This is a genomic window from Brevibacterium sp. LS14 (assembly GCF_012027885.1).
Taxonomy (GTDB): domain Bacteria; phylum Actinomycetota; class Actinomycetes; order Actinomycetales; family Brevibacteriaceae; genus Brevibacterium; species Brevibacterium casei.
The window spans coordinates 112,501-219,613 of sequence record NZ_SJXG01000007.1 but is presented as its reverse complement, the minus strand read 5'-3'; the positions used below and the strand labels follow the sequence as shown (position 1 = coordinate 219,613).

Annotated in this window: 93 protein-coding genes (1 of these 93 cut by a window edge); 17 read left to right on the top strand and 76 right to left on the bottom strand. The window is 67.8% G+C overall.

All coding sequences use genetic code 11. The features are described from left to right. Positions 1-54 precede the first annotated feature (54 nt). From zorA to EZE58_RS01015, 3 genes are all read right to left on the bottom strand, one after another. The gene (gene zorA / locus EZE58_RS01025) at positions 55-1,476 is read right to left on the bottom strand and encodes an anti-phage ZorAB system protein ZorA (RefSeq protein ID WP_167559608.1); all 1,422 of its coding nucleotides are present in this window, start codon (positions 1,474-1,476) and stop codon (positions 55-57) included. A 182-nt stretch (positions 1,477-1,658) separates the two neighbouring features. Continuing rightward, a complete protein-coding gene (locus tag EZE58_RS01020) occupies positions 1,659-3,674 on the bottom strand; it encodes an AarF/UbiB family protein (RefSeq protein ID WP_167559606.1) in 2,016 nt (671 codons plus the stop codon). A 145-nt stretch (positions 3,675-3,819) separates the two neighbouring features. Further along, positions 3,820-4,791, bottom strand: a complete 972-nt coding sequence (locus EZE58_RS01015; RefSeq protein ID WP_167559604.1) for a LysR family transcriptional regulator — start codon at positions 4,789-4,791, stop codon at positions 3,820-3,822. A 156-nt stretch (positions 4,792-4,947) separates the two neighbouring features. Between EZE58_RS01015 and EZE58_RS01010 the strand changes: the two genes are divergently transcribed. Beyond that, on the top strand, positions 4,948-5,694 hold the full coding sequence (locus EZE58_RS01010) for an amino acid racemase (RefSeq protein WP_346773166.1): 747 nt from the start codon (positions 4,948-4,950) through the stop codon (positions 5,692-5,694). Positions 5,695-5,851: 157 nt separating this feature from the next. Beyond that, on the top strand, positions 5,852-7,501 hold the full coding sequence (locus EZE58_RS01005) for a hypothetical protein (protein WP_167559600.1): 1,650 nt from the start codon (positions 5,852-5,854) through the stop codon (positions 7,499-7,501). Positions 7,502-7,612: 111 nt separating this feature from the next. On the opposite strand, the gene pabB is transcribed toward EZE58_RS01005, so the two are convergent. From pabB to pheS, 4 genes are all read right to left on the bottom strand, one after another. Continuing rightward, positions 7,613-9,982 (bottom strand): aminodeoxychorismate synthase component I, encoded by a 2,370-nt coding sequence (pabB, locus tag EZE58_RS01000; RefSeq protein WP_342474205.1) that lies wholly within the window; start codon positions 9,980-9,982, stop codon positions 7,613-7,615. Between the two features lie 13 nt (positions 9,983-9,995). Next, positions 9,996-10,877: an SDR family oxidoreductase gene (locus EZE58_RS00995; protein ID WP_167559598.1), complete on the bottom strand. Its 882-nt coding sequence runs from the start codon at positions 10,875-10,877 to the stop codon at positions 9,996-9,998. A 79-nt stretch (positions 10,878-10,956) separates the two neighbouring features. Next, complete coding sequence (pheT, locus tag EZE58_RS00990) at positions 10,957-13,533, bottom strand: phenylalanine--tRNA ligase subunit beta (protein WP_167559596.1); 2,577 nt, start codon at positions 13,531-13,533, stop codon at positions 10,957-10,959. Between the two features lie 3 nt (positions 13,534-13,536). Then, on the bottom strand, positions 13,537-14,580 hold the full coding sequence (pheS, locus tag EZE58_RS00985) for a phenylalanine--tRNA ligase subunit alpha (protein ID WP_167559594.1): 1,044 nt from the start codon (positions 14,578-14,580) through the stop codon (positions 13,537-13,539). 241 nt (positions 14,581-14,821) lie between these two features. Here pheS and EZE58_RS00980 point away from each other — a divergent pair, with 241 nt between their 5' ends. Beyond that, positions 14,822-16,471 carry an acetolactate synthase large subunit gene (locus EZE58_RS00980; protein ID WP_095376506.1) on the top strand — a complete coding sequence of 550 codons (1,650 nt, stop codon included), beginning with the start codon at positions 14,822-14,824 and terminating at the stop codon, positions 16,469-16,471. A gap of 69 nt (positions 16,472-16,540) precedes the next feature. Here EZE58_RS00980 and EZE58_RS00975 read toward each other — a convergent pair whose 3' ends face one another. The 5 genes from EZE58_RS00975 to infC form a co-directional block, all read right to left on the bottom strand. Next, positions 16,541-17,200, bottom strand: coding sequence for a pentapeptide repeat-containing protein (locus EZE58_RS00975; RefSeq protein WP_095376505.1), 660 nt, complete (start codon positions 17,198-17,200; stop codon positions 16,541-16,543). A 286-nt stretch (positions 17,201-17,486) separates the two neighbouring features. Then, positions 17,487-18,308, bottom strand: coding sequence for an RNA methyltransferase (locus tag EZE58_RS00970; RefSeq protein WP_095376504.1), 822 nt, complete (start codon positions 18,306-18,308; stop codon positions 17,487-17,489). Between the two features lie 202 nt (positions 18,309-18,510). Next, positions 18,511-18,900: a 50S ribosomal protein L20 gene (gene rplT, locus EZE58_RS00965; RefSeq protein ID WP_009378556.1), complete on the bottom strand. Its 390-nt coding sequence runs from the start codon at positions 18,898-18,900 to the stop codon at positions 18,511-18,513. A 125-nt stretch (positions 18,901-19,025) separates the two neighbouring features. Then, positions 19,026-19,232 (bottom strand): 50S ribosomal protein L35, encoded by a 207-nt coding sequence (rpmI, locus tag EZE58_RS00960; RefSeq protein WP_063250542.1) that lies wholly within the window; start codon positions 19,230-19,232, stop codon positions 19,026-19,028. A gap of 97 nt (positions 19,233-19,329) precedes the next feature. After that, positions 19,330-20,037 carry a translation initiation factor IF-3 gene (gene infC, locus EZE58_RS00955; RefSeq protein WP_223289969.1) on the bottom strand — a complete coding sequence of 236 codons (708 nt, stop codon included), beginning with the start codon at positions 20,035-20,037 and terminating at the stop codon, positions 19,330-19,332. A 245-nt stretch (positions 20,038-20,282) separates the two neighbouring features. Between infC and EZE58_RS00950 the strand changes: the two genes are divergently transcribed. Beyond that, the gene (locus EZE58_RS00950) at positions 20,283-20,654 is read left to right on the top strand and encodes a DUF1844 domain-containing protein (protein WP_009378551.1); all 372 of its coding nucleotides are present in this window, start codon (positions 20,283-20,285) and stop codon (positions 20,652-20,654) included. A 119-nt stretch (positions 20,655-20,773) separates the two neighbouring features. Here the strand turns inward: EZE58_RS00950 and EZE58_RS00945 are convergent, their stop codons facing one another. Beyond that, on the bottom strand, positions 20,774-21,547 hold the full coding sequence (locus EZE58_RS00945) for a TetR/AcrR family transcriptional regulator (RefSeq protein ID WP_119297140.1): 774 nt from the start codon (positions 21,545-21,547) through the stop codon (positions 20,774-20,776). A 144-nt stretch (positions 21,548-21,691) separates the two neighbouring features. Here EZE58_RS00945 and EZE58_RS00940 point away from each other — a divergent pair, with 144 nt between their 5' ends. After that, positions 21,692-22,735 (top strand): hypothetical protein, encoded by a 1,044-nt coding sequence (locus EZE58_RS00940; RefSeq protein WP_095376503.1) that lies wholly within the window; start codon positions 21,692-21,694, stop codon positions 22,733-22,735. Positions 22,736-22,880: 145 nt separating this feature from the next. On the opposite strand, the gene EZE58_RS00935 is transcribed toward EZE58_RS00940, so the two are convergent. From EZE58_RS00935 to EZE58_RS00895, 9 genes are all read right to left on the bottom strand, one after another. After that, a complete protein-coding gene (locus EZE58_RS00935) occupies positions 22,881-24,524 on the bottom strand; it encodes an AbgT family transporter (protein ID WP_095376502.1) in 1,644 nt (547 codons plus the stop codon). A gap of 20 nt (positions 24,525-24,544) precedes the next feature. Beyond that, the gene (locus EZE58_RS00930; protein ID WP_063250546.1) at positions 24,545-25,891 is read right to left on the bottom strand and encodes an amidohydrolase; all 1,347 of its coding nucleotides are present in this window, start codon (positions 25,889-25,891) and stop codon (positions 24,545-24,547) included. Positions 25,892-25,980: 89 nt separating this feature from the next. Continuing rightward, positions 25,981-26,727 (bottom strand): SseB family protein, encoded by a 747-nt coding sequence (locus EZE58_RS00925; protein WP_063250547.1) that lies wholly within the window; start codon positions 26,725-26,727, stop codon positions 25,981-25,983. A 5-nt stretch (positions 26,728-26,732) separates the two neighbouring features. Further along, positions 26,733-27,461 carry a bifunctional 1-(5-phosphoribosyl)-5-((5-phosphoribosylamino)methylideneamino)imidazole-4-carboxamide isomerase/phosphoribosylanthranilate isomerase PriA gene (gene priA, locus EZE58_RS00920; RefSeq protein WP_063250548.1) on the bottom strand — a complete coding sequence of 243 codons (729 nt, stop codon included), beginning with the start codon at positions 27,459-27,461 and terminating at the stop codon, positions 26,733-26,735. Between the two features lie 86 nt (positions 27,462-27,547). Continuing rightward, positions 27,548-28,201, bottom strand: coding sequence for an imidazole glycerol phosphate synthase subunit HisH (hisH, locus tag EZE58_RS00915; protein WP_063250549.1), 654 nt, complete (start codon positions 28,199-28,201; stop codon positions 27,548-27,550). Then, entirely contained in the window at positions 28,198-28,800 is a 603-nt protein-coding gene (locus EZE58_RS00910) for a hypothetical protein (protein WP_063250550.1), read from the bottom strand. Before EZE58_RS00910 ends, hisH begins: the two co-directional genes overlap by 4 nt. After that, positions 28,797-29,393: an imidazoleglycerol-phosphate dehydratase HisB gene (gene hisB, locus EZE58_RS00905; RefSeq protein WP_063250551.1), complete on the bottom strand. Its 597-nt coding sequence runs from the start codon at positions 29,391-29,393 to the stop codon at positions 28,797-28,799. The genes EZE58_RS00910 and hisB overlap by 4 nt, the downstream gene beginning before the upstream one ends. A 107-nt stretch (positions 29,394-29,500) precedes the next feature. Beyond that, positions 29,501-30,634 (bottom strand): histidinol-phosphate transaminase, encoded by a 1,134-nt coding sequence (locus tag EZE58_RS00900; RefSeq protein ID WP_063250552.1) that lies wholly within the window; start codon positions 30,632-30,634, stop codon positions 29,501-29,503. A 9-nt stretch (positions 30,635-30,643) separates the two neighbouring features. Then, the gene (locus EZE58_RS00895; RefSeq protein ID WP_063250553.1) at positions 30,644-30,967 is read right to left on the bottom strand and encodes a LysM peptidoglycan-binding domain-containing protein; all 324 of its coding nucleotides are present in this window, start codon (positions 30,965-30,967) and stop codon (positions 30,644-30,646) included. A 242-nt stretch (positions 30,968-31,209) separates the two neighbouring features. Between EZE58_RS00895 and lexA the strand changes: the two genes are divergently transcribed. Beyond that, positions 31,210-31,965: a transcriptional repressor LexA gene (lexA, locus tag EZE58_RS00890; protein WP_009378532.1), complete on the top strand. Its 756-nt coding sequence runs from the start codon at positions 31,210-31,212 to the stop codon at positions 31,963-31,965. A gap of 385 nt (positions 31,966-32,350) precedes the next feature. Here lexA and EZE58_RS00885 read toward each other — a convergent pair whose 3' ends face one another. The 3 genes from EZE58_RS00885 to hflX are packed head-to-tail and all read right to left on the bottom strand — an operon-like array spanning position 32,351 to position 36,082. After that, positions 32,351-32,593 carry a hypothetical protein gene (locus tag EZE58_RS00885; RefSeq protein ID WP_101624768.1) on the bottom strand — a complete coding sequence of 81 codons (243 nt, stop codon included), beginning with the start codon at positions 32,591-32,593 and terminating at the stop codon, positions 32,351-32,353. 31 nt (positions 32,594-32,624) lie between these two features. Next, a complete protein-coding gene (locus EZE58_RS00880) occupies positions 32,625-34,610 on the bottom strand; it encodes an ATP-dependent DNA helicase (RefSeq protein WP_063250555.1) in 1,986 nt (661 codons plus the stop codon). Continuing rightward, positions 34,607-36,082 (bottom strand): GTPase HflX, encoded by a 1,476-nt coding sequence (gene hflX, locus EZE58_RS00875; RefSeq protein ID WP_063250556.1) that lies wholly within the window; start codon positions 36,080-36,082, stop codon positions 34,607-34,609. The genes EZE58_RS00880 and hflX overlap by 4 nt, the downstream gene beginning before the upstream one ends. Positions 36,083-36,171: 89 nt before the next feature. Here hflX and EZE58_RS00870 point away from each other — a divergent pair, with 89 nt between their 5' ends. Then, positions 36,172-36,789, top strand: a complete 618-nt coding sequence (locus EZE58_RS00870; RefSeq protein ID WP_167559592.1) for a methyltransferase — start codon at positions 36,172-36,174, stop codon at positions 36,787-36,789. A 56-nt stretch (positions 36,790-36,845) separates the two neighbouring features. Here EZE58_RS00870 and dapF read toward each other — a convergent pair whose 3' ends face one another. The 12 genes from dapF to EZE58_RS00810 form a co-directional block, all read right to left on the bottom strand. After that, positions 36,846-37,811: a diaminopimelate epimerase gene (gene dapF, locus EZE58_RS00865; protein WP_063250558.1), complete on the bottom strand. Its 966-nt coding sequence runs from the start codon at positions 37,809-37,811 to the stop codon at positions 36,846-36,848. Then, positions 37,808-38,746, bottom strand: a complete 939-nt coding sequence (gene miaA / locus EZE58_RS00860; RefSeq protein ID WP_095376496.1) for a tRNA (adenosine(37)-N6)-dimethylallyltransferase MiaA — start codon at positions 38,744-38,746, stop codon at positions 37,808-37,810. Before miaA ends, dapF begins: the two co-directional genes overlap by 4 nt. A 1-nt stretch (position 38,747) precedes the next feature. Then, positions 38,748-39,395 (bottom strand): hypothetical protein, encoded by a 648-nt coding sequence (locus EZE58_RS00855; protein ID WP_095376495.1) that lies wholly within the window; start codon positions 39,393-39,395, stop codon positions 38,748-38,750. A 1-nt stretch (position 39,396) separates the two neighbouring features. After that, complete coding sequence (gene miaB, locus EZE58_RS00850; protein ID WP_167559590.1) at positions 39,397-40,893, bottom strand: tRNA (N6-isopentenyl adenosine(37)-C2)-methylthiotransferase MiaB; 1,497 nt, start codon at positions 40,891-40,893, stop codon at positions 39,397-39,399. Between the two features lie 44 nt (positions 40,894-40,937). Further along, complete coding sequence (locus EZE58_RS00845; protein WP_167559588.1) at positions 40,938-41,678, bottom strand: regulatory protein RecX; 741 nt, start codon at positions 41,676-41,678, stop codon at positions 40,938-40,940. A 4-nt stretch (positions 41,679-41,682) separates the two neighbouring features. Further along, the gene (gene recA / locus EZE58_RS00840; RefSeq protein ID WP_009378512.1) at positions 41,683-42,768 is read right to left on the bottom strand and encodes a recombinase RecA; all 1,086 of its coding nucleotides are present in this window, start codon (positions 42,766-42,768) and stop codon (positions 41,683-41,685) included. Positions 42,769-42,991: 223 nt separating this feature from the next. Further along, complete coding sequence (locus EZE58_RS00835) at positions 42,992-43,219, bottom strand: DUF3046 domain-containing protein (RefSeq protein ID WP_009378509.1); 228 nt, start codon at positions 43,217-43,219, stop codon at positions 42,992-42,994. Further along, positions 43,219-43,548, bottom strand: coding sequence for a helix-turn-helix transcriptional regulator (locus tag EZE58_RS00830; RefSeq protein ID WP_009378508.1), 330 nt, complete (start codon positions 43,546-43,548; stop codon positions 43,219-43,221). Before EZE58_RS00830 ends, EZE58_RS00835 begins: the two co-directional genes overlap by 1 nt. A 186-nt stretch (positions 43,549-43,734) precedes the next feature. Continuing rightward, positions 43,735-44,241, bottom strand: a complete 507-nt coding sequence (locus tag EZE58_RS00825) for a CinA family protein (RefSeq protein ID WP_009378506.1) — start codon at positions 44,239-44,241, stop codon at positions 43,735-43,737. Beyond that, entirely contained in the window at positions 44,231-44,965 is a 735-nt protein-coding gene (gene pgsA / locus EZE58_RS00820) for a CDP-diacylglycerol--glycerol-3-phosphate 3-phosphatidyltransferase (RefSeq protein ID WP_009378504.1), read from the bottom strand. The genes EZE58_RS00825 and pgsA overlap by 11 nt, the downstream gene beginning before the upstream one ends. Before the next feature lie 107 nt (positions 44,966-45,072). Beyond that, positions 45,073-47,817: a DNA translocase FtsK gene (locus EZE58_RS00815; protein ID WP_009378502.1), complete on the bottom strand. Its 2,745-nt coding sequence runs from the start codon at positions 47,815-47,817 to the stop codon at positions 45,073-45,075. Between the two features lie 330 nt (positions 47,818-48,147). Then, positions 48,148-48,861 carry a winged helix-turn-helix domain-containing protein gene (locus tag EZE58_RS00810; RefSeq protein ID WP_205771980.1) on the bottom strand — a complete coding sequence of 238 codons (714 nt, stop codon included), beginning with the start codon at positions 48,859-48,861 and terminating at the stop codon, positions 48,148-48,150. A gap of 395 nt (positions 48,862-49,256) precedes the next feature. Here EZE58_RS00810 and EZE58_RS00805 point away from each other — a divergent pair, with 395 nt between their 5' ends. Further along, positions 49,257-50,552 carry an MFS transporter gene (locus EZE58_RS00805; protein ID WP_040341832.1) on the top strand — a complete coding sequence of 432 codons (1,296 nt, stop codon included), beginning with the start codon at positions 49,257-49,259 and terminating at the stop codon, positions 50,550-50,552. Between the two features lie 275 nt (positions 50,553-50,827). On the opposite strand, the gene aceB is transcribed toward EZE58_RS00805, so the two are convergent. After that, positions 50,828-52,432: a malate synthase A gene (gene aceB / locus EZE58_RS00800; RefSeq protein ID WP_095376491.1), complete on the bottom strand. Its 1,605-nt coding sequence runs from the start codon at positions 52,430-52,432 to the stop codon at positions 50,828-50,830. A 319-nt stretch (positions 52,433-52,751) separates the two neighbouring features. Continuing rightward, positions 52,752-53,567, bottom strand: coding sequence for a DUF899 family protein (locus tag EZE58_RS00795; protein WP_009378495.1), 816 nt, complete (start codon positions 53,565-53,567; stop codon positions 52,752-52,754). A 552-nt stretch (positions 53,568-54,119) separates the two neighbouring features. On the opposite strand from EZE58_RS00795, the gene EZE58_RS00790 reads away from it, so the two are divergent. Beyond that, the gene (locus EZE58_RS00790; protein WP_144588288.1) at positions 54,120-55,925 is read left to right on the top strand and encodes an L-lactate permease; all 1,806 of its coding nucleotides are present in this window, start codon (positions 54,120-54,122) and stop codon (positions 55,923-55,925) included. A 288-nt stretch (positions 55,926-56,213) separates the two neighbouring features. Here the strand turns inward: EZE58_RS00790 and EZE58_RS00785 are convergent, their stop codons facing one another. Both EZE58_RS00785 and dapA read right to left on the bottom strand, forming a co-directional pair. Then, a complete protein-coding gene (locus EZE58_RS00785) occupies positions 56,214-57,860 on the bottom strand; it encodes a ribonuclease J (RefSeq protein ID WP_009378488.1) in 1,647 nt (548 codons plus the stop codon). 34 nt (positions 57,861-57,894) lie between these two features. Beyond that, positions 57,895-58,818 carry a 4-hydroxy-tetrahydrodipicolinate synthase gene (dapA, locus tag EZE58_RS00780; protein WP_009378486.1) on the bottom strand — a complete coding sequence of 308 codons (924 nt, stop codon included), beginning with the start codon at positions 58,816-58,818 and terminating at the stop codon, positions 57,895-57,897. Between the two features lie 128 nt (positions 58,819-58,946). Between dapA and EZE58_RS00775 the strand changes: the two genes are divergently transcribed. Continuing rightward, positions 58,947-60,254: an AAA family ATPase gene (locus tag EZE58_RS00775; RefSeq protein ID WP_063249006.1), complete on the top strand. Its 1,308-nt coding sequence runs from the start codon at positions 58,947-58,949 to the stop codon at positions 60,252-60,254. Positions 60,255-60,332: 78 nt separating this feature from the next. On the opposite strand, the gene EZE58_RS00770 is transcribed toward EZE58_RS00775, so the two are convergent. The 3 genes from EZE58_RS00770 to EZE58_RS00760 form a co-directional block, all read right to left on the bottom strand. Beyond that, a complete protein-coding gene (locus EZE58_RS00770; protein WP_009378480.1) occupies positions 60,333-60,965 on the bottom strand; it encodes a TetR family transcriptional regulator C-terminal domain-containing protein in 633 nt (210 codons plus the stop codon). Beyond that, positions 60,962-62,950 carry an NADH:flavin oxidoreductase gene (locus EZE58_RS00765; RefSeq protein WP_167559586.1) on the bottom strand — a complete coding sequence of 663 codons (1,989 nt, stop codon included), beginning with the start codon at positions 62,948-62,950 and terminating at the stop codon, positions 60,962-60,964. The genes EZE58_RS00770 and EZE58_RS00765 overlap by 4 nt, the downstream gene beginning before the upstream one ends. 161 nt (positions 62,951-63,111) lie before the next feature. Further along, positions 63,112-63,990, bottom strand: a complete 879-nt coding sequence (locus tag EZE58_RS00760; RefSeq protein ID WP_063249008.1) for a neutral zinc metallopeptidase — start codon at positions 63,988-63,990, stop codon at positions 63,112-63,114. Positions 63,991-64,046: 56 nt separating this feature from the next. Here EZE58_RS00760 and EZE58_RS00755 point away from each other — a divergent pair, with 56 nt between their 5' ends. After that, on the top strand, positions 64,047-65,297 hold the full coding sequence (locus EZE58_RS00755) for a heparan-alpha-glucosaminide N-acetyltransferase domain-containing protein (RefSeq protein WP_063249009.1): 1,251 nt from the start codon (positions 64,047-64,049) through the stop codon (positions 65,295-65,297). 59 nt (positions 65,298-65,356) lie between these two features. Here EZE58_RS00755 and EZE58_RS00750 read toward each other — a convergent pair whose 3' ends face one another. The 20 genes from EZE58_RS00750 to EZE58_RS00655 all read right to left on the bottom strand — a co-directional run bounded on the left by EZE58_RS00750 (position 65,357) and on the right by EZE58_RS00655 (position 88,296). Next, the gene (locus EZE58_RS00750; RefSeq protein WP_167559584.1) at positions 65,357-65,806 is read right to left on the bottom strand and encodes a hypothetical protein; all 450 of its coding nucleotides are present in this window, start codon (positions 65,804-65,806) and stop codon (positions 65,357-65,359) included. Further along, complete coding sequence (gene dapB, locus EZE58_RS00745; protein ID WP_167559582.1) at positions 65,806-66,546, bottom strand: 4-hydroxy-tetrahydrodipicolinate reductase; 741 nt, start codon at positions 66,544-66,546, stop codon at positions 65,806-65,808. The genes EZE58_RS00750 and dapB overlap by 1 nt, the downstream gene beginning before the upstream one ends. Before the next feature lie 215 nt (positions 66,547-66,761). Then, complete coding sequence (locus EZE58_RS00740) at positions 66,762-67,304, bottom strand: GNAT family N-acetyltransferase (RefSeq protein ID WP_009378468.1); 543 nt, start codon at positions 67,302-67,304, stop codon at positions 66,762-66,764. A gap of 238 nt (positions 67,305-67,542) precedes the next feature. Further along, positions 67,543-68,169 carry a superoxide dismutase gene (locus EZE58_RS00735; RefSeq protein WP_009378466.1) on the bottom strand — a complete coding sequence of 209 codons (627 nt, stop codon included), beginning with the start codon at positions 68,167-68,169 and terminating at the stop codon, positions 67,543-67,545. Between the two features lie 235 nt (positions 68,170-68,404). Continuing rightward, positions 68,405-69,571, bottom strand: a complete 1,167-nt coding sequence (locus tag EZE58_RS00730; protein ID WP_063249012.1) for an acyl-CoA dehydrogenase family protein — start codon at positions 69,569-69,571, stop codon at positions 68,405-68,407. 115 nt (positions 69,572-69,686) lie between these two features. Then, the gene (locus tag EZE58_RS00725; RefSeq protein ID WP_167559580.1) at positions 69,687-71,315 is read right to left on the bottom strand and encodes a thiamine pyrophosphate-dependent enzyme; all 1,629 of its coding nucleotides are present in this window, start codon (positions 71,313-71,315) and stop codon (positions 69,687-69,689) included. Then, a complete protein-coding gene (locus EZE58_RS00720; RefSeq protein WP_167559578.1) occupies positions 71,312-73,450 on the bottom strand; it encodes an acetate--CoA ligase family protein in 2,139 nt (712 codons plus the stop codon). The genes EZE58_RS00725 and EZE58_RS00720 overlap by 4 nt, the downstream gene beginning before the upstream one ends. A 7-nt stretch (positions 73,451-73,457) precedes the next feature. Continuing rightward, positions 73,458-74,633, bottom strand: a complete 1,176-nt coding sequence (locus EZE58_RS00715; protein ID WP_140955764.1) for a Glu/Leu/Phe/Val dehydrogenase dimerization domain-containing protein — start codon at positions 74,631-74,633, stop codon at positions 73,458-73,460. Positions 74,634-74,709: 76 nt separating this feature from the next. Then, the gene (locus EZE58_RS00710) at positions 74,710-75,378 is read right to left on the bottom strand and encodes a TetR/AcrR family transcriptional regulator (RefSeq protein WP_227007248.1); all 669 of its coding nucleotides are present in this window, start codon (positions 75,376-75,378) and stop codon (positions 74,710-74,712) included. 110 nt (positions 75,379-75,488) lie between these two features. Beyond that, positions 75,489-76,775, bottom strand: a complete 1,287-nt coding sequence (locus tag EZE58_RS00705; protein WP_255249004.1) for a pitrilysin family protein — start codon at positions 76,773-76,775, stop codon at positions 75,489-75,491. A 71-nt stretch (positions 76,776-76,846) separates the two neighbouring features. After that, positions 76,847-79,078: a polyribonucleotide nucleotidyltransferase gene (locus EZE58_RS00700; protein ID WP_144588282.1), complete on the bottom strand. Its 2,232-nt coding sequence runs from the start codon at positions 79,076-79,078 to the stop codon at positions 76,847-76,849. A 289-nt stretch (positions 79,079-79,367) separates the two neighbouring features. After that, positions 79,368-79,637 carry a 30S ribosomal protein S15 gene (gene rpsO, locus EZE58_RS00695; protein ID WP_009378450.1) on the bottom strand — a complete coding sequence of 90 codons (270 nt, stop codon included), beginning with the start codon at positions 79,635-79,637 and terminating at the stop codon, positions 79,368-79,370. A gap of 93 nt (positions 79,638-79,730) precedes the next feature. Then, a complete protein-coding gene (locus EZE58_RS00690) occupies positions 79,731-80,669 on the bottom strand; it encodes a bifunctional riboflavin kinase/FAD synthetase (protein ID WP_063249018.1) in 939 nt (312 codons plus the stop codon). 151 nt (positions 80,670-80,820) lie between these two features. Then, positions 80,821-81,747: a tRNA pseudouridine(55) synthase TruB gene (truB, locus tag EZE58_RS00685; RefSeq protein ID WP_063249019.1), complete on the bottom strand. Its 927-nt coding sequence runs from the start codon at positions 81,745-81,747 to the stop codon at positions 80,821-80,823. Between the two features lie 4 nt (positions 81,748-81,751). Beyond that, complete coding sequence (locus EZE58_RS00680; RefSeq protein WP_009378447.1) at positions 81,752-82,630, bottom strand: hypothetical protein; 879 nt, start codon at positions 82,628-82,630, stop codon at positions 81,752-81,754. Positions 82,631-82,835: 205 nt separating this feature from the next. Beyond that, positions 82,836-83,273, bottom strand: a complete 438-nt coding sequence (rbfA, locus tag EZE58_RS00675; RefSeq protein WP_009378445.1) for a 30S ribosome-binding factor RbfA — start codon at positions 83,271-83,273, stop codon at positions 82,836-82,838. Between the two features lie 118 nt (positions 83,274-83,391). Beyond that, a complete protein-coding gene (gene infB / locus EZE58_RS00670) occupies positions 83,392-86,229 on the bottom strand; it encodes a translation initiation factor IF-2 (protein ID WP_167559576.1) in 2,838 nt (945 codons plus the stop codon). Between the two features lie 134 nt (positions 86,230-86,363). Continuing rightward, positions 86,364-86,639, bottom strand: coding sequence for a YlxR family protein (locus tag EZE58_RS00665; protein ID WP_095376484.1), 276 nt, complete (start codon positions 86,637-86,639; stop codon positions 86,364-86,366). A 121-nt stretch (positions 86,640-86,760) separates the two neighbouring features. Next, positions 86,761-87,723, bottom strand: coding sequence for a transcription termination factor NusA (nusA, locus tag EZE58_RS00660; protein ID WP_009378438.1), 963 nt, complete (start codon positions 87,721-87,723; stop codon positions 86,761-86,763). A 108-nt stretch (positions 87,724-87,831) separates the two neighbouring features. Further along, positions 87,832-88,296: a ribosome assembly cofactor RimP gene (locus tag EZE58_RS00655; RefSeq protein WP_167559574.1), complete on the bottom strand. Its 465-nt coding sequence runs from the start codon at positions 88,294-88,296 to the stop codon at positions 87,832-87,834. A gap of 154 nt (positions 88,297-88,450) precedes the next feature. Here EZE58_RS00655 and EZE58_RS00650 point away from each other — a divergent pair, with 154 nt between their 5' ends. Both EZE58_RS00650 and EZE58_RS00645 read left to right on the top strand, forming a co-directional pair. Further along, complete coding sequence (locus tag EZE58_RS00650; protein WP_009378430.1) at positions 88,451-89,407, top strand: hypothetical protein; 957 nt, start codon at positions 88,451-88,453, stop codon at positions 89,405-89,407. Then, positions 89,404-90,423, top strand: a complete 1,020-nt coding sequence (locus EZE58_RS00645) for an aminoglycoside phosphotransferase family protein (protein WP_119296456.1) — start codon at positions 89,404-89,406, stop codon at positions 90,421-90,423. Before EZE58_RS00650 ends, EZE58_RS00645 begins: the two co-directional genes overlap by 4 nt. Before the next feature lie 79 nt (positions 90,424-90,502). Here EZE58_RS00645 and EZE58_RS00640 read toward each other — a convergent pair whose 3' ends face one another. Next, positions 90,503-91,312: a TSUP family transporter gene (locus tag EZE58_RS00640; protein WP_167559572.1), complete on the bottom strand. Its 810-nt coding sequence runs from the start codon at positions 91,310-91,312 to the stop codon at positions 90,503-90,505. Between the two features lie 10 nt (positions 91,313-91,322). Further along, positions 91,323-93,233 carry a proline--tRNA ligase gene (locus EZE58_RS00635; RefSeq protein WP_167559570.1) on the bottom strand — a complete coding sequence of 637 codons (1,911 nt, stop codon included), beginning with the start codon at positions 93,231-93,233 and terminating at the stop codon, positions 91,323-91,325. A gap of 192 nt (positions 93,234-93,425) precedes the next feature. On the opposite strand from EZE58_RS00635, the gene EZE58_RS00630 reads away from it, so the two are divergent. After that, complete coding sequence (locus EZE58_RS00630) at positions 93,426-94,157, top strand: NUDIX hydrolase (protein WP_051995550.1); 732 nt, start codon at positions 93,426-93,428, stop codon at positions 94,155-94,157. An 11-nt stretch (positions 94,158-94,168) separates the two neighbouring features. Beyond that, positions 94,169-94,561 carry an RNA-binding S4 domain-containing protein gene (locus tag EZE58_RS00625; protein ID WP_009378365.1) on the top strand — a complete coding sequence of 131 codons (393 nt, stop codon included), beginning with the start codon at positions 94,169-94,171 and terminating at the stop codon, positions 94,559-94,561. Between the two features lie 27 nt (positions 94,562-94,588). On the opposite strand, the gene EZE58_RS00620 is transcribed toward EZE58_RS00625, so the two are convergent. Further along, positions 94,589-95,467, bottom strand: coding sequence for a DUF4081 domain-containing GNAT family N-acetyltransferase (locus EZE58_RS00620; protein WP_100227458.1), 879 nt, complete (start codon positions 95,465-95,467; stop codon positions 94,589-94,591). An 11-nt stretch (positions 95,468-95,478) separates the two neighbouring features. After that, positions 95,479-96,627: a flavodoxin-dependent (E)-4-hydroxy-3-methylbut-2-enyl-diphosphate synthase gene (ispG, locus tag EZE58_RS00615; protein WP_009378363.1), complete on the bottom strand. Its 1,149-nt coding sequence runs from the start codon at positions 96,625-96,627 to the stop codon at positions 95,479-95,481. A 211-nt stretch (positions 96,628-96,838) separates the two neighbouring features. Between ispG and EZE58_RS00610 the strand changes: the two genes are divergently transcribed. Beyond that, positions 96,839-98,314, top strand: coding sequence for a serine hydrolase domain-containing protein (locus tag EZE58_RS00610; RefSeq protein WP_009378362.1), 1,476 nt, complete (start codon positions 96,839-96,841; stop codon positions 98,312-98,314). A gap of 27 nt (positions 98,315-98,341) precedes the next feature. Here the strand turns inward: EZE58_RS00610 and EZE58_RS00605 are convergent, their stop codons facing one another. Then, complete coding sequence (locus EZE58_RS00605; protein WP_009378361.1) at positions 98,342-99,862, bottom strand: site-2 protease family protein; 1,521 nt, start codon at positions 99,860-99,862, stop codon at positions 98,342-98,344. Next, positions 99,859-101,133: a 1-deoxy-D-xylulose-5-phosphate reductoisomerase gene (dxr, locus tag EZE58_RS00600; protein ID WP_009378360.1), complete on the bottom strand. Its 1,275-nt coding sequence runs from the start codon at positions 101,131-101,133 to the stop codon at positions 99,859-99,861. Before dxr ends, EZE58_RS00605 begins: the two co-directional genes overlap by 4 nt. A 96-nt stretch (positions 101,134-101,229) precedes the next feature. On the opposite strand from dxr, the gene EZE58_RS00595 reads away from it, so the two are divergent. Further along, complete coding sequence (locus EZE58_RS00595; RefSeq protein ID WP_040341771.1) at positions 101,230-102,429, top strand: acyl-CoA dehydrogenase family protein; 1,200 nt, start codon at positions 101,230-101,232, stop codon at positions 102,427-102,429. 109 nt (positions 102,430-102,538) lie between these two features. Here EZE58_RS00595 and EZE58_RS00590 read toward each other — a convergent pair whose 3' ends face one another. The 6 genes from EZE58_RS00590 to pyrH form a co-directional block, all read right to left on the bottom strand. Then, complete coding sequence (locus EZE58_RS00590) at positions 102,539-103,207, bottom strand: hypothetical protein (protein ID WP_009378358.1); 669 nt, start codon at positions 103,205-103,207, stop codon at positions 102,539-102,541. Further along, positions 103,200-103,760: a DivIVA domain-containing protein gene (locus tag EZE58_RS00585; RefSeq protein ID WP_009378357.1), complete on the bottom strand. Its 561-nt coding sequence runs from the start codon at positions 103,758-103,760 to the stop codon at positions 103,200-103,202. Before EZE58_RS00585 ends, EZE58_RS00590 begins: the two co-directional genes overlap by 8 nt. Before the next feature lie 129 nt (positions 103,761-103,889). Further along, positions 103,890-105,191 (bottom strand): 23S rRNA (adenine(2503)-C(2))-methyltransferase RlmN, encoded by a 1,302-nt coding sequence (rlmN, locus tag EZE58_RS00580; RefSeq protein ID WP_240388916.1) that lies wholly within the window; start codon positions 105,189-105,191, stop codon positions 103,890-103,892. Between the two features lie 106 nt (positions 105,192-105,297). Beyond that, entirely contained in the window at positions 105,298-106,305 is a 1,008-nt protein-coding gene (locus EZE58_RS00575; protein ID WP_009378355.1) for a phosphatidate cytidylyltransferase, read from the bottom strand. After that, positions 106,305-106,862, bottom strand: a complete 558-nt coding sequence (gene frr, locus EZE58_RS00570; RefSeq protein ID WP_009378354.1) for a ribosome recycling factor — start codon at positions 106,860-106,862, stop codon at positions 106,305-106,307. The genes EZE58_RS00575 and frr overlap by 1 nt, the downstream gene beginning before the upstream one ends. 88 nt (positions 106,863-106,950) lie before the next feature. After that, positions 106,951-107,113, bottom strand: partial view of a UMP kinase gene (gene pyrH, locus EZE58_RS00565; protein ID WP_040341769.1) — the end only. The gene runs 590 nt beyond the window's last position; the window shows 163 of its 753 coding nt (coding positions 591-753); its start codon lies off the right edge, out of view — the gene reads right to left on this strand; it ends in the stop codon at positions 106,951-106,953.

The window sequence follows — 107,113 nt, the reverse complement described above, 5'->3', positions numbered from 1 at the left end:
TTCCATCCTCGGAGGGCCTCGACCCCTATCCAGCGACCGACGCGCCCAACCCGACTACACTCTCAGCTGCGAAGAGCCGGTAAAACCCTCGGCAATCGACTTCAGATCGAATGAGCTTGCAGTCAGACTCTTCGACGAGGTTTCCATCAAACTCTGGGTTCGTGCAGTCACCTGGACCAGTTGCTCAATGTTTGCTTCGAGTGCCTTCTGCTGGCCGTTGGCTGCATCGGCAAGCTCTCCTAGCTGACGCTGCAGTACATCAGTCTGCTCGCTTGCCTCAGAGCGGAACCGAGCTAGTGAGTCTGTCGACGTTGCTTGCAATTGGGCGAGCAGTTCGGCGTGGGATTGGCGATCAGCCTGCGCCTGCTCTCTTGCCGCAGAAGCCGCAAGCGCGTATGCCTCCCGGTCTTCTCTGGCCTGGGTCTGAGCCGAAGCCAGCATGTGGCTGATGCTGGAGCTTGTTGAGTCCGCGTTTTGCACGCTCGCCTTCTCCATACGCTCTAGTGCCTCTCCGACCTGACCACTCAGCGACGCAACCGAATCAACCAACCCTTCTGATGCTGACTTCATCGCGCTGGCCTGGGACTGACCCATGCCCTGGAACGCATCGCTGAACCGGTCGACGAGACTTTCGAAGACTTCACCCGACTGTCGCGAGGTTGCATCGGAAAGATTTTGCATCGCCGGGGCAAGCGCTACGTTGATTGCGCCGATGATTGCGGTTTCCATATCGCTGCTCAAGCTCTGGACGGACTTCTGGAACTCAACACCGATCTTCTCGTGCAGTTCGTTGAGCGATTGGGCGATTTCTCGGGTGTTGCCCTCAACCTTCTGAATGCCAAACTCGGCCGAGTAACGCTCGAAATAGCCGTCGACGTCTGAGACGAGCGCGTTAATGGAGCGAGAGACTTCATTCTGCCGACGCGATAAGATAGATGTAGCGAATAGGCTCATTGCCACTCCGATTCCGGAGGCCATGAATGAAAGTCCCGCTGTGTTCAACAGTGTCATCACGCTTGCTTGCAATACATCGATCTCAACGTCATTACTGAGGTCGAGTCCACTGAGCCCGAACGTGAGTTTGAAGAATGTTCCTGCCACACCCACTGCGATGAGTGCGCCAGGTAAGGCCTGCGTCCATCGATTCTCGAACAACCCGGTCGCAATTGAATGTGAGTTGAAGAAGAAACTTGCCTCAATTGTTGACCGGGTTTGATTCGTGTACCGGTCTTCAACAAGTGTTTCGTCGTACTCGGTCCATACTTCCCTGACGAGAGTGGATGCTTTTGCAGCCCGTTGGCGTGCTTCAATCCGAGAACGCTTCGCGACACCGAACAGTTCTTGGATTTCGACGATACGCGCCTTTGCGGTGGTGACCTCTCGTTTCGTCGACCAAGCGAAATGAAGGAACAATATGACGATGACAATGATGGCTGCAATAAAGACAGCCCAAGTAAGGAACACCCAGATACTCACGGAGTCCAAGCCTTTCAGGGGTAGTGGTAGGCCCCTCGCTTGGTGCCAGTCCAGGTGGATCATTCTCACTTCAGTGGAGGTGCTATAAGCGTGGGGATACTCTAAGTATAGGGGCACTTAGCAGTTGCGGGTGTAGTCGTCGGTCCAGGGACTGTGGACCACTTCGAAAGTCTCTGTCGCACCTACCCCAACGAATCCCAAGCCATCCGCTGCCGCAACGCCGGCGCCAGCACCAGCGCCGCCAGCACACTCCCGGCCAGCAGCACCCACGCCCCGAAGTACGTGAAGAGCTTCAACTCCGGTGCCAACTGCGGGCCGAAGTCTGCGGCCATGAGGATCACTCCCCCAAGGATCAACGCTGTCGAGACGATCACCTGAATGAACTGCTCAACCGTCGACTTGAGCAGGTTCTTGATCATCGAGATGTTCAACCCGCTCGTCCCGACATCCAAGGTCCCATCCTGCAGATGCCCGGCGATCCGAGCGACCTGCGCCGGCAGCTCGGCCATCTGCGGCACCGTCGCCGCGAAGTAGAGCGTCAACTCACTGCGATCAACACCCAATCCCCCGACCTGACGCAGCAGGTCCTTCCCATTCCGGGTCACCAACGTAAGCAGATTGAGACTCGGATCAAGCTTCATGATCGAACCCTCGAGCGTGCTGATCGCCCGGAAGGCTGTGGCCACCGAGGTCGGCATCGGGAACCCGAAATCGACGACGAAATCGATGAGCTCACCGAACAGCGCCGCAGAGGTCGACCCCGGCCGGCCATCCCCGTACTTGAGCATGATCTGCCCGATCTCCCGTTGCAGCTCCCGCAGATCGACATCGCTCGGTGTGCCCAACAGCTCGAGGATCGCCGCGGTCGCCGCCTGCGAGTTCTGCGAATCGAAGGCCATGAGCAGCAACGCGATCGCCCGCCGATCCCGCTTGTCGATGAACCCGACCGCCCCGAAATCGACCAACCCGGCGCGCCCCGCGGACGAGACGACGATATTGCCCGGGTGCAGATCCGCATGGAAGATCCCCTTGCCGAGCACCTGGCGGACCACCATGAGGAAGAGATCCTGAGCGATCTCACCCCGGGCGATGCTCGAGAGGTCCGCAACGATCTCCGAGGCATGCGACAACGGCACCCCCTCGACGAGGTCCATGACGATGACGTACTCCCCCGACAGCTCGGGGTAGACATTGGGGATCTGCACGACCGAGGGACGCAGCGACTTCGACCGTCCGGCCTCATCTGCCTCCCGCAGGGCTTCGATGTGGGCAAGCTCGCCCCGGTAGTCGAGCTCCCCCATGAGGGAATCGACGAAGCTGTGCGCGAGCTTGACGACGCCGACCTTCTTCGCCCAATCCGTCGACCGTTCGAGCCGCTCGGCCAGGGTGAGCACGATGTCAGCATCGGCTTTGACCTGCCGACGGATCTTCGGCCACTGCACCTTGACCGCGACGACCTGACCTTCCCACGTCACCGCACGGTGAACCTGAGCCACCGACGCGGCCGCGAAGGGGACTTCGTCGAACTCCGCGAACACCTCGGCGACGGGACGACCCCACAGGGCCTCCAACTGGCCTTTCACCTCGGCGAAGGGAACCGGCGGAACGCCGGCCTGGAGTTTGGAGAACTCCTCGACGAACTCGTGCGGAATCATGTCGCCGCGGGTGGCGATGAACTGTCCGAGCTTGACGAACGTCACCCCGGCCGCCGCCAGCGCATCACGGGTCGTCGCCGCGATCTCGCGAAGCGACACGCGCAGGGTCGGGATGCGGGGTTTGAGGTAGCGGGCGAGTCCGAACTGGATGAGGATCTTCTGGACTTGGGCCAGCCGGTTGACTCGGCGATACCAGGTGGGGATCTTCGGAGCCGAGCGCAGCACGGAGGACAGCGTGCCGGTGGGCATGACGAGTTCGATGGCGAGGAGGACGAACATCTGGAGGACGATGGCCCACGCGAAGAGGAGGAGGAAGACCATGATCGCGGGGAAGCTCATGTCGAGGCTGGGGTACGTGTTGTCCTCGGAGATGCCGAGGAGCTTGTACGCCTGGAGGGTGATGGGCCAGATCGAGAGGCCCATGATGAGGGAGACGACGATGTTGCGGGCGGCGCCGGTGCCGACGATCATCATCCGCCGGACGAGGAAGCCGACGATGACAGCGTTGATGAGACCCAATCCGATGGAGTAGAGGATCGTCATCTAGGCTCCTTGTCGTTCCGGGGACAGTGCCGAGTCGCTGGTTCGTGTCCAGGGCTCGGGTCCGGGGTGCGTCCGGGGTCCGCGGCCAGGGCTCGGGTTTAGGGCTCGTGTCCAGCATAGTGGATGAAGTCTGAGATCTCTCTGGTCAGAGGGTGCGCTGGGTCCCCGTCGTCCTCTCCCCTGCGCTCAGAGTGCGAAGGGCGCCGAGGAGGTCGGTGATCTCCGGTGCCGTGTCGAGTTCGGCTGGGACGAGGGCGCTGATGCGCCTCGTGCCGACTTCGGCGATCGAGATCGCGGCGATCCCGTCGATCGCGGTCGTACGCCGGGCGCTCTGTGGGAGCAGGGCCACGCCGAGGCTGTTCGACACCAATGCTTGGATCGCACCGGGATTGTCGGTGATGTGCCGGGTACGCGGTTCGAAACCGGCGCGCCGGCAGAGACGTTCGGCGGTCGATCGGCAGCGGTCGCAGCCCATGATCCAGGGCAGTTCGGCGACGTCGGCGAGCGTGTGGATCTGCCCCGCCCGGTTCCAGCGTTCGGGGACGAGGAGGTCGAGACGATCCTCGCCGAGGTCGATCGTCGTTGCGCCCTCCAGCTGCGGTGGGTCCTCGTCTTCGTGGTGGAAGACGAAGGCGACGTCGATCGCGCCGTTGTCGAGGAGGACGAGCGCTTCGGGCGGTTCGGCTTCGACGACTTCGTAGGAGTGGCGGGTGACGGCGTCAGGCTGGTCGGCGGCGCCCGTCTCGAGGGTCCCGAGGGCGGCGGCCAGCGGTCCGATGACGAAGCTCGGGAAGCCGGCGAGGCGGACGTTGCGTCCGCCGAGGCCGAATGCCGTGGACAGGTCGCGGCGGAGTCCGGTCACCGAGGCTGCGACTTCGGTGGCGCGGATGAGGGCGAGTTGGCCGGCGGTGGTGAGGACGATGCCGCGTGGAGTGCGCTCGAAGAGGGTGACGCCGAGGTCGTTCTCGAGGGCACTCATGTGTTGGGAGAGCGCGGGCTGGGACCAGCCGATCTCGCGGGCTGCAGCGCCGAGGCTGCCGGCGTCGGCAATGGCGCCGAAGAGGAGAAGGCGTTTCGGATCGCCGGTGGCGAGTGCCTGGTCGAATTGCTGTGACATAAGTAAAGCTTATGCGAAGGCAGTCGGAAGTGGGTCTACTGCTTGAGTCTCTGTTGATTCAGACTGGAAGGGCATAAGAGTTGCGGTTCTGCCGGTCAGGGTTCCTGTCCGTTCACGGATCTGCGGCAGATGGTTCGGACGATGAGGAGACTGACGGTGCGGAGAATCGGACTGCTGGGCGGGATGAGCTGGCACTCGAGCATTGAGTACTACACGAAGATCAATGCGGCAGTCGCCGAGCGCCTCGGCGGTCACCACTCCGCGCAGATCCTCCTCGACTCGTGTGACTTCTCAGGTATCCGCGACTTCCAGATTGCCGAGGACTGGGAGGGTGCGTCGGCGGCGTTGGCGGCGACCGGACAGCGTCTCGCCGATGGCGGCGCCGAGGCGGTCGCCATCGCGACGAACCTCATGCACAAGACCGCACCGACCATTGAGGCGACCGTTGACGTGCCGCTCATCCATATCGTCGACTCGATCGCTGCCATGGCAAAGGAGCGCGGGTACTCGACGCTTGCTGTCCTCGGGACGAAGTGGACGATGCTCGACGGCTTCTACACCGAGCGCCTCGAGGCGAAGGGAATCACGACGCTGGTCCCGGACGAGGCGACGTGCCTCGAGGTCGATCAGATCATCTGGGACGAACTCACCCGGGGCAAATTCACCGATGCCTCGCGTACTCGTTACATCGAGATCATGCAGGCACTCGCCGACCGGGGCGCCGACGCCGTGGCCCTGTCGTGCACGGAGATCGGTCTGCTCGTTCCGCCCGAGGTCGCTCCCCTGCCGGCGATCGACTCAGTCGACGCCCACGTCGCCGCGATCGTCGAGTGGATGATGGCGGATGAGATGGCTGCCTGCGAAGCTGATATGCATCCAGACCACCTTGGTGTCACAGCGTAGAAGCCGCACCCGACCAGTCGATCCATGGTCCACATGCAAGTCCTGTCGACGGATCACACTGATTGCAGTCCCGCTCAATACCAATCGACTCGCAAGTAGTGCGTTATGAGCACAAACATCGGTACGCTACAGGTGACGTGCGGTGCATCGAAGGAGAATGACCGCCGACCGAAGGGCTCGTGTCATGGAACTACTGTATGTTGTAAATCTCCAAGTTGATGGTCAAGACCCGTTCGAACGCATCATCCGACACATATGCACATGGCTCAGCGGACCAAACGTCAAGATCGAGCCAGCAGACTTTGCTTCAAACGGTTCTTGTAATCTGGAACCTGCCAGGGCTCCGGACGGCAGGCAAGATCGATATGGCGAGTGGGAGGTAATCACCCTTCCCAAAATGAGGGGAGTTAAGCTAACCGTAGCACAACACGTCAGCTCAATCCTCGACGTCAAAACAAGAGTCACGGTCACTGAGATAGATGGAATCACAAATTTTCGAGTAGGAATCAGTCGCGAAACATCGAAACAGCTAATGGCCCCAATGAAAAGGACGGCGGTCTACCAGCCAGGAATACTTCGTCTTCTCGATACCGACGAAACTCTCGATCTTAAATACAAGCAGCAGACGGTTGAACGCCGATACATTCAAGTGAAAACAGTTGCTGAAGCTAACACGGTCACATCAATACTTCCGAGTAGCGAACGGCTTCCGATAGCAATCGTACACGTACGAACACCTGAAACATGGGATTTGGCTAAAGAGCTCGCGAGTAAGCTTCTTGGGCTAGTCCGAACAATTACAGTCAATCATCACACAGCTCAGATCATTGGCGAGCACGACCCTCGCGCAATGGTTCCATTTGCAGGATTGGCGATCGTATGGCCTGGACTACACTCGGACCCACTAACGTTCTCAGCAAACCGAATTGCTATTCTTGGTCCCGATCAGGTTCGCGAAACTTTAGCCTTGACGATCGGAGCACTTGCAGCGCTCAGTAATGGCGAAGACGTTGGATGGAAAACTGTAAGGAATGCCGCCGAGCGAGCTCGCATGGCAGAGCTTTCAACTAGGGTCGAGCATGCTCGTCAGTCCGGCGACACCAAAGAGCAAATATCCGCCCTGAAAGAGCAGATTGAAGCACTCGAAATAGCGAAGAACGATGCAGAGCAGGTCGGCGAAGATGCCCTGGAGCAGGCAGACAATCACGGCTTACGTGCAAAGAAGCTCGAATCAGAGCTTTCCGCGGCTCGCGACGAGACAGAGATGTGGAAGTCTTCTTATCTCAAAATCGCCGGAAGCAGCTCAGAAGAATCGGCGCCGGAAACCTTGGATTTATGGGACAAAATTAAGCCGCTTGAGACGGCTAAGGATCCCTCAGAAGCCTTCTTGTCGATTTCTGATGCTGCATCAGGTAGCTTGATTTTCACTGATCGCGCACACCGTTCATGGCAGGATATACAGTATCCAGATCCTGATGACATGACGAGTAAACTAGTCAGTCTTGCGCGAGCTTCAGTGGCCTTATATGAACAGAAGGGAGGAGATTTCCCCCATCTGGACACATGGATGAAGGAGCAATTTGGCCTCACGATAGCTCTTACTGATCAGACTATTTCCAAGTGGAAACGGAAGGAAATGAGATGGTTAAATGATTTCGAATTTGAAGGTCGGCACTTGAACGCAACTCCGCACGTCAAGGTGCGGGATGCTGTGAAGTTCAATGAATGTGGGCGAATTCACTTTGCTCTTGACTCTGAAAATTCTAGATTGGTGGTTCAGCATGTAGGAATAAAAACCTACAAATAGTGAGGATTCAAAATCGGATCACTTCGGTGCATTGTTAGATTGCCGAACACCCAAAGATTCTAAAATTTGCCCGCCAGTATGCTATTTGCACTGGGTCCAGCTTATCAAGCATCATGATAGCACGTGTAGGAAGGGCCGCGCCTTTACCGTGGATTCTATGAACTCATCGGTTGGCTCCGAAAGCGAGACAATCGCCCCTCCCACGCCATAGGTGAGTTGACCATAGGACAACACCGCAGCTCGGATGAGGACGCTGAGGTCTACGGCACCGTCGAGAGAGAAGAAGCCGATTGCTCCGCTGTAGACACCGCGAGGACCGGCCTCGAGGTCGTCGATGATCGACATAGTGCGGTGCTTAGGTGCTCCCGTCATTGATCCTGGCGGGAATGCTACTCTGATGCACTCGACCGACGTTGCGTCATTTCGCACTTGAGAACGAACCGTCGAGACGAGCTGATGGACCGTCGCGTAAGTCTCGACGTCGAAGAGCTTTGCGACCTCGACCGAGCCGACTTCGGCTGTCACGCCGAGATCATGACGAACGAGATCGACGATCATGAGATTCTCTGACCGGTCTTTCACCGACGTCTGCAGGTCGGCTTTTAACGCTTCATCCTCTTCTGGGGTACTCCCCCGCGGTCGCGTGCCTTTGATCGGCTTCGACTCGGCGACTCCGTTCGCCGAAATCCGAACGAAACGCTCCGGCGACGTGCTCAGGACGTTCACCTCGGGCGACTTGAGGAATGCTCCGAACGGTGTGGGGTTGTCTCGTCTCAGATCCCCGTATGTCTGCAGCGCGTCTCGAGTCCACGGCATTTCCAACATGTTCGTCAGACAGACCTCGTACGTCTCACCGTCGTTGATGAGTCGCTGTGCTTCAGCGATGAGTTCGAGATACTCAGTTCGCGAATGCCGTGCTTGCAGCTCCGGAGGAAAGTCCGTCAGCATATCCGGTTCTCGACTGCGTACTGCTGGTCCTACTGCCCTAGAGTCCGGCTTAGCCGTATCCAGATCTGACTCGATCGCATCGATCCGGCGAGTGGTCTCATCGAACCACGCTCCACAGTCATCCTCAGTCACGCCTTCGTTGCTGAGAGCCAGGAAATAGACACTCCCTTGTTCATGATCCACGACGAGAGCCCTATCCAATAACATCATCAGCGCGTCCGGGTGCTCGGACGCATGCTTCCCTGGCGAACCGACCTCAGCCTTGAGTTCGTATCCCAGATATCCGACCCACCCCAGACGGAATGCGAAAGGCAGTTCGGCGATCTCAACTGACTGCACGAGCTCTGTCGAATTTAGATCGGCATCGAGCCAATCAAAGAATTCGGAGCGAAGAGTCTCCGTCCCGTCGGCTGACCGCACCTCAACCGTCCCCGCTGGGACGTCTGCTGTGACCACTCGACTCAGCGGCCCGGTTGGTGCACCCATGATCGAGAACCGCGAATCCGGATGCCCCGGCATGTTACCGTCAAGCCACACCGCTTCAGGCTCATCGGCGAACAGTGCGGTGAAGACGTCGGAGGACGGGGCATTCATCGGCAACTTCCGCACATGCAGCGTCACCGTCCGCTGCTCGTGGACTGCCGAGTCGCCGACGCCGCCAGCAACATCCTCGACCTCTTCGCTGCGAACGAAGCGCTCTCCGGAAGCCGGACGAATATCATGCGACATATTCCGTCGACTGGTGCGTCTACTCGCGCGCGGCGAATCCTGTCCAGCCCACCATTCCTCCGTCATCCGCCGGAAGTTCCGCAGCAGCTCGGCCGCGTGCTCGGTCGCGATCGACTCCGGATGGAACTGCACACCCCACTGCGGCCGCGTTTTGTGCGCGAGCCCCATGAGCACACCGTCATCCGACCACGCAGTCGGCTCAAGGCTCGACGGCAGTTCGGCAACAGCCAACGAGTGATATCGCGCGGCCACGAACGGCAACGGCAGACCATCGAACAGGCCCGTCCCTGAGTGCGAAATCTCCGAGACCCGACCGTGTCGCGGCTCGGGCGCGTGCGCGATCGTCCCGCCGTGAACATACGCGATCCCTTGATGCCCGAGACACACACCGAGCACCGGAATCTCCGCTCGGGCAATGACATCCGCACAGATCCCGAAGTCTGCCGGCTCCACCGGCGTTCCGGGCCCCGGGGAGATCACGACATTGTCGAACTCGTCGAGCACTTCGAGCGAGTAAACGGCCCAATCATTGGGCACGACGACCGGCTCACAGCCATTCACCTCGGCGAGGAGATGGAAAAGATTGAACGTGAACGAGTCAGCGTTGTCGATGAGTAGCGTGCGCACCGAGTTCGAGCTACCTTCCGGACGCTGGGCAACCTGGCGCGGGGTTGCTGAGCGACCGGAGGGTTGCTGAGATTCGCCCCGCGAAGCCGGCTGCGGCGCAGTCGACGCGGTCACTGCGGTCGGCGTGGTCCCTGCGGTCGGCGTGGTCACTGCGTTCGACGCGGTCTCTGCGGTCACGGGTGGAGCCAGGTCAGCCGAGGACGAGCCGACGGGTCGAATCCGACAAGCCAGCGGCCGCCTCGGCACGGAGGGACTCCTCGGTGTCCGCACCGGCACGGACGTACCGGCCGGTGAACGCATCGAGCGACCCCGAGGCCAAAGCCAAGGCCAGGCCCGTGACCTGCTCGGGTGTCGTCCAGTCGCCCTCGGTGCGGAAGTCGTGGACGGGCATCGACTTCGTCATCGCGGTCTCGACGACGCCGGGCGCCATCTCGAAGATCCGCAGCCCCTGATCGTGTCCGAAGTGGACGACGGAATCGGCGATTCGGAACAGCGACGCCTTCGACGCCGAATAGACCGCGTACGCCGGTGTCCCCGTCGCACCCGAGCCCGAGTTGAGGTCGATGATGCGGCTGGGACGCCCGGTCGCCTCGGCGGCGGCGATGAGGACGGGCGCGAACGCGTTGACCATGAGCGCGACACCGAGGACGTTCGCCCCGACGACCCCCGCGAGACTTTCCGGATCGGCGTCCCACAGCGGTCCCTCCGTCGACTCGATGCGCCCGGCATTGTTGACGAGCACCTGCAGTCGCTGCCCGGTCTCCGTCTCGAGCGCGGTCACCGCGGCCTTGAGCTCGGCCACCGAGACGGGATCATCGACGGTGAGCCCGAACCCGGTCACCTTCCCGCCGGTCTCCCCCGCAATCTCCGCGGCGGCCTCCCGAGCCTTGACCGCCGAGGTGGCTGTGACGACGACACGGTAGCCAGCACGGGCGAACGCCTCGGCGAGGTGCCGGCCGATGCCCCGTGCCCCACCGGTGATCAGCGCGATCGTCTCCGCCGGGACCGCGGTTGCCTCAGCGGCACCGTCACCGGCAGGCAGGTGCGTGCCGTAGGGAAGCTTCTCACTCATGGTCGGGACTCCTCAGGGTCAGCGGTCGATCGGACAGGTCAGCCGGCCGACCCAGCCGGCCGGCCGACACGCGGACGGCTCAGCCTCGGACGACTGCTCCGTGGCGTTCGGCGGCCAAGGCCGTCGCCGCCTCACGCATCGCCGAGGCCTCATCGGCCTTGAGCGTGCGATCCGGCGCCCGGAAGGTCAGCCGGAACGCGAGCGACTTCTTGCCCTCGGGCAGCTGGTCACCGGTGTAGAGGTCGAAGATCTCGATGCCCTCGAGATCCGCTCCCGCTCCCTCGACGAGCGTCGCCTCAAGCGTCTGCGCGGGCAGATCCTCATCGACGACGAGCGCGACATCCTGGCGGGACACCGGGTACGTCGACAGCGCACCGTCCCAGGTCCGCAGGTCAGCCTGCGCAAGCAGGGCGTCGAGGTCGATCTCGAAGGCGACCGTGCGGGCCGGCAGTCCGAGGTTCTCGCACACCTTCGGGTGCAGCTCGCCGGCCGAGCCGAGCACCTCACCGTCGGCGAGCGTGAACGTCGCCGCCCGACCCGGATGCCACGGGGCACCCCGTTCGGCTGCGACACTCACACCGACACCGCTGATCGCAGCGACCCGGCGGACGATGTCGATGACGTCGGTCGCCTCCGCGCGACGGCCCTTGCCCCAGAGGCCGGGGAACTCGACGTGACCGGCGACGACACCGGCGAAATGATACGGCTGGGCCGGCACCGAGGCGTAGATCTCCTCGAGCTCAGCCTCGGTGGGATGGTAGCCCGGCAGGAACCGCGGTCCCGGCTTGCCCGGCAGACCCTCCGTGGTCGAGACGAGCCCGGCCTCGAAGAGCGCGACGTCCTTGGCTCCGCGACCGAAGTTGCGCACCGCGACATCGAGCAGCGTCGAGAGCAGGGTCGTGCGCATGAGCGGCAGATCCTCGGACATCGGGTTCGCGAGCCGGATGTGCTGGCGGCGCGGATCGTCGGCCTCGAGCCGCAGGTCGTCATCGCGCTTCGCCGAGGTGAACGGGTAGCTGTAGACCTCCGTGAACCCGTCCGCGGTGAGCAGGTTCGAGATCCGACGCCGGGCCCGCTGCGCTTCGGTGAGTCCGGAACCGGCACGGGCGGCCGGCTGGATCGAGGGAATCCGGTCGTAGCCGCCGGTACGCGCGACCTCCTCGACGAGGTCGATGTCCGCGGTGAGGTCGGGACGCCAGCTCGGCACCGTGACGCGCAGGACCCCGTCACCGAGGTCGTCGACGTCGGCGCCGATGCCCTCGAGGAGGGACACCACCTCGGCGGGGGTGTAGTCGACACCGACGACAGCGGACACCCGGTCCACGGCGAGGTCGATGACCGTCGGAGCCGGGGCCTCACCGATCTGCGTGGTCGCGGCACTGAGCGTGCCGCCGGCGAGCTCGACGAGGAGATCCGCACAGCGCCTGGCCGCGACCGGTCCGAGCGTCGGATCGACACCGCGTTCGAAGCGACGCGAGGCCTCCGAGGAGAGCTTGTGCCGACGCGAGGTGCGCGCGATCGAGATCGGGTCGAAATGGGCGGCCTCGATGACGACGTCGGTCGTCTGATCGCTCACCTCGACGGCGGCACCGCCCATGACTCCGGCGAGGCCGATGATCTTCGACGACCCGTCCACACCGCGGTCGGTGATGAGCAGGTCCTCGGCGTCGAGGGTGCGCTCGACGTCATCGAGGGTCGTGAACTTCTCCCCCGCCTCGGCGCGACGGACGACGATCTCCTCGCCAAGCAGCGCCGTGTCGTAGGCGTGCAGCGGCTGGCCGAGTTCGAGCATGACGTAGTTCGTGATGTCGACGGTGAGGCCGATCGGACGCATGCCCGCCTCGAGGAGGCGGTGGCGCATCCAGTACGGCGTCGCCCTGGTCGGGTCGATGCCGGTGACCTGGAGTGCGGTGAAGACGTCGCAGCCGGGCACGCCGTCGATGGGACGGACGTCGTCGATGACGACAGGGAAGCCGTCAGCGGTGGGGGCGTTCACCTCGGCGACATCCGGGCTTCCGAAATCGGTGAAGGACTGGCCATTCATCTGGGCGTACTCACGGGCGATGCCGCGCATCGAGAGCTGGTACCCGCGGTCGGGGGTGACGTTGACGTCGAGGGTGACGTCGTCGAGGCCGAGGAGGGCGATCGCGTCGTCGCCGGGCTCGCCGGTGAGACCGAAGTCGGACAGCACGATGATGCCGCCGTGATCGTCGCCGAGGCCGAGCTCAGCGGTCGAGCAGATCATTCCGTCCGAGGTGTGACCGTAGGTCTTGCGGGCGGCGATGTGGAAGTCACCGGGCAGGACGGCGCCGGGCAGGCACACGACGACGAGGTCGCCGGGTGCGAAGTTGTGGGCACCGCAGATGATGCCGCGGCTCGGACGCTCCTCACCGGGCTGCGGGTCCTTCGGGTCATCAGCGGCCTCGTTGTGTTCGGGTCCGACGTCGACACGGCACCAGTTCACGGTCTTGCCGTTCTTGTGCTCTTCCTTGACGAGGTCGAGGACACGGCCGACGACGAGGGGTCCGGACACCTCGGCGCCGAAGAAGTCCTCCTCTTCGAGTCCGATCGCGGCGAACTGCGCGGCGAGGGCGTGCGGGTCGGTGTCGGCCGGGTAGTCGACGTAGTCAGCCAGCCAGGAGAGTGGGACGCGCATGTATCAAGCCTTCATTCCGAAACGGGCCGAGAAGCGCACATCGCCTTCGACCATGTCGTGCATGTCATTGATGCCCTCGCGGAGCATGAGCGTGCGCTCGATGCCCATGCCGAAGGCGAAGCCCTGGTAGACCTCGGGGTCGATGCCGGCGGCGCGGAGCACATTGGGGTGGACCATGCCGCAGCCGCCCCATTCGATCCAGCCCGGCCCGCCGACCTTGTTGGGGAACCAGAAGTCCATCTCCGCGCTCGGTTCGGTGAACGGGAAGAAGCTCGGGCGCAGTCGGGTCCGCGACTCCGGCCCGAACATCTCGCGGGCGAAGCCGTCGAGGGTGCCCTGGAGGTTCGCCATGGTCAGGCCCTTGTCGATGGCGATGCCTTCGATCTGGTGGAAGACCGGGGTGTGGGTGGCGTCGAGCTCGTCGGTGCGGAACGTCTTGCCGGGGCACACAACGTAGAGGGGCACGCCGCGTTCGAGCAGGGACCGCGACTGCACTGGTGAGGTGTGGGTGCGCAGGACGAGGCCGGCTTCGGGTGGGTCGACGAAGAACGTGTCCTGCATCTGCCGAGCCGGGTGGTCGGGGCCGAAGTTCAGCGCATCGAAGTTGAGCCATTCGGCTTCGATCTCCGGGCCCTCGGCGACCTCCCAGCCGAGGCCGATGAAGTAGTCCGCGGCCTGTTCCTGGATGAGGGCGAGCGGGTGGCGAGCACCGAGGCCGCGCCGGCCGCTGGGCAGGGTGACGTCGATGGACTCCTCGATGAGGACGGCGGCGTCGCGTTCGGCTTCGAGCTCGGCCAGGCGTTCGTCGTGGGCCTTCTTCACCAGTCCGCGGGACTTGCCGACGATCTTGCCGGCGGCGGCCTTGTCGGCCTTGTCGAGTCCGCCGATCGCCCGGTTCGCCAGTGCCAGCGGGGCCTTGTCGCCCATGAAGTCGATCTTCGCCGCCTTGAGGTCATCAAGGGTGCGGGCGTCCGCGAACGCCTGCAGCGCCGTATCCACGGCAGCCTGCACGGCTGACTCGTCCAAGGGGTCGAGCTGGTCTGTCATCGAAGTCCTTTGTCGACTGCTGTGATCTCGGCATTCGACTGGTCATTCGAATGCCTCTCTGCCGCAGATCAGTCTATCGTCTCGGGGACTCGTGGTCGGGCGGTCGTCCGGGTGGCGGTCGGGGACGATGGCGGAGTTCCGGGTCCACCTCGCCGAGGTGACCGTACGGAGCGTTCGTCCGCTCAGTCCCTGTGATCGAGAAGTCAGTGCCCTTGACGGTTTCACGCGCTACTGTCGGAACATGACGACGAATGAGAGCGATGTCCCAGTCAAGGCGTCCGATGTCATGGTCCGTGCCCTCGAGAACGAGGGTGTCGAACGAATCTTCGGGATCCCCGGCGAGGAGAACCTCGACTTCCTCGATTCGCTCAGACGCTCGAACATCGAACTCGTCATCACCCGCCACGAACAGGCCGCCGCTTTCATGGCGGCCACCTACGGTCGTCTCACCGGCAAGCCCGGTGTGTGCCTGACGACTCTGGGCCCCGGCGCGCTCAACCTTGCCACCGGTGCCGCGTACGCACAGCTCGGCGGGATGCCGATGGTGATGATCACCGGACAGAAGGGCATCCTCACCGCCGAGCAGGCCCGCTTCCAGATCGTCAACACCGTCGCCGCGATGGGACCGCTGACGAAGTCGACCCACCAGATCATCTCGCCGAGGATGATCCCCACGATGGTGAGAGAGGCGTTCCGCGTCGCCGTCGACGAACGCCCCGGTCCCGTTCATCTCGAACTCCCCGAGGATGTCGCCGGCACCCCCGTCGAGCACTACGATCTCATTCCCCCGCACCCGATCCAACGGCCTACCCCGTCGAACGAGGCGCTCATTGCCGCGGCCGAGGTCATCCGCAATGCGAAGCGCCCCCTGCTCATGCTCGGGGCCGATGCCTCGCGAGCCGACTGCAGCTGGCCGCTCGCCGAGTTCGTCCCCCGCGTCGGCATCCCCTACTTCACGACGCAGATGGGCAAGGGCACGGTCTCCGGCTCGACCGGCCTCTACATGGGCACTGCGGCGCTGACCGACCGTGACTACGTCCACGACGCGATCGAGCAGGCCGACGTCATCGTCACGATCGGCCACGACACGACGGAGAAGCCGCCGTTCACGATGGACGAGCACGGCCCCACCGTCGTTCACCTCGGATTCCGTGCCGCAGTCGTCGAGCAGGTCTACTTCCCCCAGTACGAGGCGGTCGGCGATCTCGGACCCACGCTCATGCGCCTCGGCGACATGCTCGAAGGGCAGGTCCCCAACGCAGGCGCGCTGCTGCCGATGCGCGAGGAGATCCTCACGAAGATCGAACAGGGGTCGAACGACGACCGGTTCAGTCCGCAGCGGATCGTCCACGAGGTGCGCCGCGTCATGCCGGTCGACGGGATCCTCGCCCTCGACAACGGCATGTACAAGATCTGGTTCGCCCGCAACTACCGCACCACCAGGGCAAACACCGTCCTCCTCGACAATGCGCTGGCGACGATGGGGGCGGGCCTGCCCTCGGCGATCGGGGCGAAGCTCACCCACCCCGAGTGCCGAGTCATGGCGATCTGCGGTGACGGCGGGTTCATGATGAACAGCCAGGAGATGGAGACCGCGGTGCGGCTCGGCCTCGACCTCGTCATCCTCATCCTCGAGGACAACGCGTACGGGATGATCCGGTGGAAGCAGGCCGTCGACGGGCTGACGGACTACGGGATGACGTTCGGCAACCCTGACTTCGTCACCTACGCCGAGTCCTACGGTGCCAAGGGGCGTCGGGTCGAGGACATCGCCGACTTCCACGATGCCCTCGAGTCGGCGTTCACCGAGGGTGGAGTCCAGCTCATCGTCGCCCCGATCGACTACACGGAGAACGTCCGCGTCCTCATCGAGGAGCTGCGGGACCGGTAAGTCGTTCGGGCGTTGCCCGGAATCAGACCGACCCCCGCCGAGGCGGCCCACCGTTATCGCCCAGCCCTCCTACTCGACGGTGACGCCGAGTTCGCGGGCGAAGAGGTCGGCGAAGACCATGAGCTGCTGCTCGTCGATCGTCGTGCCACGCAGCGAGTGGATGCCCGAAAGCCTGCGCGGGGCGAGTCCGCGCAGGTCAACGCCGCCGAGGCTCGATCCGTCGAGCTGGAGGTCGGCGATCGTCGTGTCCGGGAAGGCGACGAGCTTCGCGGTGCCCATGCCGAGGTCGAGTTCGTCGATCGCGCACCCGCGGAACTCGACGTCGGTGAGCTTCGCCGACCGCAGGTTGAGGTAGGAGATCCGGCAGTTCTCGACGACGACCTTCTCCCACACGCTGTCGACGAAGACCCCGGCTCCGATCCGGCCCCCGCTGATCTCGGTGTTGAGCAGGTTCGCTCGCGGCATCGTCAGGGTGTCCGCGCGGGAGTCGACGAGGCGGACCCCGGAGAGCCGCGCCCCGGTGAAGTCGGCGTGCGCCTCGGCGTCGCCAAAGGTCACCCTGGTGAAGGCCGAGTCAAGGAACGTCGTGCCCTTCGCATCCACCTCGGCGAGGTCGAGGTCGGTGAAGTCGCGCCCTTCGAGGAACTCGTCGGGACCGATGTCGCCGAGGAGGCCCTCCGCGAGGTTCGCATGGTCAATGGTCGGCAGCTTCGGTGCGGCGGTCGTCATGTCTGCACACTATCGCCGAGCGATGACGCGGCGTGTGAGCGCCTCTCGATCAACGGTTCGGTGAAGAATCGACGCTCCGCCGATCACTGCCACTCCTCGATCAACGCCGGGCTCGAATTCCGCGTCGCTCGCGACGCGGAATTCGTGCTGCGCGTGGATCGAGCGTCGGAGGACCGTCGCCGCGTGGAACGAGGGCTAGCGGGTCGACTGCGCGCACGCAGTCCCGGAGGACCGTCGCCGCGTGGATCGAGCACCGCGACCAGCCCATCGCGCCGCCCCTCCCCTGCTACATCCGCTGGTTGCGCGCGGATTCGAAGATGCAGATACCGGCGGCGGTGGCGAGGTTGAGGCTCTCCGCCTGACCGTAGATCGGTACGGCAACGGACGCGTCAGTGACCTCGAGGTCCTCGGGCCGCATGCCCCAGGCCTCGTTGCCGAAGACCCACGCGGTGCGGGCGGAGAGGTCGAGACCCGACTCCCACGGGTGGTGGAGGTCGTGGGCGGCGCCGTTGCCGTCGGCGGCGAGGACCTGGAGGCCCCGGGCCCGGGCGAGTTCGGTCACCTCGGGCAGGCCGACTCCGATGACGACAGGGATGTGGAAGAGGGAGCCGGCGGTCGAGCGGACGGTCTTGTCGTTGTAGACGTCGACCGATGACGAGGTGAGCACTACGGCATCGGCACCGGCTGCATCCGCGAGGCGGATGATCGTCCCGGCATTGCCCGGGTCACGGACCTGGGAGAGGACGACGATGAGCTGGGCGTCCTTCGTCACGACCGAGGTGAGGTCGACATCGAGGGTCCGGCACACGGCGACGACTCCCTGGGAGTTCACGGTCGAGGCGAGCTCGGTGAGCACCTCCTCGGTGACGATCGAGAGGAAGACCCTGCTGTCCTGGGCGGCTGCGACGAATTCGGGATGGGACTCGGCGGCCGCCTCGGTGAGGAAGAGCTCATCGACGGCGTCAGGGGAAGCCAGCGCCTCACGGACGGCCTGGGGACCTTCGGCGAGGAACCTGCCGGCAGCACGACGACCTCGGCGGTTGAGCAGCTTCGCAGCGTTCTTGATCCGCTTCGACTGCGGGGAGGAGATGACGTCGGGAAGCTTCATGGCTCGCTTTCGGGTCGGTGAGGCGGACGGTCGGAGAGACGGTGACACTGACGGGGGTAGAGGAAGTGAGGCAGACGGTCAGGGAGGCGGCGACAGGACCGCGCGGACAGACCAACGGCCCCGACGGATCGAATGAACGATCGCGGTCGGGGCCGTGGTGAAAGCGACGGGGCGCTTTCAAAGCGTCAGTCCGAGGCAGACGTCAGGCGGCCGGGGTCTTCGCGGCGTTGACGTCGGTCGGGAGGGCGTCCTTGGCCACCTTGACGAGGTGGGCGAAGGTCGCTGCGTCGTTGACGGCGAGCTCGGCGAGCATGCGACGGTCGACCTCGATGCCAGCGGCCTTGAGGCCCTGGATGAAGCGGTTGTACGTCATGCCGTTGGCGCGGGCGCCGGCGTTGATGCGCTGGATCCAGAGGCGACGGAAGTCACCCTTGCGAGCGCGGCGGTCACGGTAGCTGTAGACCAGCGAGTGGATGACCTGTTCCTTGGCCTTGCGGTACAGGCGCGAGCGCTGTCCGCGGTAGCCGCTTGCCCGGTCGAGGATGACCCGGCGCTTCTTGTGGGCGTTGACTGCCCTCTTCACACGTGCCACGTGTTACTCCTTTGATTCGTTTCGTCCGGCTGAGCCGGAGTCTGGTTCAAGCTGTGGGGATCGGCTCGTGGGAGCCGTGAACCGGCGGGTCGCTGCGACCTGGTCGGTCGCGCGGCCCCTGCGGGTCACTTGCCCTTGAGCTTGCCCAGAAGCTTGCGGGCCTTGGCGCGATCGCCGCCGGTGAGGACCTGGTCCGTACCAACTCGACGCTTGCGGCTCGAGGACTTGCCCTCGAACTTGTGCTGGTTGTTCACGCCTTCACGCATGATCTTGCCACTGCCAGTCACGCGCATGCGCTTCTTGGCGCCGCTGTTCGTCTTCTGCTTCGGCATCGTGCCGTTCTCCTTTGCATTTCGTTGCGAGCACCGGAGCGCCCACAACTACTTCACCCGCCGGACCACTCGGATCCGGCGATTCGTTACCTGTTTCTCACGCCTCGGGCGCTGCGTTCTTCTCCGCAGCGACTCGATCACGTCGGGACTTCACCTCGGCGCCGCGGCCCTTGGCATCGGACGATGCCTTGCGAGCCTCCGCCTTGGCGTCGGATTTGGACTTGTGAGGAGCGATGACCATCACCATGTTGCGTCCGTCGACCCTGGGTGCGGACTCGACGGTGCCGAGGTCCGACACATCTTCGGCCAGACGGTTGAGCAGTTTGATGCCCATCTCGGGGCGCGACTGTTCGCGTCCGCGGAACATGATCATGACCTTGACCTTGTCACCGCCGGACAGGAACCGCGTCACGTGGCCCTTCTTCGTCTCGTAATCGTGTTCGTCGATCTTGAGACGGAAGCGGATCTCCTTGAGCGCAGTGTTCGCCTGGTTCTTCCGGGCTTCCCTGGCCTTCTGGGCAGATTCGTACTTGTACTTCCCGTAGTCCATGAGCTTGGCCACGGGGGGTTTCGCCTGCGGGGCAACCTCGACGAGGTCGAGATCTGCCTCTCGGGCGAGATCGAGTGCCTTGCGAATGGCAACGATACCGACCTGTTCACCATTGGGTCCGACCAACCGGACCTCGGGAACCCGAATCCGGTCATTGATGCGCGTCTCGCTGATGTGTTCACTCCTTTTTAGCTCAAATGGTGTCGTGGCAATGAAAAAGGCTCCCATCGACACGAATGCCAAGGGAGCCTGCACACACGATCACTGCGGTCATCGAGACCGTGAGATCTTCCGTGAATACACCTCGATCCTCTGCCATCGATCCCAGCTTCCGCCGAGGTCAGACGTACAGTAGATCTTCGGACCCGATCGCTCGTCGCGATCCAGGTGGGAGTCAGACTCCGCTTCGCACCGTACCCAGTGTACTACGGTTCATGACTCTTCGCACATCGCGCCCCCTTCCCGCGGTCCCGGCTCCGCAGTTGTGGGAAGCTAGTCCCATGACCTCTGAAGACCCCAACACCGCCGAGGCGGTCGCCGACGTCACGCGCGACATCGCCGAGGTGCCCGCCGTCGAGATCATCACCTCCACGGCCGTCCATCTCATGTCCGCCGCCGCCGTCAACCTCGGCCTCGCCGAGGACACACCCGAGCAGTCGGCCGCCGACCTCATCGACCTCGACGAGGCGCGCAAACTCATCACCGCCCTTGCCGGCCTCGTCACCGGTGCCGCCACCGTCATCGGCGACCACCATGCCCGCCCCCTGCGCGACGGCCTGCGCAGCCTGCAGCTCGCCTTCCGCGAGGCCTCGACGATCCCCGACGAGCCCGGTCAGGGCCCCGGAGAGAAGTTCACCGGCCCCGTCCGCTGATCGCTCAGCGTCGTTCGAGGACTGACGTCCTCAGCGTGAGTGCGGCCCCTGCCAGTTCGGCAGGGGCCGTTCGGCATTCATGGTGAGAATTCCCTCGCCGAGGTGGGGCGACGATACCCTCACCACCCGAGCTGGCGGACGACCGAGGTCATGAGCGCGTCCTCGACATCGTCGAATCCGGGCCCGAACTGCCCGAAGCGCAGTGAGCTGATGAGACCGATGATCGCGACCCAGACGGTGATCGCCGCCGAGGTGGCCTCCGGGTGGACGTCGATGCCGAGCGTGCGGATCTCCTCGGCAAGACGGGCGAGGCTCTGATTCGCCTGCGCCTCAGGCGGCGCCGGCTGCGCGGTCGCACCATCGCCTGCCGTCGGCGGAACGACCCCGTCCCATGGTGACCTGCGGCCATCACCGTCGGCCGCTTCCCGTGCCGCGCGATCTTCGAAAGCCAGCGCCCTCGCCCGCAGATCGGCGACGAGGCGGATGAGTGCGGCCATGACGCGGGTGCCGGGTTCGACGGTGACCTCGTGGGGAGCAGAGTAGGCGGCGATCGGGGTGCCGTAGATGAGCGCCCAGCGCTGCGGGTGCTCACGAGACCATGCGAGCATCGCCAGCCCCAGCGATGCGACTGAACGGTCCTGCTCGAGCGCCGCATCGACGGCATCGGCCAGCGATGTGAACGCGTCGGCGATGAGGATGGTGAGCAGTTCGTCGCGGGTCTTGACATACCGGTAGACCGCACTCGAGACGATCCCGAGCTCACGAGCGACCGCTCGCAGCGACAGGGCCTCGACACCGGATTCGTCGAGCATCCGGTTGCCGATCTCGACGATCCGCGTCTCCGTCTCCTCGCGCGCCCGCTGTCGCGGTGTCTTCGTCGCCTCGTCGCTCATGCCCTCATGGTAGATCGAGAGAGCATGCGAGGTAAAAGTGAGCACTGCTCTTGTTTCGGCAGTCTGGCCGCGCTACGCTCGAAGCGTCAACACAGAGAGCAGTGCTCACACTTTGCCTCTGATCATTCTCGAAGGGGTTTACTCATGCGCTCAGCACTCGTCCTCGGCTTCGGTCAGATCGGCACTCAGATCGCCCACGACCTCACCGCCGTCGGCATCGACGTCCGTGTCATGACTCGGTCGCGACCCGACGGACTGACAGTCACCGACACAGCGATCGCTCACCGCGCTGGCCTCGACTCACTTGCGCCTCAGCATGGCACCGAGCACGCCCGTCCAGCCGCTGGCTCCGAGACGGTGCCCGGCACCGACCCCGTGGCGACCGCCCGCGGTCGGATCACGTGGTCTCAAGGTGACGCGTCATCAGCCGAAGCTGTCCGCCAGGCCGCGGAGGAGGTCGGCGCGGAGGCGATATTCGCGTGTGTCCACACCGCCTATGACTCGCGAGTCTGGGCGAGAATCCTGCCAGGACTCGAAGCCTCGATCCTCGACGCTGCCGCCCAGCTCGGCATCGCTGTCGTCTTCCCCGAGTCCGTCTATGCCTTCGCCGGTCTGACCACGCCGATCACGGCAGATGCGGAGTTCGCGCCCGTCGAGGAGAAGGGGCGGATTCGTCAGCAACTGCTCGTGGCTCGCTCTGCCCATCCCGCGCAGGTGGTGAGTGTGCTCGCCGGGGACCTCATCGGCGCAACGGCCTCACCGACGAGCTCGGTGGTCCGCCTCTGCATCACCGGTCGCATCACCGCAGGCCGCTGGGCAGTCGTTCCGGCACGCACCGATGTGCCCCACGGGATCACGGTCATCGACGACATGGCGGCGACGATGATCGACGCAGCAACCGATCTCAGCGCGGCCGAACAGCGCCATGCGGGGAGCCACCGGCTCGTCATCGCCCCGAGCGCGAATCCGACGCTCGCCGAGGTCACCGCCTACGCCCATGACGTGCTCGGCTCGACCTACCGGAAGCCGATCGCTCTCCCCCACGCCGTCGTTCGGGCAGCCGGCTGGTTCGACCGGTCGATGTTCGAACTCGCCGAGCTCGCCCCGATCTGGCGCCGCCCGTGCCTCATCGATTCAGGAGACGCTGATGCCGACTGGCGAGCCGGCATCGACGCGATGCTCCGGTGATCGCGGAACCGCAGCCCCACCTCGGCGGGCATGCCCCGGTTATGGGCCACCACCTCGGCGGATGTACCCACGGAACCGCGTCCCCACCTCGGCGGGCGCACACACGGAACCGTCCCCCCACCTCGGCGAGGGAACCTGATCGTCCTCAGCTCTGGTTGAGGAAGATCCCGTTGCCGGGACCGAGCGGCAGGTCGAGGAAGTACCAGAGCGCGAGCAGCGCCGCCCACGCGAGCCAGAACGGGATGACGAACGGGAACATCCGGGAGATCACGGTGCCGAGGCCCGCGTTCGGCTCGTAGCGGCGGACGAGACCGAGGAGGACGATCATGTACGGGTTGAGCGGGGTGATCACCTGCGTCGCGGAGTCGCCGACGCGGAACGCGGCCTGGATGAACGCCGGTTCGTAGCCGAGGAGTGCGAAGAGCGGGACGAAGACCGCGGCCATGAGCGTCCACATCGATGAGCCGGAGACGATGAAGAGGTTGAGCACGCTCGCGAGCAGCATGAAGCCGATGATCGCGGCGAACCCGGTCAGTCCGATCGCCTCGAGTCCGGAGGCACCGGCGACGGCGATCCACGACCCGATTCCCGTCCAGTTGAACAGGGCGATGAACTGGCCGAGGATGAACGCGAGGATGAGGAAGGACATCATGTCGATGATCGACTGGGCCATCATCCGCACGACGTCGTTCATCGACCGGATCGTGCCGACGACGATGCCGTAGACGACGCCCATGAGCATGAAGTATGCGAAGACGATGAAGACGATCGAGGACAGCAGCGGCGACTTCGGGAGGAATCCGCCCTCCTCGTTGCGCCACGGCGAGTCCGGGATGAGCACGGAGACGAGGATGACCGCAGTCAGGGCGAGCGCGGAGAGCAGCGCCCAGAGCAGGCCGCGTTTCTCGGCGGGTTCGAGCGTCGGGGAGACTTCCTTCTGTGCGGCTTCGATCTCCTCGGCGCTCACGGAGTTCTCGCTGTAGTCGACGTCCGTGGCCTGGTACTTCTTGTCCAGGCCCTGCGTCGTCGCGTCGACGTAGTCACGCGGCACGCCCTTGCGGACCATGTTCGGTTCGATGAGCTTGTCGATGATGAACCCGGCGATGATCGCGAGCATGATCGAGGCGACGATGTTGAAGTAGTAGTTCGAGACCGGGTTGACCGCCTGGTACTCGATGCCCGGCAGGGTCTCCATCACCGAGGTGGTGATGCCGGCGAAGAGCGCGTCGAGGCTGGTCGGCACGATCGATGTCGAGTAACCGGCACCGGTGGCTGCGAACCCTCCGATGAGACCGGCCATCGGGTGCCGGCCGGCGGCCTTGAAGACGAGGGCGGCGAGCGGCGGGATGATGATGAACGCCGAGTCGGCCATGATCGACCCGACGACGCCGACGAACCCGACAGCGTAGGGCAGCAGCCAGCGCGGGCTCGATCCGAACGCGACCCGCACGGCCGCGGCGAGCATACCCGACTTCTCGGCGACCCCGACGGCGAGCAGGATCGGCAGGACCGTGGCCAGTGGTGGGAACCCGATGTAGTTCTCCCCCATCGTCGTCGTCAGCCAGGCCATGCCCTCACCGGTGAAGAGACCCTTGATGGTGACGATCTCGTCGCTGCCGGGAATGGCGACGGAGACTCCTGCGATCGCCATCGCCGTCGAGATCGCGCCGGTGATGAGGAAGAGTCCGAGGAAGAGGGTGAACGGTTCGGGCAGTTTGTTGCCGATGCGTTCGATCCCGTCGAGGAGGCGCTGGCCGAAGCCGACCTTGGCTGGTGTCTGCGCTGACATGGCTCTGCTTTCTCTCGTGGCTAGGCGAAGTAGTTCTCGACGTCGATGGCGCCGCCGGCGCGGGCGAACTCGGTGTCGACCTCGGCGGCGAGGTCATCGTCGACGAGGTAGTCCAGCGCCGTGCACGCGAGCCCGTAGGCGGCGTCGTGGGCCGCGGCCTCAGCTTCGGGGGTGATCGCCGCGGCCGCGAATTCCCTGGTGTGCAGGGCGGTCTCGGAGTCCGCGGTCCTGATGAGCGGGTGGATGCCCGGGATCCGGTAGGAGACGTTGCCGAAGTCCGTCGAGGCGGCGATCGACTCGTCGAGGACGCCCCCGGGCAGCGGGGTCCTCCCCTGCGCGATCTCGTGGAGCGCCCACCGCTTCGTCAGCGCGGAGTTCGTCCGCACCGGCAGCGACGGCGGGTGTTCGTCCCAGGTGATCTCGACGCCGGTGCCGGTCATGAGCGCCGCCCCCTTCGCCGCATCCTCGACCCGCTGCGAAAGCTCCTTGAGCGTCTCCGGGTACTTCGAGCGCACATAGCACTGGACGGTCGCCGTCTCCGTGATGATCGACGGCCGGGTGCCGCCGTCGGCGATGACGGCGTGGAGGCGGGAGATCGGCGGCATCTGCTGGCGCATGAGCCCGAGTCCCTGGTAGAAGAGGGTCGCGGCGTCGAGCGCGTTGCGTCCCATGAAGGGCTGCGCCGAGGCGTGCGCGGCGGCCCCGGAGTAGGTGACCTCGAGCAGGCGCCTGCCCAACCACACCTGGTCGGCGCAGTCGTAACCGTACCCGTGGACCATGATCGCCGCGTCGATGCTGTCGAAGGCACCGGCCCGGGCCATGACCTCCTTGCCCGAGTGCCCCTCCTCGGCGGGGGTGCCGAGGAGGACGACCGTGCCCGGCACCGCCTCGGGGTTCTGCCGGTAGAGCTCGTCGAGGGCGAGGAAGGCCCCGACTCCGGCTGCGGCGATGAGGTTGTGCCCGCACGCGTGGCCGATCTCCGGCAGGGCGTCGTACTCGGCGAGGATCGCGATCGTCCGGCCGTTCCCGTTGCCGGTCGTCGCCTGGAGCGTCGTCTCGACGCCGTAGAGCCCGGTCTCGACGGCGATGCCCCGGGATTCGAGCACCGCGGCGATCGCTGCGACGGACTCGACCTCCTCGTAGGCGGTCTCGGCGAGCTCGTGGATGCGGTGGAGGAGCCCGGTGATCTCGTCGCCAGCACCGGTGAGGGCGGTGGCGATGGCATCTGTGCTGGTGGTCGGGGCGCCGGTGAACTCCGAGGTCCACTCGGCGGCGTTGTCCGCTCGCGCCCGGGTCTCCGCGGCGATGTGGTCGAGGTAGCTCTCATCGGGGACCGTGGCACGGCCGAGGTCTCTGGGTGCGCTCATGGCTCACAAGCATAGGAGACGCCGGTCACAGACACACCCATGACCCGTCACAGAGGATGGTCTCCCGGGGCGGCCTCAGAGGGGTGGACTCAGACCGCGGTGAGCTGAAGGGCGAGCGAGTCCGCGCGTTCGACGACGATCGGATCGGCGGCCAGCGCCTGCTGGAACCGTTCGACCTCCTCGGCGGGGACCTGGCCCGTGACGCCGAGGCGGATGCCGAGTTCCGGTCCCTCGACATGGACGCGCGCGCTGCCGGGGCTGAGGCTGATCCGGGCGAGCCAGGGGAACCGTCCGGCCAGGGCCACGGCCGCCTCGGCGACGGTGGGATCGGCCCACGCGGGAGTCCACGGTCGACCCTGGGCAAAGGCGAAGAGGGCGGGGCGGCGGAGGAGGAACGACCGGTCGGTGCCGGGGTCGAGGACGACGAGCTGGGAGTCGGCCTCGATAGCCCCGAGCGCCAGGCGTTCGGACTCGATGGGCACCGGCCTCGCCTCGGGATGCCACGCCGTCAGCGGTGGGATCGCGGAGAATCCGGGTGTGCATTCGCGTCCGTCCTCGGCCTGGAGGCGGACCATCGCCATGTCCGAGGAGTTGTCGACCATGAGGCCGTTCTCCCCGACGCCGTGGTCGACGGCGATCGGGACGATCGGGGCATAGAGGCGGACGCCGGCCAGGGCGGCGACGACGCCCTGGTGGGCAGCCGGGTCGAGCGGTGACTCCGCGGCCGTTTCGAGCGCGGCCAGGAGGGGCGCATCGGCCTCTCCGGTGTCACCGGAGAACGGGTTGGGCGCGAGGTTCCGGCCCTCCCAGGGCTGGCCGGCGGAATCGGTGGGCATCGGGTTCAGCGTCCCGCGACGTCGAGCGCCTCTTCGAGGGTGAACTTGCCCGCGTAGAGCGCCTTGCCGACGATCGCGGAGTCGACCCCTGCGGGCACGAGAGCGCGGAGACTGCGGAGGTCGTCGAGGCTCGAGACCCCACCAGAGGCGGTGATGGGCTTGTCGGTGCGCGTCGTCAGGGATTCGAGGAGCTCGAGGTTGGGTCCCTGGAGGGTGCCGTCCTTGCGGACGTCGGTGACGACGTAGCGGGCGCAGTTCGCGGCTTCGAGACCGGCGAGGACCTCGAAGAGGTCTCCCCCGTCCTTCGTCCAACCCCTGGCCGAGAGCGTCTGGCCGCGGACGTCGAGGCCGACGGCGATCTGGTCGCCGAAGCGGGCGATCATCTCCGCCGTCCACTCCGGGTTCTCGAGCGCGGCGGTGCCGATGTTGACGCGCTCGGCCCCGGTGTCGAGTGCCCGTTCGAGGCTTTCGGTGTCGCGGATCCCCCCGGAGATCTCGACCTTGATGTCGACGGCCTTGACGACCTGGTTGAGGAGGTCGGAGTTCGATCCGCGTCCGAACGCGGCGTCGAGGTCGACGAGGTGGATCCACTCGGCTCCGCGCTCCTCGAAGTCGTGGGCGGCGTCGATGGGCGATCCGTAGTCGGTCTCGGTGCCGGCTTCGCCCTGGACGAGGCGGACGGCCTTGCCGTCGGCGACGTCGACGGCGGGAAGGAGGACGAGCTTGTCAGTCATGGTGGCCTTTCTTCTGTCGCGCATGCGCTGCGACGGGGTCGACGGGTGCGGGGATCGGCTCGAGGGGCGCTGGGGCCTGACGGCTGCTAGCGGCTGTCAGGTGAGCGGCCTCCGTCAGAGACGCGGTCATCGTCGGGGAACGAGGCGATCCAGTTGCGCAGCAGGGCGGCACCCGCCTGAGCGGACTTCTCCGGGTGGAACTGCGCTGCCCACGTGGTCCCGTCCTCGACGGCGGCGATGAACTCCGAACCGTGGCGGGCGGTCGTCACAAGCGTTCCCGCGGGGTGATCGGTCGCCGCGTACGAGTGGACGAAGTAGAACTTCTCGTCCTCGATGCCAGAGAACATCCGCGACCCTTCGGCTGCAGTGATGTCCGACCATCCCATATGCGGGACGACGGGAGCATCGAGCGCGGTGACCTCGCCGGGCCACAGACCGATGCCCGCCGTCTCGACACCGTGTTCACGACCCTGCGAGAAGAACACCTGGAGGCCGACGCAGATGCCGAGCAGCGGCCGTCCCTCCTCGTGGCGGGCTCTGATGAGGTCGAGCGCATCGACCCCTTCGAGCCCGGCCATGACGGCGGAGAACGCGCCGACGCCGGGAACGAGGAGCCCGTCTGCGGCCTCGATGTCAGCGTGGTCGGCAGTCAGTCTCACCTCGGCGCCGGCGGCCTCAGCTGCGCGGACGGCAGAGCGGACGTTGCCTGCTCCGTAGTCGAGAACGGCGATCGTCGTCATCGTGACCGGCCTCCGGACAGGACTCGGGAGATCCGCCAGAGGGCGAATCCGAGGACGACGACACCGAGAACGGCGACGCCCCACGCCACACCGTTGCCGCTGAGCCCGAAGCTCACGCCGAAGGCGAGGACGATGCCGGCGAGGACGGCGACGATGATCCACAGCAGCGCTGTCCGTGCCAGCGCCGCCCGGCCCGGTGTCATCGTCGCGGCACTCGCCTGGAGCTTCGACATCGACGAGGTGGGGATGTTGCCTTCGACCTGGTCGGCCGTCGTCGTCTCGAGCAGGAGCTGTTCGACGACGTCGGGAAGGTTGCGCAGGGCGAGCCCGGCCGGCACATCGGATTCGCGGGCACCGTTGCGGTAATGGCCGGCGTCGATCTGCTCGTCGCTGCGGACGAGGAGGAGGACCTCATGCTTGCCGGCGAGCTTCGAGATCGCCGCGGCCGCCTCGTTGCCGGCTGCGACTCCGGTGTCGGCGAGGACGATGCCGGTGAAGTCGCCGACGGGCACGATCGTGCCGGTGATGTTCGAGAGCACGCAGGCGGCGGCGAGCTGGTCGGGAACCCCGAACGGGGTGACGACGACGGTGGTGCTCATAGGACTCCCTTGGTGCTCGGGACCGCGGTGGTGCGGCCATCGGGTTCGACGGCTTCGCGCAGGGCCCGGGCGAACGCTTTGAACTGGGCTTCGACGATGTGGTGGGGGTCGCGGCCGCGGATGAGGTCGAGGTGGACGGTCAGCCCCGCGTGCAGCGCGATCGATTCGAGGGCGTGCGAGGTCATCGACCCGGTGAAGTGTCCGCCGATGAGGTGGTACTGCTGCCCTTCGGGTTCTCCCTCGTGGACGAAGTAGGGGCGGCCCGAGATGTCGACGACGCATCGGGCCAGCGATTCGTCGAGCGGAACGAACGCGGAACCGTAGCGGCGGATGCCGGCTTTGTCCCCGAGCGCCTCGGCGAGGGTCTGGCCGATGACGATCGCGGTGTCCTCGACGGTGTGGTGGACGTCAATGTGGGTGTCGCCCTTGGCAGTGACGTCGAGGTCGATGAGCGAGTGCTTCGCGAGCGCCGTGAGCATGTGGTCGAAGAACGGCACGGTCGTCGCGATGTCCGCCTTGCCGGTTCCGTCGAGATCGAGGGCGACGGACACGGTCGATTCCGATGTCGACCGCTCGCGCTGGGCCTGCCTCATAGTGAGCCTTTCGTCGTGTGCCGCGCCGTCATGTGCGGCGCGGATGCTGCGCTTCCCATTGTCCCAGGGTCACCGCCCGGCTGAGAACCGGGGCGACCTGCGGCGACTCAGTGGGCGCTGAGCAGGGTGGAGGGATCGTCAGCGACGATATCGTTCATCGCGGCGAGGAACGCGGTCGTCTCAGCTTCTGTCCCGGCATTGACTCGGGCATGGTGCGGGATGCCGATGTCGCGGATGAGGATCCCCCGGTCGAGCAGCTTCTGCCACAGTTCGGCCGGTTTCGCGATGCCTCCGAAGAGGACGAAGTTCGAATCACTCGGATGGACGGTGAAGCCGAGTTCGGCCAGACGGGCCGAGATCGCGTTCCGGGAGTCGATGAGCCGGTCGACGTTGCCGAGGAGGAGATCGGCGTGCTCGAGCGCTGTGCACGCGAGCACCTGGGTGACGTCGGAGAGGTGGTAGGGCAGGCGGACGAGGCGGAGGGTGTCGATGAGTTCGGGGGCGGCGATCGCGTAACCGAGCCGCAGACCCGCGCATGCGAACGCCTTGCTCATCGTCCGGGAGACGACGAGACGAGGGCGGCCTGCCAACAGGGTCATCGCCGAAGGCAGCGCCGGGCGGGAGAACTCGGCGTACGCCTCGTCGACGATGACGATGCCCGAGCAGTTCTCGTACGCGGCTTCGATGACGTCGAGGCCGAGCGAGGTGCCCGTCGGGTTGTTCGGGGTGCAGAGGAAGACGATGTCCGGGTCGACGCGGGAGACTTCGGCGGCGACCGCCTCGGCGGTGAGTCCGTAGTCGTCGTCGCGCTCGGCATGGATCCATTCGGCACCGGTGCCCGTCGTGATGAGCGGGTGCATCGAATAGCTCGGGGTGAAGCCGAGTGCGGTGCGTCCGGGACCGCCGAAGGCCTGGACGATGTGGGAGAGGACCTCATTCGAGCCGTTGGCGGCCCAGATCATCTCAGGATGCAGCTCGACGGCCGTGCCCGCGCGCTCGTTGACACCAGTCAGATAGTCGACGAGGTGCTCGCGCAGTGCCGTGAACTCACGGTCCGGGTAGCGGTTGAGTCCGGCCAGATGAGTGTCGACGGCCGTGCGCATCGCCTCGACGACGACGTCCGGAATCGGATAGGCGTTCTCGTTGACGTTGAGCTGGACCGGCACGTCGAGGTGCGGGGCGCCGTAGGGCTCACGCCCGACGAGGTCGGAGCGGACTGGCAGAGACTCGATGTTTCCCACACAGCGATTTTAGCGCTGGGGAACGTCGAGGCTCTGGCCGGGGTGGACGACGGGCGAGGACAGGTGGTTGAGCTCGACGATGTCGGCGACGACGTCACGGGTGTCGCGGTCGAGGCCGAGGTTCGAGGCCACCGTCCACAGCGACTCGCCCTCGCCGACGACGACGGAGTCCGCGGCGACGCCGATGACCTCGTCACCGCCGACCGCCTCGGCGGTGAACGTCTGGGTCGAGAAGAAGAGCGTGCCGCCGACGATCGCGAGGGCGCACACGGCGGTGCGGAGCAGACGCACGGCACGGCGGCCGCGGTTGGTCAGATGCAGTTCCTGATTCATCACAGACATCGCATTTACCTCTTTCTTCGTACTATTCCACCCGCAATGGGTAGAACGTCTGTTCTATTCAACACATCATTCGAACAAATGTCCAGTCCATCTCGAACATTTATGAGACAATGAGGGAGAACCAGCGTTGTTGATCGATCTCGAACAACCATCCCAGGCGGCACTGACACGAGGTCTCTCGAGGCGGTTCAACCGGTGGGAAACGGCGGGATTAGAACGAAGGGGAAAGAGCAATGGTGCAGAGCAAACGAGGCAGAGGCAGGCCGCGCAACGAGGATGTTGCCAGCGAGATCGCCGCGGCCCGCAGCGAAGAGGACGAGGTCGAGATCCCTGACGGTCCGACCGGGGCCGGGGACTTCCGTCTCTCCCCCCGACAGCGGCTCGTCCTCGAGACGATCGAGCGCGCCGTCGTCACCAACGGCTATCCGCCGAGCATGCGCGAGATCGGCGAGGCGGCGGGTCTCGCCTCGCTCTCGAGTGTGGCCCATCAGCTCTCCCAGCTCGAGCGGCTCGGCTACGTCCGCCGCGACCCCAAGCGCCCGCGGGCGATCGAGGTCGTCAATCCCTTCGAGGAGGAGGAGGCCGAGCGCGCGAAGTACGAGGAGCTCGCGAACAACACTGTCCAGGTCCCCGTCGTCGGCCGCATCGCCGCCGGTGGTCCGATCCTCGCCGAGCAGGAGGTCGACGACGTCTTCTCCCTGCCCACGCAGGTCGTCGGCTCCGGTGAGATGTTCCTCCTCAAGGTCGTCGGCGATTCGATGATCGAAGCCGCGATCTGCCACGACGACTGGGTCGTCGTGCGCAAGCAGCACACCGCTGACAACGGGCAGATCGTCGCCGCCCTCCTCGACGGCGAAGCGACGGTGAAGACCCTCAAGCGCAAGGCCGGGCGCCAGTGGCTGCTGCCGCAGAACAAGGACTACGACCCCATCGACGGTACGTACGCCCAGATCATGGGCCTCGTCGTCGCCGTCATCCGCCGGCTCTGAGGTTGGGTTCCTCGCGGGCCTCTGCGGGTGGGCTCGCCCCTCGCCGAGGCGGCTGACCGGAAACGCGAATGCCCACGACCGTTGGTGGTCGTGGGCATTCGGCGTGTCTGGGGCGCCTCGGCGGTCGGGGCAAGGGTGTCTGGGGCGAGTCGGCATGCTCCGGCAGGCGGGTGACGGCTGGCGTGCGTGTCGCCGCAGGCCTCGCGCTCTGCCGACCGGCACCTCGAGCGACAAATCATCCCCGTGCAAGCAGCGGATTTAGCGCTACGGGTGCGGGGTGTGAAACTGTGCGGAGGTTTTGCCGCTAAGGGGAGGTTTTACCGCCGAGGGGAGGTTGTGCCACTGCGGGGATGAATGGCCGCCTCGGGGCTGACACGAACCGCCCCTATATGCCCGTCATGGAGTCGGCAGTCGAATAGCCCTCCGTCCACTCCCCGTCATGGAACAATGCGACCAGGGTGAACACCATGGCGAGACCGCCCAGAACGAAGAGCACGATCGGCCAGACGTTGAGATATGTGGCACCCATGAGCAAGCCGATTCCCCCTCCGGCGAGAAGGACGACACCCGAGAGGAAGCACGGCAGCCAGTATTTCCGATAGGGCTTCTTCTTCCGCTTGCGAGCCATGGCGCGAACTTTACCACCCGGCCCCGCGCCGTCACTTCTTCGCGGCGTCCTCGTCCTTCGTCGCGGCCAGGCGCCCGAGTGCTGTGCGCACGACCGCCGGATCCGTCGTCGGCCACATCTGCGGCATCGAACTGACGAGGTAGCCGGCATAGCGGGCCGAGCGCAGACGCGAGTCGAGGACCGCGACGACGCCCTTGTCCCCGGTCGACCGGATGAGCCGACCGGCACCCTGCGCCAGACGCAGCGCGGCATGCGTCGCGCTCACCGCCATGAACCCGTTGACCCCGCGCCGGTCGGCGTCCCGGGCCCGCGCCTGCATGAGAGGGTCGTCCGGGCGCGGGAAGGGGATCCGGTCGATGATGACGAGCCGGTTCGTCCGGCCCGGCACGTCGACGCCCTGCCAGAGGGACATCGTCCCGAACAGGCACGCCTCGTCGTCGGCGGCGAACCGGGAGACGAGCGACGGCAGACCGTCGTCGCCCTGGAGGAGGATCGGCAGATCGAGCCGGTCCCGCAGGTGCTCGGCCGCGGCATTCGCAGCCGCGCGGGACGAGAAGAGTCCGAGCGCCCCGCCCTTCGAGGCTGTGACGAGGGCTTCGAGTTCGGCCAGCGCTTCCTCGCTCAGCCCGCTGCGACCGGGTTTGGGCAGGTGGGAGGCGACGTAGATGATGCCCTGCCGGCCGTAGTCGAACGGCGATCCGGCGTCGAGGCCGTCCCACCTCGGCGAGTCGGGGCCGACGAGACCGAGCGAGGCGGCGACGGCGTCGAAGTTCCCGCCGAGCGACAAGGTCGCCGAGGTGGCGACGACGGTTGACTCTTCGAAGATCCCGTGCCGCATCGTCCCGGCCACGCTCAGGGGCGCGACGACGAGGTTCGTCGTCTCCCGCTCGCGGAAGGTGCTGCGGCTCAGCCACACGACGTCGTTCTTGCCGGGGTCGCAGAAGCGTTCGGCGAGTTCGAAGATCTCCTGGCACCGGGCCTTCGCCATCTGCCGGCCGGCGTCCGCGTCCTCGCTGCGTCCGCCGATGTCGTTGATGATCTGCCGGGCGGAGTCGCGGATCTGCGTGAGCGCGAGGGCGAGGGGTTCGGGCAAAGAGAGCATGAGCCCTTCGCTCACCCCGGCGGTGGCGCGTTCGAAGGCCGCCGAGGCGGTGTCGAGCATCGCGGTCACGCCGTCCTCGACCGTGGTGTGCTTGCGCACCGCCGAGGTGGCCGCCGAGAGCATGCCCGTGTTGATCTGGCCGGACAGGGCATTGGTCACCCGGTCCTTGAGCTCGTGTGCCTCGTCGATGATGATGACGTCGTGTTCGGGCAGGACGGCGTTCTCCCCGAACGCGTCGATCGCGAGCAGGGCATGGTTGGTGACGACGATGTCCGCCTCGGCGGCGGCGTTGCGGGCCTGTTCAGCGAAGCATTCGGTGAAGAGCGGACAGTTCGAGCCGAGGCAGTCGAAGGCGTTGACGGAGACCTGCGCCCACGCTTTGTCGCTGACGCCGGGGATGAGGTCGTCCCGGTCTCCGGTCTCCGTGGTCTTCTCCCACGTGCGGATGCGTTGGATCTCCTCGCCGAGGCCCGACCGGTCGGCGGGCTTCCGTCCGGCGGCGGCATCGGCGCCGAGGTCGAAGAGCATTCCCTCGTCCTCGTCGGGGTAACCGCCGGCGAGTTTGTGCTTGCACACATAGTTCCGCCGCCCCTTGAGCAGGGCCGCCTTCGGCAGCGGGTCGAGGGACTTCTTCACGGATTTGAACAGGCGCGGGAGGTCACGGTGGATGATCTGCGTCTGCAGGGCGAGCGTCGCCGTGGAGACGATGACCTTCCCACCGGTGCGGCTCGCGTACTCCGCGGCCGGCACGAGGTAGGCGAGCGATTTGCCGGTTCCGGTGCCGGCCTGGACGAGGAGGTGGATGCCCTTGTCGAGCGACGAGGCGACCGCCTGCGCCATCTCGGTCTGACCCTCACGGGTCGACCCGCCGATGGCGCCGACGGCCGCAGAGAGCAGGTCGGCGACCGAGCTCACTCGCCGATGACCATGTCAGGCCGGCGGAACTCCTCGAGTTCGGCGGCGAGCTCGGCCGGGACCTTCGCGTGCATGCCCGTGCCGCCCTCACCGTGTTCTTCGTGATCGACGGTGCCCAGCGCATAGATCTTCGAGACGAGGTCGCCGCGCTCGTAGGGGATGAGCACGGAGACTTCGATGTTCGGCGACGGCAGCTTCTCCTCGATCGTCTCGACGAGGTCGGCGATGCCCTCCCCCGTCGTTGCGGAGACGAACCGGGCGCCCGGGTATTCGGCACGCAGCGCCGTGACCACGGTCTCGTCAGCGAGGTCGACCTTGTTGAAGACGAGGAGTTCCGGGATGTCACCGGTGTCGACGTCCCCGAGGACCTCGCGGACCGCGCGGATCTGCCCCTGCGGGTCCGGGTGGGAGGCGTCGACGACGTGGAGGAGGAGATCGGAGTCCGAGGCCTCTTCGAGCGTCGACCGGAACGCCTCGACGAGCTGGTGGGGCAGGTTGCGGACGAATCCGACGGTGTCGGTGTAGGTGAACGTGATGCCGTCGGAGGTCCGGGACTGTCGCACCGTCGGGTCGAGAGTCGCGAACAGGGCGTTCTGGACCATCACCTCGGCGTCGGTGAGCCGGTTGAGCAGGGACGATTTGCCGGCGTTCGTATAGCCGACGATCGCCACGGAGGGCACATGGTTGCGTGCGCGGTTCTTCCGCTTCGTGTCCCGGGCGGGAGCCATGCCGGCGATCTGGCGGCGCAGCTTCGCCATCCGAGTGCGGATGCGGCGCCGGTCGAGTTCGATCTTCGTCTCACCGGGACCACGTGAGCCGATGCCGGCACCGCCGGCGACACGGCCACCGGCCTGCCGGGACAGCGACTCACCCCAACCGCGCAGACGTGGGAGAAGGTATTCGAGCTGGGCGAGTTCGACCTGCGCCTTGCCCTCACGGGACTTCGCGTGCTGGGCGAAGATGTCGAGGATGAGCGCGACGCGGTCGACGACCTTGACCTTGATGACATCCTCGAGTCCGCGCCGCTGGCTGGGCGCGAGTTCGGAGTCGATGATCACGGTGTCGGCGCCGACGGCTTCGACGATCTCCTTGAGCTCGGCGGCCTTGCCGCGGCCGAGATACGTTCCCGGGTCCGGCTTGTCGCGGCGCTGGACGATCGCGTCGAGGACTTCGGAGCCTGCGGTCTCGGCGAGGGCAGCGAGTTCGCGGATCGAGTTCTCGGCTTCGTCGAGGGTCGTGTTCCACAGTCCGGCGAGGACGACGCGCTCGAGCCGGATCTGACGGTATTCGACCTCGGTGACATCTTCGAGTTCCGTCGAGAGGCCCGCGACGCGGCGCAGGGCGGCACGCTCGGCGAGGTCGAACTGCGATTCCTCGTCAGCGGCGGCTTCCTTCGGGCTCAGCGCCTGGGCACCTCTGGCGAGGACACGATCGAGCATCGCTTCCCGACGCTCTTTGTCAGTGGACGTCATTCATTCCTTTGTTCGTGGCAACTGCTGTACACGAAGTACAACGCACATGTGCGTCCATCTATTCTCCCACAGCCGTTTAGACTGAGACGGTGTCGGAGCACTATTTCACCGAGAGCCCCTCGAGCCAGGCCAAACGCCGCGAGATCACCCTCGATCTCGCCGGTCGCACCGTGGCCCTGGAGACGATGAGCGGGACCTTCTCCCCCACCCGTCTCGACCCCGGCACGGCGGTGCTGCTCAAGCATCTTCCCGATCCCGCACCCGGCGACCTCCTCGATCTCGGGTGCGGTTGGGGTCCCATCGCCCTCCATTCCGCGCTCCAGGCCTCCGACGCCGAGGTGGATCTGCGGGTGTGGGCCCTCGACGTCAACTCCCGCTCCCTCGAGTCGACCGCGGCGAATGCGGCCAGGCTCGGCCTCGATTCGGTCCGGACCGTCACCGCCGACGAGGTTCCCGCGGACGTCCAGTTCTCCGCGATCCGCTCGAATCCGCCGATCCGCGTCGGCAAGGACGTCCTCCACGAGCTCCTCGAGACGTGGCTGCCGCGCCTGGCCCCGGGCGGGCGCGCCGACCTCGTCGTGTCGAAGAACCTCGGCGCCGATTCGCTGCTGACATGGATCCGCGAGATGCTCGGCGAGGGTTTCACCGCCGAGCGCACCGCCTCGTCAAAGGGCTTCCGGGTCCTCACGATCCACAGGGACGCCTGAGCTTCCCCCGCCGAGGCGGTCTGTTCCAGCAGGTCATCCCCCGCCGAGGCGGTCGCTCAGTCGATCGTGCCCGTGGCCACGAGCACGGCCGGACCCGCGAGGGTGACGGTTCCCTGGTCACCGCCCTCATCAGGGGTGATGCCGATGCGCAGGCGTCCCCCGGGGACGTCGACACGCCACTGCAACGGTGAGGTCGGTCCCGCCCAATGGTGGGCGGCGATGGCCGCCGCGCACGCCCCGGTGCCGCAGGATCGGGTCTCGCCGACTCCGCGTTCGGACACCCGCATGCGCAGAGCGCCTTCGCCTCCGGCGAGGTCGCTGCGGGCCGGTTCCATGACGATGAACTCGACGTTCGACCCTTGCGGGGGCACGGGGTCGAGGACGGGAGCGTCACGGAGGTCGGCTGCGGAAAGTTCGGCCGCCTCGGCGAGGGCGACGACGGTGTGCGGATTCCCCGTCTCGACGGAGAGCCCAGGTCGGGGGACGTCGATGCCGTCGGTGGTGACGAGGGTCTCGGCGGTCTCATCGATCGACCAACGGCCCATGTCGACGGTGTACCACGCGTCCTCGGGGCCTCCGGGGGTCGACGCCGTCGACGGCTCGGTCTCGCCGAGGGCCGGGTTGAGGGTGATGCGCACGGTCTTGATGCCGTCCCGGGTGCCGACTTTGATCTCCTCGCTGTCGGCGGGGACCCGGCTGGTCTCGAGCAGGGCATGGGCGAAGACGCGCACCCCGTTGCCGCACATCTCGGAGAGGCTGCCGTCGTGGTTGTAGTAGTCCATGAACCATTCGGCGCCGGCAGCGGCCTGCTCGTCGGCGCCGGGGATGCCGCTGTCGGCTGAGCGCACGATGCGGATGACGCCGTCGCCGCCGAGGCCCGTGCGCCGGTCGGCGAGCAGCGCGACGGTCTCGGGATGGAGGGTGAGGTCGCCGCCGTCATCCTCGAGGAGGACGAAGTCGTTCTCGGTGCCGTGGCCCTTGTGGAACCGGGTGCCGGCGAGTGCGGCGAACGGGGTATTCATGACTCCAGTCTAACGATGTCCAGGGCCCGGTCGAGCTTCGCCCCCGCCTCGGCGACTCCGGAGTCGATCCAGGTCACGCGCGGATCGCGGCGGAACCATGTGTCCTGGCGGCGGGCGAACTGGCGGGTGCGCACGATCGTCGATTCGCGGGCGGACTCGGCGTCGATGGCGCCTGCGAGGTAGTCCTGGATCTGCGCGTAGCCGATCGCCCGCGACGCGGTCTTCCCGCGGGCGAGCCCCTGGTCGAGGAGAGTGCGGACCTCGTCGACCCACCCGGCGTCCCACATCAACCCGACGCGGGCGGCGATGCGCTCGTGCAGGGTGCTGCGGTCGAGGGCGAGGCCGATGTGGATCGTCGGTTCGATCGCCGTGTACTCAGGCAGCGACGCGGTGAAGGGCTGCCCCGTGAGCTCGATGACTTCGAGCGCCCGGACGATGCGGCGGACGTCGTTGACGGTGATCTTCTCCGCGGCCGTGGGGTCGAGGTCGGTGAGTTTCGCGTGGGCGGCCCACCGGTCGGCGTCGACCTCGGTCTCGAGTCGGGCGCGCACCTCCGGATCGGTGCCGGGGAAGTCGAGGTGGTCGGTTGCGGCACGGGCGTAGAGTCCCGACCCGCCGACGAGGATCGGCCGGTGCCCGCGGGCGCGGATGTCGGCGATCGCGGCCCTCGCCTGCTCTTGGAAGGTCTGGACGTTCGCCTCATCGGTGACGTCAAGGATGTCGATGAGGTGGTGCGGGACGCCGCGGCGTTCGTCCGGCGGCAGCTTCGCCGTGCCGATGTCCATCCCGCGGTAGAACTGCATCGCATCCGTGTTGACGATCTCCCCGCCGAGGCGCTCTGCGAGGTCGAGGGCGAGATCGGACTTCCCCGTCGCCGTCGCTCCGACGACCGTGATGACGGGTGGGTGCTCGTGGGTCTCGGCGTGCTCGCCCATCTCAGTACTCGATCTCGGCGCAGAGGGTGCGGACGTCGTGGACGGTCGTGTCGACGATGATGGTCGTGCGGTGACGAGAGGTCGTCGTTGTCGTACCGAGCGCGCGACCGAGGAGGTCGAGGTCGGCGTGGACTGCCGCGGCCTTGCCGACGAGGTCGCGCAGTCGCTCGAGGTCACCGGCTCGCACGGCGTCGACGACGGCGGTGTCGAATTCGCGTGCCCCGGCCACCGGTGCCAGCGGTGAGTCCGCCGAGGCGGCCGCGGAGAGGTCGATCGGGATGAGGATGTCGTCACTGGAGCCCAGCGGTCCGATGGTCACGCCCGCATCATGCGCGTGGAGGGACGCGACGCTCAGTCCCGGGTGGGCGGTGACACAGTGCTCGCGCTCGGCTTCGTCGAGCTCGGTCGCTGCCTCCACCCAGTCCGCCCCGTCGAGGCGTTTCCCCGTGCGGGTGTCGATGCCGCGGTCGATGCCGAACCCGCCGAGGCCGAGGAGTGTCGGGAGCATGTCGACGGGCAGGGCCCACCGGTCGGCTGAGGTCAGGGTCGCACGGATCCCGGCGCGCACCTCGGCGACGGACTCTGTCTCGGAGAGATCGACGTCGGGAAGGAGAACGGGGGCTGAGGGGATGAGCGCGAGGCGGCCCATCTCAGCTGCGGGGGCGGATCGTCGGCATGCCGAGGACCGTGGCACCGCCGGCCGATGAGTCGGGACTCGGTGCGCCGCAGGAGTCGGCCTGGGCCCGTTCGTAGGCGTCGCCGGCGCGTGAGGGGCGCACGCTGTACCCGGTGTCGGCGAGGAGGAAGTAGGGTTTGGCGTCGGTGACGGTAGCGGTGACGAAGTCGCCGGGTCGCGGTGCCGGTGTGCCTTCGGGAAGTCCGACGTGGACGAGGCGGTTGTCGGCGGCGCGACCGCTCAGGCGCGGGGAGTCGGCGCTCGGCAGACCGGTGACGAGGACCTCGACCTCGGTGCCGATGAGGGCCCGGTTCTCCTCCCACGCGATCTCGTCCTGGAGGGCGATGAGGCGTTCGAAGCGCTCCTGGACGACCTCTTTGGGCAGCTGGTCGGGCATCGTCGCGGCCGGGGTCCCCGGGCGGATCGAGTACTGGAAGGTGAAGGCCTGGGAGAAGCGGGCCCGGCGGACGATGTCCATTGTGCCTGCGAAGTCCTCCTCGGTCTCGCCCGGGAAGCCGACGATGATGTCGGTGGTGATCGCGGCGTTGGGAATGCGGTCGCGCACGGAGTCGAGGATGCGCATGAACCGGGTCGTCCGGTAGGAGCGGCGCATGGCTTTGAGGATCCGGTCGGACCCGGACTGCAGCGGCATGTGCAGCTGCGGCATGACGGTGGGGGTCTCGGCCATCGCCTCGATGACGTCGTCGGAGAACGCGGCCGGGTGCGGGCTGGTGAAGCGGACGCGTTCGATGCCCTCGACGTTGCCGACGGCGCGCAGGAGCTTCGCGAACGCGCCCTTGTCGCGGAATTCGGCGCCGTAGGAATTGACGTTCTGGCCGAGCAGGGTGACTTCGACGACGCCGTCGGCGACGAGGGCTTCGACCTCGGCGAGGATGTCGCCGGGACGGCGGTCCTTCTCCTTGCCGCGCAGGCTCGGGACGATGCAGAACGTGCACGTGTTGTTGCAGCCGACGGAGATCGAGACCCAGCCGGAGTGCTGGGATTCGCGGCGGCTCGGCAGAGTCGAAGGGAAGACGTCGAGGCTTTCGAGGATCTCGACCTGGGCCTCTTCGTTGTGGCGTGCGCGTTCGAGCAGCGCGGGCAGGGATCCCATGTTGTGGGTGCCGAAGACGACGTCGACCCAGGGGGCCTTCTTGACGATGGTGTCGCGGTCCTTCTGCGCCATGCATCCGCCGACGGCGATCTGCAGACCCGGGTGTTGCTCCTTGACCTTGGCGAGGCGGCCGAGGTTGCCGTAGAGGCGGTTGTCGGCGTTCTCGCGCACGGCGCACGTGTTGAAGACGACGACGTCGGCCTGGGATTCGACATCGGCGGGAACGTATCCGGCGTCGTCGAGGAGTCCGGACAGGCGCTCGGAGTCGTGGACGTTCATCTGGCAGCCGTAGGTCTTCACCTCATAGCTGCGCGGTTGAGCGTCGGTGGCGTGCGGGGCGTCGATGAGTTCAGTCATGGCCCCACCATTCTACCGCCGTCGAGCACGCCCCTGTCTCCGGCTCAGGTCTCAGCGAGGACCTCTCGAGTGACCTTGAGGCAGATCGTCGAGGAGAAGCCACGGCGGGCGAGCATCCCGAGGATGCGGCGCTCGCGGACCTCATGGGCGAGACCCCGGGTCGAGCGCGCCTTCTTCTCGGCGACCTCGCGGGCGAGGTCCTCCTCGCCGTCGACCTCGTCGACGACACCGGCGATGGTCTCCTCGTCGATGCCCTTCTTCACCAGCTGTCGGCGCAGGGCCGAACGGGAGAGCTTCCGGCTCTCCCGCTGGGCTTTGGCGAAGCGCTGGGCGAACTGGGTGTCGTCGAGAAGGTTCGAGTGCTCGAGCTTCGTGATGAGGCGGTCGACGACCGCAGGCTCGATGTCACGGCGCAGGAGCTTCTCGCGCAGCTCGGTCGACGAGTGGTCGCGCATTGCGAGCATGTTGAGCGCGGTCCTCTTCGCCTTCGCATACGCCTCGGCGAGTTCCGGAGAGTCCGCGAACGGCTCGTCGGGCACGGTACCGGCCGGCTCCCCCGCGCTGGGGCCCGCGCCGGGCACTCCCTGAGCGGAACGTGCCGAACCCGGCCCCGCCTCGGCGGAATCAGCCGAACCCACCGCACCCTCGGACCCGGTGCCCGACGTCTCTTCGGCGTCACCGGCGTCGAGTCGCGCGAAGAAGCCCGTCCCGCCGGCGGCCTGTCGAGACTCGAGGTCCGACAGGGCCCGGCGAAGGTCGGTGAGCGTCGTCGGGTCCTCGCTCATGGCCTCACGAGACCTCGACGTCGTCGGACTCCTCAGCGGCAGGAGCGTCGGCGGGATCCTCGTCGACCTTGATCAGCCCCATCTTGTGCTTGATCTTCAGCTCGATCTCCTCGGCGAGGCCGGGGTTGTCGCGGAGGAAGTTGCGGACGTTCTCCTTGCCCTGGCCCAGCTGGTCGCCGTCGTAGGTGAACCACGAACCGGACTTGCGGATGATCCCGTTGTCGACGCCCATGTCGATGAGGCTGCCTTCGCGGGAGATGCCATGGCCGTAGAGGATGTCGAACTCGGCCTGCTTGAACGGCGGGGCGACCTTGTTCTTGACGATCTTCGCCCGAGTGCGGTTGCCGATCGCGTCCTGGCCCTCCTTGAGGGTCTCGATGCGGCGGACGTCGATGCGCACGGAGGCGTAGAACTTCAGCGCCTTGCCGCCCGAGGTGGTCTCGGGTGAGCCGAAGAAGACGCCGACCTTCTCACGGAGCTGGTTGATGAAGATCGCCGTGGTCTTCGACTGGGCGAGTGCTCCGGTGATCTTCCGCAGGGCCTGCGACATGAGGCGGGCCTGGAGGCCGACATGGCTGTCGCCCATCTCGCCCTCGATCTCGGCCTTGGGCACGAGCGCCGCCACCGAGTCGATGACGATGATGTCAAGGGCGCCGGAGCGGATGAGCATGTCGGCGATCTCGAGCGCCTGCTCACCGGTGTCGGGCTGGGACACGAGCAGCTGGTCGGTGTCGACGCCGAGCTTCTTCGCATACTCGGGGTCGAGGGCGTGCTCGGCGTCGATGAACGCGGCGATGCCGCCGGCCTTCTGCGCGTTCGCGACGGCGTGGAGGGCCACGGTCGTCTTACCGGAGGACTCCGGACCGTAGATCTCGACGACGCGGCCGCGCGGGAGACCGCCGATGCCCAGGGCGATGTCGAGGGAGACCGAACCCGTCGGGATCGACTCGATCGGCTCCCGGACTCCTTCGCCGAGGCGCATGATCGCGCCCTTGCCGTAGTTGCGGTCGATCTGTCCGAGGGCGGCGTCGAGGGCCTTCGACTTGTCGCCGCCGGTGGGGATCTGCAGGTTCTTGGGTGTACGCGCCATGACCTCTCCTAAGGTGTCGTTTCCTGTGAGACCAACGCTAGAAGACGGCACTGACATGAGGACAGAGGAGGATTCTCCCCTGTGGACAGTCGGCCACTCGTGGTCACAGGTCCCGTGATTCGCTCACCAGCATAGCCCATATGGGAACAGGTGTTCGATATATGTCGGCGTGTCGGGCGAAGATCTGTCCGAACCACCAGGCATGCCGCAGCCCCGGATGAGGTCAGAACGGCGTCGACCGGGGCTTCTCCTTGCCGAGGCGACGGGATTCGGGGACGCCCATCGAATCGCACACGGCGATCCAGATGTCGCGGGGTTCGATGCCGCGGCGGAACGCCTCGGCGGCGGTGATCGACCCGATGCTGCTCAGGGTGAGGTCGGTGTGGAGCGAGGCCGCGCGGGCCTCACCGAACTCCTCATTCATGAGGGTCCAGTAGAGGGTGTGGCGCATTACGGCTTGGCTGCCAGCCGCGGAGACGGGTATCCGCCGGGGTGTCCGAGGATCTTGTCCGAGAGCTCCTGCGGGATGGTATCCGGGATCTCGACGCCCTCTGCCAGGGCGAAGCGATCGGAGACCTCGGTGAGCAGCGCCGAGACGGGGAGATCGAGGGCTTCGCAGATCGCCGACAGGAGTTCGGAAGAGGCTTCCTTCTGTCCGCGTTCGATCTCGCTGAGGTAGCCGAGCGAGACGCTGGCTCCCGTGGAGACATCGCGCAGCGTCCGTCCCTGACGGCGGCGAGCGGAACGCAGGGCGTCGCCGATTTCAACTCTCAGTAACATTGTGCGTCCCTCCCTTTGCTCGCGCGATCGTGCATTCAACTTTACAGCCCGGCCGCGCGGACGCGCCAACCTGGGCGGGTGAGATCGGGGTATTGCCAGTCCTTTCGGAGAAACCGGCGCGGTGGCATTTCAGTGCGTATGTCATTGTGATGAGACAACCGCTGAGACAGGGAACTTATTCCGCGCTCATTCCCCACCGGGACCGAACGCGAGCTTCGTCGTGAACTCGCCGAGGCGCTCGATCATCGTCGCGACCGTGGCCTGCCGGATCGCCTCCCGGTCCCCGGTGAAGTGATGCTCGAGGACTTCTGCACGGGAGCCGAAGGCGACGGCCGTGAAGACGAGTCCGACCTCCTTGCCGTCCTGCGGATCGGGTCCGGCGACCCCGGTGCACGAGACCCCGATGTCGGCGATGCAGGCGCGAGCGGCTCCGACGGCCATCTCCGCGGCGACGTGCGGGTCGACGGGTCCGGTCTCCTCGAGACGGTCGGCATCGACCCCGGCAAGGGTCGCTTTGAGGTCGGTGGCATAGGTGACGAGTCCCCCGCGGACGACCGCGGAGGCGCCGGGGACGTCGACGAGAGTGGAGATGAAGCGTCCCGCGGTGAGCGATTCCGCCGAGGCGACCGAGAGTCCCAGCCGCGTGCACGTGGCGATGATGCCCCGGCACGTCGCGAGAAGGTCAGCGGCCATCGTCGGACTGTGACTGGCCCGGAGTGCCGTCATCGCGAGTGCCACCACGGTTGCGTTCGCCGAGGTTGCCGCCGCTGTCCGCATTGCCGGCAGGTGCGCCTGCCTCCCCCGCATGCGCGGCGCGGGCGAGCTTCGCCGCCTGGATGCAGTAGTCGACGCCGGTGACGATCGTGACGATGATCGCGGCGACGAGGACGAGCCACGCGATGACGAGGAGGACGACGGCGACGACACCGGGCACGAGGAACGCGAGCGGCTTCCACAGGAGCAGGAGGCCGATCGCCACGGTCTGGAGGACGGTCTTGATCTTGCCGCCGCGGGAGGCGGGCATGACGGCGATGCGGATCATGAAGAACCGCAGCACCGTGATGCCGAGTTCACGGACGAGGATGATCACGGGCACCCACCACGGGACCTCGCCGACGACGGCGAGGCCGATGAGAGCCGCTGCCATGAGCGACTTGTCGGCGATGGGGTCGGCGATCTTGCCGAAGTCCGTGATGAGGTTGTACTTGCGAGCGAGGTCGCCGTCGATCTTGTCGGTGAGCATCGCGAGCAGGAACACCGCGAGCGCCCACCACCGCGTCGTCATGTTCTGCCCGCCGTCATTGAGAAGCAAGACGAGGAAGACGGGAACGAGCAGGATCCGCACGACAGTCAGCGCGTTGGGGAGGTTCCAGTTGCTCGGGGCGGCCTCGGGTGGGGTCTCAGCTCGTTCGTTCACACCTCAACCCTATCGGAGACCCCTGGCAATGAGACGGAGCCGACCGCTTATCGTGGGCGATCGACTCCGCAATCGTTATGCCGGCCGCCTCACAACGGCCCGTGGCCTCAGCGGCCGGTGAGCTGCCAGGCGTCCTCTCCCGAGGCCTCGACGACCTCGAGTCCCGTCTCCGGGTCGATGTCGCCGACCCGCAGATCCTCGGCATGGCCGACGCCGTTGCCGTAGCGGTCCTCCCTCGCCGAGGCGGTCCCCCGACTGTCATCGGACGCACCGTACTCGTCGCCGGAGTCACCGTAGTCGTCGTCGAAGTCCTCGGCGAAGTCATCGGCAGCCGAGGCACCCGCGGACGGATCGGCCGCCTCGGCGGGCGGGGTCTCCCCCTTGATGACGGCCAGGGTCGCCGGCAGATCCTCGGGGCGGACGAGGACGTCGCGGGCCTTCGATCCCTCGGAGGGGCCGACGATGCCGCGGGACTCCATGAGGTCCATGAGGCGACCGGCCTTCGCGAAGCCGACACGGAGCTTGCGCTGGAGCATCGAGGTCGAGCCGAACTGGGTGGTGACGACCTGTTCGGCGGCCTGGAGGAGGAGTTCGAGGTCGTCGCCGATCTCCTCGTCGATCTGCTTCTTCGGCGCCTCGACGGCGACGTCCTCGCGGTAGTTCGGGGTGAGCTGGCCCTTGACGTGCTCGACGACCTTCTCGATCTCGGACTCATTCACCCACGCGCCCTGGACGCGCATCGGCTTCGCCGCACCCATCGGCAGGAACAGGGCATCACCCTGCCCGATGAGCTTCTCCGCACCGGGCTGGTCGAGGACGACGCGGGAGTCGGCGAGCGAGGACGTCGCGAACGCGAGCCGGGAGGGCACGTTGGCCTTGATGAGGCCGGTGACGACGTCGACGCTGGGACGCTGGGTGGCGAGCACGAGGTGGATGCCGGCGGCGCGGGCGAGCTGCGTGATCCGCTGGATCGAGGCCTCGACGTCGCGGGGGGCGACCATCATGAGGTCGGCGAGCTCGTCGACGACGACGAGGAGGTACGGGTAGGGCTGGAGGACGCGCTCGGACCCGGGCGGCACCTGCACACGTCCCTCGCGGACGGCCTTGTTGAACTCCTTGATGTGCTTGAAGCCGAAGTTCGCGAGGTCGTCGTAGCGGGCGTCCATCTCGCGCACGACCCATTCGAGCGCCTCGGCGGCCTTCTTCGGGTTCGTGATGATCGGCGTGATGAGGTGCGGGATTCCCTCGTAGATCGTCAGCTCCACGCGCTTGGGGTCGACGAGGATCATGCGCACCTCGTCGGGGGTCGCGCGCATCATGATCGAGGTGATCATCGAGTTGACGAAGCTCGACTTACCGGCACCGGTGGCACCGGCGACGAGGAGGTGGGGCATCTTCGAGAGGTCGGCGACGACGAATCCGCCTTCGACGTCCTTGCCCACGCCCATGACCATCGGGTGGTCGGTCTTGCGGGCGGCCTTCGATCGGAGCACATCACCGAGGGCGACGTTCTCGCGGTCGGAGTTCGGGATCTCGATGCCGATCGCCTTCTTGCCGGGGATCGGCGAGAGGATGCGGACGTCGGCGCTGGCCACGGCGTAGGCGATGTTCTTCGACAGCGCGGTGACCTTCTCGACCTTCGTGCCCGCACCGAGTTCGACCTCGTACCGGGTGACCGTTGGTCCGCGGGAGAACCCGGTGACCTGGGCGTCGATCTTGAACTGCTCGAGGACGTCGCGCAGGGCCTCGACGACGCGGTCGTTGGCCTCGGAGCGCTCCTTCGCGGGCGGTCCGGGGACGAGGTAGTCCGAGTTCGGCAGGGTGTAGGTGACGTCGCCGGCGAGGGTGAGCTGTTCGACGCGTTCGGGCAGCTGCTCGGTCGGCGGGGGTGCCGGGGTGTTCGTCGTCGGCACCGGCGCCGAGGCGGCGGCGGAGTTCGCGGTGTGCGCGACGGTCGGTGCGTCCTCCATGCCGATGGCCTTCTTGAGCGCCGAGGCCTCGCGTTCGGCCTTCGTCGGGCGGCGCTCCCCGGGCTTGAACTGGGGTTCGGTCTCGATGACCGTGGTCGCGGCCTCCTCGTCGGAGACCTCCTCTTCGCGGATGTAGGCCTTGTCGTAGGCCTTGTCGGCGAGGTCGTCGTCGACGGGGGTGTCGAGCTCGGGGATCTCGGTCTTCTTCTTCCGGCTGCGGCGCTTGGCGCCCATGACCGGTTTGAGGCTCGAGGTGTGGGTGTTCTCGGCCACGAGATCGGTCGAGTGCGCCTCGCCGGCGTCGGCATCCTCGGCGTTCGGGGTCGGCCGGGCTCCGCCGGTCAGGCGCTGGTAGAGCGCGGTGAGCCGGGGCGGGATCGCGCGGACCGGGGTCGCGGTGACGACGAGGAGGGAGAAGAGTCCGAGGAGGACGAGCAGGGGGACGGCGACGTAGACGGTCGTGGCGATGACGAGCGGGGAGGAGATGACGAAGCCGAGGGCTCCGCCGCCGTTGGCCATCGCCTCACGGGAGTTGACGAAGCTCGGGTTGCCCGCGGCGATGTGGGCGAGTCCGGCCGCCGAGAGGAGCAGCAGGACGATGCCGATGAGGATCCGGTTGTTGCCGCGGTTGTCGTCGCCGCGGAGGAAGAGGCGGATCGCATAGGCGAGGAAGACCACCGGCAGGGCGAGTGCCACGCGGCCGAAGGTGCCTTCGACGACGTTGCGGACCACATCGCTGATCGCGCCGGGGATGTTCCACCATTCGAAGGCGGCGATGACGATCGAGAGCCCGACGAGGAAGAAGGCCGTGCCGTCCCTCTTCGTCGGTGACTGCTCGTCCGGTTCGTCACTGAGGATCTTTCGCGCACGGTTTCCGGCCATGTGGGCCACTCCCCTCCACGCACCGGTGACAACGTTTGTCCCGGGGTCTTCGGTCCCCGCTTGTCCGGAACCGCCCTTCGCCTTGGAGGCCGCCTTAGAGGCAGAGCGCTTTCCGGTACCAGAAGCGGGGGAAGTCGTTCTGGTCGCCATGCTCCATATCCTAGGGCGATTCGGCGCGCGGGGCCTGCAAATCCGGAGGTCTCGGCGCGCCTTGAGGGTCGTGTGGCTTCGACGCGGTGATCCGACAAAAAAGCGGTCTGCTAACCGCGTTTTTGTCGGATCACCGCGTCAGTGTTCGGAGGGGCGTCGCGTCGCCGCGTTTGTGTCGGTTCACCGCGTCGGTGGCTGCTCGTCGTCGTCGGGGCCGCCGAGGCGGTCGCCGGCAGAACTGGTGCGCGCGCTCGGGTGCATGGCGACGAAGACCGCCCACTCGCGCGTCCCAGCGCCGTCACTGCGGGCAGCGGAGTTCCGGGAGCGGAAGTCCTCGAGCAGGTCCTCGAGTCGCTGCCGGAACTCGTCGACCTCCTCGGCGGTGAGCATCGCTGCCATCCGACTCATCGTCCGCTCCTCATACGGGGCTGCCGAGAACTCCGCGGAGAACGCATCGATCATCGGGTTCGTCACGTCGCCGGCGTCGATGAACCAGCTCTTGCCCGTCGCGAGGTACGGGATCTCCCGTGCTCCGCGGCGACCGCGCCGCACCTCCTGGGCCGCGAGGAACCCGGTGTCGGCGAGCATCCGCACGTGGTGGAGGGAGGTCGCAGGATTGAGCCCGGTCGCCTCGGCGATCTCACGGTTGGTCAGCGCCTCATTGAGGCACAGGCGCAGGATCCGGAGCCGCACACTCGAGGCGAGCGCCTTTGCCTCTGCGTCGGTGGCGTCGCGGCGCTCGATCGCCACGGCGACACGCTCGGCGTCGCGGGTGGGGCGCTCGGCGTCGCGGGTGGGGCGCTCGGCGCCGCGGGTCAGGGGCTCGCTGTCGCGGCCAGTGCTTGGCGGTGGGCCTTCTCGCCCCTCGCCAGGCATTGCCGGCTTCGCGTTCATGGCGTCTCCGCATTCATGCCGTCAACGCTAGCCAACGGTTGAGAGAAGTCAATCACTTCGTAATGGGGCATTGTCCGCCGAGCGCAGTGGTGTCAGACTACTGATTGAGAGAACTCAATCACTGCTGTGATTCCCGCTGACTCGAAGAAGAGCCCATGAGCACAGACGACGCTACTGATCCGCCGACTACACCGGTGCCGACGACACCGCCCCCGATGCCTTCACCGCTGCCCGCACCGGCCTCTCAGTCAGAGCCGGCGGAATCGTGCCCGAGCACCACTCCCCCGGACTCACCGTCGAACGCAAGCACGTCGTCAAGCAGCATGCCCCCGACAGCACCGTCGAGCGACACTGCGACACAGACCGAGCCAAGGTCCTCACCCGCGGACAGCGCTCTGCCGACTTCGTCGTCGAGCTCTGGCTCTCCGACCGGACCACGCTCTCTGTGGCGCCACCACGACTTCCGGCAGCTGTGGATGGGCGACACTGTCTCCGTCTTCGGCAACCAGCTCGTCCTCTTCGCCCTCCCTCTCATCGCCGTGCAGCTGCTCGAGGCGAACGCGTTCGAGATGGGCGTCCTCGCCGCGCTCGAGAACGCCGCCTTCCTCCTCATCAGCCTCCCGGCCGGCGCTTGGGTCGACCGGATGCGCAAGCAGCAGGTCATCGTCGCAGGCGATCTGCTCCGCGCCGCGTTCCTCCTCACGATCCCGCTCGCGTGGGCGCTCGACCTGCTCACCATGGTCCAGCTCTGCATCGTCGCAGCATGCGTCGGCGTCGTCACCGTCTTCTTCGACGTCGCGAACCAGTCCTATCTGCCCGAGATCGTCGCGGGCGACCAGATCGGCGACGGCAACGGCAAACTTCAGGCGAGCCAGCAGACCGCCCTCGTCGTCGGCCCCTCGACGGCGTCAGGACTTGTCGGCCTCATCGGCGGACCACTGACGATCGCGGTGACGAGCGTGTGCATGGGACTCTCGAGCCTCTTCGTCAGCCGCATCCGCCACCGCGAAGACACGCCACAGCCCGACAGCAGACCGACGCTCGTCGCCGACATCCGCGAGGGCCTCGCCTTCGTCTTCGGACACCCGCTGCTGCGCCGGATCGTCGCATGCACGGGCCTGTCGAACTTCGCCTCCTCGGCGATCTTCGCACTCCTCGTCCTCTACGCGCTGCGCACCCTCGACCTCAACCAGTTCCAACTCGGACTCGTCATGTCCCTTGGTGCCGTCGGCGGCATCGTCGGGGCACTGAGTTCGTCGTGGGTGCAGAAGGTTATCGGCGAGGGCCGCTCGATCGCGGTCTCGGCGACGCTGTCCGGCCTCACCTCACTCGCCGTCCCCCTCGCCTCCGTCCTCCCGTCGCTGCCGACGCTGCTCATCGGGTGGCTCGTCCTCTCATGCTGCGTCGTCGTCTACAACGTCACGCAGGTGAGCTTCCGCCAGCGGCTGTGCCCGAAGCCGCTGCTCGGGCGGATGAACGCCTCGATCCGCTTCCTCGTGTGGGGTCCGATGCCCGTGGGCGCGTTCCTCGGCGGGACCATCGCGCAGGGGATCGGCATCGTTGCCACACTGTGGATCTTCGCGGGCCTCGCCGTGCTCTCCGCCCTGCCGGTGCTCATCTCCCCGCTGGTCGGGATGCGCACGCTCCCCCGCGAACTCGACGCCCTCGCCGACTCCACGACGACATCGTGACCCCGGCCCCGCCTCGGCGAGGGAACACCACTGGACCACATCGACAACAACGCGGTGACACAACCGACCAGAAACAACAACGCGGTGATCCGGCAAAAACGCGGTCTGCTAACCGCGTTTTTGTCGGATCACCGCGTCGGTGGTTGCGGAGTGTCGGATCACCGCGTCGGTGCCGCCTGATCGCCGGACGACGCCCGCGCCTCAGGCCTCAGGGCCTCGCGCCGCAGGCCTCAGGGCCTCAGGCCTCAGGGCCTCAGGGCCTCAGGCCTCAGACCTCAGGCCATCTTCGCGTACGCGGGCAGGGTGAGGAAGTCGACGTAGTCGGGGGCGACGGCCACGGAGAGGAAGAGGTCGGTGGCGTCCTTCCAGTCGGATTCGTCACCGGGAAGCTTCGCGACCTCCTCGGCGACGAGCTTCTCGACGAGCTCCCGAGTGACCTTCTCACCGGTGTCGAGTTCGACGCCTGCGTCGAGCCACTGCCACACCTGGGAGCGGGAGATCTCGGCGGTCGCCGCATCCTCCATGAGCCCGTGGATCGCGACCGCACCGTTGCCCTCGAGCCACGCCCGCAGGTACTGGATGCCGACGCTGATGTTCGTCCGCAGCCCCGCCTCGGTGATGGCACCCGGGGTGGATTTGACGTCGAGGAGCTCGGCGGCGGTGACGGAGACATCCTCGCGCTTGTTGTCGATCTGGTTGGGCTTGTCGCCGAGGGTCTCGGTGAAGACCTCCTTGCACAGGGCGACCATGCCCGGGTGGGCGACCCACGAGCCGTCGAAGCCGTTGCCGGCCTCACGGGACTTGTCCTCGCGGACCTTGGCGAACGCCGCTTCGTTGGCCTCGGGGTCCTTGGCCGGGACGAACGCGCTCATGCCGCCGATCGCATGCGCCCCGCGCTTGTGGCACGTGCGCACGAGCAGCTCGGTGTAGGCACGCATAAAGGGCACCGTCATCGTCACGTCCGAACGGTCGGGCAGGAGGTAGTCGGAGCCGCGGGAGCGGAAGTTCTTGATGACGGAGAAGATGTAGTCCCAGCGGCCGGCGTTGAGGCCCGCGGAGTGCTCGCGGAGTTCGTAGAGGATCTCCTCCATCTCGAACGCCGCCGGATAGGTCTCGATGAGCACGGTCGCGCGGATCGTGCCGCGGGCGAGGCCGAAGGAGTCCTCAGCGTGCTCGAAGACCTGGTTCCACAGGCGCGCCTCGAGGTGGGACTCCATCTTCGCAAGGTAGAAGTACGGGCCCTTGCCCTTCTCGATCTGGAGCTGCCCGGCGGTGGCGAAGTAGAGCGCGAAGTCGACGAGCGACCCCGAGGTCTCCTCACCGTCGACGAGGATGTGCTTCTCCGGCATGTGCCACCCGCGGGGGCGGACGACGATCGTCGGCAGCTCCTCGTCGGGGGCGAGCGTGTACTCCTTGCCCTCGGGCGAGGTGAAGTCGATCTCGCGGGTGAGGGCGTCGAGGAGGTTGATCTGACCGCCGATGACCGAGTCCCACTGCGGGGTGTTCGCGTCCTCCTGGTCGGCCAGCCACACCTTCGCACCCGAGTTGAGCGCATTGATCGTCATCTTCTTGTACGTCGGGCCGGTGACCTCGACGCGACGGTCCTCGAGGCCGGGCGCAGGCGGGGCGACCTGCCAGGTCTCGTCCTCGCGGATCTCCTTGGTCTCGGGAAGGAAGTCGAGGTCGGCGCCGTTCGCGATCTCCTGCTGGCGCACCCGGCGGGCCTCGAGACGCTCGAGGCGGTCCCCGTTGAATTTCCGGTGCAGCTCGGCGATGAGCTCGAGCGCCTGCGGGGTGAGCACCTTCTCCGCCCCGTCGGGCAGCTCGCCCCTGATCTCCATCCCTGCGGGAACGTCGAGGTTCTCGATATGAGCAGTCATCGGTGGTTCTCCTTCTACAGCACCTCTGCGGTGCGTCGAGTATCGCTGGCAACGGGGTTTGACCGGCGAAACTTTCACATCGTGAAATTTATTGTTCACACACCGAAAAGACTATGACGTGATCCACGTCTCGTCAAACCTCTGCCGGAGCCGTGTCCGCACACCCCCTCGCCGAGGCGGGACCACCCCGAGTCGCCCCGTTCCCGGCGTCGGCGTCGGGGACCCCGGACGGGTGCCCAGCACCGGGGGGCCGCGTGCCTGCACCCCGCGTCGGGGACCGGGGGCGCCGGTCTCCGCGTCGGGCGAGGCGGCGCGGTTCTCAGTGACTGTGGCCGTCGCGTCCGAGCGAGGTCACCGGCGCCGCGCCGTGCCGCGTCCACTGGGGAACCGGGCGAGATGTCGGGCCCCATGTGGCCCGTCCCGCGTCGTCGGTGCGCCAGTACCATCCGACCGGCGACCCGCGTCCGCCGACGGGCGATCCCGCGTCGGGGACCTCAGGCCAGTCCTCGGGCACGTCCTCCCACCCCTCGCGCCGACCCAAGGGAGTCATGTCGAGGAGACCGAGGAACCCGGTCACCGGTTCGACACCCCGTCCGGTCGTCGAATACGTGAGGAACACCCGGTCGCCTCGGCGAACGAAGCTGAGCAGGGACCCCATGTCCCCACCGAGCGGTTCGTCGAGACCGCGGACGGAGAACCACGGCTGCTCGTATCCCATGAAGTGGACGTACGGGCGGACCTCGGACCACGCCCCGGAGGTGAGGACGGCGAAGGAGACGCCGCGGGCGTTGAGGTAGACGGAGTCCTGGAGGCTCCATGCCACGGCGGTGCAGCCTTCGCACTGACCCTGGTGGGGTGCGCCGTCGTACCACATGTGCTTGTAGACGATGAGTTCGTCGCGGCCGTCGAAGAGCTCGCGGAAGGCGACGGCGCCGTCCTCGCCATGGACCTCGGCGTCACCGTCGATCTCGACCATCGGCAGGGTGCGACGGGCGGCGGCGATGGCGTCCGCCTCGGCGGTGTGGGCCTTCTCCCGGTCGAGCAGCCGGGCCCGGGCGTCGCGCCACGTGTCGGCGTCGACGACCTCGGGCAGGCCGGGAATCGTCTCGTCTGACTCTCTGGGGATGAACGTCATGAGCTCCGACTCCTTCGTCAGCCGCGGGCAGCCGACTGCCAGCGGTGCGCTGTGTGCGAGCGAGCGGCCCACGCCCCTGGTGGAGGTCCCCAGCCGGAGTTCTCCGGGTGGAGCTCTCCCGCCGGAGATCGTGTGACGCCCGACACTGACGACATTATCGGCCCTGGCGAGCCGACTCAAGACCCACAGGCGACCTTGGCGTCCGGACCAGGCCGGTTGGGAGGATGGGCTGGCGGCCACGGTGACGGTCGGGCGGGCACAGCTGGGCCGCCTCGGCGGGGGGGGGGTGGGGGCCGCCTCGGAGCGGGTGGGTGAGTTGCCTCGCCGGGGATGGCCGGGCCGCATCGGCGGACACGGCTGGGCCGCCTCGGCGGGGGGCGGCGGGCCACCTCGGCGGACCGATGACGCCACCCGACCGATCGACCTCACCCCGCCTCGGCGAGCGGACTGCACCCTTGACCAGGGACATCGGTCCGGGCAAAGATGACACCAGAGGCCGTGCCCACCGCGGCTCCCCTACCAGTGGCAGCGTCGCCACGGATCGGAACGACGATGGACAACCTTGCCGTGGCCGCGCTCCTCGCGCTCACCCCGATCCTGCTCGCAGGCGTCCTCCTCATCGGCTTCCGCTGGCCGGCGAAGTACGCGATGCCGATCGGACTCATCGCTGCAGCCCTCGTCGCGAACTTCGCGTGGCAGATCGAATGGGTGACGATCGCCGCCTCCGTCGTCCAGGGCCTGCTCGTGGCGATCGGGCTGCTGTGGATCGTCTTCGGCGCGCTCCTCCTGCTCGCGACGATCACCCGGTCCGGGGCGATCGAGACGATCCGCGCAGGATTCGTCTCGATCTCCCCCGACCGGCGGGTCCAGGTCATCATCGTCGCATGGCTCTTCGGCTCCTTCATCGAAGGCGCCGCGGGCTTCGGCACTCCGGCGGCCGTCGTCGCTCCGCTCATGCTCGCCCTCGGGTTCCCCGCGATCGCCGCTGTGCTCGCCGGGCTCATCATCCAGTCGACGCCGGTGAGCTTCGGTGCCGTGGGCACGCCGATGGTCGTCGGCATCGGCACCGGCCTCGCGCAGGAGGACGGGAGCATGTCGCCTGACGTCGCCGCCCGCGCCGCCCAGCTCGGACTCGACCAGTCGCAGTTCGTCGCCCACACCGCCGTCCAGGTCGCGCTCATCCACGCGGTGTGCGGCATCCTCATCCCGCTGCTGCTCGCATGCCTGATGACCGGGTTCTTCGGGGAGCGGCGCCGCTTCGCCGACGGGCTCGCCGTCGCACCGTTCGCGATCTACTCGGCTCTGGCGATGATCGTGCCCTACCTCCTCGTCGCGAGGTTCCTCGGCCCTGAGTTCCCCTCCCTGCTCGGCGGCCTCATCGGGCTGGCCATCGTCGTCACCACCTCCCGGATGGGCTTCCTCATGCCGAAGCAGACCTGGGACTTCGCGCCCCGGTCGATGTGGCCGGCCTTCTGGATGGGCACCGTCGACCCCGCCGACGAGGCCGCCCACCTGCAGAAGAAGATGTCACTGGCCCGAGCCTGGGCGCCCTACCTCATCGTCGTCGCCCTCCTCCTCATCACCCGCAACGTGCCCCCGATCAAGGAGTTCCTCAACGGGCCGGCCGTGATCAAGATCGAGGGGATCTTCGGCACCCCCATCAACCAGAACATGGATCTGCTCTGGTCGCCCGGCGCGATCTTCGTCCTCGCGTGCGGACTGACCTACCTCATCCACCGAATGACGAAGGAGCAGATCGGGTCGTCGTGGCGGATCGCCGGTGGCCAGATCGCCGGGGCCGCCGTCGCCCTGCTGTGCTCCCTGCCGCTCGTGCGCGTGTTCATCAACTCCGGGTCGGACTACAACAACGCGGGCCTCGATTCGATGCCGGTCACCCTCGCCGAGGCGGCCGCCTCCACCGTCGGCGACGCCTGGCCCTTGCTCGCCCCCTTCATCGGGGCGCTCGGCGCATTCGTGGCGGGATCGAACACGGTCTCGAACATCATGTTCTCCCAGTTCCAGTTCTCCACCGGCGTCGCGATCGGTGCGGCCTCGCCGGAGACGGTGGTGGCCGCACAGGCCGTCGGCGGGGCGGCGGGAAACATGGTCGCCGTCCACAACGTCGTGGCCGCCTCGGCGACGGTCGGTCTCATCGGGCGCGAGGGCGAGCTCATCCGGCGCACGTCGATCCCCATGCTCGTCTACGCGCTCACTGCCGGGGCTCTCGCATTCATTGGCATCAACGGCCTGGGCGCGAATGCGGGCACGGTGGTGCTCAGCGCGGTCGTCGTCGGCCTCATCGTCCTCGTCGTCCTCGCGCGGAAGTCGGCAGGAAAGCCGCTCGTCGCGAACGCCTGACGTGGTGGGCACTGGGCGCGAGCGGGCGCTCAGCCTGACGCCGGCGGGCGCCGGCACCTCTCTCACCCCGCGACTTGAGGACCCGCAGTGTCGATTCGGGTGTCCAGAATCGACACTGGGCGTCCTCGACTCCGGGCAATCCGCCCGCCATGCCGCCGCACACACGGCAAAAGCGCGGTGAACCGACACTAACGCGGTGAAATCACCACGCGCGTGTCGGCTCACCGCGCTCAAGCAGCACCCAGCGGTCGCCGACAAGCGACCGGCCGCGGGCGACCGCGCAGATCCTCAGACGATGACGACCATGGGGACGATCATCGGCTTGCGCCGCAGCTTCGAGGACACCCAGCGCCCGACCGTGCGGCGCACGACCTGCTGGAGCTGGTACTGGTCCGTCGTACCCGACTCGAGGGCCTCCTCGACGGCCTTGGTCACCTTGGGGATGATCGAGTCGAAGACGGAGTCGTTCTCGGCGACGCCGCGGGCATGGATCTCAGGGCCGGCGATGAGCGTCTTCGTCTGCGAGTTCACGGCGAGGAAGATCGTCACGAAGCCCTCACCGGCGAGCACGAGACGGTCCTTGAGGTCCGCCTCGGTGATCTCACCGACGGACGAACCGTCGACGAAGACGTAGTTGCAGTCGACGGCACCGACCACCTCGGCGTGGCCGTCCTTGAGGTCGACGACCCAACCGTCGTCAGCGAGGACGATGTTGTCGGGGTCGACCCCGGTCGCCTCGGCGTGGCGGGCGTTGGCGAGCAGGTGTCGCCACTCGCCGTGGACGGGCATGACGCCGCGGGGCTTGACGATGTTGTAGCAGTAGAGGAGCTCGCCGCCGGACGCGTGACCGGAGACGTGGACCTTCGCATCGGCCTTCGAGATCACCTTCGCGCCGAGCTTCATGAGGCCGTTGATGACCTTGAACACGGAGTTCTCGTTGCCGGGGATGAGCGAGGAGGCGAGGATGACGGTGTCGCCGTCGCCGACCTCGATGCGGTGGTTGCGGTTGGCCATGCGGGAGAGCGCTGCCATCGGCTCGCCCTGGGACCCGGTGCACATGAGCACGACCTGGTCGTCGGGCAGGTCGTCGACGTCCTTGATGTCGATGAGCACGCCCTTGGGCACGTCGAGGTAGCCGAGGTCGGCGGCGATCTTCATGTTGCGCACCATCGACCGGCCGACGAGGGCGACCTTGCGTCCGTGCGCGCTCGCGGCGTTGAGCACCTGCTGCACGCGGTGGACGTGCGAGGAGAACGAGGCGACGATGATGCGGCGCTCGGCGTGGCCGAAGAGGTTCTCGAGCACCGGGCCGATGTCCTTCTCGAGCGCGGTGAAGCCGGGGACCTCGGCGTTCGTCGAGTCCGTCATGAACAGGTCGACGCCCTCCTCGCCGAGGCGGGCGAAGGCGCGCAGGTCCGTGATCCGGCCGTCGAGCGGGAGCTGGTCCATCTTGAAGTCACCGGTGTGGAGGATGTTGCCGGCACCGGTGCGGATGAAGACGGCGAGCGCGTCGGGGATCGAGTGGTTGACGGCGACGAACTCGAGGTCGAAGGGCCCGAGCTGGTCGGTGTCACCGGCCGCGACGACGCGGGTGATCGGCTTGATCCGGTGCTCCTTGAGCTTCGCCTCGATGAGCGCGATCGTCAGCTTCGAGCCGAGGATCGGGATGTCGGGCTTGCGCTTGAGGAGGTAGGGCACGGCTCCGATGTGGTCCTCGTGGCCGTGGGTGAGGACGAGGCCGACGATGTCGTCGAGGCGGTCGTCGAGGTAGGAGAAGTCGGGGAGGATGAGGTCGACGCCGGGCTGCTCCTCCTCGGGGAAGAGGACGCCGGCGTCGACGATGAGGATCTTGCCGTGGTATTCGAACACGGTCATGTTGCGCCCGACCTCGCCGAGGCCGCCGAGGGCGACGATGCGGACCGCTTCCGGGTCCATCTTCGGCGGTGGACCGAGCTCTTGGGTCAATGCGTTATTCACTGAGGTAACCACTCCTGGTCAGTTGGGCGGTGACGAACGCCGTCTGCTCCTCATCTGCTGGGAGCAGCGGCATCCGGGTACCGCGGTTGGTCAGTATTCCCTGGGCCTGCAATGCGGCCTTCGCCGAGATCACTCCCGGCATGTGGTTCATGAGGGCGTCGACGACGCCGGCGGTCTCGTAGCTCAGCCGCCTCGCTGTGTCGAGGTCGTTGTCGTAGACGGCCTGGACCATCGCCGCGAAGCGGTCGGAGCACACGTGTCCGGCGACGGAGACGAGTCCGAGGGCGCCGATGGCCAGTAGCGGAAGGTTGAGGGCGTCCTCCCCCGAGTAGTAGACGAGGGACGATTCGGCCATCACCGTCTGCGAGGCGAAGAGGTCGCCCTTGGCGTCCTTGACCGCGAGGATGTTCGGGTGGTCGGCGAGTCCGAGGAGCGTCTCCGTCGTGATCGGCACCCCGGAGCGACCGGGGATGTCGTAGAGCATGACGGGCAGGTCCGTGGAGTCCGCCGCCGCCCGCATGTGCGCGGCGATCGCCGGCTGCGTCGGCTTCGAGTAGTAAGGGGTGACGACGAGGAGGCCGTCCGCGCCGGCGGCTGCCGAGCGCTCACTGAGGTCAACCGTGTGCGCGGTGACATTGTTCCCGGTGCCGGCGATGAGCTTCGCGCGGGTGCCCACGGCACCGCGGACGACGCGGAGGAGTTCGATCTTCTCGTCGTCGGTCGTCGTCGGGGACTCCCCCGTGGTGCCGGAGACGACGAGCATGTCGTTGCCGAGGTTCACGAGGTGGTCGGCGACCTTCTCCACGCCCGCCCAGTCGATGGTCCCGTCGTCGTTGAACGGAGTCACCATTGCCGTGCCGACGGTGCCGAACGCTTCGATCGCGGCGGTCGCCGCACTGTCCCCGAGAATCGCCATGGAACCAGGATACCGCCGCCGCCCTCACCTGCGGGGAACCGGTCCAGGCGCGCCGAGGTGGTCGGCTGAGACGCAGATCACATAGGCTGTGCTCACGCCCCGTGACGACTGCACCGAAGGAGAGTTCGATGAGCCGCACACGCATCCGCGATTTCCACGACGACGACCTCGACGGGATCGTCCGCCTCTGGGAGGCGGCGCAGGCCTCCCCCGCCGCCCCCGTCTATTCGCTGCCCGAGGTCATCGCGTCGTGCCAGAACGACCATGCCGTCGTCGCCGTCCGCGGTGAGGAGATCGTCGGTGCCGCCGTCGGCCGGGCCGCGCACGCCCAGGGGTGGATCGTCTTCTTCCATGTCCTCGCCGAGGTGGCCGATGAGTCCGGACAGGGTGAGCACGCCGAGGCGGGGCTGCTTGACGCCCTCGAACGCCATTTCATGCCGCTGGGGCTGGGGAAGCTCTCGATCCTCGTGCCTGAGGAGTCCCCGGCGTTCGCGGGGCTCGAGTCCAACGGCTTCCAGGTCCGCTCGCAGCTGCGCTATCTCGAACGGCAGATGCCGGTGCAGCGGCGCGAGCTCGATCTGCTCCGCAGCGTCGGCGGCCGCATCCTCCCCCGCCATCTGTGGGATGCGGTGAGCGGAATGCAGGAGGAGAAGGACATGCTCGAGGATCGTCTCGTCGTGCCCCTGTCCGAACCCGACCTCGCCGATCACTTCGGTGTCGTCCCACCACGGGCGGTCATGCTCTTCGGTCCTCCCGGCACCGGGAAGACGACGTTTGCGAAGGCGGTGGCCTCCCGTCTCGACTGGCCGTTCGTCGAGCTCTTCCCCTCCCGCCTGTCCGGGGAGCCCGGTGGGGTGGCCGCGGGTCTGCGGACCTCGTTCGAGCAGATCGGCGAGCTCGAGCATGCGGTCGTCTTCATCGACGAGGTCGAGGAGATCGCCTCGAAGCGCGGCGGCGAACCGCCGTCGCCGACCCAGGGGGTGACGAACGAGCTCCTCAAACAGGTCGCGGAGTTCCGGGACCGGGAGGGCCGGCTGCTCATCTGTGCGACGAACTTCGTCCGGGCCCTCGACGCCGCATTCCTCCGGCATGGCCGCTTCGACTACGTCATCCCCATCGGCCTGCCCGACGAGACCGCCCGGCACGCCATCTGGTCCCGCTACATCCCCGACCACGTCATCGGCGACATCGACGTCGACGCACTCGTCGATGCCAGCAGCGGGCTCACCCCGGCCGACATCGAGTACGCGGCCAGACGGGCCTCGCAGGAGGCCTTGGCCGCCTCGCTCGGCAAGGACCGGGTGCCCATCGACGCCCGCACGGACGTGCTCACGACGGAGAACTACCTCGACGCGCTGCGGGCGACCAGGGCGACCGTGTCCGAGGAGACGGCCCGGGAGTTCCGCGACGACGTCCAGACCATCGCCAGGCTCTGACAGCGGGGCTCGGCCAGTGCCGGACTGAGGCCCGGGGCGAGCCGCGTCAGTGCAGCGCTGATGCCAGGGTGAGCCGCGTCACCGGTGAGCCGCCGCTGCGGCGTCGACGCCGAGGAGCGACGCGGCCGTCGCTTCGAGCGACGTGCTCATCCGGTCGGGTCGCAAGTCGGTCCGTCCCGCCGCGACGGCGAGATCGAAACCGTCGATCTGCGCGATGAGGGTGTCGACGATGAGGTCGATGCCGATGCGCGGGGTGAAGGAGCCCTCGGCGATTCCCCCTGCGATGAGATCACGGAGGTGGGTCCGCCACCCGGCGAACACCTCGGCGACGGAATCCTTGAGAACGGGACTGCGGCGGGATGCGGCGACGAGTTCGACCCAGACGATCGCCCGCTGCTCGTGGGACCCGACGGTCGGGACGGCGGCGAAGGTCGACCGGAGCCGCTGCCATGCGGTCCCCGATCCGCCGGAGAGGTCCGCGATCGCCGCGATGACGGCTCGGCTGTGGGCGGAGAACGCCTCGACGAGGAGGTCGTCGCGGGAGGCGAAGTAGTACTGGACCGTGCCGACGGAGACTCCGGCACCGGCGGCGACGTCCTTCATCCGCACGTTCTCGGGTCCGCGCCGGACGATCTCGTCGATCGTCGCCTCGAGGATCGCCGAGCGTCTCGCGGCAACCTCGGCGGGGTCGAGCTGAGGTCGCGGGCTCACGCTCCGACCGCCTCGGCGAGGGAGGTTGGGGCGAGGTCGTGGGCGGCGACGAGCCCTTCGTAGACGGCCTCCTCGACGGTGCGCGGGGCCAGGGCATCGCCGATGACCGTGACGTCCGCTCCCCGGAAGTCGAGGTCCGGGGTGGACGAACGGGGTGCGGCGGAGACGATGGTCGCCGTCACCCCCGCGACCTCGTGGACGATCTCGCACAGCGTCGACTGGAGGTAGCCCGTGTCCTCGTCGATGCCGACCAGGCGCGCGTCGGCCAGGAACTCGACCCCGGCCCGCATCGCCTGCGCGACGAGCAAGGTGCGCGTGTACTGCTGGATCGCTGCTCCCGCGAAGTTCGCGGCGGTGGCGAGCGTGACGGGCCGGCCCGCCTCGGCGAGGCGCAGCGCGATTCCCAACCCTATCCAGTCGCCCTTCCAGTCGGCGACGAGGATCCGCCCGGTCGGCAGGGTCGGCTCCTTGGTGAGGTAGGTGCGGGCCCCGAGGACGAGGGCGTCGTCGGCGATCTCGAGAGCGGGCATCCGCTCGACGGCGCCGGTGGCGACGATGACATGATCGGGGGCGAGATCGTCGAGGACGTCCTGGGTCACCGGCGTCGACGTGCGCAGCTCGGCTCCGGCGCGGGCCGCCTCGGCGGTCAGGTTCGTCGCGGCCCCACCGAACTCCGCCCGGTACGGCAGGGTCTGGGCGAGCAGGACGGCCCCGCCGAGGTGGGGCTTCGCTTCGCAGACGACGACGTCGTGTCCTGCTTCGGCGGCGACGGCGGCTGCCTTGAGACCGCCCGGTCCTCCGCCGATGACGAGGACGCGCTCGGCCCGGCGCACGCGCGGGCGGGGCAGGAAGGTGAGCTCGCGGCCGGTCTCAGGGTGCTGGATGCACGAGATGGGCACGCCCATCTGGAAGTGCCCGATGCAGGCCTGGTTGCAGCCGATGCACGCGCGGATCTCGTCGACGGCGTCGCGCGCGGACTTCTCTGCGATGTCCGGGTCGCAGATCATCGCCCGGGTCATGATCGCCATATCGGTGCGGCCTTCGGCGATCGCCGCTTCGGCCTCGTGCGGCTGGTTGATCCGGCCGGCGACCATGACCGGTCGGTCGGTGACCTTCTTCACCTGCGCGGACAGGGTCGTCGCGTATCCCGGGTCGATCTGCATCGAGGGGACGATGTGGACGGCACCCTGGAGGGTCGAGGAGTCCCCGGCGGTCACGGAGTAGTAGTCGAGACAGTCGAGTGCATCGAGGTGGCCGATGAGGTCGAGGATCTCGTCGGCGACGAGGCCGTCCTCGGTCTTCTCCTCCCCGGAGATCCGCAGGCCGACGACGACATCGTCGCCGACTGCGGCGCGGACGCCTTCGACGACCTCGGTGAGGAAGCGGCGTCGGTTCTCCGGGGTTCCGCCGTAGTCGTCGGTGCGGGTGTTGATTCGGGGATTGAAGAACTGGATGGGCAGGTAGCCGTGGCTGGCAACGATCTCGACGCCGTCGATGCCGCTCGAGGCGATCCGCGCCGCGGAGTCCGCGTACCCGGCGATGATGTCCTTGACCGTGGCGGTGCTCAGGGCTTCGGGGACGACTCTGAACCGCTCCTCCGGGACGTCGCTCGGAGCGACGGCACGGGGTGCCATGCCCTGGTCGCCGTCCATGACCTCGCGGCCGGGGTGGAAGAGCTGGGCGAAGATCGTCGCGCCGTGGCGGTGGACGGCCTCGGCGACGGCGCGATAGCCGGGGATCGCGGAGTCATCGGTGGCCATGAGGACGTGGTTGGTGTAGCGGGCGGTCTCGTGGACGCCGGAGACCTGGAGGACGATGAGTCCGCAGCCTCCCTGTGCCCGGGCCTCGTGGTAGGCGACGAGGTCGGGGCCGATCTGCCCATGGTCGGCGAGGACCGTGTCATGACCGGATGAGACGATGCGGTTTCGGATGGTCCGAGGACCCAGGGTGATCGGCTCGAAGAGGTGCGGAAAGAGGTGAGACATGGATCGTCCTTGATGCATGCGGGTGCTGACCCGTAATTCATATCACGGTATGGATAACCGCGGAAGAGGTGTCTCGTCTCTGTGTGCCGCGCGGCCAGGGCGGGCTCGCCGCGCGGTCAGGGCGGGCTCGCCGCACGGTCAGGGTCTGCTTCGGGAAACGGTCAGAGCTGGCTGCCGGGTACGGCGAACGCGTCGCAGCTGCCGAGGCCCTCGTTGTAGCCGCTGGTGAACCAGCGCTGACGCTGCTCGCTCGTGCCGTGCGTGAAGCTTTCGGGGTTGACGAAGCCCGACTGCTGTTGGATGTAGTCGTCGCCGACGACGAATGCCGCGTTGAGGGCGTCGTCGAGCTGCTTCTGCGTCGGCGGCTCGAGGTACGGAGTGCCGTTGTCGTCGGTGAGCGTGGTGACGTCGCCGAGCCACGCTCCGGCGTAGCAGTCGGCCTGAAGCTCCGTGCGCACACCGTTGCTCTCCGGTCCGGTGCCGTTGTTCGGGTACTTCTCCATCGTGCCGGTGATGTTCTGGATGTGGTGGCCCCACTCGTGCCCGACGATGTAGAGCTGCGCGAGGTCGTCGGCGGAGGCGCCGAACTGCTGGCGCATGACGTCGAAGAACGACGGGTCGATGTAGACCCCGCGCTCGGGTGGGCAGTAGAAGGGGCCGACCGCGTTCGAGGCTGTGCCGCACTGGGTGGGTGTCTGACCGTCGACGATCGTCAGGCGCGGCGGGGTGTACCCTTCGACATTCTGCGCCCAGTAGTCGTCGAGGACGACCTGTGCGCCGGCCATCCGGCAGTCGGTCGAGCGGTTGGCGTCCTCGCCGGTGTCGCACTGGAGCATCGCCGCTTCGTTCGAGGTTCCCTGCTGCTCGCCGCTGTCGAGCATCGTGCTGCCCATGAGCCCTGTGAGGTCGACGCCGAGGAGGGGACCGATGAGGAAGACGAGGAGGCCGACCACACCGACACCGCCTCCGGCGATCGCCGTATTCCGGCCGCGGCGGCTCGTCCGGTTGGTGCTGATGTCAGCGTTCGGGTTGAAGGTCATGGCAATAAGATACCCAACGTGCCCTGATATCTGGGCAACCATGTGAGAATCGTTCCATGAGCACTCAACCGGCGACCACCTCGGCGGGGATCCTCGCCCGCCTGAGCCCCCACGGTCGCCTCGTCGGCCTCGATGCCGCCCGCGGACTCGCGCTGCTGACGATGATGATCACGCACATCTTCCCCCTCACCGATGAGGCGATGCCGACGTGGGCGACGGTCTTCTCCGGTCGGGCCTCGGCGCTCTTCGCGGTGCTCGCGGGGTGTTCGCTGGTGCTCTCGACGCGGAGCACGCTGGCTGCGACCGGGCGTCTGCGCGACGTCGCGCCGGGTGTGCTCGTCCGAGCGGCCTCGATCATCGTCATCGGCCTGTTCCTCGGTGCGATCACGACGAACCTCGCCGTCATCCTCGTCAACTACGGGGTGATGTTCGGCATCGCCCTCCTCTTCCTCCGCCTGCGGGCCTGGGCGCTGTTCACGCTCGCCGGCGTATGGATGGTGGTCAGCCCGATCGTCTCGATGTGGCTGCGAAGCAGCTTCGGCCTGGAGCCCTCATACCTGCCGATGTCGTGGACCGACCTCGGATCCCTGGAGAACGCGGCACTCGAACTCGTCCTCACCGGGTACTATCCGATCCTCCAATGGATGGCGTACATCCTCCTCGGCATGGCGGTGGCGAAGATCGACATCGGCAAGCACCTCACTGCGCTGTTCGTCGCAGGAGTCGCGCTCTTCCTCATCGGCCGCGGAGCGTCGTGGCTGCTCCTCAACGTCGCCGGCGGCCTGCAGGAGCTCGAAGCCGTCGCCGCGGCCAGCGGCGCCGACCTGACAGCGGCGCTGTACGTCAACAGCTACGGCGTCACCCCGCCGGACTCATGGTGGTGGCTGGCGATCGCGGGACCGCATTCGGCCACGCCCTTCGACCTCATCTCCACCGCCGGCACTTCGCTTGCGGCGATCGCCGTCTGCCAGGCCGCCGCGATTCTGCTGGGTAGGCGGTCATGGCTCCTCGCTCCCCTCAGCGCACCGGGGTCGATGCCGCTGACGGTCTACGCCGCTCACGTCATCCTCGTCGAGATCACGCACCCGTACTTCCAGCCCGCGCCGATGGTCGAGTCGGGCGACCCCGTCAAGCTGACGACGGAGTACGCCATCCATGCGGTGAGCTTCATCGTCTTCGCGATCGTGTGGAAGCTCTTCGTCAGCCCGCGCGGACCGCTCGAAGGGGTGATCGCCTCGCTCGTCAAAGCGGTCAGTCCGAAACGACCGGAGCGAGAGGAGTCCCGCGAGGGGTCCGGCGGAGTCTGAGCCGCGAGGCCTGAGCCCTCGGAAACCTCCGTGCAGACGTCAGTCCCGACGCGCAGGCTTCAGGCCCGGCCAGTCCGCTCCATCGTGATCGCCTTGCGCATCGTCGACCGGGCTCGCCTGCGGTCGCCGCTCGCGTCGTAGGCACACGAGAGACGGAACCATGAGCGCCAGTCCTCGGGTGCGGCCTCGGCCTCCGACTGGTACTGGGCGAAGGCTTCGTCGGCGGCCTCCTGGACGATCCGGCCGCCCGGCGTGCGGGGCAGGTCGTCGACGGGCAGGCCGCCCTCGGCTTCGAGGATCCGAGCAAGCTTCTCCATGCGCGCACCGAAGAGGAGCTCCATGATGAGCGCCCAGGCACCGACGACGGGCAGGACGAAGAGCGACACCCCCATGAGCTTGGGGACGAGGTCGGGTTCGCGGATGAGGATCCACGCCCGCTGACCCATGATGACGAAGTAGAACGCCAGGAGGACGGAGACGACGATCGCTCCGATCTTCGCCTTCGACATCAGAGGTCGAGCATGTTCTCGAGGCCGTGGATGAGCCCGGTGCGGTCCCCGATCGCGCGGACCGCGGTGATGATGCCCGGCATGAACGCCGAGGTGGAGAACGAGTCCGTGCGGATCGTCAGGGCCTCCCCTGCCGCACCGAAGTGGATCTCCTCGGAGGCGGTCATGCCGAGCTGGCGGATGGCGTGGACGTGGATGCCGTCGATGACCGCTCCGCGCGCACCGTCAGGATCGGAGTCGGTGGCGTCGGGAACGGCTGGCAGGTCGGCGGCCTTCCTGGCAGCGGCGATCCGCTGGGCGGTGTGCACGGCCGTGCCGGAGGGGGCGTCGAGCTTGCGGGGATGGTGGATCTCGACGACCTCGGCGGAATCGAAGTAGGGGGCGGCCACCTCGGCGAAGCGCATCGCCAGCACCGCGCCGATCGAGAAGTTCGGGGCGATGAGCACGGCGGTGTCAGGGTGGTCGGCGAGGAGGTCGCGGAGGCGGTCGAGCCGGTCCGCGTCCCAACCGGTGGTGCCGACGACGGTGTCGATGTCGTGCTCGACGAGGAAGCGGACGTTGTCCTCGGTCGCCTTGGGCACGGTGAGCTCGACGGCGACGTCGACATCGAGGTCGGTGAGCGTTTCGAGCGAGTCGGAGCTGCCGAGCGCGGCGACGAGGTCGAGCCCGTCGGCGTCCTTGACTGCCTCGACGGCCTGCGCACCCATGCGCCCGTGTGCTCCGATGACGGCGACCTTCATGTGCGCTCACTCCCTCTGAGAACCTGCTGTGTCCGGACGCATTCGTCCGCAGGACAGTCTAGCGACTCGGGTTCGGTGCCGTTGTCAGCGATCGAGCCGCGCTCAGCCACCTTCCGGGCACTCGGCAACCTCACGCTGGGTTGCTGAGCGCCCCGGAGGGTTGCTCGGATGGCGGGGTCGACACGAGCAGCACACTCAGCAACCGCGACGTTGCGTCACTGCCGAACCGGGAGGCGGCGACCCGGTGACCGCGGATCGCCGGAGAGGCGGGCGCACACCTCAGTGTCGAAGCGGACGCCGTCATAGAGCAGCTTCTCGCGTTCCCGGCCTTCGACGAGGAACCCGGCAGCCCGTGCGACAGCGGCCGACGCGGGATTGTTCACCCGGTAGCCGAGTTCGAGGCGGTAGACGTCGAGCTCGTCATGGGCGACATCGACGAGGGTGCGCAACGCCGACGATGCAAGCCCGCGACCGCGCGCCGAGGCGGTGAGCCAGTACGAGATCCACGCCGTCGAATGCCGCTGTTCGATGCATGAGGCCATGACATTGCCGAAAAGGTCGCCGTCGGCTTCGACGATTGCGAGCGCCCACCCGGTACCGTCGGCTTTCGCAGCGAGCACGCGGTCGAGCCATTCGCGGGCCCCGGAGATTCCGCGGTCGTCGGGGATATTCGATCGCAGCTCAGCGTCGGCGTTCGCGTAGATGTCGACGAGCGCCTCGGCGTCGTCCGTCGACCACGATCTCACGTGCACGGTCATGGTCTCACCCTAGCGGTGTCGACTCCAGCCACCCTCCGGGCACTCGGCAACCTCACGCTGGGTTGTTGAACGCCCCGGAGGGTTGCTCGAATGTGTGCGGGCAGACCGCGATGGTGCCGCTGGTGCTCCGCAGACACGACGACGGCTCGGACTCCGCCATGGAGTCCGAGCCGTCGCGCGAGCGTGATCGCCACCCACCTCATACCCGGTCGGGGCGAGCGCTCAGATCAGAAGGGCCTCAGCCGAGGAGCAGACCCTTGGTCTGGTTGACCGCGCGGTCGAAGCGGGCACCGGCGTCCTCCCAGTTGACGATGTTCCACCAGGCCTTGACGTAGTCCGGCTTGACGTTCTGGTAGTCGAGGTAGAACGCGTGCTCCCACATGTCGAGCTGGAGGATCGGGGTTCCGCCCTGCTGGATGTCCGACTGCTGGTCGTGGAGCTGTTCGACGAAGAGGTTGCCGCCGAGCTGATCGTAGACGAGCACGGCCCAACCCGAGCCCTGGATCGTCGTCGCAGCGGTCGTGAAGACCTCGCGGAACTTGTCGAACGAGCCGAACTGGTCGTCGATCGCGGCAGCGAGCTCGCCGACGGGCTTGTCGCCGCCGTCCGGGGACATGTTCTGCCAGAAGATCGAGTGGTTGACGTGACCGCCGAGGTTGAACGAGAGGTCACGGATGAGCTTGGGCAGGTTCGCGAGGTTGCCGGATTCGCGCGCCTCGGCGATCTGCTCGACCGCGGTGTTCGCGCCCTTGACGTAGGTCGCGTGGTGCTTGTCGTGATGCAGCTCCATGATGCGAGCCGAGATGTGCGGCTCGAGAGCGGAGTAGTCGTAGGGCAGTTCCGGAAGCGTGTACTGCTCAGCCATGTGATTCCTCCTGAAGAGAATTGATGCCCGCCTGGTCCGGCGGCTTCATTTTCGACCCTATATCAGGGCCTCATCTCGAACAACACACCCATCGACCGCGCTATTCCGGTTCTCACGAGAAATGATCGTCGCGCGTCGAGTCGTCGCTCGACGCCTTCTGCCCCGCTCGTGCGCGGGCACAACCCCACCTGTGCCGGATCTCGGCCCCCACCCGTGTGAGGCCCGCTGCCGCGCCTCACACGAGGTTGCGGGAGATGAGCACGCGCATGATGTCGCTCGTGCCCTCCTCGATCTCCTCGAGCTTGGCATCGCGCATCCACTGCTCGACCGGGTGCTCGCGCGAGTAGCCCCAGCCCCCGAGCGTCTGGACCGCCGCCCACGTGCAGAACATCGCCGTCTCCGAGGCGTTCAGCTTCGCCATCGCCGCCGAGGCGGTCACCCGCTGACGCGGCACCGCGGACCCAGCGTCGATCATCCGCGCCGCATTGAGCACCTGCAGCCACGCCGCGTCGATGCGGGCGGACATATCCGCGAGCCGGAACGCCACCGCCTGATGGTCGATGATCGCCTTGCCGAACTGGGTGCGCTCCCGCGCATAGTCACGCGCGTACTCGTACGCGGCCCGCGCGGTCCCGAGTGCCGCCGCCCCGAGGACGACGCGGGAGATGTCGAAGGTGCGCATGAGCCCGTAGAAGCCCTCTCCCTCCCCGCCGAGGCGGTTGGCCTCGGGAACGAAGGCGTCGGAGAGGAAGATCTCCCGGCAGACGATAGCCCGCTGCCCCATCTTCTTCATGGGCGCCCCGAACTCCATGCCCGGGGTGTCCTTCTCGAGCAGGAACGCGGTGACGCCGCGGGAGCGCTGGGCGGGGTCGGTCTTGGCGAAGACGACGTAGAAGTCGGCGAGGCCGGCATTGGAGATCCATGCCTTCTGCCCGTTGAGGACATAGCCGCCGTCGGCACGGTCGGCGCGGGTGATGATCGACGCCGAGTCCGACCCCGACCCCGGTTCCGTCGTCGCCAGTGCTGTGAATTTCGGGTCGTCGCCGGTCAGCGGCCGCAGCCACGCCTCCTTCTGCTCGGGTGTGCCGAGCGCGAGGATCGGGTCGGCGAAGAAGCCGTTCGAGCATACGAAGTTCCCGATGCCAGGGTCCCCGAAGCACAGCTGCTCCTGGACGAGGCACTGGGTGAAGACGTCGGTGAATCCGCCGCCTCCGTACTCCTCGGGGATCATGAAGTCGGTGATCCCGACCTTCGCAGCAGCCCGGAAGATGCCGACCGGGGACTCGGTGTCGGCCTCGTCGACGGCGCGGGCAGCGGGTCGGATCTCCTCGGCGGCGAAGGACCGGCAGAGGTCGATGACGTCGCGCTGCTCGTCGCTGAGCGGCCAGGGGGTGTAGCTCATGGTTCTCCTTCGTCTCGCCCGGTCGGCGGGCGGTCGATCGTGGGGTCGGGGTCGGCCGGGGTGGGTCGCCTTGGGTCAGGGTCGGTCGTTGCGGGTCAGGGTCAGCCGGTACGGGTCAGGGTCCGAGCATGTCCGCGGCGGCGCGGGAGTCCTCGAACAGGTGGATGAGGGTGGGACCGGGACGCTCGACCGCCTCGGCGAGGGCGGCGGCGAGCTCCTCGGCACTCTCGACGTGGACGCCGTGGGCACCCATCGCCGTCGCGAGCGCCGGGAAGTCGAGGGCGGTGAGGACGACGCCGGACGGGACGTCGCCCCTGTCGGCCATCTCATTGCGGATCTCCCCATAGCCGCCGTTGTCGACGATGACGAGGGTGAGCGAAACCTGCGCCTGGACTGCGGCGGAGAGCTCGGCGATCGTGAACATCGACCCGCCGTCGCCTTCGACGGCGATGACACGCGACTCGGGGGCTGCGATCTTCGCCCCGATCCCCGCGGGCAGCCCGTAGCCGAGGGTGCCGGCACCGGCGGGATAGAGGAAACGGTCGCCGTGTCTGGCCCGCCACCCGGTCTGCACGCCGTAGTAGCAGGCCATCGTCGAATCCGCGGCGATGACCACGGGCGACTCCGAGAGCGCGGTGAATGCGTTGAGCCCCTCGCACAGCGGCGCCCAGGGCGCGCCCTCACAGGCGGCGGCGATCGCCTCGTCCCTGAGTCCGACCCGCCACGACCGTGCTGCGTCCGTCGACCCCGCCTCGCGCACCCTTCCCGCCTGGGCCGTCAGTGCGGCGGTCGCCTCCTTGGCATCGGCGACGATCGGGTGGGTGACGACGGCGTTCCTCAGCATCTGCATCTCGTCGATGTCGATGCGCACGACGGTGCCGGGCAGGGGCAGTGGCTGGGGCCAGAAGTCGCTCGGCGCGAGTTCGGTGCCGATCGCGACGACGGCGTCGGCCTGCCCGAGGATCTCCGGCAGCTCCGGGAGGAACCCGATCGCCCCGAGCACGACCGGATGGTCATCGGCGACGGCGCCCTTCGCGTTCGACGAGAGGACGATCCCCGCCCCGAGCGCCTCGGCGAGGTCGATGACCTCCTCCCCCGCCCCGTGGGCCCCGGCCCCGACGATGAGGAGAGGATGCTGGGAGTCGGCGAGCGCCTCGGCGGCGGACTCGATCGCGGACACGCTCACCTGCGGCAGCGGACGGGTCACGGACGGGTGGAGGACGCCGGGGCCGCTCGCCTCGATGAGGTCGAGGGGGATCTCGATGAACGCCGGCCGCGGCCGTCCCGAGCGCATCACGGTGAGCGCCTGACCGACGGCGAGGGAGACCTCGGGCACGCTCGTCACCCGGTGGCTGTCACCGAGGATCGCCTCGATCGCGAGCGCCTGGTTGCGCACCTCGTGGAGGAGTCCGGTGCCGCGGCCGGGGTGGGTCAGCGGCATGCCGGGGCCGATGAGGAGGACGGGGACGGAGTCGGTGAACGACTGGAGCAGCGCGGTGAGCGCGTTGAGCACGGCTGGGCCCGTGGTGGTGACGACGACCGCGATGTCGCCGGTGGTCCGGGCCGCACCGTCGGCCATGTACCCCGCCCCCTGCTCGTGGCGCGGGGAGACGATGTCGATGCCCTCGGCGCTCAGCTGCGCAAAGACCTCGAGGTTGTGGGTGCCGGGGATGCCGAAGACGCGGGTGACGCCCTCGGCCGCCAGTGCCTTGGCCAGGTGGCCGCCGCCGGTGAGTTCGGTCATGCTCGCATCTCCTCTGAAACGTCGTTCGTGCGGTGGACGGGAGCCGCCGCCGTGGAGGCGGCGTCCTCGCTGCCCGCCTCGGCGTCCTCTCCGGTCGCCTCGGCGTCGTCTCCGGTCGCGGTGAGGACGAGGGCATCGACGGCGATGGCGCCGGATTCGGCGACGCGGACGGGGTTGATCTCGACCTCGGCGATCTCGTTGTTCCCGGCGATGAGCCGGGAGACGGAGACGACGACGTCGACGAGGCTCTCGACGTCGGCCGCCGGCCGGCCCCGCCAGCCCTGGAGCAGGCGGTAGCACGTGAGCTGGGTGAGCATGTCGTGGGCCTCCGCGCGCGAGACCGGGGCGAGCTCGAGCCGGGTGTCGTTGTAGAGCTCGGTCTCCGTGCCGCCGGCCCCGACCATGACGATCGGCCCGAAGTTCTCGTCCTGCCGCCCGCCGACGAGGATCTCGACGACGTGATTGCGTCCGTCCATCTCCTCGACGATGTACTCGCCGGCGCCGAGGCGGGAGACCATGTCCTTGTGCGCTGCCTCGAGTGCGGCGAGATCCCGCAGGCCCAGGGCGATGCCCCCGACCTCGGTCTTGTGCGCAGGCCACCCCGCCTTGAGGACGAACGGCGGGGTGAGCTCGGCGGCACCGACCGCCTCGGCGAGGTCATCACCCTCGGCCACGGTCACGGCACGGGGCACCTCAACACCTGCGGAGATGATCGTCTCGCGCGCCGCCGAGTACCCGCGGCCCCACGGGGTGACGGTGCCCGAGAGCTCGAACGCCTCGGCGATCCGCCCCGCATGGGAGGAGTAGAAGGCGGCGCGGGAGAGCACCCGCATCGTCGTGTCGATCGACCGGTAGCAGGGCACGGCGCGGGCCCACATGTCGGCCACGGCCTGGGAGTCCGCACTCATCGAATGGACGAGCAGCGGCTTGCGGTGCTCCATCGCCGCCCGGCCGAGCTCCTCGACCTCGGCCAGCTCCGCCTCGAGGAGCTCGGGGGTGTTCTCCCCGTAGCACCCGAAGTAGCCGCTGAGGACGACGGCGTCGACGCGCTCGTCGGCGAGGAGTTCGCGCACGACGCGGACGTAGATGCCGAGGTCCGACTCTCCTGCCCCGTCGAGGTCGACGGGGTTCTCGACGTGCCCGGCCTCGGGTAGGAGCGCCTCGACGCGGGCGCGCACGGGCTCGGCTACGGGGTCGACGGTGAGCCCGTGAAGTTCGGCGATGTCCGCGGCGATCGCCCCTTGACCGCCGGAGTCGGAGACGATGCCGACCCGACGCCCGCCGGGCAGCCACGACGAGGCGAAGAAGCCGGCGAGTTCGACGATCTCCGAGGGCGAAGCGAGGCGGATCGCGCCGGCCTTCCGGCACGCGGCGTCGACGGCATCGATCGCCGAGGTGAGCGAGCCCGTGTGCGAGCGCGCGAGTCGCTGTCCCGCATTCGACGCCCCGGTGGTGAGGATCATCGTCGGCTTCCCTGCCGCCCGCAGGCGCTGCATCGCCGCCACGAGGGCCGTGCCCCCGGTGAAGGATTCGAGGTAGAGCGCGACCTGGCTCGTGTCCGGATCGTCGACGAGGGAATCGAGGATCTCTGCGGCGCGGACGTCTGACTGTCCGCCGATCGAAGCGAACCGGGAGATGCCGAGTCCGCTGCGCGCCGAGAGCGTGGCGATCTCCGAACCGAGCTGTCCGCTCTGGGTGACCACGGCGAGCGATCCCGGGGTGAAGTGCCCCCACGCGAGGAGGAGCTCGTTGGCGGAGTCGACGAGCCCGAGCGACCCGGGTCCGATGAGACGGGCGCCGGCCGCGGTGATCGCCTCGGCGAGCTCCTCCGCCTGCGGAACCCGGGTCGAGATGATGAGGAAGGCGCGCACGCCGAGGTCGAGCGCCTCGGTGACGACGCCCGCCACGGCGGTGCCGGGGATGGAGACGACGAGGAGTTCGGGCACTTCGGGCAGGTCGCGCAGTCGTGCCCACGTCCGCTCCCCCTGGATCGAGGTTGCGCGCGCATTGACGAGGAAGACCCGGCGCCGTTCCGCTCCGGTCAGCGCTCCGGCGGCGAGCCAGAACCCCCACTTCGCGGGGTCGTTCGAGGCCCCGAGGACGGCGACGCTGCGCGGATCGAAGAACTCGTCCACGTCGGACCTACCTCCCGCCCGCTGAAGCTGTGACAGCCTCGAGCTCGACGAGGTTCGCGTCGACCTTCCGCTGCGCGGCGGCGCGCGGGCTGATGCCCTCGTCCTTCGCCGTGGAGAGGACCTCGCTCGTCAGCGCCCCGAGGGTGTCGGTGATGATCTCCCGGCTCTGCTCCCAGCTGCCGTCGATGTCGCCGAATGCGACCCACCACCACCACGCGTTGGTCGCGGAGTTCGCGAGGAAGTCGGGAACGACGACCACACCGCGCGCGGCGAGCAGCTCCTCCGCCTCGGGCAGGACGGGCATGTTCGCGGCCTCGACGATGTACTTCGCTGTGATCCGTCCCGCGTTCTCCGGGGTGATCGCATAGCTCACGGCGGCAGGGATGAGGATGTCGGCGTCGGCGGCGAGCCAGTCGTCGCGGTCGCCGACCTGGTCGCCGGGGCGCAGGGCGTCTCGGGAGACCCCGCCGAAGGGGTCCCGGGTCGCGAGCAGGGTCTCGACGTCGAGGCCCTCGGGGTTGGAGACGAAGCCGTCGGCATCGGCGATGCCGACGACCCGGACCCCCGCCTCGGCGAGGAAGCGGGCGGTGGCCCCGCCCATCGACCCGAACCCCTGGATGACCGCGGTCGCCCCCTCCGGGGAGCGTCCGTCGGCCGCAAGTGCGGTGAGCGCCGCGGTGGCGACGCCGAGCCCGCCGACGAGCTCGTCCTGGGGCATGCCGTCGACGACGGTGTCGAATGCGGCGAGCGAGCGCCTGGCGGAGTCCTCGGGATCGTCCATGAGCTTCTCGACGGCGGCGAGTCCGCTGCCGAGGGCCCGGCGCTCGAGGATCTCGTCGATGTCGTCCTGGCGCACCCCGAGGTCCTCACCGAGCGCCCAGTACGCCCGCATGATCGGGTTGACGGCGACGAGGAAGCGCTCGAGGACGTCCGTGGCACCCTCGGCGCGCGGGTCGAAGTCGATGCCGCCCTTCGCGCCCCCAAGCGGGACGTAGCGTCGGCCGGGCACGAGGTGGATCGCCTCCTTGCGGGTCATCCCTTCGGCGAGACCGCGGACCTCCTCGAGGGTGCAGCCCTCCCGCATCCGCAGCCCGCCGGACGCGCTTCCCCGCACGAGCGTGTCGATGACGACGAATCCGTGGGTGCCGGTGACGGGATCCTGCCAGGTGATGTCCAAGAACATGGGGCCTCCGAGTCTTTAACTGAACCGCGGTTCAGTAACGTCTGAGACCCAGTCTGACGCGCCGGAGGACCGTGCGTCAAGAGTGCGGTGGGAGTGATTCCCCGGGTGCTCTGCCGCCCGGTGCCGCGGACGTGGCATCGCGGGCGAGGAGGGTGTCAGCGAACTCCTCGACCCACGCGAGCATCGTCGCCCGCTCCTCCTCTCCCGGGCCGACCATGAGGCGGACGGAGAGGCCGTCGAGGTAGGCGAGCAGCCGGGTCGCCGCGACCGCGGCAGGCTCCCCCGGGTCCTCGCCGTCCAGGGCGAACTCCCCGGTGGCGACGCCGTCGGCGATGACTCTGGCGAAGACGTCCTGCCATTCCCGGTCGAGGACGGTGAGCGTGCTCTGGATCTCCGCATCGAAGAGCGCCGAGGACCACGCGTCCATCCAGATCGTCCACGCCCGCGTCGACCCGCTGGGCAGGTACCACGCGAGGAGGTCGGACAGTCGTGCCGTCGCCGGGGCGTCGGTGTCGACGATCTCGCGGGCGCGGTTGAGGTCGGACTCGCCGGCGTGGGCGAAGGCGGCCGCGACGAGGGCCTCCTTCGTCTGGAAGTGGTAGATGACGAGGCTCGCGCTCAGGCCGAGGCGCCCGGCGACGTCGGCGACGCGCAGCGCACGCAGTCCGGTCGCCTCGATCTCGTCGACGGTCGCCGCGAGGATCTCCTCCCGGCGCACCGATGCCCGCTTCCGGCCCATTGCCATCCCCTCGACGGATCCTTGCCCAGTCCCGGACGCTGCCGTCCGGTAGCGGGGCGGAGTGCCCCATGAGCGTCCATCGTACTCAACGGTCGTTCAGGCGCGGGACGGTCTGCTCAGATCGCGACGTCGGTGGGAGGTCCGACGAGGGAGAGCGCCTTGGGCTGGCCGAGCAGCTGTCCGGCCATGCCGCTCACCTGCTCCGGGGTGACGGAGCGGATGCGCTCGATGAGGTCGAGCGGAGGTTCGATGGGGATCCCGAAGATCTCGGCCCGAGCGAGGCGATTCATCCGCGCCGCCGAGGATTCGAGTCCGAGGACCATCGAGCCCGAGAGCTGGGAGACGATCTCGTCGAGTTCGCTGCGACTCGGCGCGTGCTGCGCGAGACGGTCCCATTCGCTCAGCGCGAGGTCGAGGACGGCCTGCCCGTTCTCGGGGCTGCATCCGGCATAGATCCCGAACGTCCCGGTGTCGGTGAATTGGCTGGCGGTGGTGTTGACCGCGTAGGCCAGCCCCCGCTCCTCGCGGATGCTCTGGAACAGCCGCGACGACATCCCGCCCCCGAGGAGGGTGAGCAGGACCGAATAGACGAACCGGTCCGGGTGGCCCTCGGGCAGCCCCTCGCATCCGAGCAGCATCCCCAGCTGCTCGGTGTCCTTGGCCGTGTGAGAGCGTCCGGTGAGGAAGTCCGGCCGGGTCCGCGCCGAGGCGGCAGCGTGGGGATGTCCGCCCCCGACGGTCCCCGGGGTGAGGATCTGCGCCCCGCCGAGGCGGTCGGTCGTCTCCGCGTCCCGGGCGACGGTCGTGGCGAAGGCCCCGGTCTCGGCCAGCGCCCGCTCGACCATTCCGACGACCTCGGCGTGGTCGGCTCCCCCGGCGGCGGCGATGATGAGCCGGCGGGGCACGTACGTCGACGCGTAGTGGTCGAGGAGGGTGTGGTGTCCGAGGACGCGGATCTGCTCCTTCGTCGCGCCCACCGGGCGGGCGAGGGGGTGGTCGCCGAAGACGAGGGTGTCGAAGTCCTCGAAGAGGACATCGCCGGGATCGTCGGCGGCCATGGCGAGCTCTTCGATGATGACGCCGCGCTCACGCTCGAACTCGGCGCTCTCGAGGGTGGAGTCCGAGACCATGTCGAGCAGGAGCGCGGTGATGTCGGGCAGGTCGGTGACGAGGCACCGCGAGTAGTAGCAGGTGAATTCCTTCGCCGTGATCGCGTTCGAGTCCCCGCCGGTGCGGTCGAAGGCGGCGGCGATGGCCAGGGCGTCCTTCGTCGAGGTGCCTTTGAAGAGCATGTGCTCGAGGAAGTGGGTCGATCCGGCGGTGTCCGCGGATTCGTCGCGGGAGCCCGCTGCGACCCAGATGCCGATGGTCTCCGAGGCGAGACCGGGCATGTGCTCGGTGATGACCGTGAGACCACCGGGGAGGACGGACCGAGCGATCGGTGCGTCCTCCCCGGTGTGGGCAGACTGGGAGATCAGTTCTCCGACTCCTCATCCGATCCCTCGGCGTCCTCGTCCTCACCGTCGACGACGGGAGCGAGCGAGAGCTTGCCGCGGTCGTCGATCTTCGTGATCTCGACCTGGACCTTCTGGCCCACGCCGACGACGTCCTCGACGTCCTCGACGCGCTTGCCGTCGTTGAGCTTGCGCAGCTCGGAGATGTGCAGGAGGCCGTCCTTGCCCGGGGTGAGCGAGACGAATGCGCCGAAGCTCATCGTCTTGACCACGGTGCCGAGGTAGCGTTCGCCGACCTCGGGGACCTGCGGGTTGGCGATCGCGTTGATCATCGACCGGGCCGCCTCGGCGGAGGTGCCGTCGGTCGCGCCGATAAGCACGGTGCCGTCGTCCTCGATGCTGATGTCGGCACCGGTGTCCTCCTGGATCTGGTTGATCATCTTGCCCTTGGGGCCGATGACCTCGCCGATCTTGTCGACCGGGATGTTCACCGAGATGATCCGCGGGGCGGTCGCCGCCATCTCACCCGGGGCGTCGATGGCCTCGGCCATGACGTCGAGGATGACCATGCGGGCCTCGCGGGCCTGCTTGAGGGCGGCAGTGAGCACCGAGGAGGGCAGACCGTCGAGCTTCGTGTCGAGCTGGATCGCGGTGACGAAGTCACGGGTGCCGGCGACCTTGAAGTCCATGTCGCCGAAGGCGTCCTCGGCACCGAGGATGTCGGTGAGTGCCGCGTACGCGGTCTGCTCGCCCTGGTCGGTGGAGATGACGTCGGAGACGAGGCCCATGGCGATGCCGGCGACAGGCGCGCGCAGGGGCACACCGGCCGAGAGCATCGACAGGGTCGAGGCGCAGACCGAGCCCATCGAGGTCGACCCGTTCGAGCCGAGGGCCTCGGAGACCTGACGGATCGCGTACGGGAAGTCCTCACGGGAGGGCAGGACCGGAGCCAGCGCGCGCTCGGCGAGGGCGCCGTGACCGATCTCGCGGCGCTTCGGGCTGCCCACACGGCCGGTCTCACCGGTCGAGTAGGGCGGGAAGTTGTAGTGATGCATGTAGCGCTTCGAGGTCACCGGGGACAGCGAGTCGATCTGCTGCTCGAGCTTGAGCATGTTGAGCGTCGTGATGCCGAGGATCTGGGTCTCACCGCGCTGGAAGAGAGCGGAGCCGTGGACGCGCGGGATGACGTCGACCTCGGCCGAGAGCGGACGGATGTCCTTGAGCCCACGACCGTCGATGCGGATCTGCTCGGTGAGGATGCGCTTGCGCACGATCTGCTTCGTCAGCGCGTTGAGAGCCGCCGCGATCTCCTTCTCACGGCCCTCGAAGCGCTCTCCGAGCTTGTCGAAGAGCTCAGCGAGGAGCTCTTCGCCCGCGGCTTCGCGCTCCTGCTTGTCGGCGATCTGGAAGTTCTCGGTCTGCTTCGCCTCGGCGAGGTCCTTGACGGCCTCGAAGACGTCGTCCTGGTAGTCGCGGAAGACGGGGAACTCGACGGTCGGCTTCGCGGCGAGGTCGGCGAGCTCCTGCTGGGCGCGGCAGAGTTCGGCGATGAAGGGCTTTGCGGCCTCGAGCCCCTCGGCCACGACCTCTTCGGTGGGGGCCTTGGCCCCGGTCTTGACGAGGTCGAGGGCCTGGTCGGTGGCCTCGGCCTCGACCATCATGATGGCGACGTCGTCACCGACCATGCGACCGGCGACGACCATGTCGAAGACGGCGTCGTCGAGCTGCGAGAAGTTCGGGAACGCGACCCACTGGCCGTCGATGAGGGCGATGCGGACACCGCCGATGGGGCCGGAGAACGGCAGACCCGAGAGCTGGGTCGACATCGACGCGGCGTTGATGGCCAGGGCGTCGTAGATGTGGTCGGGGTTGATCGACATCACGGTGACGACGACCTGGACCTCGTTGCGCAGGCCCTTGACGAAGGACGGGCGCAGCGGGCGGTCGATGAGGCGGCACGTGAGGATCGCATCGGTCGAGGGACGGCCCTCGCGGCGGAAGAACGAGCCGGGGATGCGGCCGGCGGCGTACATGCGCTCTTCGACGTCGACGGTGAGCGGGAAGAAGTCGAAGCCCTCGCGGGGGTTCTTACCGGCCGTCGTGGCCGACAGCAGCATGGTGTCGTCGTCGAGATAGGCGACGGCGGAGCCGGCGGCCTGCTTGGCCAGGCGACCGGTCTCGAAGCGGATGGTGTGCGTGCCGAAGCGACCGTTGTCGATCGTTGCGACCGTGGATTCAGGGGTGGTTCCCACGTGATCTCCTTGTTCGGTGCCGAGTCCGGGCGACGGGTGCTCGCCCTGTCGGCGGACAGTGTGGAAGACGCCATGGAATCAGGGCCGGTCATCGATCGGGGCCCACGGAAGGTTCCCTCCGGAGGCCACTACCGAGGACCGAAACGTCCATGGGCGTCCGCCGGTCAGTCTACAGCAGACGCCGATGACGGCCAGTGAGCCTGCTCCCAGGCCCGGAGACGACTCCCAGGCCCGGAGACGACGAACGCCCCGCCGGTGAGGGCGGGGCGTTGGACGAGATCGGATGCGATCAGCGGCGCAGACCGAGGCGCTTGATGAGCGAGCGGTAGCGCTCGATGTCGACCGCCTGCAGGTACTTGAGCAGACGACGGCGCTGGCCGACGAGGAGCAGCAGGCCGCGACGCGAGTGGTGGTCGTGCTTGTGGTCCTTGAAGTGCTCGGTGAGATCGGTGATCCGGCGGGTGAGCAGGGCAACCTGAACCTCGGGAGAACCGGTGTCGCCCTCGTGAGTCGCGTATTCCTTGATGATCTCCTGCTTGGTGGCAGTATCGAGAGCCATGGAGTTCTCCTGACGTATCGTTGCGCGGCGCCGGAACCTGTCTGTTCCAGCCCTATGGGACCGCGGCCGGTGAAAACGGCAGAGATCAGCTTATCAGGTGTGGAGCACCTCGCGCACATCAGCGATGTCCTCGTGCATCTGCGCGATGAGGTCGTCGAGGCCGGAGAAGGCGACCTGACCGCGGATGCGGGCGACGAACTCGAGGACCATGTGCCGGTCGTAGACGTCGAACTCCCCGAACTCCTTGTCGAGCACATAGGCCTCGACCCGACGGTCGCAGCCCTCGAAGGTCGGGTTCGTGCCGACCGAGATCGCGGCGGGGAACGGGTGGTCCTCCCCCTCGAAGCTCGCCCAGCCCGCGTAGACGCCGTCAGCGGGGATGAGGCCCTCGCCGTCGGCGGAGAGGTTCGCCGTCGGGAAGCCGAGATCGCGTCCGCGGGCGTCGCCGTGGACGACGGTGCCCTCGACCCGGTGGTAGCGGCCGAGCTGATCAGCCGCCTCGGCGACATCGCCTGAGATGATCTGGTCACGGATCCGCGACGACGAGTACCGTCCCCCGCGTCCGACCTCGTCGATCGTCACGGTGGTGAACCCGAACTCCTCGCCGAGGCGGCGCAGGGTCTCGATGGTCCCGGCGTTGTCGTGGCCGAAGCGGACGTCGTCGCCGACGACGACGCACCGGCAGTCGAGGCCGTCGACGAAGTAGCGGGAGACGAACTCCTCAGGGGTCTGAGCGGCGAAGTCGAGATCGTAGGGCTGGATGAAGAGGGCGTCGATGCCGGTCTCAGCGATGAGCTGCGACTTCTGGCGCACACTCGTGATCATCTGCGTCGGCGTCTCGGGCTGGTGGACGGTGCGCGGGTGCGGGTCGAAGGTCATCGCGACCGACCGCAGGGAGTGCTCGTCAGCCTCGGCGGCGACGGCGCGCAGCACGGTCTGGTGGCCACGGTGGACGCCGTCGAAGTTGCCCAGGGTGATGACGGTGCCGATGCCGTCCTGCGGGACCTCGTCCAGCCCGTGATAGATCTCCACTCGAGCGCTGCTCCTTCCGTGCACCGACTCAGAGTATCGCAGTGGGATGACGCGTGCGAACCGGTCCTCAGCGGGGCCCTGCATGCGCGCGGAGCGGCCGCAGCGAGTCGGTTTCCGCCCGATCGGTCTGTTCGCAACGCCCCGCGGCGGCTCAGGCGAGGCCGATGGCGAAGGCCGTGCGGGACTTGAGGCTGCCGTCTGCGCGGACCTCGGCGACGGAGACGAGTTCGCCGTCACTGGTCACGGCGACGTCGCTGCCGTCGACCCCGGTCGTCGTCCACGGTCCGGCCAGGGACTTGCCCTGCATGAGGTCCCTCGCCCCGGCCGCATCGACGGTCACGGTCGGGAGCAGCTGGGAGGCCGCCTCGGCGAGCGGGATGAGCGGCGGGGCGGGGGTGTCGAGGTCGTCGGGGATCGTCACGGCGCCCTGGAGATCGAAGGGCCCGACCCGAGTGCGGCGCAGTGCCGTGAGATGACCGTGGACCCCGAGGCCCGCACCGAGGTCGCGGGCAAGGGCCCGGATGTACGTTCCCGAGGAGCAGTCGACGACGACGTCGAGGTCGATGTGTCCGCCACCGGCACTGTCCCGCCGGGTCTCGAGGACGTCGAACTGCGTCACCTCGACTCGGCGGGGTTCGAGGACGACGTCCTCGCCCGCCCTCACGCGCGCATACGAGCGCTTGCCGTCGACCTTGATCGCCGAGACGGCGCTCGGGACCTGGTCGATGGGCCCGCGCAGGGCGGTGACCCCGGAGGCGATGTCGGCGTCCGTGACCGCAGCCAGGCGCGCGGGGTCCGCGAAGACGTCCGGTTCGGAGTCGGCGTCGTCGGTCGGGGTGCCGGCGCCGAGGCGGATCGTCGCTGCGTAGGTCTTCGACACCCCGGTGATGTGGCCGAGCAGCTTCGTTCCCCGACCGAGGCCGAGGACGAGGACGCCGGTGGCCATGGGGTCGAGGGTGCCGGCGTGGCCGACCTTGCGGGTGCCGTACCAGCGGCGGATGCGGGAGACGACGGCGTGGGAGGACAGCCCCTGCGGTTTGTCGCAGACGAGGATGCCCTGCGGGGAAGTCTCGCTCACCTGGTCAGTTGAACGAGGCGTGGACGTGGTCCATGTGGTTCTGCGTCGCCGAACCGCGGTCCTCCATCGACTTCCAGCCGCGGCCGGGCATCCAGATGCGCTTCTCGAAGATGACGTACTTGACGTTGAGCGCCTTCGCATTCTTGATGAGGTACTCGGAGATGCGGTCGCCGGTCGAGCCGGCGATCATGATGTCGACGGCTTCGCCGGTGTTGTGGTCCGAGCCGGTGCCGGGGCGACGGCCGCCGAAGGTCTTGACCTCGGGGAACTTCGCGCACACGGCACGGTAGCCGTTGACGGCGTTGGGCAGGAGACCCGACTCGATCGAGGACGAGACCTTGCACGGCGGCGTCTCGACGCCCGACGGGGTGCTGCCGCCGCCCTTCGACTCCGACTTCTCCTCGCCCTTCGAGCCCGACGCGCTCTTCGAGGCCTGCGCGCTCGACTCCTGGGTCGGCTTCGGCTTCGGGGTCTTGACGTTGAGGGTGGTCTTCGAGGAGGTCTTGTTCTTGTACTTCGGGTCCTTCTTGACCTCTTCGATGTACTCCTTGCCGGCCTTCTCGCGCTGTGCGTCGATCTCCTCCTGGCTCACGCCGGTGGAGGCGGGCGCCTCCTGCTGCTGCGAGGTGCTCGCGGCCTCGGTCGTCACTTCCCCGGTCTGCGGGGGTCCCATGACGACGCTCGAACCGACGACGGCGGCCGTCGCGGCGGCCGGCACGGCGATCGCTGCGACGACGGGCCGCTGCTTGACCGTGGCGAGCACGGACGTGGCCGTCGAGGGGGCCTCAGCCGAGTGCCGACCGGTCGAGCGCTTGGCCGCGGGAGCGAGGTCCCGGATCAGTTGCTTGGCGAAGCCGGGCTTTGGTGAAGAGTGCTTACCCAATGCAGAAATCCCTTAACAGAGTCGTAATCAGATCGTTACCCGAAAAAGTCTAGGGCATCGCGGAAAGATAACAAAACTGTTACGCAGGATTTTTCTGCCCATCGTGAGCAAGGTCGCTTCCGCTCCCCCACCCGGGTACCGCCTCGGCGAGGGTGCGGCACACGGGTCGGCGCCGGGACCGCCCGCCCTCACCTCGGCGGATGTCTCAGGACTCGTCGGACTCGACCTCGGACCGCTTGTACGGGTCGGCGTCGCCGGCGGGCTTCGCATCCTTCTTGAGATCGGCGATGCGCGCGTCGTCGGCGGCCGCTCGGGCGAGGAGGTTGTCGAGGCGCAGCGCCTCCTCGGGGACGGCGTCGGCGATGAACTCGAGGCTCGGGGTCAGCCGGATCGTCAGACCCTTGCCGACCTCGGAGCGGATGAAGCCCTTCGCGGATTCGAGCGCCTTGGCCGTCGACTCGAGGTCGGCGCCGTCACCGTAGACGGTGTAGAAGATCGTCGCGTGCTGGAGGTCGCCGGTGACGCGGACATCGGTGACGGTGACGAAGCCGAGCCGGGGGTCCTTGAGCCTGCGTTCGATCGTGCTCGCGACGATGACCTTGATCTGGTCGGCGATCTTGCGTGCGCGGGTTGCGTCTGCCATGTGGTGTCCTTTGTCGTGGCCGGTCGGGTGCCGGTGAGTGCTGGGAAGAAGTCTATAAGGAGCGAAGCGGCCGGTGCGTGATCGCACCGGCCGCTTGGCCAATCAGCTCACGAGAGCGTCAGTCGCGCGGCTTCTCGCGCATCTCGAAGGTCTCGATGATGTCGCCGACCTTGAGGTCGTTGAAGCTGCCGAGTCCGATGCCGCACTCGTAGCCTTCGCGGACCTCGGTCGCATCGTCCTTGAACCGCCGCAGCGATTCGACCTTGAGGTTGTCGCCGATGACCACGCCGTCGCGGGTGACCCGCGCCGCCGAGTTCCTCGTGATGACCCCGTCGCGGACGATCGAACCGGCGATGTTGCCGAACTTCGAGGACCGGAAGACCTCGCGGATCTCCGCCGAGCCCGTCTGGACCTCTTCGAACTCGGGCTTGAGCATGCCCTTGAGCGAGTTCTCGATGTCGTCGATCGCCTGGTAGATGACCGAGTAGTAGCGCACGTCGACGCCTTCGCGGTCGGCCAGGTCGCGGGCCTTGGCCTCGGGTCGGACGTTGAAGCCGATGACGATCGCGTTGTCGACGGTGGCGAGGTTGATGTCGTTCTCCGTGATCGCACCGACGCCGCGGTGGATGATCCGGAGGTCGACCTCGTCGCCGACGTCGATCTTGAGCAGCGAGTCCTCGAGCGCTTCGACGGCACCGGAGACATCGCCCTTGAGGATGAGGTTGAGCATGTCGACCTTGCCCTCGGCGAGTGCCTTGGTGAAGTCCTCGAGGCTGATCCGCTTGCGGCCGCGGGCCTGGGCGGCGTTGCGCTCGATGGCGTCGCGCTTCTCCGCGATCTGGCGTGCGGTGCGGTCGTCATCGGTGGAGATGAACGAGTCGCCGGCGCGCGGGACCGAGGAGAGTCCGAGCACCTGGACGGGACGCGAGGGTCCCGCCTCGGAGACGGAGTTGCCGTTCTCGTCGAACATCGCACGCACACGGCCGAACGCGGTGCCGCAGACGATCGCATCGCCCTGGCGCAGCGTGCCCGACTCGACGAGGACGGTCGCGACGGCGCCGCGGCCCTTGTCGAGCTTCGCTTCGATCGCGATGCCGCGGGCTGCCTTGTTCGGGTTCGCCCGCAGGTCGAGCGCGGCGTCCGTGGTGAGCAGGACCGACTCGAGGAGCTCGTCGATGCCCTCGCGCTTGAGCGCGGAGATCGGGACGAACATCGTGTCGCCGCCGTACTCCTCGGCCACGAGGTTGTACTCGGTGAGCTGCTGCATCACCTTGGCCGGGTTGGCGCCGTCCTTGTCGATCTTGTTCACCGCCACGACGATCGGCACATCCGCCGCCTGAGCGTGGTTGAGCGCTTCGATCGTCTGCGGCATCACACCGTCGTCGGCGGCGACCACGAGGATCGCGAGGTCCGTCGACTTCGCACCGCGGGCACGCATGGCGGTGAACGCCTCGTGACCCGGGGTGTCGAGGAAGGTGATGCGACGCTCGGAGCCCTCGTGCTCGACCTCGACCTGGTAGGCACCGATGTGCTGGGTGATGCCGCCGGCCTCACGGGCGACGACGTTGGCCGAGCGGATCGCGTCGAGCAGCTTCGTCTTACCGTGGTCGACGTGACCCATGACGGTGACGACCGGCGGGCGGGCGACGAGATCGTCGTCGTCCTCCTCGGCGGCTTCCGCATCGAGGTCGATGTCGAAGGTCTCGAGCAGCTCACGGTCCTCGTCCTCGGGTGAGACGATCTCGATCTTGTAGCCGAGCTCCTCACCGAGCACCTGGAAGGTGTCCTCGTCGAGGGACTGGGTGATCGTCGCCATCTCGCCGAGGTGGAAGAGCACCGTGACGAGGTTCGTCGGGTCGGTGTTGATCTTCTCGGCGAAGTCGGCCAGCGACGAGCCGCGGCGCAGGCGCAGCGGCGTCTCGCCGTCGCCGCGCGGAACCGTGACACCGCCGATCGACGGTGCCTGCATCTGCTCGAGCTCGGCGCGCTTGGCCCGCTTCGACTTCCGGCCCTTCTGGCGGGGACCGCCGCCGCGGCCGAACGCACCCTGGGTGCTGCCGCGACCGCGACCCGAACCGCGACCGCCGCCCGGGCCTCCGCCCGGTCCGCGACGTCCTGCCGGAGCGCCGCCGGGTGCGCCGGCGGGACCGCCGGGTCCACCGGCGGGAGCGTTGCCGCGGCCGCCTCCGCGTCCTCGGCCCGGAGCGGGCTTGTTGAGCGCGGAGTTCTTCATCATCGACGGGTTGGGGCGGGGGGCGCCGGGCCGAGGACCGGCTGCGCCTGCCTCACCGCTGGGGCGCGGAGGACGCTGGCCGGGCTTGGGCATGCCCTGCGAGTTCGCGAACGGGTTGTTGCCGGGACGCGCACCGCCCTGACCGCCCTGGCGGCCGCCGGGCTTCGGGGCACCTGAGCGTCCACCGGGCTTCGGCATGCCCTGCGAGGGAGCGAAGGGGTTGTTGCCGGGACGAGCGCTGCCCGCACCGCCCTGACGACCGCCGGGCTTCGGGGCACCGGGCTTGGCCGCACCCGGCTTCGGGGCTGCTGCGGGCTTCGGAGCCGCCGGACGTGCCGGGGCTTCGTCAGCCGCCGGGGCGGGCGCCTCGGCCGCAGGCTTCGCGGCAGGCTTGGGTGCCGACTTCGCCGCCGGCTTGGCAGCGGACTCGGACTTCGCCGCCGGCTTGGCGCCGGGCTTCGCTGCCGGCTTGGCAGCCGGAGCGCCGGGCTTGGCCGCGGCCTTTCCGGGCTTCGCAGCCGGCTTCTTGGTCGAATCGCCTCCGGCCTTGCCGCCGGCAGGCGCGGAATCGGCGAATGCCTCCTTCACCCGTCGCACGACGGGGGCTTCGAGCGTCGAGGAGGCGGACGAAACGAATTCGCCCATGTCCTTGAGTTTCTCGAGGACGATCTTGCTGGTTGTGCCGAGCTCTTTCGCGAGCTCATGGACACGGGGCTTTGCCACAGTTCTCCTGTCCGGGTTCCTTCCCGGTCAGGAAGAAACCTCATCAATGAAGAGCAGGTCTCATTACACTGCTCTCTCGAATTCCGGTGAGGGTGTCATCGCACGACACTCACTACTTGTCATCCATTCTTGGCTCACCCGTTCTGTCTGGGTTCGGTGTCCAGCTCCGGAAGGTCCGAAGCGGTGATCTTCGTCCGAAAGGCTCGGGCGAAAGGAGCGGATGTCCGCGCCTTCTCGAGGCACTTCGCATCCGGGTGCATCCAGGCCCCTCGTCCCGGCAGTGTCTTCGACACGTCGGGGACGATGGCCGGCCGCTCGTCGGGGCGATGCACGAAGCGCATGAGCTCGTCCCGATCCGCTGTCTGCCTGCAGGCGATGCACGTCCGTTGGGGTGCACTGCCAGCATTCACAGTCAACAATTCTACAGCACTTCCATTCCCGGTTCCGCCACCGGCGAACGTGGTCGGGATCACGCCGAGGCGTTCGGGCGCCTTGTCGGGACCGCAGCACGCCTCGCCGAGGCGGTCGCCCTCAGTCCTCGGCGACGATGTCGATCTTCCAGCCGGTGAGCTTCGCGGCCAGGCGCGCGTTCTGGCCCTCCTTGCCGATCGCGAGCGAGAGCTGGTCGCGCGGGACCACGGCCCGGGACTCCTGGCTGCCGGCGTCGAGGATGTCGACGCGGGTGGCCTTCGCCGGGGAGAGGGCGTGGGCGACGAACTTCGCCGGGTCGTCGCTGTAGTCGACGATGTCGATCTTCTCCTGCCCGAGCTCGTTCATCACCGCGCGCACACGGGAGCCGAGTTCGCCGATGCACGAGCCCTTGGCGTTGACCCCGGGTTTCGTCGCACGGACCGCGAGCTTCGTGCGGTGGCCCGCCTCTCGGGCGAGGGAGACGATCTCGACGGTGCCGTCGGCGATCTCGGGCGCCTCAAGGGCGAAGAGCCGGCGGACGAGGTTCGGGTGGGTGCGTGAGACGGTCACCGAGGTGCCCTTGGGTCCCTTGTGGACGTCGGCGATGTAGACCCGCAGCCGGGTGCCGTGCTTGTACTCCTCGCCGGGCACCTGCTCGTGCGGGGGCAGCACCGCTTCGACCTCGCCGAGGTCGACCTGGACCATCTGCGGGTCCCGACCCTGCTGGATGGTGCCGGAGACGATCTCTCCCTCCCGCCCCTTGAAGGAGCCGAGCAGGGTTTCGTCCTCGACATCGCGCAGACGCTGGTGGATGACCTGGCGCGCGGTCTGCGCGGCGATGCGTCCGAAGCCTGAGGGGGTGTCGTCGAATTCGCCGATGGGATTGTCGTCGTTGTCGAATTCGACCGCCCAGATGCGCACCTCTCCGGTGGACTTGTCGAGTTCGGCACGGGCATCGGGCCACGCGCCCTCGGTCTTCTGGTAGGCAAGGAAGAGCGCCTGCTCGATGAGTTCGATCAGAGTGTCGAACGGAATCTCGCGCTCACGTTCGATGACGCGCAGAACATCGAGATCGATATCCATGGCCCTTATCCTCTCCGGCCCCAGGCGGTGCGGTCGTGCCGCTGACCGCCTGACGCATTGAATTGTCGGTGTTCACTTATCAGGCGAACCAGTGTATCGCAGTTGCCCTCACCGGAACTTCAGCTCCACCTGGGCCTTGACGATGTCGCTGAGGCCGACCGACCGCTTCTCCCGCCGGGCGGGGTCGGTGCCGCTGATCGCGTCGTCGGCGACCTCCTCGAGGTCGAGCTTGAAGCTCTCCTTCTTCGTGCTCACCTCGAGCCGGCGCCCGAGCGCCCGCCGGAAGTGACGCGGCTGTTCGAGCTTCCGGGTCGCTCCGGGGCTCGTCACCTCGAGCTGGTAGGGCTTGTCGCGGAAGACCTCCACGGAGTCGAGGGCATCGCCGACGATGCGCGTGGACTCAGCGATCTTGTCCATCGACATCGGCTCCGCGGTCGACTCGTCGAGGTCGACGACGACCGTGAGCGTGCGCCGCTGTCCCGCGGCGACGGCCTTGACGGTCTCGAGGTGGAACCCGGCCTCGGCCAGGGGCTCCCTCAGCAGCGCCTCGATACGTGCGACGTCCTCGTCCATGCTCTCTCCGTTCCTCTCGTGACGACTGCTGACCACACCGATCGGGAGCCGTCCCACCCTCGTTTCCGAGGGCCGCCGAGCCGGTCCCGTCACCGGTGCATCCCACCCTATGCGAGACCCCGGGCGAAGGTTAAGCATCCGCTACGATTGCCCTATGCGTTCTCCCCTCACCCGTCGTTCCGTCCTCATCGTCGGCGCGGCGGGGGCAGGGCTCGGCCTCCTCTCCGGGTGCGGACTGCGCCTCGACACTCCCCCGGAGATCCCGACGCTCGATGCCTCCCAGGAGCTGCGCAACCGCATCGCCCGGATCCTCGCCGAGGCGTCGGTGACCGACGGCGATCCCGAGACCGCCGGTGAGGACCTGCAGAAGCTCCGGGACGCGATCGGTCCCGTCTGGGCCCCGCCGAGCGAGCTCGCGACCGAACCTCCCCCCACGGAGCAGCCCCGTTCCTACCTCGATGCCGCCCAGGCGGTGTCCACGGCCGTCTTCGACGCCGTCTCCCAGCTCGGCTCGGGTCTCATCCCCGTCCTCACCGACGTCGCCACCGGGTGCGCGCTCACCGCGGGAACGGTGCGCGCTGAGATCCGCGAGGGTGCCGAGCAACGCCTCCGTGAGGCCTTCGCCGGTGCCGCCGACGATGCCCGAGCCACCCCCGCCGAGGCGGCCCCGGATTCCTCACCCGGTCAGGACGGCGGGGCGAAGGACTGGAACACGATCCTCGATCAGGCCCGCGCCGCCGCGTACGGCTACGAGCGCCTCGCCGTGCACTTCGATCGGAAGTCCCGAGAGCGGCAGAGCGCCCTCGACCGGCTCGAATCGCTCGGATCGCTGGTCGGAGAGATGCTCGAGAACCTCGGTGAGAAGGCGGCCGGCCCCGACGCCCCGGCCTGGAAGCTCGATCCGAGCCCGACGGATGCGGAGTCGGCCGCGCAGCTCGCCCTCTCCCTCGAGGACGCGGTCGCCGCCTCGCTGCTGCCGTGGCTGCGCACCGATCCGGCCGCGGCCCTGCGGGTGTGGGAGTCGGCGCGGGCCAGGGAGGCCTTCGCCGCACCGCAGCCGCTGCGCTACACCTATGACGCCGGGCCGGAGTCGCCGAAGGCCGGGACGTGAGGGTCCCGCCCGTCCTCTACCGGTCGACGCGCGACATCATCGGCACCGCGCGCACCGACGCCTGGGTCGCAGCCCTCGACTTCATGGCCCATGAGCTGGGTGAGCGGTGGAATCTGCGCTTCGACGAGGTCCCCGGCGCCCCCTGGGCCGGATGCGAGAGTCTCGTCATCCCCGTCCTCACCCAGGAGAACTACCAAGGCGTGCTTCGGTTCGCGGCCCCCACCTCGGCGCATACGGCCGCGCACGCGCAGGCGCTGCGGGCGCTGAAGATGTGGAACGGGCACGGAGCGGTGCGGGTGATCCGCGACGACCGCAGCTTCCGGGTCACCCTGCAGGAGCGGCTGCGGACGAAGGCGAACCTCTCCGTGCTCCCCCTCGCCGAGGTGCCGCCGGTGTGGGGTGCGCTGCAGAAGTCCCTCGAGATCCCCGCCGGGCCCGACTTCATGCGCGTCCAGGACATGGCCGCGGGCTGGCTGTCGACGTTCGAGGCCGATGCGACGCTGCTGAGCGGATGGTCGCAGACCGTGCGCGAGGACGCCCACGTCCTCGCGCATGCCCGCACCTGGATGCACACGCTGGCGACCTCGGAGGAGAACTGGCTCATCCACGCCGACCTCCACTACTACAACATCCTTGCCGGCAACCCCGACGCCTCGGGCGTCTCGACGTGGAAGGCGATCGACCCGCAGCCGCTGTCGGGGCCGACGGCGTACACGATCGCCCCCGTCCTGTGGAATCGGCTGACGGAGATCCCCTCCCGCATCCCCCGGGAGCAGGCGGCCTGGCTGCGCGGCTTCGCCGCCGACCTCGCCTACCACGCCGGCATCGATCCGCAGTACGGCATCGGTGCGGCGGTCGCCCGTGAGGTGACGAACATGTTCTGGTACCTCCGCTCTGCCCGGAACGGAACCCCGGAGTCCCTCGCCGACGCCGCGCGCTCCCTGTGGGTGGCCAGAGCGCTCACCGGTGCCGACGTCCTCGGCGTCGACGCGCACGCCCTCAAGGCCATCGGGTAGGCGCTTCAGCGGGTGGGCGCGCGGCGGCCCGACGAGGGGCGCGGTGACCAGCGCCCGGGCCGCCTGAGGCCCCGCTCCCCTACCGGATGAGGTCGGAGACGACGTCGTAGCCGAGCTTGAGGATCATCGCCGAGACCACGACGACGAAGACGATGCGCACGAAGCCCGAGCCCTTCGCGATCGCGGTGCGCGCCCCGATGATCCCGCCGACGACGTTGCCGGCGGCGACGACGAGGCCGAGCAGCCAGACGACCTGGCCGTCGGGGACGAAGTAGACGAGTGCCCCGAAATTCGTCGCCCAGTTGACGACCTTCGCCGTCGCCGAGGCCTGGAGGAACGAGAAGCCGATGATCGAGACGAAGGCGATGACGAGGAAGGACCCGGTGCCGGGGCCGAGCACTCCGTCGTAGACGCCGATGATGAGCCCGATGAGCCACGACAGCGCGTGATGGCGCTTCGAGGTCTCCCCGTAGCGGAGACTGACATCGGCGCCGAGGCTGGGGTTGAGCAGGGTGAACAGCCCCACCCCGATGAGGGCTGCGAGGATGCTCGGGGTGAAGAGACCTGCGGGGACGAGGGTCGCGAGCTTGGCCCCGAGGACGGCGCCGAGGAAGGCCGTGGCCGCGGCGGGGATCGTCGCGGACCGGTCAGGGGTGATCCGTCTGAGGTACGTCACCGCCGAGGCGGTCGTCCCCGCGATCGACCCGACCTTGTTCGTCGCGACCGCCTGGACCGGGGTCATTCCCGGGACGAGGAGGAGCGCGGGGAGCTGGATGAGTCCCCCACCGCCGACGACGGCGTCGATCCACCCGGCCAGGGCTCCCGCGGCGAGCAGCCACAGGAGCATGACGAGGGTGACGTCGATGCCGCCGGTGAGGACCTCGCTCATCGGCGCCCGGTCACGCCTTCGGTGCGGACTCGGCCTCGGCGCTCGCGGCGGCGGCCTCGGCGTCGTCGATCGCGGCCTCGATCGAGTCCTCGACGACGGCGGCGTCGCCGGCGGCGGCAGCCCGGGCGTAGGCGGCACGGACGTTCGCCACGGTGGTGGGGACCACCTCGGCGAGGGGAAGCTCACGCTTGTCGTCGGCGAAGCGGTCACGGACCTCGACGACCCCGTCGGCCAGTCCCCGGCCGACGACGATGAGCGTGGGGATGCCGATGAGCTCGGCGTCGGCGAACTTGAACCCGGGCGAGACCTTCGTGCGGTCGTCGAGGAGGACGCTGACCCCCTCGGCCTCGAGCTCGGCGGTGAGCGCCTCAGCCGCCTCGGCGATGTCCTCACCCTTGCCGGCGGCGATGATGTGGACGTCGGCCGGGGCCAGGTGCTGGGGCCAGAGGAGGCCCGCCTCGGTGTGGTACTCCTCGGCGATGCACGCCATGACCCGGGTGACGCCGAGGCCGTAGGAGCCCATCGTCACGGTCGCGGTCTTCCCGTTCTGGTCGAGGACGGTGAGGTCGAGGGCTTCGGCGTAGCGGCGGCCGAGCTTGAAGATCTGGCCGATCTCGACGCCGCGGGCGAGTTCGAGCGGTCCGGAGCCGTCGGGGGCGGGGTCGCCGATGACGACCTCGGCGGCCTCGATCGTGCCGTCGGCGACGAAGTCACGGCCGGCGACGAGGTCGAAGACGTGCTTGCCGTGCTCGTTGGCCCCGGTGATCCACCGGGTGCCGGGGACGATGCGGGGGTCGAGGAAGTACCGCAGCTTCGTCGAGCCCTCGAGGCCGAGGACCGGGTGCTCGAGGTCGAGGCCGGGGCCGATGTAGCCCTTGACGAGCTCGGGGTGCATCGCGAGGTCCTCCGCGGTGGCGGCCTCGAGGTCGACCTCGCCGGTGCTGAGCATCCCGGTTCCGGCGGCGCGGTCGAGGTCGACCTCGCGGTCGCCGGGCAGGCCGATGACGATGACCTCGCGGGTGCCGTCGGGGTGGGTGAGCGCGCAGACGACGTTCTTCAGCGTGTCCGCGGCGGTCCACTCGCGGTCCTCGCGGGGGTGGTCGGCGTTGGCGGCGGCGACGAGGGTCTCGATCGTCGGGGTGTCCGGGGTGTCCTCGACATGGGCGGCGGGGATGCCGTCGAACGGGATCGGATCGGGGACGATCGAGGTCACGGCCTCGACGTTGGCGGCGTACCCGCCGGCCGAGCGGACGAAGGTGTCCTCGCCGACTTCGGAGGGGTAGATGAATTCCTCGGTGCCCGATCCGCCCATCGCACCCGGGGTCGCCTTGACCGGCAGGCAGGGCAGGCCGAGGCGGGCGAAGGCGCGGAGGTAGGCGACCCGCATCGCCTCGTAGGAGGCGTCGAGTCCGGCGTCGTCGATGTCGAAGGAGTACGCGTCCTTCATGATGAACTCGCGCCCGCGGAGGAGACCGGCGCGGGGGCGGGCCTCGTCGCGGTACTTCGTCTGGATCTGGTAGAGCGAGAGCGGAAGGTCCTTGTAGGAGGAGTAGAGGTCCTTGACGAGGAGGGTGAAGAACTCCTCGTGCGTGGGCGCGAGGATGTAGTCGTTCTTCTTCCGGTCCTGGAGGCTGAAGAGGTCGGGACCGAAGGCCTCCCAGCGCCCGGACTGCTTGTACACCTCGGCGGGCAGGAGGGAGGGGAAGTGGACTTCCTGCGACCCGGCGCGGGCCATCTCCTCGCGCACGATCGCCTCGATCTTCCCGAGCACGGCGAGTCCGAGCGGCAGCCACGTGTAGATGCCGGGGGCCGAACGGCGGATGTAGCCGGCGCGGTGGAGGAGCTTGTGGCTGGCGACTTCGGCGCCGACCGGGTCTTCCTTCTGGGTCCGGACGAACAGCGACGACATGCGCAGGGCCATGGGCGTATCTCCTTGGGCGACTCGGGTGACAGATCGAAGACTATCCGCCCGCGTGCGCGTGCGTCCATTCGCCTGGCCGTCCCCGTCCGGCGGTGCGAGTCCGACAGGTGAGCTGGACCGTTTTCTCCGGTGGATCGGGAGCCAACTAGACTGGTCAGCGCTGTCGATTCCGTTGACCCGATCGTGAAGAGCATGCCTGACACCACCCAGCTGTCCCAGTTCCCCCGGCCCTCGGTCGCCGTCGACACTGCCGTCCTCTGCCCCGTGCCCGACCGTGGGCTCCACGTGCTCCTCACCCTCTCCCGCGACGGACGCTGGCAGCTTCCCGGGTCGATCCTCCGACCGCAGGAGCGTCTCGCCGAGGCGGTCGCCCGGTGCCTGCGGGAGAAGGCTCAGCTCGTCGACCGCTCCCCCGTCCAGCTCCACGTCTTCGACCAGCCCGACCGCGACGATCGGGGCTGGGTGATCTCCGTGGCCCACCTCGACGTCCTCTCGGCCGCCGATGTCGGACTCGGTGAGAGCGCCGACGACGGGAGCGTCGCCGGTGGGGACGAGGGCGTGCCCCGCAAACTCGTGCCCGTGCACACGGTCGCCGAGCTCAGCGACGAGCACCAGGAGATCGTCCGCGTCGCCGTCCACCGGCTCCGCGCCCTCCACGAGCGCACACCCGACCCCTTCGGGCTGCTGCCCGAGGAGTTCTCGCTGCGTCAGCTGCGCAGCCTCCACGAGGTCGTCGCCGGCGAGGAGCTGCAGGCCGATACGTTCCGCCGCACGATGCTGCCGCTGCTCGACGCCACCGGCCGCGCGGTCACCCAGGGGCGGGGCCGGCCGGCGCAGACGTTCACGAGGCGCTCGGAGATCGCCCTGCGGCAGGACTCCAGGGGCGGTCTCGACGGGCCGGGAGTCGGCATCCATGCGCAGTGAGGGCGGTTGCCGTGGACATTGACCGGACACCGGGCGCGACGGTGCGCATCGACGTGTGGCTGTGGACCGTGCGGATGTTCAAGACCCGCAGCCTCGCCACCCAGGCGTGCCGGGGCGGCCACGTCCAGGTCGACGGGCAGCGGGTCAAGGCCGCGCAGAAGGTGACGATCGGCCAGGAGGTGCGGGTGCGCAAGGCGGGCACCGAGTTCGTCTGGAGGATCACCGGCATCCTCCCGACGAGGCCGGGGGCCGCGATCGCCGTCGGCGCCTACGAGGATCTCACCCCGGCCCCCGACCCTGCGCTGCGCGGGTTCGTCCCCAAGCGCGACAAGGGGCTGGGACGGCCGACGAAGAAGGACCGCCGGGACCTCGACCGGCTCCGCGGCCGCCGCCCCGAGCGCTGATCTCAGCAACCCTCCGGGCGCTGCGCGTCAGTACATCACGGTCGCGAAGGTGCCGACCTGGTCGAAGCCGACGCGCCGGTACATCCGCAGCGCCGCCTCGTTGTAGTCGTTGGCATAGAGGCTCACCGTCGGGTGCCCGGCAGCGCGGGTCTGGACGACGACGGCGGCCATGCCTGCGGCACCGAGTCCCTGGTTGCGCGCCTCGGGGTGGACCCACACGCCTTGGACCTGGACGATCCGGGGTGAGCGGATGCCGATGTCGGCTTTGAAGAGGACCTGTTCGGTACGGTCGGTGGCCGGCCACCTCGGCGCGGGCTGGCCGGAGGGCAGGGAATCGGAGATGCGCACGAACGAGTTCCCGCCGCGGATGATGCCGCGCACCCGCGCGAGATAGCTCGACTCCCCGCCTTCGATGGGCGAGAAGCCGACTTCCTTGGTGAACATGTCGACGCTGGCGGGGAACACCGTCGGCAGCTGGTCGACGGTCGCGAGGCGGACGTCCGGGTCGGGGTCGACGAGCGGATCGGAGCTGATCGCGAGCAGGGGCTGGCGTCCCCGCACCCCGCGCGGCCTCCCCCACTTCAGCCGGGAGTCGAGGTCCATGATGACCTCGCGCCGGCCGATGAGGGAGCATGACGACCGGCCGTCGGCGTTGAGCTTGCGCGCGAGCACCTCGTTCGTCGCCGGCGTGGCTGCGACCGGGATGATGTTCCCGCCCACCCAGTACGCGGCGACCGGCCGGTCACCGTCGAAGACCCCGTAGAGGGCTCCCGCCGGGGACCCGGTCTGCGCGGTGCCGGTGACGTTGAGGAGCGCGAGCAGGTAGACGTTCTCGCACGGATTGAGGGTCAGCTGGCTCTTCAGCCACGCGGTGTGCCGATGCCCGAGTGGAGCGATTCTCAACACATCGGGATCTCTCAGCCGACGACGACTTCCGGCGGACCGGAGGGAACGTCGGAGTCCTCAGCGATGCGCATGGCCTCTTCGATGAGCGTTTCGACGATGAGGGACTCGGGCACGGTCTTGATGACCTCGCCCTTGACGAAGATCTGTCCCTTCCCGTTGCCGGAGGCGACTCCGAGGTCGGCCTCGCGGGCCTCACCGGGTCCGTTGACGACGCAGCCCATGACGGCCACGCGCAGCGGCACCTCCATGCCCTCGAGTCCGGCGGTGACCTTCTCGGCGAGCGTGTAGACGTCGACCTGGGCCCGACCGCACGAAGGGCAGGAGACGATCTCGAGCTTGCGCGGCTTGAGGTTGAGGCTCTCGAGGATCTGGTTGCCGACCTTGACCTCTTCGACCGGGGGCGCGGACAGCGAGACCCGGATCGTGTCGCCGATGCCCTTCGACAGCAGGGCGCCGAAGGCCGTGGCCGACTTGATCGTGCCCTGGAAGGCGGGGCCGGCTTCGGTGACGCCGAGGTGGAGGGGCCAGTCGCCGCGTTCGGCGAGCATCTCGTAGGCCCGGACCATGATCACCGGGTCGTGGTGCTTGACGGAGATCTTGAAGTCGTGGAAGTCGTGCTCCTCGAACAGCGAGGCCTCCCACACGGCTGACTCGACGAGCGCCTCTGGGGTGGCCTTGCCGAACTTCTCCATGATCCGCTTGTCGAGCGATCCGGCGTTGACGCCGATGCGGATCGAGGTGCCCGCGTCCTTGGCCGCGGCCGCGATCTCCTTGACCTGGTCGTCGAACTTGCGGATGTTGCCGGGGTTGACGCGCACGGCCGCGCAGCCGGCGTCGATCGCGGCGTAGACGTACTTCGGCTGGAAGTGGATGTCGGCGATGACGGGGATCTGCGACTTCTGGGCGATCGCGGGCAGAGCGGCGGCGTCGTCGGCTGACGGGCAGGCGACGCGGACGATGTCACAGCCCGAGGCGGTGAGCTCGGCGATCTGCTGGAGGGTCGCGTTGATGTCCGTCGTCGGCGTCGTCGTCATCGACTGCACGCTGATCGGGTAGTCGGAGCCGACTCCCACCTTCCCGACGTGGATCTGCCGGGTCTTCCGCCGAGGTGCGAGGACGGGAGGCGGGGGCGCTGGCATTCCGAGGTTGACCGATGTCACGAAGACGATCCCTTCATTTCGGCTGTCGGCGGCTGGATCGCAGCCGCCTCGGCCCGATAGTACGAGTCATTCTCATTGTAGGTCGATCGGTGCGTCCGCGACCGGTCGCCCCCGGTGGGATCCCTCACGACCTGGGCGTTGCCTGTCAGCGCCGCGCGGTCCGCACCGGCCCCGACCCCGTCGTGTCAGTGCCGGATGAGACACTGATCACATGGACGAACAGGCGCAGGCGGAGAGCATGACGATCGCCCCGGTGCGCCCGGACCTCGACGTCATCGCCGACCGGCTCCACCGTGCCGAGCGGGAGCTCTCGGCCGTGGGCGGGGAGATGGCGTTCGGCATCGTCGTGAGGAACGGACCCGGTCACGCCGAGGCGAAGCTGACCAACCCGTACCGTCCCTTCCGGATCGCCTCGATGACGAAGTCGTTCACCGCAGCGGTCATGGGCTCGCTCGAGAACGGCGGGCTCAACTACGACTATCCGATGTACTTCCTGGTCCCCGACCTCAAGGGCACCGCCGTCGGCGAGCTCACCGCCCGCGAGTGCCTGACCATGGGAACGGGATTCGGCAGGGACGACCCGTGGGCGGACCGGATGGAGTCGATGAGCCGCTTCGACTTCCTCACCTTCCTCCAGCGCCCGCTCGTGCCCATCGCTCATCCCGGCACCGGATTCGAGTACTGCAACCTCGGCTACGCGCTCCTCGGTCTCGCCGCGGAGTCGGTGACCGACCGCACGTTCCCGGAGATGGTGACCACCGAGGTGACCGGACCCCTGCAGATGCCCCGCACCGGTTTCGATGTCGCCGACTTCCCCGACCTCGTCCCCGGTCTGCGCATCGACCGGCTCGGCAGAGCGCACAGACTGACCCCGACGCGGCCGGGCGCCTTCTCGGCGATCGGCGGCATGGTCTCGACAGCCCACGACATCTGCCAGTGGATGACCATCCACATGGACGCCCTCGACGCCGAGGCGAACACGGCACCGGGTGCGTGGTCGCACGTGCTCGCCGCGAACCAGCGGCCGCACCGTCCGATCGCCGTCGAGACGAGCCGGCTGCACACCGAGGAGGTCCACTACGGCTACGGCCTCATGCACCGGCAGGACTCCCGCTTCGGCCGTGTCCTCTGCCATTCCGGCGGCTACCCCGGATACGGCTCGCACATGCGGTGGTTCCCCGACCTCGGCTTCGGCATCGTCGTCCTCGGCAACACGACCTATTATCCGGCCGAGCGCATCGTCCGCGACGCCGTCGACGCCGCGTGGCTGACCGCCATCGGTCGCGCCGAGGAGAACCCTCGCCTCCGCCGGGACGAACCCGTGACACGGGCCTCACCCGTGCTCGAGCGTGAGACCGCACCTGCCCCGACGCACCCGCTGCCGCCGGGTCCGCGCACCGGACGCACCGTCCTCGGTGCCGTGGCCGCGACCCTGACGTGGGATGACGCGTTCGCCGATGCGCACTTCGCGGTGAACATGGACCTCGACGAGCCACGACAGGAGAGGAGGGAGCGCACCGCAGCCTGGCTCGAGTCGCACCGGGTCGATGCGACCCGACCAGTCACCGTCGACGACCTGACGATGGAGACCCGACTGCTCGGAACCGTCACCGTGGCAGAGGGGGCAGCGATCACCGTTCGGCTCGACCACCTCGGCGATGTCCAAGCGATCACCCTGAGCGAGTGAGCACCTGAGCAGGCAGCGCCGGCCGACCTACCCGGCCGAACGGAAGATCGCGTCGAGGGTGATCGGCTTGACGAGGTCGACGTAGACGAGGAGTGCCGTCATGGCGAGCATGAGGCTGATGACGACGTAGGTGAGCGGCAACAGCTTCGCCGTGTCGAAGGGCCCGATCTTCCCGCGTCCGCGCCACCGGTTGATCCGCCGCCTCGCCCCTTCGTAGAGGGCGACGGCGATGTGCCCGCCGTCGAGCGGCAGCAGGGGGATCATGTTGAACGCGAAGAGGAAGATGTTGAGGGAGCCGAGGACCCCGAGGCCGAGCTGCGCCTTCTCGACGACCTGGAGCTCATCGGTGGAGACGATCTCGCCGGCGACGCGGCCGACGCCGACCATGCCGACGAGACCCTCGGCGTCACGCTCCTTCGCACCGGTGGCGACCTGCGCGATGTCGACGAGCTTGACCGGGAGGGTGACGATGGCCTTGAACACGCCGGTGACCTGATCCCACACGGCGCCCGGGAACTCCGCCAGCGGCAGGGGCTGACGCTCCTGGACCGGCCCGATGCCGAGGAAGCCCTCGGTCACGGTCTGCGGGCTGCCGTCGGGGTTCGTCAGCGGACGCCCCCGGTCGTCGACGCGGGGACGCTCGTGGGCGATGATCGGCACGGACACCGCCTGCGCCTGCCCGTCGCGGACGAAGTCGACGTCGACGCGCTGGCCGGCGTGGTCCTTGATGACCGAGGAGAGCTCATCCCAGTTCTCGGTCGGGACACCTGCCACCGCGGTGATCTCGTCGCCGGGCTCGAACCCGGCCTCCCACGCGGGGGTGAGCTGATCGCCGGGCTGGCATGAGTTCTGCTGTGATGCGGGTCGCTCTGCCGCCTCCGAGGCGGGCACCGCGCACTCGACGACGGTGGCGACCGTCGTCGTCGGCGTCATCACCCCGATGCCCATGAGCGAGATCGCCATGATGATGATCCCGAGGACGAGGTTGACGAAGGGCCCGGCGAACATGACGACGAGGCGCTTGGGCACGCTGAGCGCGTAGAACGTCCGATGCTCCTCCCCCGGTGCGATCTCGTCGTTCGACATCTCCCGGGCATCGGCCATCGTGTTCTCGAACAGCCGGCCCTTCCGCTTCCTTGGGCGCCGCTCGGCATCGCCGAGCATGTCCTCATCGGTGACCCGGCCCTCATCCGGCACCGTGTCCGGGGCGAGCTCCGCACCCTCGCCGAGGCGGTCGTCCGACTGTGCGGCAGCGCCGTCGGTCCGCCCGGCGACGGCCGGCTCGCCCACCCGCTGCTTCGTCGCCTCGAGCGGCGGGTACATGCCGGGCATCGCGATGAACCCGCCGAGCGGCAGGGCCTTGACCCCGTACTCGGTCTCACCGCGGCGGAACGAGAACAGGGTCGGCCCGAAGCCGACCATGTAGTGGGTGACCTTGACCCCGAACCGCTTCGCCGGGGTGAGATGACCGAGCTCGTGGAGCGCGATCGAGATCGAGATGCCGATGAGGAAGAGGACGATCCCGAGGATGAAGAGGACGACCGTCATCGCCTCACCTCGCTCGACCGCCCGGCGGCGACGACCGCGGGCTGAGCGTCGGGCTGTGCGTCACCGGTCTGTGCGGCGACGTGATCGCGCGCGAACCCACGGGCCCACGCGTCGGCGGCGAGCACGGTCTCCACGCTGTGTTCAGAGGCCGGCTCGTGGGCGGCCAGGGCCCGTTCGAGACCCGAGTCGATGCCGGTGAACGGAATGTCGCCGGCGATGAATGCCTCGACGAGGACCTCGTTGGCGGCATTGAACACCGCAGGGTAGCTCCGGGCCCGTTTCCCCGCCTCGATCGCGAGGCTGAGCGCGGGAAACGCGACATGGTTGACCGGTTCGAACGACCAGTGCATGGGCTGACCCCAGTTGTTCGGCACGGCACCCGAGGGGATCCGGCGGGGGGTGCCGTCATCCTGGGTGCCTAGGGCGTAGGCGATGGGCAGCCGCATGTCCGGAGGGGAGATCTGGGCGATCGTCGAGGCATCGGTGAACTCGACCATCGAGTGGATCTGGCTCTGCGGGTGGACGACGACCTCGATGTCGTCGAAGTCGATGCCGAAGAGCAGATGGGCTTCGATGACCTCGAGCCCCTTGTTGACGAGCGTCGCCGAGTTGATCGTGATCATCGATCCCATCGACCACGTCGGATGCTTGAGCGCCTGGGCCGGGGTGACGCGGCGCAGCGCTTCCCGGGTCATGCCACGGAAGGGCCCGCCCGAGGCGGTGATGACGAGCCTGGCGACCTCGCCGTGCGTGCCAGAGCGCAGGGCCTGCGCGATCGCCGAGTGCTCGCTGTCGACAGGGATGAGGCGGGCGCCGGTGCGCTCGGCGGCGTCGAGGACGAGGGAACCGCCGATGATGAGTGACTCCTTGTTCGCCAGGGCGACGTCGGTGCCGGCCTCGAGCGCCGCGAGCGTCGCGCCGAGTCCGGCGGCTCCGGTCACGGCATTGAGGACGATGTCGGCCGACCGGCTCGCGACCGCCTCGGCGGCGGTCTCCCCCAGATGAATCTCACGAACGGGATCATCGATTCCGCGGTCTGCGGCGAGTTCGGACAACCGTTTCCGCACGTCGTCCTCACCGCCGGCGGGAGGAGAGGTCAGCCCGATGACGGGGACGGAGAAGTCGAGCGCCTGGGTGAGCAGAAGGTCGACCTGGGACCCTGCGGCAAGGCCGACGACTGCGAAATCCGTTGCGTTCTCGGCCAGTACGTCGAGGGCCTGAGTGCCGACCGACCCGGTCGACCCGACTACAATGACATTACGTTCGCTCACGCCTACCGATGATGCCAAAGTTCTCTGGGAAATGACTCGACAAGGGACTTCTCGGCGTGGGCGGAGCACACCAGATCAAAGGCGAGAGAGGTATAGATGAGTGCAACGATGAGCCCCGACGAGATCCTGGGACTGGATTCGGTCTTCGACGCCGACGACCTCGAGTTCGCGCACGTCGTCCGCAAGTGGCTCGACGAGAACGTCCGCGAGAAGATCGGCGACTACTTCCTCGATGCGACGATTCCCGCTCGTGAACTCGCTGAGGGCCTCGGGGAGCTCGGCGTCCTCGGCATGCACCTCGAGGGCTACGGCTGCGGCGGGTCGACCGCCACCCAGTACGGTCTCGCCTGCCGTGAGCTCGAGGCCATCGACTCGGGTCTGCGCTCCCTCGTCTCCGTCCAGGGGTCGCTCGCGATGTTCGCCATCCACCGCTACGGTTCGGAGGCGCAGAAGGAGGAGTGGCTGCCGAAGATGGCCGCCGGCAAGGCACTCGGCTGCTTCGGACTCACCGAACCCGACGTCGGCTCGGACCCCTCGGGCATGAAGACGACCGCCCGCAGGGACGGTTCCGACTGGATCCTCAACGGTTCGAAGATGTGGATCACGAACTCACCCGTCTCCGACGTCATGGTCGTGTGGGCGAAGACGGAGGAGACCGACGACAAGGGCCGTCCGGTCATCCGCGGCTTCGTCGTGCCGTCGGACACCGAGGGCGTGCAGACCCCGGAGATCCACCGCAAGATCTCCCTGCGGGCCTCGATCACCGGTGAGATCGTCCTCGACAACGTCCGCCTGCCCGAGGATGCGATGCTGCCCGAGGCCAAGGGCCTCAAGGCTCCGCTCTCGTGCCTGTCGGAGGCGCGCTTCGGCATCGTCTTCGGCGTCACCGGTGCCGCCCGCGACGCTCTGCTCTCGGCGATCGAGTACACGGGCACCCGGATCCAGTTCGATCGCCCGATCTCCTCATTCCAGATCTCGCAGCAGAAGCTCGCGAAGGCCTTCGGCCAGTACTCGCAGATCACGCTGCTCGCCGCTCACCTCGGTGAGCTCAAGGACTCCGCGAAGGGCGTGCGCCCCGAGCAGATCAGCCTCGGCAAGATGGTCAACGTCGACACGGCGATGAACGTCTGCCGGGACCTGCGTGCGCTCTTCGGCGGTTCGGGGATCACGAGCGAGTACCCGCCGCTGCGCCACGCGGTCAACCTCGAGACCGTGCTCACCTACGAGGGCACCCATGAGGTCCACCAGCTCACGCTCGGCCGGGCCCTCACCGGGATCAACGCCTTCGCGAACTGAGGTCGACGCCGGTCGGCGTCCTCGACCGGCGCACCTGGTCATCCGACCGGTCGCTTCCGCCCCGCCCTTGTGCGCCGCCATCGGCGCCGAGGCGCGGGGCGGTCGCCATTCACCCCTGTCGGCGGAGGAATTCCTCGAGCCAGGGCAGGCTCTCAGCCGCGCTGAGGGGACCGTCGTTCGTGAGGACGAGGGTCTGAGACGGGTCGAGCGCGGCGACCTCGGCGGATTCGACGCGGGAGTCGCGCATCGCCTGGTCGAGGTTCGCGGTCTCCCCCGCGATGCTCACACCGACGCCCTCGAAGCGCGAGCGCACGACCTTGACCGAGGCCCGTCCGGGTTCAATCGGGTCGGCGTCGATGCCGACGATGCGCACCTCGGCGGGGTCGGTCTCCGAACCATCTGTGCGGGCGTCGACGACGACACCGAGGCGCATCGCAGCAAGCACACTGAGCGCCCGGGCGACAGCAGGGACATCGGCGTCGACGCGCACCCTGCTCGTCCCGGTGTCGACTCCCATCGTCCGGAGGATTCCGGCGAGTTTCGCGCTGCGGTCGAGCGCCTCGGCGCGGTCGAGTTCGACGGGCACGGCGAGTGCCTTGAGCAGGCGCGGATCGGTGACCTCGCGCCCGTCGATGAGGGGCGCGTCCGGGACGTCCCCGGTGATGACGGTGTCGTCGGTCCGACCGAGGACGATCGGGTAGTCGAGGATCTCGAAGACCGGGTTGAGGGTGCCGGGAGTCCCGTCACCGGGCTTGGTGAACCAGTGGAAGTCAGTCAACGGAGGCCATCACCTCGACGACGCGGTCGATGAAGGCATCGACCTGATCCTCGTCGTAGGCCTTGTTGCCCTTCGCGGTCTTGAACAGGACCCTGCGGACCTGGTCGACGCTCATCGCCACGCCCTGCGTGAAATAGGCGTTGACCTTCTCGCACATGTCGTCGACCTGGGCGATGTCGTAGCCGATGACGCCGGCGGGCGGGCTGTCGAAGCGCTCCCCCGCCTCACGGACGAGGCGTCCCCGCAGGGACGCGGCGACGCGGGTGAGCTCCTGCACCCAGGCGTCCTGTCCGGACTGGGCGATGAGGCGGTCGCGGGCCTGCTTGGCGAAGGCGTCCTCGAGGCGGTCGAGGGCGGCGTCGACGACGGCGACGTGGTAGCCCTTGCGGACGAGGTCGAAGCCGACCGTGCGCACGGCACGGGAGTCGAGGTCGCCGGGCTGCGGCGTGGGTCGTTCGAATGACTCGCGTGCCCTCTTGAAGAAGCTGTCGACCTGCTTCGGGTCGTAGCCGTTCTTCCAACCGGACATGCGGGGGAACGTCGTGTCCGCCATGATTCCTCCGTACAGAGTGTGTCGTTTCCACCATGATAGTTCGAGCATCGGTGGTCCGCCGCAGTCACTGCGGCGCGAAGTGTCGGTGGCTCGGGCCCGGGTCGGGTCCGGCCTCGGCCGAGTCAGGCGTCAGTCGGCGGCGGCGAGCTGTCCGCAGGCACCGTCGATGTCGGAGCCGCGGGTGTCGCGGATCGTCGTCGGAACGCCGGCGTCGACGAGCCGGCGGACGAACTCGTCGGCGACGGCCGGGTCCGAGGCCGTCCACACGGATCCCGGGGTCGGGTTGAGCGGGATCGGGTTGACGTGCACCCAGCCGCGGCCGCGGGCGTTGAGCTTCTTCGCGAGCAGATCCGCCCGCCATGCGTGGTCGTTCATGTCCTTGATGAGCGCGTACTCGATGCTCACCCGGCGACCGGTGACCTGGTAGTAGTTGAAGGCCGCGTCGATCGCCTCGTCGGCCTTCCACCGGGTGTTGACCGGGATCATCTCGTCGCGCAGCTCGTCATCGGGGGCGTGGAGGCTGAGCGCGAAGGTTACGGGGATGTCCTCGGCGGCGAGCTTGTTGATGCCCGGCACGAGCCCCACGGTCGAGACGGTGATCCGCCGCGCCGACATGCCCAGGCCCTCGGGCGCGGGGGCGACGAAGCGGCGGACCGCGTTCATCACCCGCTTGTAGTTGGCCAGGGGTTCGCCCATGCCCATGAAGACGATGTTCGTCACCCGTTCCGGTCCTCCCGCCGAGGCGGCCGCCGGGTCGGTCGCGGACTCGCCGGGGGTCTCGCCCTGCTCCTCGTCGGCTTCCGCACCGAGGGCGACCTCGTCGTCGGCGTCGGCGCTCGGCTTGGACGGTGCGAGTTCACCGGCGGCGATGGCCTGGTTGGCGCGGATGACCTGTTCGACGATCTCGGCCGTCGACATGTTCCGGGTCAGACCCTGCTGGCCGGTGGCGCAGAACGGGCAGTTCATCCCGCAGCCGCACTGGCTCGAGACGCACAGTGTGATGCGGTTGCGGTAGCGCATGAGGACGGATTCGACGAGCGCACCGTCGAAGAGACGCCAGAGGAATTTGATCGTGTCGCCGTTGCCTGTCGTCAGGCGCCTGACCTCGGTGAGCAGCGGAGGGAAGAAGCGCTCTGCAAGGGGTGCGCGCAGATCCTTGGGCAGGTCGGTCATCGACTCGACGTCGGTGTGGTAGCGCGTGAAGTAGTGGGTGGAGAGCTGCTTGGCGCGGAAGGCGGGAAGACCCATCTCGGTGACGGCGTCGATGCGCTCGTCCATCGTCATGTCCGCGAGGTGCTGCTGGGGTTGGGCGACGCGGGGGGACTTGAAGTTGAGCAGCGGGCGACCGTCGCGCATCGGGGTCGTCGACGTCGTCCCGTCGGCGTGTTCGACGACGGGCCTGACCTGTCTGCTTCCGGCTGGAGGTATCACTCCCCCATTGTCTCATGCCGGTCCCGGCGACGCTGTGTGGTCGGGGACACCCGAACTTTCGACCGCCTCGGCGAGGGGATGCGACGACCGGGCGGCCGTCCCAGCCTCACATGAAGCCGGGGAGGAAGGAGAAGAGGACGAGGGCGACGGGCGCGGTCGGGAGGATCGAGTCGAGGCGGTCCATGACGCCGCCGTGACCGGGCAGCAGGGTGCCCATGTCCTTGAGGTGGAGGTCGCGTTTGATCATCGATTCGCTGAAGTCGCCGAGGGTGGCGAACGCGGGGATGACGACGCCGATGACGAGCCCGGTCCAGAACGGGGCGTCGAAGAGGGTGATCGCCAGCGTCGTGGCGACGGCCGTGGTGAATACGACGGATCCCAGGTAGCCCTCCCAGGACTTCTTCGGCGAGATCCGCGGGGCGATGGGATGCCTGCCCCAGAGCACGCCGAAGACGTAGCCGCCGATGTCGGAGGCGACGACGCTGGCAAGGAAGATGATGACGTAGAAGTTGCCGTTGGGCAGGGTGAGGAGATAGACGACGAAGCACGCCATGAGGCCGACGTACGTGAGCGCGAAGAGGGAGAGGGAGACGTCCTTGACCGCGTTCTTGCGCCGCTCGACCATCGTGAAGAGCATGACGGCCCCGGCGCTTGCGGCGAACGTCACCCACAGGGCCTCACGGCCGCCGAAGTACGTGGCGACGACCATGCAGGCCGCGGAGATCATCGTCGGGATGCGGGAGACGAGCGATCCGGACCGGGAGAGCGCGTTGGCGAGCTCCCACATCGCGGCGACGATCGCGATGAGGATGATGAAGAGGAAGGTTTCGGGAAGGAGGATCAGCGAGGCGAGCACGATCCCGCCGATGAGGAGGCCGATCCCGATCGCCGCCGGGAGGTTGCGGCCGGCCCGGCCGTAGTCCTTGGGTGCGGGCGCCGTCTCGACCTCGACCTCGACGGCAGCGGTCTCCTGCGTGAAGACCGTGTCGGTGCCGCGGAGGTCGCGCCGCTTCGGGAACGGTGTCGGCTCTGGGGTCGCCGCAGTCTCCCGATCCGACCCCTCGTCGGGGGTCGGATCGGAGGTGGGACGGTCGGGCCCGGTCAACGCGATCATCAGACCTCGAGGAGCTCGGCTTCCTTCTGGCCGAGCAGCTTGTCGATGGCGTCGACCTTCTTCTTCGTGATGTCGTCGAGTTCGGAGATCGAGCGGGTGACCTCGTCCTCGCCGGCTTCGCCGTCCTTCTTGATCCGCTCGAGGGTGTCCTTCGCGTGGCGGCGGATGTTGCGGATCGAGACCTTGCCGTCCTCGGCCTTGCCCTTGACGATCTTCACGTACTCCTTGCGGCGCTCCTCGGTGAGTTCGGGGAGGACGACGCGGATGACGTTGCCGTCGTTGGCGGGGTTGGCGCCGATGTCGGAGTTGCGCAGGGCGTTCTCGATGTCACCCAGGGTCCCGCGGTCGTAGGGAGTGACGAGGATCGTGCGGGCCTCGGGCGTCTGGAACGACGCGAGCTGCTGGAGCGGCGTGGGAGCGCCGTAGTAGTCGATCTCGATGTTCGCGAAGAGCGCGGGGTTGGCCCGGCCGGTGCGGATCGACGCAAAGTCCTCTTGCGTGAATTCCACGGCCTTGTCCATCTTCTCCCTGGCCTCTGCCAGTGTTTCTTCAATCACGAGACACTCTTTTCAGTCGATTGGAGCTGTGTGAACATTCTATGGGTCCGAGGTGGTTTTCTGCTGACCCGGACCGGTGCGGTGTGGGCTACTTGACCAGTGTGCCGATCTTCTCACCGGCGATGGCCTTGCGCAGGTTTCCCTCACCCTGCATGCCGAAGACGTGCATGGGAAGCCGGTTGTCCATGCAGAGGGAGAACGCGGTGGCATCGACGACTTTGAGACCCTTCTGGAGAGCCTCCTGGTAGGTG

Bases quoted from the DNA above. Each gene is read 5' to 3' on its own strand.
- aceB (WP_095376491.1), bottom strand. From the start codon at position 52,432: ATGACTGCTCATATCGAGAACCTCGACGTTCCCGCAGGGATGGAGATC.
- recA (WP_009378512.1), bottom strand. From the start codon at position 42,768: ATGGCGCGTACACCCAAGAACCTGCAGATCCCCACCGGCGGCGACAAG.
- lexA (WP_009378532.1), top strand. From the start codon at position 31,210: ATGGTGCAGAGCAAACGAGGCAGAGGCAGGCCGCGCAACGAGGATGTT.
- EZE58_RS00855 (WP_095376495.1), bottom strand. From the start codon at position 39,395: ATGGGCCGCCTCGCGCTCATCCCCTCAGCCCCCGTTCTCCTTCCCGAC.
- priA (WP_063250548.1), bottom strand. From the start codon at position 27,461: ATGACTGACAAGCTCGTCCTCCTTCCCGCCGTCGACGTCGCCGACGGC.
- dapB (WP_167559582.1), bottom strand. From the start codon at position 66,546: ATGAAGGTCGCCGTCATCGGAGCACACGGGCGCATGGGTGCGCAGGCC.
- EZE58_RS00845 (WP_167559588.1), bottom strand. From the start codon at position 41,678: ATGAGCGAGGACCCGACGACGCTCACCGACCTTCGCCGGGCCCTGTCG.
- EZE58_RS00795 (WP_009378495.1), bottom strand. From the start codon at position 53,567: ATGACGTTCATCCCCAGAGAGTCAGACGAGACGATTCCCGGCCTGCCC.
- rpsO (WP_009378450.1), bottom strand. From the start codon at position 79,637: ATGGCTCTCGATACTGCCACCAAGCAGGAGATCATCAAGGAATACGCG.
- EZE58_RS00765 (WP_167559586.1), bottom strand. From the start codon at position 62,950: ATGTCTCACCTCTTTCCGCACCTCTTCGAGCCGATCACCCTGGGTCCT.
- EZE58_RS00885 (WP_101624768.1), bottom strand. From the start codon at position 32,593: ATGGCTCGCAAGCGGAAGAAGAAGCCCTATCGGAAATACTGGCTGCCG.
- EZE58_RS00815 (WP_009378502.1), bottom strand. From the start codon at position 47,817: ATGGCCGGAAACCGTGCGCGAAAGATCCTCAGTGACGAACCGGACGAG.
- EZE58_RS00635 (WP_167559570.1), bottom strand. From the start codon at position 93,233: ATGGCCCTGCGCATGTCGTCGCTGTTCGTCCGGACCCAGAAGGAAGAC.
- hisH (WP_063250549.1), bottom strand. From the start codon at position 28,201: ATGACGACGATCGCCGTTCTCGACTACGGAGCAGGCAACGTCCGCTCT.
- EZE58_RS00585 (WP_009378357.1), bottom strand. From the start codon at position 103,760: ATGGCGGACACGACGTTCCCCCGCATGTCCGGTTGGAAGAACGGCTAC.
- EZE58_RS00835 (WP_009378509.1), bottom strand. From the start codon at position 43,219: ATGCGCCACACCCTCTACTGGACCCTCATGAATGAGGAGTTCGGTGAG.
- EZE58_RS00640 (WP_167559572.1), bottom strand. From the start codon at position 91,312: ATGAGCGAGGTCCTCACCGGCGGCATCGACGTCACCCTCGTCATGCTC.
- EZE58_RS00980 (WP_095376506.1), top strand. From the start codon at position 14,822: ATGACGACGAATGAGAGCGATGTCCCAGTCAAGGCGTCCGATGTCATG.
- EZE58_RS00750 (WP_167559584.1), bottom strand. From the start codon at position 65,806: ATGTCGAAGGCGAAGATCGGAGCGATCGTCGTCTCCGTCCTCCTGGCG.
- EZE58_RS00995 (WP_167559598.1), bottom strand. From the start codon at position 10,877: ATGAGTGAGAAGCTTCCCTACGGCACGCACCTGCCTGCCGGTGACGGT.
- pheS (WP_167559594.1), bottom strand. From the start codon at position 14,580: ATGACAGACCAGCTCGACCCCTTGGACGAGTCAGCCGTGCAGGCTGCC.
- EZE58_RS00810 (WP_205771980.1), bottom strand. From the start codon at position 48,861: ATGAACGCGAAGCCGGCAATGCCTGGCGAGGGGCGAGAAGGCCCACCG.
- EZE58_RS00775 (WP_063249006.1), top strand. From the start codon at position 58,947: ATGAGCCGCACACGCATCCGCGATTTCCACGACGACGACCTCGACGGG.
- EZE58_RS00945 (WP_119297140.1), bottom strand. From the start codon at position 21,547: ATGAGCGACGAGGCGACGAAGACACCGCGACAGCGGGCGCGCGAGGAG.
- EZE58_RS00940 (WP_095376503.1), top strand. From the start codon at position 21,692: ATGCGCTCAGCACTCGTCCTCGGCTTCGGTCAGATCGGCACTCAGATC.
- EZE58_RS00595 (WP_040341771.1), top strand. From the start codon at position 101,230: ATGAGTGCAACGATGAGCCCCGACGAGATCCTGGGACTGGATTCGGTC.
- hisB (WP_063250551.1), bottom strand. From the start codon at position 29,393: ATGAGGCAGGCCCAGCGCGAGCGGTCGACATCGGAATCGACCGTGTCC.
- EZE58_RS00910 (WP_063250550.1), bottom strand. From the start codon at position 28,800: ATGAGCACCACCGTCGTCGTCACCCCGTTCGGGGTTCCCGACCAGCTC.
- EZE58_RS01020 (WP_167559606.1), bottom strand. From the start codon at position 3,674: ATGACGATCCTCTACTCCATCGGATTGGGTCTCATCAACGCTGTCATC.
- EZE58_RS00755 (WP_063249009.1), top strand. From the start codon at position 64,047: ATGAGCACTCAACCGGCGACCACCTCGGCGGGGATCCTCGCCCGCCTG.
- miaB (WP_167559590.1), bottom strand. From the start codon at position 40,893: ATGACTGAACTCATCGACGCCCCGCACGCCACCGACGCTCAACCGCGC.
- EZE58_RS00725 (WP_167559580.1), bottom strand. From the start codon at position 71,315: ATGACCGAACTCACCGGCGGCGGCCACCTGGCCAAGGCACTGGCGGCC.
- EZE58_RS00950 (WP_009378551.1), top strand. From the start codon at position 20,283: ATGACCTCTGAAGACCCCAACACCGCCGAGGCGGTCGCCGACGTCACG.
- EZE58_RS00785 (WP_009378488.1), bottom strand. From the start codon at position 57,860: ATGGACCCGGAAGCGGTCCGCATCGTCGCCCTCGGCGGCCTCGGCGAG.
- EZE58_RS00975 (WP_095376505.1), bottom strand. From the start codon at position 17,200: ATGACGACCGCCGCACCGAAGCTGCCGACCATTGACCATGCGAACCTC.
- EZE58_RS00970 (WP_095376504.1), bottom strand. From the start codon at position 18,308: ATGAAGCTTCCCGACGTCATCTCCTCCCCGCAGTCGAAGCGGATCAAG.
- miaA (WP_095376496.1), bottom strand. From the start codon at position 38,746: ATGGGCGAGCACGCCGAGACCCACGAGCACCCACCCGTCATCACGGTC.
- rpmI (WP_063250542.1), bottom strand. From the start codon at position 19,232: ATGCCGAAGCAGAAGACGAACAGCGGCGCCAAGAAGCGCATGCGCGTG.
- EZE58_RS00935 (WP_095376502.1), bottom strand. From the start codon at position 24,524: ATGTCAGCGCAGACACCAGCCAAGGTCGGCTTCGGCCAGCGCCTCCTC.
- EZE58_RS01015 (WP_167559604.1), bottom strand. From the start codon at position 4,791: ATGTCACAGCAATTCGACCAGGCACTCGCCACCGGCGATCCGAAACGC.
- EZE58_RS00575 (WP_009378355.1), bottom strand. From the start codon at position 106,305: ATGATCGCGTTGACCGGGCCCGACCGTCCCACCTCCGATCCGACCCCC.
- EZE58_RS00790 (WP_144588288.1), top strand. From the start codon at position 54,120: ATGGACAACCTTGCCGTGGCCGCGCTCCTCGCGCTCACCCCGATCCTG.
- EZE58_RS00730 (WP_063249012.1), bottom strand. From the start codon at position 69,571: ATGAGCTACACCCCCTGGCCGCTCAGCGACGAGCAGCGCGACGTCATC.
- EZE58_RS00895 (WP_063250553.1), bottom strand. From the start codon at position 30,967: ATGAATCAGGAACTGCATCTGACCAACCGCGGCCGCCGTGCCGTGCGT.
- EZE58_RS00715 (WP_140955764.1), bottom strand. From the start codon at position 74,633: ATGTTCTTGGACATCACCTGGCAGGATCCCGTCACCGGCACCCACGGA.
- EZE58_RS00650 (WP_009378430.1), top strand. From the start codon at position 88,451: ATGCGTTCTCCCCTCACCCGTCGTTCCGTCCTCATCGTCGGCGCGGCG.
- EZE58_RS00740 (WP_009378468.1), bottom strand. From the start codon at position 67,304: ATGACCGTGCACGTGAGATCGTGGTCGACGGACGACGCCGAGGCGCTC.
- EZE58_RS00830 (WP_009378508.1), bottom strand. From the start codon at position 43,548: ATGTTACTGAGAGTTGAAATCGGCGACGCCCTGCGTTCCGCTCGCCGC.
- EZE58_RS00610 (WP_009378362.1), top strand. From the start codon at position 96,839: ATGGACGAACAGGCGCAGGCGGAGAGCATGACGATCGCCCCGGTGCGC.
- EZE58_RS00925 (WP_063250547.1), bottom strand. From the start codon at position 26,727: ATGCCCACCGATTCCGCCGGCCAGCCCTGGGAGGGCCGGAACCTCGCG.
- EZE58_RS00655 (WP_167559574.1), bottom strand. From the start codon at position 88,296: ATGGACGAGGACGTCGCACGTATCGAGGCGCTGCTGAGGGAGCCCCTG.
- EZE58_RS00710 (WP_227007248.1), bottom strand. From the start codon at position 75,378: ATGGCAATGGGCCGGAAGCGGGCATCGGTGCGCCGGGAGGAGATCCTC.
- rbfA (WP_009378445.1), bottom strand. From the start codon at position 83,273: ATGGCAGACGCAACCCGCGCACGCAAGATCGCCGACCAGATCAAGGTC.
- EZE58_RS00825 (WP_009378506.1), bottom strand. From the start codon at position 44,241: ATGGCCGCTGACCTTCTCGCGACGTGCCGGGGCATCATCGCCACGTGC.
- hflX (WP_063250556.1), bottom strand. From the start codon at position 36,082: ATGACGTCCACTGACAAAGAGCGTCGGGAAGCGATGCTCGATCGTGTC.
- EZE58_RS01005 (WP_167559600.1), top strand. From the start codon at position 5,852: ATGACCGCCGACCGAAGGGCTCGTGTCATGGAACTACTGTATGTTGTA.
- dapA (WP_009378486.1), bottom strand. From the start codon at position 58,818: ATGGCGATTCTCGGGGACAGTGCGGCGACCGCCGCGATCGAAGCGTTC.
- EZE58_RS00760 (WP_063249008.1), bottom strand. From the start codon at position 63,990: ATGACCTTCAACCCGAACGCTGACATCAGCACCAACCGGACGAGCCGC.
- EZE58_RS00605 (WP_009378361.1), bottom strand. From the start codon at position 99,862: ATGACGGTCGTCCTCTTCATCCTCGGGATCGTCCTCTTCCTCATCGGC.
- EZE58_RS00735 (WP_009378466.1), bottom strand. From the start codon at position 68,169: ATGGCTGAGCAGTACACGCTTCCGGAACTGCCCTACGACTACTCCGCT.
- EZE58_RS00930 (WP_063250546.1), bottom strand. From the start codon at position 25,891: ATGAGCGCACCCAGAGACCTCGGCCGTGCCACGGTCCCCGATGAGAGC.
- nusA (WP_009378438.1), bottom strand. From the start codon at position 87,723: ATGGATATCGATCTCGATGTTCTGCGCGTCATCGAACGTGAGCGCGAG.
- EZE58_RS00630 (WP_051995550.1), top strand. From the start codon at position 93,426: ATGCCTGACACCACCCAGCTGTCCCAGTTCCCCCGGCCCTCGGTCGCC.
- pheT (WP_167559596.1), bottom strand. From the start codon at position 13,533: ATGCGCGTCCCACTCTCCTGGCTGGCTGACTACGTCGACTACCCGGCC.
- dapF (WP_063250558.1), bottom strand. From the start codon at position 37,811: ATGAATACCCCGTTCGCCGCACTCGCCGGCACCCGGTTCCACAAGGGC.